The 115,343-nt window shown below is 52.2% G+C and carries 104 protein-coding genes, 4 tRNA genes and 1 riboswitch (1 of these 109 only partly in view); of the genes, 44 read left to right on the forward strand and 64 right to left on the reverse strand.

Going from position 1 to position 115,343, the window contains the following annotated elements:
- The 15 genes from BM040_RS13580 to BM040_RS13650 all read right to left on the reverse strand — a co-directional run.
- Positions 1-279, reverse strand: partial view of a DUF3467 domain-containing protein gene (locus BM040_RS13580; RefSeq protein WP_092102369.1) — the 5' portion only. It extends 39 nt beyond the left edge of the window; the window shows 279 of its 318 coding nt (coding positions 1-279); its start codon is at positions 277-279; its stop codon lies off the left edge, out of view.
- Between the two features lie 7 nt (positions 280-286).
- Positions 287-4,603 carry a DNA-directed RNA polymerase subunit beta' gene (rpoC, locus tag BM040_RS13585; RefSeq protein ID WP_092102372.1) on the reverse strand — a complete coding sequence of 1,439 codons (4,317 nt, stop codon included), beginning with the start codon at positions 4,601-4,603 and terminating at the stop codon, positions 287-289.
- Between the two features lie 103 nt (positions 4,604-4,706).
- Positions 4,707-8,579, reverse strand: coding sequence for a DNA-directed RNA polymerase subunit beta (gene rpoB, locus BM040_RS13590; protein WP_092102375.1), 3,873 nt, complete (start codon positions 8,577-8,579; stop codon positions 4,707-4,709).
- A 160-nt stretch (positions 8,580-8,739) separates the two neighbouring features.
- Positions 8,740-9,120 carry a 50S ribosomal protein L7/L12 gene (gene rplL / locus BM040_RS13595; RefSeq protein WP_092102378.1) on the reverse strand — a complete coding sequence of 127 codons (381 nt, stop codon included), beginning with the start codon at positions 9,118-9,120 and terminating at the stop codon, positions 8,740-8,742.
- A 42-nt stretch (positions 9,121-9,162) separates the two neighbouring features.
- On the reverse strand, positions 9,163-9,687 hold the full coding sequence (gene rplJ, locus BM040_RS13600; RefSeq protein ID WP_092102381.1) for a 50S ribosomal protein L10: 525 nt from the start codon (positions 9,685-9,687) through the stop codon (positions 9,163-9,165).
- A gap of 4 nt (positions 9,688-9,691) precedes the next feature.
- Positions 9,692-10,384 carry a 50S ribosomal protein L1 gene (gene rplA / locus BM040_RS13605; RefSeq protein WP_092102384.1) on the reverse strand — a complete coding sequence of 231 codons (693 nt, stop codon included), beginning with the start codon at positions 10,382-10,384 and terminating at the stop codon, positions 9,692-9,694.
- Positions 10,385-10,397: 13 nt separating this feature from the next.
- Complete coding sequence (gene rplK / locus BM040_RS13610; RefSeq protein WP_092102387.1) at positions 10,398-10,841, reverse strand: 50S ribosomal protein L11; 444 nt, start codon at positions 10,839-10,841, stop codon at positions 10,398-10,400.
- Between the two features lie 13 nt (positions 10,842-10,854).
- Positions 10,855-11,415, reverse strand: coding sequence for a transcription termination/antitermination protein NusG (gene nusG, locus BM040_RS13615; RefSeq protein WP_092102390.1), 561 nt, complete (start codon positions 11,413-11,415; stop codon positions 10,855-10,857).
- 11 nt (positions 11,416-11,426) lie between these two features.
- Positions 11,427-11,618 (reverse strand): preprotein translocase subunit SecE, encoded by a 192-nt coding sequence (secE, locus tag BM040_RS13620; protein WP_092102393.1) that lies wholly within the window; start codon positions 11,616-11,618, stop codon positions 11,427-11,429.
- Between the two features lie 28 nt (positions 11,619-11,646).
- Positions 11,647-11,719, reverse strand: a tRNA-Trp gene (locus BM040_RS13625).
- Between the two features lie 108 nt (positions 11,720-11,827).
- Complete coding sequence (gene tuf, locus BM040_RS13630) at positions 11,828-13,015, reverse strand: elongation factor Tu (RefSeq protein ID WP_092102396.1); 1,188 nt, start codon at positions 13,013-13,015, stop codon at positions 11,828-11,830.
- 73 nt (positions 13,016-13,088) lie between these two features.
- Positions 13,089-13,160, reverse strand: a tRNA-Thr gene (locus tag BM040_RS13635).
- A gap of 111 nt (positions 13,161-13,271) precedes the next feature.
- Positions 13,272-13,344, reverse strand: a tRNA-Gly gene (locus BM040_RS13640).
- 84 nt (positions 13,345-13,428) lie between these two features.
- A tRNA-Tyr gene (locus BM040_RS13645) sits at positions 13,429-13,512 on the reverse strand.
- 149 nt (positions 13,513-13,661) lie between these two features.
- Positions 13,662-16,205, reverse strand: coding sequence for a M1 family metallopeptidase (locus tag BM040_RS13650; protein ID WP_092102399.1), 2,544 nt, complete (start codon positions 16,203-16,205; stop codon positions 13,662-13,664).
- Between the two features lie 87 nt (positions 16,206-16,292).
- Here BM040_RS13650 and BM040_RS13655 point away from each other — a divergent pair, with 87 nt between their 5' ends.
- The 3 genes from BM040_RS13655 (at position 16,293) to frr (ending at position 18,267) form a co-directional block, all read left to right on the forward strand.
- Positions 16,293-16,793 carry an acyl-CoA carboxylase biotin carboxyl carrier protein subunit gene (locus tag BM040_RS13655; protein WP_092102402.1) on the forward strand — a complete coding sequence of 167 codons (501 nt, stop codon included), beginning with the start codon at positions 16,293-16,295 and terminating at the stop codon, positions 16,791-16,793.
- A gap of 84 nt (positions 16,794-16,877) precedes the next feature.
- Positions 16,878-17,654 (forward strand): UMP kinase, encoded by a 777-nt coding sequence (pyrH, locus tag BM040_RS13660; protein ID WP_092102406.1) that lies wholly within the window; start codon positions 16,878-16,880, stop codon positions 17,652-17,654.
- A gap of 49 nt (positions 17,655-17,703) precedes the next feature.
- A complete protein-coding gene (gene frr / locus BM040_RS13665; RefSeq protein ID WP_092102409.1) occupies positions 17,704-18,267 on the forward strand; it encodes a ribosome recycling factor in 564 nt (187 codons plus the stop codon).
- Between the two features lie 136 nt (positions 18,268-18,403).
- Here the strand turns inward: frr and nadD are convergent, their stop codons facing one another.
- Genes nadD through BM040_RS13685 form a run of 4 tightly spaced genes read right to left on the reverse strand, consistent with a single transcriptional unit; the run spans position 18,404 to position 20,464 of the window.
- Positions 18,404-18,976: a nicotinate (nicotinamide) nucleotide adenylyltransferase gene (nadD, locus tag BM040_RS13670; RefSeq protein ID WP_092102412.1), complete on the reverse strand. Its 573-nt coding sequence runs from the start codon at positions 18,974-18,976 to the stop codon at positions 18,404-18,406.
- Positions 18,973-19,557, reverse strand: a complete 585-nt coding sequence (gene gmk, locus BM040_RS13675; RefSeq protein ID WP_092102415.1) for a guanylate kinase — start codon at positions 19,555-19,557, stop codon at positions 18,973-18,975. Before gmk ends, nadD begins: the two co-directional genes overlap by 4 nt.
- A 6-nt stretch (positions 19,558-19,563) precedes the next feature.
- On the reverse strand, positions 19,564-19,845 hold the full coding sequence (locus BM040_RS13680; protein WP_092102418.1) for a zf-HC2 domain-containing protein: 282 nt from the start codon (positions 19,843-19,845) through the stop codon (positions 19,564-19,566).
- A gap of 25 nt (positions 19,846-19,870) precedes the next feature.
- Positions 19,871-20,464, reverse strand: coding sequence for a sigma-70 family RNA polymerase sigma factor (locus tag BM040_RS13685; protein WP_046310151.1), 594 nt, complete (start codon positions 20,462-20,464; stop codon positions 19,871-19,873).
- A gap of 299 nt (positions 20,465-20,763) precedes the next feature.
- Between BM040_RS13685 and BM040_RS13690 the strand changes: the two genes are divergently transcribed.
- Complete coding sequence (locus BM040_RS13690) at positions 20,764-21,858, forward strand: glycosyltransferase family 4 protein (RefSeq protein ID WP_092102420.1); 1,095 nt, start codon at positions 20,764-20,766, stop codon at positions 21,856-21,858.
- A 14-nt stretch (positions 21,859-21,872) separates the two neighbouring features.
- On the opposite strand, the gene BM040_RS13695 is transcribed toward BM040_RS13690, so the two are convergent.
- Positions 21,873-22,646, reverse strand: a complete 774-nt coding sequence (locus BM040_RS13695) for a glycosyltransferase family 2 protein (protein WP_092102423.1) — start codon at positions 22,644-22,646, stop codon at positions 21,873-21,875.
- A gap of 284 nt (positions 22,647-22,930) precedes the next feature.
- On the opposite strand from BM040_RS13695, the gene BM040_RS13700 reads away from it, so the two are divergent.
- Together BM040_RS13700 and BM040_RS13705 are read left to right on the forward strand one after the other, a co-directional pair.
- A complete protein-coding gene (locus tag BM040_RS13700) occupies positions 22,931-25,903 on the forward strand; it encodes a ligand-binding sensor domain-containing protein (RefSeq protein ID WP_092102426.1) in 2,973 nt (990 codons plus the stop codon).
- Between the two features lie 29 nt (positions 25,904-25,932).
- Positions 25,933-26,679, forward strand: coding sequence for a LytR/AlgR family response regulator transcription factor (locus BM040_RS13705; protein ID WP_092102429.1), 747 nt, complete (start codon positions 25,933-25,935; stop codon positions 26,677-26,679).
- Positions 26,680-26,783: 104 nt separating this feature from the next.
- Here BM040_RS13705 and ahcY read toward each other — a convergent pair whose 3' ends face one another.
- Entirely contained in the window at positions 26,784-28,091 is a 1,308-nt protein-coding gene (gene ahcY / locus BM040_RS13710; protein ID WP_092102912.1) for an adenosylhomocysteinase, read from the reverse strand.
- 149 nt (positions 28,092-28,240) lie between these two features.
- Positions 28,241-28,936, reverse strand: coding sequence for a DUF4397 domain-containing protein (locus BM040_RS13715; protein WP_092102432.1), 696 nt, complete (start codon positions 28,934-28,936; stop codon positions 28,241-28,243).
- A 161-nt stretch (positions 28,937-29,097) separates the two neighbouring features.
- Between BM040_RS13715 and BM040_RS13720 the strand changes: the two genes are divergently transcribed.
- The 7 genes from BM040_RS13720 (at position 29,098) to chrA (ending at position 34,586) form a co-directional block, all read left to right on the forward strand.
- Positions 29,098-30,285, forward strand: a complete 1,188-nt coding sequence (locus BM040_RS13720; protein WP_092102434.1) for a THUMP-like domain-containing protein — start codon at positions 29,098-29,100, stop codon at positions 30,283-30,285.
- A 310-nt stretch (positions 30,286-30,595) separates the two neighbouring features.
- Positions 30,596-30,865: a hypothetical protein gene (locus BM040_RS13725; RefSeq protein ID WP_092102437.1), complete on the forward strand. Its 270-nt coding sequence runs from the start codon at positions 30,596-30,598 to the stop codon at positions 30,863-30,865.
- Between the two features lie 17 nt (positions 30,866-30,882).
- Entirely contained in the window at positions 30,883-31,062 is a 180-nt protein-coding gene (locus BM040_RS13730; RefSeq protein ID WP_092102440.1) for a hypothetical protein, read from the forward strand.
- 109 nt (positions 31,063-31,171) lie between these two features.
- Positions 31,172-32,326 carry an alpha/beta hydrolase-fold protein gene (locus BM040_RS13735; RefSeq protein ID WP_092102443.1) on the forward strand — a complete coding sequence of 385 codons (1,155 nt, stop codon included), beginning with the start codon at positions 31,172-31,174 and terminating at the stop codon, positions 32,324-32,326.
- Positions 32,327-32,454: 128 nt separating this feature from the next.
- On the forward strand, positions 32,455-32,928 hold the full coding sequence (locus BM040_RS13740) for a GNAT family N-acetyltransferase (protein ID WP_092102446.1): 474 nt from the start codon (positions 32,455-32,457) through the stop codon (positions 32,926-32,928).
- Between the two features lie 112 nt (positions 32,929-33,040).
- A complete protein-coding gene (locus tag BM040_RS13745; protein WP_092102448.1) occupies positions 33,041-33,469 on the forward strand; it encodes a DoxX family protein in 429 nt (142 codons plus the stop codon).
- Positions 33,459-34,586 carry a chromate efflux transporter gene (gene chrA, locus BM040_RS13750; protein ID WP_092102451.1) on the forward strand — a complete coding sequence of 376 codons (1,128 nt, stop codon included), beginning with the start codon at positions 33,459-33,461 and terminating at the stop codon, positions 34,584-34,586. Before BM040_RS13745 ends, chrA begins: the two co-directional genes overlap by 11 nt.
- Before the next feature lie 499 nt (positions 34,587-35,085).
- Here the strand turns inward: chrA and BM040_RS13755 are convergent, their stop codons facing one another.
- Positions 35,086-35,685: a DNA-3-methyladenine glycosylase gene (locus BM040_RS13755; RefSeq protein WP_092102454.1), complete on the reverse strand. Its 600-nt coding sequence runs from the start codon at positions 35,683-35,685 to the stop codon at positions 35,086-35,088.
- A gap of 102 nt (positions 35,686-35,787) precedes the next feature.
- Positions 35,788-35,991: riboswitch (cobalamin riboswitch) on the forward strand.
- A 110-nt stretch (positions 35,992-36,101) separates the two neighbouring features.
- Between BM040_RS13755 and BM040_RS13760 the strand changes: the two genes are divergently transcribed.
- A complete protein-coding gene (locus BM040_RS13760) occupies positions 36,102-38,021 on the forward strand; it encodes a TonB-dependent receptor plug domain-containing protein (RefSeq protein ID WP_139217809.1) in 1,920 nt (639 codons plus the stop codon).
- Positions 38,022-38,040: 19 nt separating this feature from the next.
- Positions 38,041-39,129, forward strand: a complete 1,089-nt coding sequence (locus BM040_RS13765; RefSeq protein WP_092102460.1) for a YncE family protein — start codon at positions 38,041-38,043, stop codon at positions 39,127-39,129.
- Positions 39,130-39,214: 85 nt separating this feature from the next.
- Here the strand turns inward: BM040_RS13765 and BM040_RS13770 are convergent, their stop codons facing one another.
- Positions 39,215-39,502 carry a hypothetical protein gene (locus BM040_RS13770; RefSeq protein ID WP_175491066.1) on the reverse strand — a complete coding sequence of 96 codons (288 nt, stop codon included), beginning with the start codon at positions 39,500-39,502 and terminating at the stop codon, positions 39,215-39,217.
- 156 nt (positions 39,503-39,658) lie between these two features.
- Between BM040_RS13770 and BM040_RS21785 the strand changes: the two genes are divergently transcribed.
- On the forward strand, positions 39,659-39,826 hold the full coding sequence (locus BM040_RS21785; protein WP_175491067.1) for a hypothetical protein: 168 nt from the start codon (positions 39,659-39,661) through the stop codon (positions 39,824-39,826).
- Positions 39,827-39,879: 53 nt separating this feature from the next.
- Positions 39,880-40,104 (forward strand): DUF2798 domain-containing protein, encoded by a 225-nt coding sequence (locus tag BM040_RS13775; RefSeq protein ID WP_092102466.1) that lies wholly within the window; start codon positions 39,880-39,882, stop codon positions 40,102-40,104.
- Between the two features lie 124 nt (positions 40,105-40,228).
- Here the strand turns inward: BM040_RS13775 and BM040_RS13780 are convergent, their stop codons facing one another.
- Entirely contained in the window at positions 40,229-40,537 is a 309-nt protein-coding gene (locus BM040_RS13780) for a hypothetical protein (RefSeq protein ID WP_092102469.1), read from the reverse strand.
- A 285-nt stretch (positions 40,538-40,822) separates the two neighbouring features.
- Here BM040_RS13780 and BM040_RS13785 point away from each other — a divergent pair, with 285 nt between their 5' ends.
- Entirely contained in the window at positions 40,823-43,030 is a 2,208-nt protein-coding gene (locus tag BM040_RS13785) for a B12-binding domain-containing radical SAM protein (protein WP_092102472.1), read from the forward strand.
- A gap of 23 nt (positions 43,031-43,053) precedes the next feature.
- Here the strand turns inward: BM040_RS13785 and BM040_RS13790 are convergent, their stop codons facing one another.
- Positions 43,054-44,235, reverse strand: a complete 1,182-nt coding sequence (locus tag BM040_RS13790; protein ID WP_092102475.1) for a DUF4932 domain-containing protein — start codon at positions 44,233-44,235, stop codon at positions 43,054-43,056.
- A gap of 322 nt (positions 44,236-44,557) precedes the next feature.
- On the opposite strand from BM040_RS13790, the gene BM040_RS13795 reads away from it, so the two are divergent.
- Positions 44,558-45,115 carry a fasciclin domain-containing protein gene (locus tag BM040_RS13795; protein ID WP_092102478.1) on the forward strand — a complete coding sequence of 186 codons (558 nt, stop codon included), beginning with the start codon at positions 44,558-44,560 and terminating at the stop codon, positions 45,113-45,115.
- Positions 45,116-45,677: 562 nt separating this feature from the next.
- Here the strand turns inward: BM040_RS13795 and uvrB are convergent.
- The 13 genes from uvrB to BM040_RS13865 form a co-directional block, all read right to left on the reverse strand.
- Positions 45,678-47,705 carry an excinuclease ABC subunit UvrB gene (gene uvrB, locus BM040_RS13805; RefSeq protein WP_092102484.1) on the reverse strand — a complete coding sequence of 676 codons (2,028 nt, stop codon included), beginning with the start codon at positions 47,703-47,705 and terminating at the stop codon, positions 45,678-45,680.
- 345 nt (positions 47,706-48,050) lie between these two features.
- A complete protein-coding gene (locus tag BM040_RS13810) occupies positions 48,051-49,058 on the reverse strand; it encodes a Kelch repeat-containing protein (protein ID WP_092102487.1) in 1,008 nt (335 codons plus the stop codon).
- Positions 49,059-49,067: 9 nt separating this feature from the next.
- Positions 49,068-50,468: a DUF4270 family protein gene (locus tag BM040_RS13815; RefSeq protein WP_092102490.1), complete on the reverse strand. Its 1,401-nt coding sequence runs from the start codon at positions 50,466-50,468 to the stop codon at positions 49,068-49,070.
- A 344-nt stretch (positions 50,469-50,812) separates the two neighbouring features.
- Positions 50,813-51,187: a hypothetical protein gene (locus BM040_RS13820; protein WP_092102493.1), complete on the reverse strand. Its 375-nt coding sequence runs from the start codon at positions 51,185-51,187 to the stop codon at positions 50,813-50,815.
- 269 nt (positions 51,188-51,456) lie between these two features.
- Positions 51,457-53,118 (reverse strand): outer membrane beta-barrel protein, encoded by a 1,662-nt coding sequence (locus tag BM040_RS13825; protein WP_139217810.1) that lies wholly within the window; start codon positions 53,116-53,118, stop codon positions 51,457-51,459.
- Positions 53,102-53,680, reverse strand: a complete 579-nt coding sequence (locus BM040_RS13830) for an RNA polymerase sigma factor (protein ID WP_092102498.1) — start codon at positions 53,678-53,680, stop codon at positions 53,102-53,104. Before BM040_RS13830 ends, BM040_RS13825 begins: the two co-directional genes overlap by 17 nt.
- Positions 53,681-54,036: 356 nt before the next feature.
- On the reverse strand, positions 54,037-54,429 hold the full coding sequence (locus tag BM040_RS13835; RefSeq protein ID WP_175491069.1) for a YkvA family protein: 393 nt from the start codon (positions 54,427-54,429) through the stop codon (positions 54,037-54,039).
- 103 nt (positions 54,430-54,532) lie between these two features.
- A complete protein-coding gene (locus BM040_RS13840) occupies positions 54,533-55,267 on the reverse strand; it encodes a shikimate dehydrogenase family protein (RefSeq protein ID WP_092102504.1) in 735 nt (244 codons plus the stop codon).
- A 9-nt stretch (positions 55,268-55,276) separates the two neighbouring features.
- On the reverse strand, positions 55,277-56,221 hold the full coding sequence (locus tag BM040_RS13845; protein ID WP_217646782.1) for a polyprenyl-phosphate transporter: 945 nt from the start codon (positions 56,219-56,221) through the stop codon (positions 55,277-55,279).
- 94 nt (positions 56,222-56,315) lie between these two features.
- The gene (locus BM040_RS13850; protein WP_092102507.1) at positions 56,316-57,098 is read right to left on the reverse strand and encodes a phosphosulfolactate synthase; all 783 of its coding nucleotides are present in this window, start codon (positions 57,096-57,098) and stop codon (positions 56,316-56,318) included.
- A gap of 6 nt (positions 57,099-57,104) precedes the next feature.
- Positions 57,105-58,502 (reverse strand): tetratricopeptide repeat protein, encoded by a 1,398-nt coding sequence (locus BM040_RS13855; RefSeq protein ID WP_092102510.1) that lies wholly within the window; start codon positions 58,500-58,502, stop codon positions 57,105-57,107.
- A gap of 65 nt (positions 58,503-58,567) precedes the next feature.
- Complete coding sequence (locus BM040_RS13860; RefSeq protein ID WP_092102513.1) at positions 58,568-59,560, reverse strand: NAD-dependent epimerase/dehydratase family protein; 993 nt, start codon at positions 59,558-59,560, stop codon at positions 58,568-58,570.
- 40 nt (positions 59,561-59,600) lie between these two features.
- On the reverse strand, positions 59,601-60,350 hold the full coding sequence (locus tag BM040_RS13865) for a tyrosine-protein phosphatase (protein ID WP_092102918.1): 750 nt from the start codon (positions 60,348-60,350) through the stop codon (positions 59,601-59,603).
- A 250-nt stretch (positions 60,351-60,600) separates the two neighbouring features.
- On the opposite strand from BM040_RS13865, the gene BM040_RS13870 reads away from it, so the two are divergent.
- The 4 genes from BM040_RS13870 to hpf all read left to right on the forward strand — a co-directional run bounded on the left by BM040_RS13870 (position 60,601) and on the right by hpf (position 63,367).
- Positions 60,601-61,740 carry an acyl-CoA dehydrogenase gene (locus BM040_RS13870; RefSeq protein ID WP_092102516.1) on the forward strand — a complete coding sequence of 380 codons (1,140 nt, stop codon included), beginning with the start codon at positions 60,601-60,603 and terminating at the stop codon, positions 61,738-61,740.
- Positions 61,741-61,890: 150 nt separating this feature from the next.
- Positions 61,891-62,085: a 30S ribosomal protein S21 gene (rpsU, locus tag BM040_RS13875; RefSeq protein WP_092102520.1), complete on the forward strand. Its 195-nt coding sequence runs from the start codon at positions 61,891-61,893 to the stop codon at positions 62,083-62,085.
- Between the two features lie 71 nt (positions 62,086-62,156).
- Complete coding sequence (locus tag BM040_RS13880) at positions 62,157-63,035, forward strand: tyrosine-type recombinase/integrase (protein ID WP_092102523.1); 879 nt, start codon at positions 62,157-62,159, stop codon at positions 63,033-63,035.
- A 29-nt stretch (positions 63,036-63,064) separates the two neighbouring features.
- On the forward strand, positions 63,065-63,367 hold the full coding sequence (gene hpf, locus BM040_RS13885; protein WP_092102526.1) for a ribosome hibernation-promoting factor, HPF/YfiA family: 303 nt from the start codon (positions 63,065-63,067) through the stop codon (positions 63,365-63,367).
- An 87-nt stretch (positions 63,368-63,454) separates the two neighbouring features.
- Here the strand turns inward: hpf and metK are convergent, their stop codons facing one another.
- Positions 63,455-64,759, reverse strand: a complete 1,305-nt coding sequence (metK, locus tag BM040_RS13890; protein WP_092102529.1) for a methionine adenosyltransferase — start codon at positions 64,757-64,759, stop codon at positions 63,455-63,457.
- 249 nt (positions 64,760-65,008) lie between these two features.
- On the opposite strand from metK, the gene BM040_RS13895 reads away from it, so the two are divergent.
- Complete coding sequence (locus BM040_RS13895) at positions 65,009-65,812, forward strand: phosphatase PAP2 family protein (protein ID WP_092102532.1); 804 nt, start codon at positions 65,009-65,011, stop codon at positions 65,810-65,812.
- A gap of 68 nt (positions 65,813-65,880) precedes the next feature.
- Here BM040_RS13895 and BM040_RS13900 read toward each other — a convergent pair whose 3' ends face one another.
- From BM040_RS13900 to BM040_RS13915, 4 genes are all read right to left on the reverse strand, one after another.
- Positions 65,881-67,380 (reverse strand): RagB/SusD family nutrient uptake outer membrane protein, encoded by a 1,500-nt coding sequence (locus BM040_RS13900; protein ID WP_092102535.1) that lies wholly within the window; start codon positions 67,378-67,380, stop codon positions 65,881-65,883.
- A 22-nt stretch (positions 67,381-67,402) separates the two neighbouring features.
- Positions 67,403-70,540, reverse strand: a complete 3,138-nt coding sequence (locus tag BM040_RS13905; RefSeq protein WP_092102538.1) for a SusC/RagA family TonB-linked outer membrane protein — start codon at positions 70,538-70,540, stop codon at positions 67,403-67,405.
- 441 nt (positions 70,541-70,981) lie between these two features.
- Entirely contained in the window at positions 70,982-73,387 is a 2,406-nt protein-coding gene (locus tag BM040_RS13910; protein ID WP_092102542.1) for a prolyl oligopeptidase family serine peptidase, read from the reverse strand.
- A gap of 362 nt (positions 73,388-73,749) precedes the next feature.
- Positions 73,750-75,423, reverse strand: coding sequence for an amidase (locus BM040_RS13915; RefSeq protein WP_092102545.1), 1,674 nt, complete (start codon positions 75,421-75,423; stop codon positions 73,750-73,752).
- A gap of 212 nt (positions 75,424-75,635) precedes the next feature.
- Here BM040_RS13915 and BM040_RS13920 point away from each other — a divergent pair, with 212 nt between their 5' ends.
- A complete protein-coding gene (locus BM040_RS13920) occupies positions 75,636-76,520 on the forward strand; it encodes a TraB/GumN family protein (protein WP_092102548.1) in 885 nt (294 codons plus the stop codon).
- A gap of 95 nt (positions 76,521-76,615) precedes the next feature.
- On the opposite strand, the gene BM040_RS13925 is transcribed toward BM040_RS13920, so the two are convergent.
- From BM040_RS13925 to BM040_RS13935, 3 genes are all read right to left on the reverse strand, one after another.
- Complete coding sequence (locus BM040_RS13925) at positions 76,616-76,969, reverse strand: TM2 domain-containing protein (protein WP_092102551.1); 354 nt, start codon at positions 76,967-76,969, stop codon at positions 76,616-76,618.
- A gap of 25 nt (positions 76,970-76,994) precedes the next feature.
- Positions 76,995-77,294: a DUF2752 domain-containing protein gene (locus BM040_RS13930; RefSeq protein WP_245756220.1), complete on the reverse strand. Its 300-nt coding sequence runs from the start codon at positions 77,292-77,294 to the stop codon at positions 76,995-76,997.
- Between the two features lie 149 nt (positions 77,295-77,443).
- Positions 77,444-77,794 carry a hypothetical protein gene (locus BM040_RS13935; RefSeq protein ID WP_092102562.1) on the reverse strand — a complete coding sequence of 117 codons (351 nt, stop codon included), beginning with the start codon at positions 77,792-77,794 and terminating at the stop codon, positions 77,444-77,446.
- 299 nt (positions 77,795-78,093) lie between these two features.
- On the opposite strand from BM040_RS13935, the gene BM040_RS13940 reads away from it, so the two are divergent.
- From BM040_RS13940 to BM040_RS13950, 3 genes are read left to right on the forward strand one after another with little or no spacing between them, the layout of a single operon-like run.
- Complete coding sequence (locus tag BM040_RS13940; RefSeq protein WP_092102565.1) at positions 78,094-78,303, forward strand: YgaP family membrane protein; 210 nt, start codon at positions 78,094-78,096, stop codon at positions 78,301-78,303.
- On the forward strand, positions 78,290-78,685 hold the full coding sequence (locus tag BM040_RS13945; RefSeq protein ID WP_175491070.1) for a thiol-disulfide oxidoreductase DCC family protein: 396 nt from the start codon (positions 78,290-78,292) through the stop codon (positions 78,683-78,685). Before BM040_RS13940 ends, BM040_RS13945 begins: the two co-directional genes overlap by 14 nt.
- A gap of 11 nt (positions 78,686-78,696) precedes the next feature.
- Positions 78,697-79,224: a dihydrofolate reductase family protein gene (locus BM040_RS13950; protein ID WP_092102571.1), complete on the forward strand. Its 528-nt coding sequence runs from the start codon at positions 78,697-78,699 to the stop codon at positions 79,222-79,224.
- 85 nt (positions 79,225-79,309) lie between these two features.
- Here BM040_RS13950 and BM040_RS13955 read toward each other — a convergent pair whose 3' ends face one another.
- The gene (locus BM040_RS13955) at positions 79,310-79,552 is read right to left on the reverse strand and encodes a hypothetical protein (RefSeq protein WP_139217811.1); all 243 of its coding nucleotides are present in this window, start codon (positions 79,550-79,552) and stop codon (positions 79,310-79,312) included.
- A gap of 334 nt (positions 79,553-79,886) precedes the next feature.
- Positions 79,887-81,152, reverse strand: a complete 1,266-nt coding sequence (locus BM040_RS13960) for a DEAD/DEAH box helicase (protein ID WP_092102577.1) — start codon at positions 81,150-81,152, stop codon at positions 79,887-79,889.
- Positions 81,153-81,428: 276 nt separating this feature from the next.
- Here BM040_RS13960 and BM040_RS13965 point away from each other — a divergent pair, with 276 nt between their 5' ends.
- The 5 genes from BM040_RS13965 (at position 81,429) to BM040_RS13985 (ending at position 87,382) form a co-directional block, all read left to right on the forward strand.
- Entirely contained in the window at positions 81,429-82,106 is a 678-nt protein-coding gene (locus BM040_RS13965) for a TetR/AcrR family transcriptional regulator (RefSeq protein WP_092102580.1), read from the forward strand.
- A gap of 21 nt (positions 82,107-82,127) precedes the next feature.
- Entirely contained in the window at positions 82,128-83,867 is a 1,740-nt protein-coding gene (locus BM040_RS13970; RefSeq protein WP_092102583.1) for a peptidase domain-containing ABC transporter, read from the forward strand.
- 3 nt (positions 83,868-83,870) lie between these two features.
- Complete coding sequence (locus tag BM040_RS13975; RefSeq protein ID WP_092102586.1) at positions 83,871-85,235, forward strand: HlyD family secretion protein; 1,365 nt, start codon at positions 83,871-83,873, stop codon at positions 85,233-85,235.
- 7 nt (positions 85,236-85,242) lie between these two features.
- Positions 85,243-86,679 (forward strand): TolC family protein, encoded by a 1,437-nt coding sequence (locus tag BM040_RS13980; protein ID WP_175491071.1) that lies wholly within the window; start codon positions 85,243-85,245, stop codon positions 86,677-86,679.
- Between the two features lie 256 nt (positions 86,680-86,935).
- Complete coding sequence (locus tag BM040_RS13985; protein ID WP_092102592.1) at positions 86,936-87,382, forward strand: DUF2059 domain-containing protein; 447 nt, start codon at positions 86,936-86,938, stop codon at positions 87,380-87,382.
- A gap of 92 nt (positions 87,383-87,474) precedes the next feature.
- Here BM040_RS13985 and BM040_RS13990 read toward each other — a convergent pair whose 3' ends face one another.
- Positions 87,475-88,296, reverse strand: a complete 822-nt coding sequence (locus BM040_RS13990) for a sulfite exporter TauE/SafE family protein (RefSeq protein WP_175491072.1) — start codon at positions 88,294-88,296, stop codon at positions 87,475-87,477.
- 160 nt (positions 88,297-88,456) lie between these two features.
- Here BM040_RS13990 and BM040_RS13995 point away from each other — a divergent pair, with 160 nt between their 5' ends.
- Positions 88,457-89,680, forward strand: a complete 1,224-nt coding sequence (locus tag BM040_RS13995) for an alpha/beta hydrolase family protein (RefSeq protein WP_245756221.1) — start codon at positions 88,457-88,459, stop codon at positions 89,678-89,680.
- A gap of 107 nt (positions 89,681-89,787) precedes the next feature.
- Here the strand turns inward: BM040_RS13995 and BM040_RS14000 are convergent, their stop codons facing one another.
- Positions 89,788-90,129 carry a LysM peptidoglycan-binding domain-containing protein gene (locus BM040_RS14000; RefSeq protein ID WP_092102595.1) on the reverse strand — a complete coding sequence of 114 codons (342 nt, stop codon included), beginning with the start codon at positions 90,127-90,129 and terminating at the stop codon, positions 89,788-89,790.
- Positions 90,130-90,297: 168 nt separating this feature from the next.
- On the opposite strand from BM040_RS14000, the gene BM040_RS14005 reads away from it, so the two are divergent.
- Positions 90,298-90,711, forward strand: coding sequence for a lipocalin family protein (locus tag BM040_RS14005; protein WP_092102598.1), 414 nt, complete (start codon positions 90,298-90,300; stop codon positions 90,709-90,711).
- Between the two features lie 75 nt (positions 90,712-90,786).
- Here BM040_RS14005 and BM040_RS14010 read toward each other — a convergent pair whose 3' ends face one another.
- Together BM040_RS14010 and BM040_RS14015 are read right to left on the reverse strand one after the other, a co-directional pair.
- Positions 90,787-92,031 (reverse strand): MFS transporter, encoded by a 1,245-nt coding sequence (locus tag BM040_RS14010; RefSeq protein WP_317040180.1) that lies wholly within the window; start codon positions 92,029-92,031, stop codon positions 90,787-90,789.
- Between the two features lie 16 nt (positions 92,032-92,047).
- Entirely contained in the window at positions 92,048-92,821 is a 774-nt protein-coding gene (locus BM040_RS14015; protein ID WP_092102604.1) for an alpha/beta fold hydrolase, read from the reverse strand.
- 167 nt (positions 92,822-92,988) lie between these two features.
- Here BM040_RS14015 and BM040_RS14020 point away from each other — a divergent pair, with 167 nt between their 5' ends.
- The gene (locus BM040_RS14020) at positions 92,989-93,348 is read left to right on the forward strand and encodes an endonuclease domain-containing protein (protein WP_092102607.1); all 360 of its coding nucleotides are present in this window, start codon (positions 92,989-92,991) and stop codon (positions 93,346-93,348) included.
- Positions 93,349-93,507: 159 nt separating this feature from the next.
- On the opposite strand, the gene dxs is transcribed toward BM040_RS14020, so the two are convergent.
- On the reverse strand, positions 93,508-95,424 hold the full coding sequence (gene dxs / locus BM040_RS14025) for a 1-deoxy-D-xylulose-5-phosphate synthase (protein WP_092102930.1): 1,917 nt from the start codon (positions 95,422-95,424) through the stop codon (positions 93,508-93,510).
- 372 nt (positions 95,425-95,796) lie between these two features.
- Here dxs and BM040_RS14030 point away from each other — a divergent pair, with 372 nt between their 5' ends.
- From BM040_RS14030 to BM040_RS14045, 4 genes are all read left to right on the forward strand, one after another.
- Complete coding sequence (locus BM040_RS14030; RefSeq protein WP_175491073.1) at positions 95,797-96,573, forward strand: segregation and condensation protein A; 777 nt, start codon at positions 95,797-95,799, stop codon at positions 96,571-96,573.
- 104 nt (positions 96,574-96,677) lie between these two features.
- A complete protein-coding gene (locus BM040_RS14035) occupies positions 96,678-97,754 on the forward strand; it encodes a lysylphosphatidylglycerol synthase transmembrane domain-containing protein (RefSeq protein WP_092102613.1) in 1,077 nt (358 codons plus the stop codon).
- A gap of 86 nt (positions 97,755-97,840) precedes the next feature.
- Positions 97,841-98,983, forward strand: coding sequence for an FAD-dependent monooxygenase (locus BM040_RS14040; RefSeq protein ID WP_092102616.1), 1,143 nt, complete (start codon positions 97,841-97,843; stop codon positions 98,981-98,983).
- Between the two features lie 114 nt (positions 98,984-99,097).
- The gene (locus BM040_RS14045; RefSeq protein ID WP_092102618.1) at positions 99,098-99,613 is read left to right on the forward strand and encodes a hypothetical protein; all 516 of its coding nucleotides are present in this window, start codon (positions 99,098-99,100) and stop codon (positions 99,611-99,613) included.
- A gap of 203 nt (positions 99,614-99,816) precedes the next feature.
- Here BM040_RS14045 and BM040_RS14050 read toward each other — a convergent pair whose 3' ends face one another.
- The 7 genes from BM040_RS14050 to BM040_RS14080 form a co-directional block, all read right to left on the reverse strand.
- On the reverse strand, positions 99,817-100,344 hold the full coding sequence (locus tag BM040_RS14050) for a GNAT family N-acetyltransferase (protein ID WP_092102621.1): 528 nt from the start codon (positions 100,342-100,344) through the stop codon (positions 99,817-99,819).
- Positions 100,345-100,364: 20 nt separating this feature from the next.
- Positions 100,365-100,571 (reverse strand): PLDc N-terminal domain-containing protein, encoded by a 207-nt coding sequence (locus BM040_RS14055; protein ID WP_139217812.1) that lies wholly within the window; start codon positions 100,569-100,571, stop codon positions 100,365-100,367.
- A 255-nt stretch (positions 100,572-100,826) separates the two neighbouring features.
- Positions 100,827-101,222, reverse strand: coding sequence for a hypothetical protein (locus tag BM040_RS14060; RefSeq protein WP_092102627.1), 396 nt, complete (start codon positions 101,220-101,222; stop codon positions 100,827-100,829).
- 96 nt (positions 101,223-101,318) lie between these two features.
- A complete protein-coding gene (locus tag BM040_RS14065) occupies positions 101,319-101,780 on the reverse strand; it encodes a nuclear transport factor 2 family protein (protein ID WP_092102630.1) in 462 nt (153 codons plus the stop codon).
- A 134-nt stretch (positions 101,781-101,914) separates the two neighbouring features.
- Entirely contained in the window at positions 101,915-102,772 is an 858-nt protein-coding gene (locus BM040_RS14070; protein WP_092102634.1) for a restriction endonuclease, read from the reverse strand.
- Positions 102,773-102,930: 158 nt separating this feature from the next.
- The gene (locus tag BM040_RS14075; RefSeq protein ID WP_092102637.1) at positions 102,931-103,458 is read right to left on the reverse strand and encodes a GNAT family N-acetyltransferase; all 528 of its coding nucleotides are present in this window, start codon (positions 103,456-103,458) and stop codon (positions 102,931-102,933) included.
- A 140-nt stretch (positions 103,459-103,598) separates the two neighbouring features.
- Positions 103,599-104,588 (reverse strand): aspartate-semialdehyde dehydrogenase, encoded by a 990-nt coding sequence (locus BM040_RS14080; RefSeq protein ID WP_092102640.1) that lies wholly within the window; start codon positions 104,586-104,588, stop codon positions 103,599-103,601.
- A 367-nt stretch (positions 104,589-104,955) separates the two neighbouring features.
- Here BM040_RS14080 and BM040_RS14085 point away from each other — a divergent pair, with 367 nt between their 5' ends.
- Entirely contained in the window at positions 104,956-107,682 is a 2,727-nt protein-coding gene (locus tag BM040_RS14085) for a lamin tail domain-containing protein (protein ID WP_092102644.1), read from the forward strand.
- A gap of 665 nt (positions 107,683-108,347) precedes the next feature.
- Here BM040_RS14085 and BM040_RS14095 read toward each other — a convergent pair.
- On the reverse strand, positions 108,348-108,767 hold the full coding sequence (locus BM040_RS14095; RefSeq protein ID WP_092102933.1) for a nucleoside-diphosphate kinase: 420 nt from the start codon (positions 108,765-108,767) through the stop codon (positions 108,348-108,350).
- A 222-nt stretch (positions 108,768-108,989) separates the two neighbouring features.
- Here BM040_RS14095 and BM040_RS14100 point away from each other — a divergent pair, with 222 nt between their 5' ends.
- From BM040_RS14100 to BM040_RS14110, 3 genes are read left to right on the forward strand one after another with little or no spacing between them, the layout of a single operon-like run.
- Positions 108,990-110,012 carry a DHH family phosphoesterase gene (locus BM040_RS14100; protein WP_092102650.1) on the forward strand — a complete coding sequence of 341 codons (1,023 nt, stop codon included), beginning with the start codon at positions 108,990-108,992 and terminating at the stop codon, positions 110,010-110,012.
- A gap of 25 nt (positions 110,013-110,037) precedes the next feature.
- Positions 110,038-111,015, forward strand: coding sequence for an FKBP-type peptidyl-prolyl cis-trans isomerase (locus BM040_RS14105; protein WP_092102653.1), 978 nt, complete (start codon positions 110,038-110,040; stop codon positions 111,013-111,015).
- A gap of 9 nt (positions 111,016-111,024) precedes the next feature.
- On the forward strand, positions 111,025-111,534 hold the full coding sequence (locus BM040_RS14110; RefSeq protein ID WP_092102656.1) for an FKBP-type peptidyl-prolyl cis-trans isomerase: 510 nt from the start codon (positions 111,025-111,027) through the stop codon (positions 111,532-111,534).
- 691 nt (positions 111,535-112,225) lie between these two features.
- Here the strand turns inward: BM040_RS14110 and recO are convergent.
- Both recO and porZ read right to left on the reverse strand, forming a co-directional pair.
- Positions 112,226-112,939: a DNA repair protein RecO gene (gene recO / locus BM040_RS14115; RefSeq protein WP_092102658.1), complete on the reverse strand. Its 714-nt coding sequence runs from the start codon at positions 112,937-112,939 to the stop codon at positions 112,226-112,228.
- Positions 112,940-115,258, reverse strand: coding sequence for a type IX secretion system anionic LPS delivery protein PorZ (gene porZ, locus BM040_RS14120; RefSeq protein WP_139217813.1), 2,319 nt, complete (start codon positions 115,256-115,258; stop codon positions 112,940-112,942). It abuts the gene before it with no gap.
- Between the last annotated feature and the right edge of the window lie 85 nt (positions 115,259-115,343).

Genomic DNA, 115,343 nt, shown 5'->3' on the forward strand with positions numbered 1-115,343 from the left:
AGAAGGGGCTTCCTGTGATTGCTTTATTTCGCCAAAGCTCGCTTCAAATTTTTTTATATTATCCCCCAAAGCAGCCAATAATCTTTTGGCATGCTCTGGGGTAATAATAACTCTTGATTTGACTTTTGCTTTTGGCAGGCCAGGCATCAACCTTATAAAATCTATCACAAACTCGCTGCTGGAATGGGCTATCATAGCAAGATTGGCATACTCGCCTTCAGCTACCTCTTCCGTTAGCTCAATGTTTATTTGATTCTGTTTTTGCAACTGCTCTGCCATGGCTTAACTACCTGTTTTGAAGTTCCTGCTGCTTTGCCTTAGTTGTTGTCTTTTTAGACTCCACCAACGCCTCATATTCTTCCTTGCTTCCAACTATCAGGTTCTGATACTCTCTCAGACCTGTACCTGCCGGAATCAGGTGTCCTACAATCACGTTTTCTTTCAGGCCAAGCAATTCATCCGCCTTACCTCTGATAGCGGCTTCGCTCAGTACTTTAGTAGTTTCCTGGAACGAGGCAGCTGAAATAAAGCTTTGTGTACCCAACGATGCCTGTGTGATACCCTGCAGTGTTGGACGAGATACAGCTGGCTGTGCGTCACGTACAGTCACTAACTTCAGGTCACGGCGCTTCAGGCTTGAGTTTTCATCACGCAGTCTGCGTGGCGTTATAATCTGCCCTGGCTTCAGGTTCGTTGAGTCACCCGCATCCTCCACTACTTTCATGTCAATGATGTTATCATTTTCTTCCATGAAAGTAACTTTGTCTACTGTCTGGTGCTCCAGGAAGCTCGTATCACCTGGGTCAACTACCACTACTTTCTGCATCATCTGCCTCACGACTACCTCAATGTGTTTGTCGTTAATTTTTACACCTTGCAGACGATATACCTCCTGAATTTCATTCACCAGGTATTCTTGTACAGCACCAGGTCCCTGAATATTCAGGATATCTGTAGGCGTAATAGCACCATCTGATAATGGCATACCTGCACGAACAAAGTCATTGTCCTGTACCAGGATGTGCTTCGACAGCGGCACCATGTACTTCTTCTTCACACCGTCCTTAGACTCAATGAAGATTTCACGGTTACCACGCTTAACGCTTCCGTAGGTTACCACACCATCAATCTCAGACACTACAGCCGGGTTAGATGGGTTGCGGGCCTCGAAGAGTTCCGTAACTCGTGGAAGACCACCGGTAATGTCCCTTGTTTTACCAATTGCACGAGGAATTTTAGCCAGAATCTGACCAGCTTTAATTTTCTCGCCGTTCTCAACTGTTAAGTGAGCACCTACTGGGATGTTGTAGCCTTTTGAATCTCCGCTCTTAGGAGTAACAACAACAGCCGGGTTCTGTGTCTTATCTTTGGTATCGATAATCACCTTCTCACGGTATCCTGTCTGCTCATCTGACTCCTCACGATAGGTGATACCTTCAATGATTGACTCGTAAGATATCTCACCGTCAAATTCAGAAAGTATAACCGCGTTGTATGGATCCCAGTTACACAACGTAGTGCCTTTCTCTACAATCTGTCCTTCATTTACATGCAGGAATGAACCGTAAGGCACGTGGTTGCTGATGAGGAGTTTTCCTGTGTTCGGATCAACTACCTTCACCTCACCGGAACGGCCCATTACTACTTTCACAGGCTCGCCCTCGTTATTTACCGTATCAAGTGATCTTACATCTTCAAACTCAACTCTACCACCGAACTTGGCAAGTATAGTCGCGTCTACAGCAATGTTAGAGGCTGTACCACCTACGTGGAATGTACGGAGTGTCAGCTGTGTACCAGGCTCACCGATAGATTGCGCCGCAATTACACCAACAGCCTCACCCTTCTGCACCATGAATCCTGTTGCCAGGTTTCGGCCGTAGCACTTGGCACAGATACCACGCTTCGACTCACATGTCAGCACAGAGCGTATCTCAACGGATTCAATCGCAGTATTCTCTATTGAGCGTGCGATGTCCTCTGTAATCTCTGTTCCGGATTCTACTAACAGCTCGTTTGAGATAGGATCATACACATCGTGTACAGCTACCCTACCCAGGATACGTTCTGAGAGTGACTCTACAATATCTTCGTTGTCTTTCAGTGCACTTACTTCCAGACCTCGTAGTGTACCGCAGTCTTCCTCGTTCACGATTACGTCCTGTGATACGTCTACCAGACGACGTGTTAGATAACCCGCGTCGGCAGTTTTAAGGGCCGTATCCGCAAGACCTTTACGTGCACCGTGGGTAGAGATGAAGTACTCGATTACATCCAGACCTTCCTTAAAGTTTGAAAGGATTGGGTTTTCGATAATTTCACCAACTGAACCCTGCAGTGATTTCTGAGGCTTCGCCATCAGACCACGCATACCACCCAGCTGACGGATCTGCTCTCTCGAGCCACGAGCACCGGAGTGCATCATCATGTAGATGGAGTTGAAGCCCTGATCGTCATTCTCCAGACGGCGCATCAACGTTTCGGTAATTTGGTTGTTGATACGGGTCCAGATATCGATCACCTGGTTGTAACGCTCGTTGTCTGTAATCAGACCCATCGAGTAGTTCATCCATACAGCATCTACATCTTTCTTGGCCTGCTCAATAAGTTGCTCTTTCTCAACTGGAATGTTGATATCACCCAGACCCATTGACAGACCGCCTTTATAGGCAGACTGGAAACCCAGGGTTTTGATATCATCAAGGAACTGGGCGGTGCGGGCCATACCTGTTTCCTTGAACACTCTTGAGATTACTTGCTGAAGTTTCTTCTTGGTCAGCAGCTCATCCAGGTATCCAACTTCTTCAGGAACGAATTGGTTAAATAATACGCGACCGGCAACTGTTTCGATCAGTTTTGTCTCCAGCTCGTCTTTATCGTTCTTAACAGTAGCCCTTACCTTGATATAAGCATGTTTTGAAACCCTGCCTTCGTTGATTGCAATGATAACTTCTTCCGCAGAGTAGAAGCTCATACCTTCCCCGGCAATTTTTTCAGTCTCTGTGCTACGCTTACCTTTTGTTACATAGTATAGGCCAAGCACCATGTCCTGAGAAGGTACCGCGATTGGAGCACCGTTTGCAGGGTTCAGGATGTTGTGCGAAGCAAGCATCAGCATAGAGGCTTCCAGCACGGCAGCAGGTCCTAGTGGTACGTGCACCGCCATCTGGTCACCGTCAAAGTCGGCGTTGAATGCCGTACACACCAATGGATGTAGCTGAATGGCTTTACCTTCTATCAGTTTTGGCTGGAATGCCTGGATACCTAATCTGTGGAGCGTAGGGGCACGGTTCAGGAGCACTGGATGGCCTTTCAGCACGTTCTCCAGGATATCCCAAACAACAGGGTCCTTACGGTCTACTATTTTCTTAGCTGATTTTACAGTCTTTACTATACCTCTTTCTATCAGTTTGCGGATGATGAACGGCTTGAAGAGCTCAGCAGCCATGTTCTTAGGCAAACCGCACTCATGCAGCTTCAGTTCTGGACCAACCACAATTACCGAACGGCCGGAGTAGTCCACACGCTTACCAAGCAGGTTCTGGCGGAAACGTCCTTGCTTTCCTTTCAGCATGTCGGAAAGCGATTTCAGCGCACGGTTACCTTCTGCACGAACAGCGTTCACTTTACGTGAGTTGTCGAACAGAGAGTCTACCGCTTCCTGCAGCATACGCTTCTCGTTACGAAGGATAACTTCAGGAGCTTTGATCTCAATCAGTCGCTTCAGACGGTTGTTACGGATAATAACACGACGGTATAGGTCATTCAAATCCGACGTCGCAAAACGTCCGCCATCCAAAGGAACAAGAGGGCGAAGTTCTGGCGGAATAACAGGCACCATACGGATGATCATCCATTCTGGTCTGTTTTCAATTCTGGTAACAGCGTCACGGAAGGCCTCTACTACGCGCAGACGCTTCAGGGCCTCAGCCTTACGCTGCTGTGAGGTTTCATGCGCGGCAGCATGACGCAGTTCATAAGAAAGGTCATCCAGGTTGATACGCTCCAGCAACATCTGCAGGGCTTCAGCACCCATTTTCGCGATAAACTTGTTTGGATCGTTATTGTCCAGAATTTGGTTCTCGCGTGGCAGTTTATCCACCATGTCCAAGTACTCATCCTCTGTCAGGAAGTCAAGTGTGTTCACACCGTCTTCTGCAAGTATACCTGGCTGGATAACTACATATCTTTCATAATAGATAATCTGGTCAAGCTTCTTGGTTGGAAGCCCTAACAGGTAACCTATTTTGTTTGGAAGAGACTTAAAGTACCAGATATGGGCTACCGGAACAACCAGCTCGATGTGCCCCATGCGCTCGCGGCGCACTTTTTTCTCAGTCACCTCTACGCCGCAACGGTCGCAGATAATGCCTTTATATCTAATTCTTTTATACTTTCCGCAGTGGCATTCCCAATCCTTCACCGGGCCGAATATTCTCTCGCAGAACAGGCCGCCCATTTCAGGCTTATAGGTTCTATAGTTAATTGTCTCAGGCTTTGTTACCTCTCCATTAGAACGCTCCAGGATTGACTCTGGTGAAGCCAAGCTGATCGTAACTTTAGAGAAGTCCTGAGTTAGCTTTTTGTTTTTCGCAAATGCCATATTATTAGAATAATGTCGATACAATGAATATGCCTTACAGCTTAATCAGTATAAGTATGCATAGCGCCTTCGATTTTGCCGAGGCGCTATGCATTTATACTTTCTATTCCAGTGTAATCTCTAGGGCCAAGCCTCTTAACTCGTGAATTAATACGTTGAATGATTCCGGTATATTCGGCTTTGGCAACACATCGCCCTTCACGATTGCCTCGTAGGCTTTCGCTCGGCCGATCACATCGTCTGACTTCACTGTAAGAATCTCCTGCAGTACGTTAGAAGCTCCGAAGGCCTCCAGTGCCCACACCTCCATCTCACCAAAACGCTGGCCACCGAACTGGGCTTTACCACCCAGTGGCTGTTGTGTAATCAGCGAGTATGGTCCGATAGAACGGGCGTGCATCTTATCGTCTACCAAGTGACCCAGTTTCAGCATGTAGATAACACCTACTGTTACTGGCTGGTCGAATCTGTCGCCAGTCAAGCCATCATATAAGTAGGTACGTCCGAAGCGTGGCAAGCCAGCCTCAGCCAATTCTGCTGAAACCTGCTCTTCTGTAGCACCGTCGAAGATTGGAGTCGCATACTTGCGGCCCAATTTCAAGCCTGCCCAGCCTAATACAGTCTCATAGATCTGGCCAATGTTCATTCGCGATGGTACACCTAGTGGGTTCAGCACGATATCCATAGGTGTTCCGTCTTCCAGGAATGGCATATCCTCATCGCGTACGATACGAGCAACGATACCTTTGTTACCGTGACGGCCAGCCATCTTATCACCAACCTTCAGCTTACGCTTCTTGGCGATGTATACTTTGGCAAGCTGAACAATACCTGCTGGCAATTCGTCCCCAACCTCCAGCGTGAAACGCTCGCGCTTAAAGTGAGCGGAAACTATATTGCGACGCTTGTTATAGTTTTTAACAAGCTCTACCAGCATGTTGTTGGCGTTTTCGTCCGTCGTCCAGTTCTCCAGAATCAGATCTTTGAACATGTTCACCTCTTCCGGAACAGCGTAGTTGCTCTCGTCCTTATAGAGGTTTTTCTCCGGGAACAATGCTTCTGTAATGTTCTTACGGGAGAACTTCACTCCTTTCGAGAGAATCTCGTCACCGAACTTGTGACGTATGCCCTGAGAAGTTTTGCCCTCTAGCAGAGCAACCAGCTTATCTACCATCACATTTTTAATGGCAGTAAGCTCTCTGGCATACTTCACCTTAAGTTCTTCAACCTCTTTCTTGGACTTCGCACGCAGGTTCTTATCCTTCTTAGGACGAGAGAACAGCTTGGTTTCAATAACTACACCATTCAGTGAGGGCGGTGCTTTAAGCGAAGCGTCCTTCACATCTCCGGCTTTATCCCCAAAGATGGCACGCAGAAGTTTCTCCTCCGGTGTTGGGTCGGTTTCTCCTTTCGGTGTGATTTTACCGATCAAGATATCTCCTTCTTTTACCTCAGCACCAATTCTGATGATACCATTCTCATCCAGGTTGCGAACCGCCTCCTCACTTACGTTAGGAATTTCTGATGTCAACTCTTCTTCGCCACGCTTCGTCTCACGAACCTCCAGCTCGAACTCCTCTATGTGAATCGAAGTAAAGATATCGTCACGAACAACACGCTCAGAGATAACAATCGCGTCCTCGAAGTTATACCCTTGCCAAGGCATGAACGCTACTTGCATGTTGCGTCCGATGGCAAGCTCTCCATTATTGGTAGCATAGCCTTCGCACAGCGGCTGGCCTTTCGTCACACGCTCCCCTGTCTTAACAATAGGAGTCAGGTTGATACATGTATCCTGGTTTGTTCTTCTGAACTTAACCAGCTTGTAGGTAACATACTCTGCATCGAAGGAAACAAGTTTCTCTTCATCTGTCAGATCATATTTTACCACTATTTTATTCGCATCAACAAAGTCAATCACACCATCGCCTTCTGCTACTACAAGCGCTCTAGAGTCAATGGCAGCTCTGCCTTCCAGACCGGTACCTACAATCGGAGCTTCCGGCTTCAGCAGAGGAACAGCCTGACGTTGCATGTTCGACCCCATCAGGGCACGGTTAGCATCGTCATGCTCCAGGAATGGAATCAGAGAGGCTGCAACTGATACAATCTGGTTAGGCGCGATGTCCATGTAAGTGTATCTGGTTGGCTCCTCCACAGGGAAGTCACCTTCAAATCGGCCTTTCACTCTGTCATTTACGAAGTTACCATCGTCATCGATCAGTGCATTGGCCTGTGCAATGTAATGCGTATCTTCTTCTTCAGCCGTCAGGTACTCAACAGTACCATCTACCTGCACTTTACCTTCAATCACCTTACGGTAAGGTGTCTCGATGAAGCCCATGTGGTTAACGCGGGCATGCACGCAAAGCGATGATATCAGACCGATGTTCGGGCCTTCCGGTGTTTCGATGGTACACAGACGGCCATAGTGCGTGTAGTGAACGTCACGCACTTCGAAGCCGGCACGCTCTCTGGAAAGACCACCTGGTCCGAGAGCAGAAACGCGACGCTTGTGCGTTACTTCTGCCAGCGGGTTCGTCTGGTCCATGAACTGAGAAAGCTGGTTGGTACCGAAGAACGAGTTGATTACAGACGATAAGGTACGAGCGTTGATCAGATCAACTGGCTTGAAGTCCTCATTGTCGCGCACGTTCATACGCTCTTTGATGGTACGGGCCATACGAGCCAGACCAACTCCAAACTGCGCATATAACTGCTCTCCCACTGTTCTTACACGGCGGTTGCTTAGGTGGTCAATATCATCCACTACAGCCTTAGAGTTAATCAGACCAATCAGGTACTTCACGATCAGTACGATATCCTCATTTGTCAGAACCTTGGCATCCCAGTTTGTATCCAGGCCAAGTTTCTTATTAATTCTGTAGCGCCCTACCTCACCCAGATCGTAACGCTTGTCTGAGAAGAACAGCTTCTGAATAATGTCACGTGCCGTTTCCTCGTCCGGAGCTTCTGTGTTACGAAGCTGGCGATAGATTTGCTCAACCGCTTCTTTCTCAGAGTTAGAGTTATCCTTCTGCAGCGTGTTATAGATAATGGCGTAGTCTGCGATGTTGACGTTCTCGCGGTGCAGGATAATTGACTGCACGCCTGAGTCAAGTATAACATCTATATCATCCGGAGTGATTTCTGAGTCACGCTCCAGAAGCACTTCGTTACGATCGATTGAAACTACCTCGCCTGTATCTTCATCTACAAAGTCCTCTGTCCAGGTTCTGAGAACACGGGCAGCCAGCCTGCGGCCAATGGAATTTTTCAGCGTATTCTTATCTGCTGGCACCTCTTCTGATAAGCCAAACAAGTCAAGAATATCCTTATCTGTACCATAGCCAATTGCGCGAAGCAAGGTAGTTACCGGGAATTTCTTCTTACGGTCGATGTATGCATACATGACGTTGTTAACGTCTGTAGCAAACTCAACCCAAGATCCTTTGAAAGGAATAATTCTGGCAGAATAAAGTTTTGTACCGTTGGTGTGCTTGCTTTGCGCAAAGAACACGCCCGGAGAACGGTGCAACTGAGATACGATGACACGCTCAGCTCCATTGATCACAAAGGAGCCCTTTTCTGTCATGTATGGGATGTTGCCCAAGAATACCTCCTGCTCTATTGTTTCAAAATCTTCGTTATCTTCATCATTACAGATCAAGCGAAGTTTTGCTTTAAGCGGAACAGAGTAAGTTAGTCCTCTGTCGATGCATTCATCTACAGAATATTTTGGAGGGTCTATATGATAGTCGATAAACTCCAGTACGAAGTTTTCGCGTGAATCTGAGATAGGAAAGTTCTCGGCAAACACCTTAAACAGACCTTCTTGCGCCCTATTTTCAGCCGGAGTTTCCAGCTGAAAGAAATCCTGGAATGATTTCACCTGCACATCTAGGAAGTCAGGGTAGTCAATCACGGGCCTGATAGAGGCAAAATTGATTCTCTCTGTCGTCTTATTCTTAGCCAAAGCTTTGGAATTTTACGTTTATAATCAGTTTCAAGCACACAGAGTCCAAAACAGCTGTGGGCAAAAAAAAGATTCAATTACCTTGAATCTGTATACAAACAGGAAAAGACCTGACGAATTTGCCAGGTCTACCTGTTCTTGGTATGTTGATAAAGCGAGATTATTTTACCTCCACTTCAGCACCAGCTTCTTCTAGAGACTTCTTCAGTGAATCTGCTTCGTCTTTCGCTACACCTTCTTTCAGTGTTTTCGGAGCACCGTCAACCAGCTCTTTTGCCTCTTTCAGGCCAAGACCAGTAAGCTCTTTTACAAGCTTAACTACTGCTAGTTTCTGAGCACCAGCTGACTTAAGGATTACGTCAAAAGAAGTTTTCTCTTCTGCAGCAGCTCCTCCTTCAGCAGCACCACCACCAGCAACCATCACTGGAGCAGCAGCAGCAGGCTCAATGCCATACTCATCCTTAAGAATAGTAGCTAGTTCGTTAACTTCTTTAACAGTCAAGTTTACTAACTGCTCAGCGAATGCTTTCAAATCTGCCATTTTTATAGAAATTAAAAGTTACTTATTGATTACGTTTTTAAATTATTCTTTTTCTGATAATGTTTTCAAGATACCCGCTAGCTTACCGCCGCTGCTCTGAAGGGCAGAAACCACATTCTTAGCAGGCGACTGAAGAAGGCCGATAATTTCGCCAATAAGCTCATCCTTAGACTTAATCTCGGATAGCGTCTTAAGCTGCTCTTCGCCAATGAAAATACCACTGTCGATAAAAGCACCTTTCAGCAGAGGGAGCGTATTGCCTTTCTTTCTGAAGTCTTGGATCAGTTTTGCTGGTGCATTGCCTGACTCTTGCGAGAACAGGATACCGGAAGCGCCCTTTAAAACATCCTCAAGCGCAGAAGTATCAGCTTCTAAAGTATCTAGCGCTTTCTTGATAAGTGTATTTTTGTACACTTTATATTCGATACCACGATCGAATGCCATTCTTCTGAACGCGTTGATGCCAGCTACACTCATGGTAGATGCATCAGTAATATAGAAGTAGTTGGTGTTTGCTAACTTCTCGCTCAGGTCTTTAACAATTATCTCTTTTTCTTCCCTGGTCATTTTCTTAGATAGTTGCGTTCTTGTCAACGATTACCCCCGGGCTCATTGTGCTGGACAATGTGATGCTCTTGATGTAAGTGCCTTTAGCTGAGGATGGCTTCAGACGGTTCAGTGTCTGTATAACCTCATTTGCGTTTGCAGCAAGCTGCTCTGCAGTGAAGGAAACTTTACCAACGCTGGTGTGAATGATACCGGTTTTGTCAACTTTAAAGTCGATTTTACCCGCTTTTACCTCTCTTACAGCTTTTGCTACGTCCTGTGTAACGGTGCCCGACTTAGGGTTTGGCATCAGGTTACGAGGACCCAAGATTCTACCCAAACGACCTACTTTGGCCATAACTGCAGGCATAGTGATAATCACATCTACATCTGTCCAGCCCTTTTCGATTTTTTGGATATAGTCATCAAGACCTACGTAGTCAGCACCTGCATCCTTAGCTTCCTGCTCTTTATCAGGGGTAACCAACGCAAGCACCTTTACTTCTTTACCAGTTCCGTGAGGCAGTGTAACGATACCACGCACCATTTGGTCGGCTTTACGCGGGTCCACGCCTAAACGTACATCAATATCCACAGAGGCATCAAACTTTGTAAAGGTGATTTCCTTTACAACTGCGGCTGCATCTGTTAGAGAATACTCTTTCGTTAGATCGGCTTTGGCTAAAGCCGCTTTTCTATTTTTTGAAATTTTCGCCATTTTCCTTCAAATGTTATTCGCTCCACGGAGCTGTGCCAGAAACTGTAATACCCATGCTTCTTGCTGTACCTGCTACCATTTTCATGGCTGACTCCAGTTTGAAAGCATTCAGGTCAGGCATCTTCGTCTCGGCGATCTCTCTTACCTGATCCCATGTTACCGAACCCACCTTGTTACGGTTAGGCTCTTTGGATCCGCCTTTAACTTTAGCAGCATCCATCAGCATCACTGGAGCAGGAGGAGTCTTAACAACGAAGTCAAAAGACTTGTCTGCATACATTGTAATCAAAACTGGTAACACTTGGCCAGCCTTATCCTGTGTTCTAGCATTAAACTGCTTACAGAACTCCATGATGTTAAGACCTTTTGAACCAAGTGCAGGTCCAACCGGTGGCGATGGATTCGCTGCACCTCCCTTTATCTGAAGTTTCAGATAACCTTTAATTTCCTTTGCCATTAATATGTATTTACTAGGATTCTTTTTCTACTTGCATGTAGTTCAGCTCAACCGGTGTATTTCTTCCAAAGATTTTCACCATCACGTTGAGTTTCTTACGCTCTTCAAACACCTCTTCTACAGTGCCCGAGAAACCGCTGAACGGACCATCCATTACTTTCACAATCTCTCCTACCACAAATGGAGTATCCAGCACTTCCGCCTGCTCTTCTGCCTCATCCACAGTACCTAGTATTCTATTTACCTCGGATTGGCGAAGTGGAACTGGCTTCTTGCTTGGAGAGCCTTTCTCATCTGTTCCCAGGAAACCGATTACACCAGGAGTGCTGATGATAATGTGCTCGGCCTCACCATGGGAAAGATCCGCATGAACAAGAACATAACCTGGGAAAAAGCTACGCTCTCTGATTCTCTTCTTTCCGCCACGCATTTCGTACACTTTCTCTGCAGGGATTAGCACCTGAGGCACATAATCCTGAAGACCGTGGCGCATTATCTCGTTTTCAAGGTAAGACTTCGCTTTCTTCTCCTGCCCACTAACGGCGCGCACTACATACCACTTTAAATCAGCCATGCATCTCTAATTTAAAACTGGTTGTAAAACCACGACAATACAGTGTCGAACCCAAAGTCCATAACACCTACTATCAAGGCAAAAATCAAAGAACCGATCAACACCAACACTGAGCTATTTTGCAACTCCGCGTATGAAGGCCAGGAGACCTTGTTCTTCATCTCTTCTACAGTGTCGTTGATATAGGTTCTTATATTGCTCATGGCTTTGATTACCAGATAGTGAAAATTGCACGGGTGGAGAGACTCGAACTCCCAGCCAACGGTTTTGGAGACCGCTACTCTACCAATTGAGCTACACCCGTAAAAAAATGCACGCCAATTTTTTTATTGGAGTGCAAATTTATTCATAAGTTTTATGAAAACAAACCCGATCCTAAAAAAACTTTTAAGACCGGGTTTGCAACATAATATTAGTCAAGGATTTCAGTTACCTGACCGGCACCTACTGTTCTACCACCCTCACGGATAGCGAAACGAAGGCCTTTCTCCATTGCAACAGCGTTGATAAGGTTAACCTCGATAGTGATGTTATCACCTGGCATAACCATTTCTACACCTTCTGGCAGCATAATCTCGCCAGTTACGTCTGTGGTTCTGAAGTAGAACTGTGGACGGTATTTGTTGAAGAATGGAGTATGACGGCCACCTTCTTCTTTAGAAAGTACGTAAACCTCAGCTTTGAATTTAGTGTGAGGCTTAACTGAACCTGGCTTACAGATAACCATACCACGACGGATATCAGTTTTCTCGATACCACGCAGCAGCAGACCTACGTTGTCACCAGCTTCACCTCTGTCAAGGATTTTGCGGAACATCTCCACACCAGTAACTGTAGACTTCAGGTTCTCAGCACCCATACCCAGGATCTCAACTGGATCACCAGAGTTGATTACGCCACGCTCGATACGGCCAGTAGCAACAGTACCACGACCTGTGATAGAGAACACGTCCTCAACCGGCATCAGGAATGGAAGGTCTACCAGACGCTCTGGAAGTGGAATCCAGTTGTCAACAGCGTCCATCAGTTTCTCGATAGTAGCAACCCACTTCGGATCACCGTTCAGGCCACCAAGAGCTGAACCTTGGATAACTGGAATATTGTCACCGTCGAAGTCGTAGAAAGAAAGCAGCTCGCGGATTTCCATTTCAACCAGCTCAAGAAGCTCTGGATCATCCACCATGTCTACTTTGTTCATGAACACTACCAGCTGAGGTACACCTACCTGACGAGCAAGAAGGATGTGCTCACGAGTTTGTGGCATAGGACCATCTGTAGCAGCCACCACAAGGATAGCACCGTCCATCTGAGCAGCACCAGTAACCATGTTCTTCACATAGTCAGCGTGACCAGGGCAGTCAACGTGCGCGTAGTGACGATTCTCAGTAGCATACTCTACGTGAGATGTATTGATAGTAATACCTCTTTCTTTTTCTTCAGGAGCGTTGTCAATTGAAGAGAAGTCACGCATCTGAGCAAGACCTTTGTTTGCCAGCACTGTAGAAATAGCTGCCGTCAAAGTAGTTTTGCCGTGGTCAACGTGACCGATAGTACCGATATTTACGTGCGGTTTGGAACGGTCAAATGTTTCTTTAGCCATTGTATGATATTAAATTAAGGTTAAAACGTTTAAGTATCTGTCGCGCTTTTAATATTACACGTAACGGACTCTGAGCCAACGATGGGAATTGAACCCACGACCCCTTCCTTACCAAGGAAGTACTCTACCCCTGAGCTACGTCGGCTTATACTAGAGCTCATCAGAAAACAACATCCCTATTTACACTAAAAAGGAAGCTCATCTGCATGAATTTCCTCCTCCAGTCCTTGGTAATAAATATTTCCTGACAATAAAGAGCGGGAGACGAGGTTCGAACTCGCGGCCTATAGCTTGGAAGGCTATCGCTCTACCAACTGAGCTACTCCCGCTTTTTTGATTTAGAATGACAAACAACCGAACGACTGAATACATATTCACTTATCCAAACCTTCAGCTATTTACTCATTATCTTGTGGGGAGAGCAGGATTCGAACCTGCGAAGTCATTACAACAACGGAGTTACAGTCCGTCCCATTTGGCCGCTCTGGAATCTCCCCGAAACTAATTTCTACATTAAATCAGCAGAACTACCCTTAGATTTTCGCCGCTTTCGCCGCGCTGCTTGTTCTAAGGAGATGCAAAATTAAGCCCTTTTTGTTTCAAGTCAAATATTCGGACAAAAAAATGCGAAAAAATTTCTTCACCCCTACATGCCATACATTTGCAGCAGGCGCTCGTCTTTCTCGTTTGCCTTTATCTGCTGCATCAGGGTTTCTACCTCAGGCTTATCCGACATCACCATAAGTGTTTGATAAGCAGCTGCTCGCACATAATACAAGCGGTGGCTCTTGGCAAGCTCGCCCAAAAATGTGATCACCTCTGGGGTATTCGTCTCAGGATTGCTGGCCAGGTAAGCGCCAAAGCTCTGCAGCAAATAGTATAGCTGATTGTTGCTGGCCTTATGCAGCTTTTCCATAAACCAGTCATACTTCTCAGGTCCGGCCTGCACTGCATACACAGTTGCCAATGCTAAAGCTACCTCTTCGCTGTCCTCCTTCTCGAACTGCGTCATTTTCTGGCTGGCATCGCCAGCGCCTGTGCCGGCATAGGCCAGCAACGCAGCAGCAGCCACCTGGTACGAGCTGTCATTCATCGCCTGGTTATACAGGCTCTGGTACCTGGGTCCACCCCATCCTGCCAATGCAAGCAAGGCCTCGGCACGCACTGCGCTCTTCTTATCCTTTACCGCCATTTGCCTGATTAGTGGCTCCAGCGTCGAAACCTGGCCTTCTTTCAGGCGGCTAAGTATACCCAATGCCGTACTCCGCACCGACCAGTGTGCATCCTGCAAGGCTTCTTTATACATGCCTTGCACCTGCGCCCGGGCCGCCTGGTCTTGCAACTCTTGTAGCGCCTCCAGCTTCGACGCCAACTGCCCTGCGTGGCGGAACTGGAACAGCAGTTCGTCCTCGGTTTTCTCATGCTCTACTGTGGCCAGCAACTGCTGCTCTGCATCAAACAAGACCAGTTGCGGTTGTGTAGGCGCCTCAAACGAAAAAACCTGCTGGGCTTTGTCGATGACAACCGGGTGTACCTGCTTTTTACCGTCGGACCAGATAGCCACCTGCACCGGCAGGCGGTAGACGGGCATGTAGGTACTGTCCTGCACCTGCTGCACCTGTAGCTGTAACTGTCCTTTGCTGTAGCGCTGGGTTACAATCAGCTCCGGGTGGCCCGGCTTCATAAACCATTGGTCAAAGAACCACATCAAGTCCTGGCCGGTCACATCCTCAAAGGCCATACGCAGCTCGGCCACCTCCACGTCGCTATACTTGTTGCGCGTTAAGTATAAGTTGAGCGATGCCCACCAGGCCTCATCGCCCACAAGCTTGCGCAGCATGTGCAGCACCCTTCCTCCTTTGGCGTAGGAATGGCTGTCGAACATGTCTTCCCGGTCGTTGTAGTAATAGCGGATCAGCGGCTCCCGCTTCGTCTCTGCCTCATCCAGGTATTGCTCCAACTCCCCCAAGTGCAGGTAGGCTGCCTCGTCCGGGCCATACTTATACTCTGCCCACAAGTACTCAGAATAATTGGCAAAGGCCTCGTTCAGGGGCAGGTTGGCCCATGACTCTGTGGTGACCAGGTTGCCAAACCACTGGTGGAATAACTCGTGGGCAATGATACCGTCCCAGCTTTTATCCAGCAGTTCGCGTTCGTTCAGCTGCAGGTCCTCCATAAACGTGGAGGCCGAGGTGTTCTCCATTGCCCCGGAAACGAAGTCGCGCACCACTACCTGAGAATACTTCGCCCAAGGGTAATCTACTCCGAGCTTGGTGGTGAAGAACTCCAGCATCTCAGGCGTATTGCCGAAAATCTTCTTAGCGGTTTTCTCATAGGCTGGCTCCACATAGTAGTTCACCTCCAGTTCGCGCCAGCTGTCTTCTACCACGACATACTCGCCAATGGCCAGCATGGCCAGGTAGGGCGCGTGCGGCTCTTCCTGTTTCCAGTAGTCGGTTTTGGTACCATCGGCATTCTGGCGGGAGTATATGAATGTGCCATTGGAGAGCGTGGTGAACTCCGGGTCGATGGTGATGTAGATATCCTGCGTCATGCGCTCGTTCGGCGCGTCGATGGTGGGGAACCAGACGGAGTTTGCCTCTGTCTCGCCCTGCGTCCAGATTTGCCGGGGCTTGTTAGGCTCGGTGCCAAGCGGGTTGATAAAGTATAAACCCTTGTCGTCGGTGATGGCGTCGGAGCCGCTGGAGGCATACTCGTTTGGCTTGGCCGTGTAGTCAATTTCTAGTTTATACTTCTCGTCGCGGGTATACTCCTTGCCCAGGTCCACGGTAAGCTTCAGCCCATCGTACGTATGCTTCAGTTCCTTGCCATCATAGCCTTCCATCAGGTGCACACTGTGGATATCCATGCCTTTGGCGTCGAGCACCAGTTGGCGCTGAGGATAGAAGTATGGTTTCAGCGTGAGTTCGGCCAAGCCGTGCAGGTATTGTTTCTCCCAGTTAAAGCTGATGCGGAGGGTAGTGTGCAGCAGGTCGTGCTCGCGGGTGCGGGAAGGGTTAAAGCTGTGTTTCTTAGGCGCCCATACCGGCTCAGTACCTGCCGAGGGCGAGGCTTTGGCTGCAGCAGCGGCTTGAGGCTTTGTATCCAGTACAGGTTTGTTGATGTTGCAACCTCCGGCAAAGGCCATGGCAGCAGCAAGTCCAACTATACTCAGAAACCTATGGTTCATGGGCTGAAAGTTTTAAAATTTAAGGTCAAGTTCTAAAATACTCTGAGAAAACACTAACTTTAAGGTCGAAAACCACACGAAAAGAAGATGCTCCAGGTAAAAACCGGTAACGGCAAAACATGGCAGGTTGATATCCAGAAAGATACTATTCTTCTCAATAACTCACCTTTTGATTGGGATATTTCCCCCATCGGCCCCCATACGTTTCATATCATTAAAGGCGCGCGTTCCTTTACCGCGGAGGTGGTTTCGGCCAATTACCAGGACAAGACCTTCACGTTTAAGATAAACGGGGCCGTGCAGACGGTGAGCGTAAAAGACCGCTTTGACCTGCTGCTGGACCAGCTGGGCATGAGCAACGCCAACTCCCACAAAGTGAACGACGTAAAAGCGCCCATGCCAGGTCTTATACTTGAGGTGAAGGTGCAGCCGGGCCAGGAGGTGAAGAAAGGCGACCCAATCATGATCCTGGAGGCGATGAAGATGGAAAACATTCTGAAGTCGCCGGGGGACGGAGTAGTGAAGGAAGTGAAAGTGCAGGTGAGGCAGAATGTGGAGAAAAACCAAGTCCTGATCCTGTTTCAGTAAAGAAATTTATGTTAGCACAAGCGGCTGCCCCGGTGGCCGCTTTGTTGTGTATAACGAATCCATAACCTATACAGATAGTTTACCGTGAAGTATAAACGAATTTTGCTGAAGCTGAGTGGCGAGGCGCTGATGGGCGAACAGCAGTATGGCATCGACTCCAACAGGCTGCTGCAGTATGCCAAAGAGATTAGAGAAGTGACCGACCTGGGTGTAGAGGTGGCCGTGGTGATTGGCGGGGGCAACATCTTCCGGGGCGTGCAAGCCGAGCAAGTAGGCCTGGACCGCGTGCAGGGCGACTACATGGGTATGCTGGCAACTGTTATCAACAGCATGGCCCTGCAAAGTGCCCTGGAGAAGCTGGGGGTTTACACCCGCCTGCTCTCTGGCATCAACATCCAGCAAGTATGCGAGCCTTACATCCGCCGCCGCGCCGTACGTCACCTCGAGAAGGGCCGCGTAGTGATTTTTGGCGCCGGCACCGGCAACCCATACTTCACCACCGACTCTGCCGCATCCCTCAGGGCCATTGAGATAGAGGCAGACGTTGTATTGAAGGGTACCCGTGTGGATGGCATCTACTCTGCCGACCCAGAGAAAGACCCGAATGCCGTGTTCTACAGAAACATTTCGTTTAAAGATGTTTTTGAGAAGGGCCTGAACGTAATGGACATGACCGCCTTCACGCTTTGCAAAGAAAACGGACTGCCGATTATTGTGTTTGACATGAACACGCCCGGCAACCTGAAGCGCCTGATACAGGGCGAGGAAGTGGGCACCCTGGTAAGTATGGAGGACCTTGGCGAGACACTGAAGCAGACGGTAGACCAGATACAGCCCGCCCAAAAAACAGATAAAATTTAATTTTATTATTTTTGTCCTAAATTTTTTAGAACTCAATAAGTAAACCGATATGACGGAAGAAATTCAGTTTTACCTAAGCGAGGCAGAAGAGTCTATGCAGAAGGCAGTGCAGCACACTGGCCAGCAGCTATCCAAGATCAGAGCCGGCAAGGCATCTCCTGCCATGGTGGAGCACCTGCGTGTGGACTACTACGGCACCCCTACCCCTATTTCCCAGGTGGCAAACATTTCGGCAACAGATGCCCGTACACTGCTCATCAAGCCCTGGGAGAAAAACATGCTGGGCGAGATCAACAAAGCCATCAAGAACAGCGACCTGGGCCTGAACCCGCAGCAGGAAGCAGACGCCGTGCGCCTGAACATCCCGGCCCTGACGGAGGAGCGCCGCCGCGAACTGGTAAAGCAGGTGAAAAACGAAACGGAGTCCGGCAAAGTAGCCATCCGCAACATCCGTAAAGATGTGAACGACTCGCTGAGAAAGCTGCAGAAAGAAGGCACCGCCGAAGACGCTGTGCGTGACGCTGAAGGCCGCGTGCAGAAGCTGACAGATGCCTACATCGTAAAAATCGACGAGCTGCTCTCTAAGAAAGAGGCCGAGATTATGACGGTTTAATTGTGCGAATCACGTAACACGTATCAAGTATCACGACTACAAAAAAGAGGCCCCGCGATAGTTTCGCGGGGCCTCTTTTTTTATAGCTCAGCTTTAGATCCTGATGTAGTTCTTCGTGCTACGTGATTCGTAATTGCTACTGATACAACTTGTGCACCTGGATGTACTCTGCCACCACGTCGGGCACCATGTACTTTATACTTTTCTCCTCCCGGATGCACTGCCGGATAAAGGTAGCGGAAATATCCAGTATAGGCGCCTTGATAAAGGTTAAGCCGGGCATTTCAGGCAAGTCGGTGGTGACGGAGCCGGTGCGCGGGTACACGTATACTTTGTGATAGGCCAGGATGCTTTCGTAGTTCTTCCATTTCGGGAAGAGCGGCAGGTTGTCCTCCCCCATAATCAGCACAAACTCATAGCTGGGGTATTTTTCCTGCAGGTACGTCAGCGTGTCAATTGTATAGCTGGGCTTGGGCATGCTGAACTCGATGTTCGACACCCCCAGGTTTGGGTTATCCGCAATGGCCAGACTTACCATGTGCAGCCGGTCGAACTCGTGCAGCAGCGTGTTGCTGGGCTTAAACGGGTTCTGCGGCGACACCACCAGCCACACCGTGTCCAGGTCGGTGTTGGTGGCCATAAAGTTGGCAAGTATAAGGTGCCCGATGTGGATGGGATTAAAGGACCCAAACAGCAGCCCTACCTTCATACTATCGCAGGCTCAGACTTCAGGAAATCATTCACTAGTTTTTCGGCTTCGGCGCAGGCTTTCGGCAGGTCGTCGTTCACGATTACCTTATCGAACTTGTCCTCAAAGCTAAGCTCGAACTTGGCCTTAAACACGCGGCTGCTGATGCTCGAAGCCGAGTCGGTGTTGCGGGCAGTCAGGCGCTTGGCCAGCTCGTCAATGGAAGGCGGCTTTACGAACACCGCCAGTGCTCTCTCTTTGTAAAATTGCTTTATACTTAATCCTCCTTTAACATCTACGTCCAGTATTACATGCTTGCCGCTCTTCCAGATGCGCTCAATCTCAGACTTAAGCGTACCGTAAAAAGCGCCCTCATATACTTCCTCCCACTCCACAAACTCGTCGTTCTCGATTTTTTTCTTGAAATCCTCGGGGGTGATGAAGTAGTAGTCTTTGCCGTTTTCCTCGGAGCGGCCGCGCTTGTCGCGGGTGCAGGCCGAAATAGAGAAGCTCAGGTTAGGGTTTACGCCGAGCAGATGCTTTACAATAGTGGTTTTGCCGGCGCCGGACGGCGCCGAGAAGATAATAATCTTGCCTTGCATTAGGGGTTATAACGTTTCTTGGATTCTCGCTTTTATTGACTGCACCAGGCTATGTGGTACAATCACGCGCTTCAGGTGGCCAGATACCAGCCCTTTCAAGAGCTTTTGCTTCTGATGGTTCTCAAAGCAGCTGACGCACTCCTCGATGTGCTTGTTAAAGTATTGTTGCTCGTCTGTGGAGGCCTCCCCGTCTATCATCAGGTCCAACATGTCGGATACCCGCAAACATTCTTCCTCCCTGGTTGCGTCAGGCGTTTTCGGATACGCTTCTGTAAATTTAGATTCCATCTTTGCTCAAACTCTTTAAGTGTCTTTAACTGTTATATCCCATGCTTTTCGCATATTTTTCCAACTTCTCTTTCAAAGAGTTCCGGGCCCGGTGCAGCCTGGAGCGTACAGTGCCTATCGGGATGTCCAGTATCTTGGCCATCTCCTCGTAGGTAAAGCCTTCCAGGTCGCAAAGTATGATAACGGTTCTGAAGTCTACGGGAAGTGCGTTCAGGGCGCTGGCTACTTCATCCCCAATCAAGTCCTGCACACTTTCGGTGCGCATGTCGGTGGTGGTGGCCACCCCGCTCTCGCCTTCTACGTCGTCGGTGTTGTAATACCCCTCTACCTCGCTGTAATCTACCTTGGCGGGTTGCTTGCTCTTTTTCCGGAACTCGTTAATGAAAGAGTTCTTCAGGATTCGGAACAGCCATGCTTTTGCATTAGTTCCTTGCTCGAAATAGTCGAAAAAGCGATAAGCCTTCAGATATGTCTCCTGCACCAAATCGTTGGCGTCGTCTTCGTCTAAGGTGAGCCTGTAGGCAAAATTGTACAGGGGATCGAGCACGGGCAACAGCTCGGCCTCGAACCGTGCGTCCTTTTCCTCCTTACTCAGTTGTTTACCTGTTTGATCGCTCATCTACTTAAGTGGATTTTGTACCTTGTGAAGCCCTCCATCGCGCGTAAACGCAAATATAGGAATTTTAATTACATACCCTGCTTGCCGCCTTAGGGTTGCACCGGAGCGGGGCACAGGAACGGCACCTTTGCCCTATTGCACCAATGCAGGCAGAAAAAAGCCGGTATCGTTAGTGCTTTTACGTGTATACGTTTTATAAGATAGGGTTTGGGTACTATTTCCGTATAACTTCGCCGGGCTGCCTACTTTATACTACTTTTGTAGCCACAAACCCGCTACACAATAAATAAGCAAAGCACATGCGCGTACTACACCTTGTATCAGAGAAAACATGGAGAGGCGGCGAGCAGCAGGTGGCCTACCTGATAGCGGAACTGCAGCAACTGGGGGTAAGCAATTATGTGGCCTGCCGCAAAGGTTCTGCCTTCCATGAATATTGCCTGCGGCAACGCATCCCGCACGCGGCCCTGCCCTTTGCCAACGAGTTCGATGTGGTGACCGCGCTTCGTGTAAAAGCTTACTCCCGACAGCACAAACTGGAGCTGATGCATGTGCACAGCGGCCACGCCCACGCCATCAGCGTGCTGTCGCATGCGCTGGGCAATACCCTGCCCATTATACTTAGCAGGCGCGTTGATTTTCCGGTTAAGAACAACCTGCTCTCCCGCCTGAAGTACAATTACAAGGGTATCCAGCGCGTGGTGTGCGTGTCTGACAAGATCAAGGAGGTGGTGTCGCAGAGCCTGGATCGGCCGGAGCTTTGCATCACCGTGTACAGCGGCATAGACCTGAGCCGCTTTGCCGGTAGCGCCAAAACAGGCAAGCTGCACCGCGAGTTTAACCTACCGCCGGAAGCTCCGCTCATTGGCAACATATCGGCCATTGCCCCGCACAAGGACTATTATACTTTCATCGACACGGCCGAACTAGTGCTGCTGCAGCACCCTGAGGCCCGGTTCTTTATCATCGGCGATGGCCCGCTGCGCCAGGACATCGAATCCTACGCCCGCCACAAAAACCTGCAGGACCGGGTTATCTTCACCGGTTTCCGGAAAGACATACCTGAGAGTATGCCTGAACTGGATGTGATGCTGGTTACTTCTGAAACCGAAGGGCTGGGCACTACCATTCTGGACGCCTTTGCCTGCCGGGTGCCGGTAGTGGCCACTAGGGCCGGCGGCATTCCGGAAATTGTGCGGGATGGGGTTACAGGCCTGCTGGCGCCGGTAAAGGCCCCTGCCGAGCTGGCCCAAAAAGTACACGAGGTCCTCACCAACGAGCAGAAGCGGCAGCAGCTCATCGAAGGCGCCTCTAGGCTGCTGCAGGAGTTCTCCAAGCAAAACACGGCACGGCGCACGCTGGCCATTTACCAGGAAGTGCTCGGCAAAGTATAAAGTATAAAACCGGGTTATACTTCCCTCCGCTTCTGCTGCCTGTTGTGCATGTATAGCTTCAGGTATTTATAGTATACCGACTCGGCCGACGACACCGAGATGATGAACCCTTCCGGGCCATCGAGGAAGCCGCGCTTGAGAATATAAGCCCTGAAAAAGCGGAAAAGAGGCTTGAGAATGACCATGGGCAGCGACACCGTTTTCCCGTCGCGGATCAGCGCCTTGGACGAGGCATCGGTAAACTTGTTGATCTGCCCCAGGTGCTGCGTGACGGTATAGTAGGAATAGTGCAGCAGGTCGCCGCGCAGGTGCTGCAGGGTAGCCCCCTGGCTCAGGATAATTTTGTCATGCGGGTTCTCGCCGCCCCATACGGCCTTGCTGCGGTCGAACAGGCGGACTTTGGTATCGGGGTACCAGCCGGAGTGGTGGATCCACTTGCCGCAGTAGTTGGTGAGCCGGTTCATACTATAGGCGTCGGACTGCCAGTTGTTTTTTGCCGCCAGCACCGCCTGCTCCAACTCCGGCGAAAGGGCCTCATCCGCGTCCAGCGACAGCACATGCTGAAAAGTAGCCTGGGTTAAGGCGTAATTCTTCTGCTCGATGTGCCCTTCAAACGGATGCTCCATAAACCTGGCCCCGTAGCTCAGGCAAATCTCCCTGGTGCGGTCGGTGGAGTAAGAGTCCACCACCACTAGCTCATCTGCCACCTGCTTTACAGACTCCAGGCAACGGGCGATATTGCGCTCCTCGTTATAAGTGATGACAACAACAGAAAGTTTGACTGGCATAAGGCGACTTCAAAAAAATCGGTAATCTATACGTTTATGCTTTAGCCGGTTTGGCTACGGCAAATTTAACCCTCAAAGGTATTCTAAAATCCTGAGTTACGCCTCTTACACACTCAAACTATACCTTTTACAGGCAAACTTCCCCCTATCACCAATAAAATGTAACCCTTAAACCCATACTTTTCAGCCATTCCTGCGTAAGCAAATTTATACTATAACCCCCTTGCACTTGCACTTTGCAAAGACACAACTAGCACCGGGGCCTGTAAGTATGGAGACTGACCATGTACCTGAGACGTTTACTCTTTTTTCTGAGCCTGTTCGTGGCTTCTGCCGCCACCGCACAACAGTACAACATACGCAGCTGGACGCTGGAGCAGGGGCTGCCGCAGTCGCAGGTGATGGCCATACAGCAGGACAACAAGGGCTTTCTGTGGCTGGCTACGCGTGCCGGCCTCAGCCGCTTTAACGGCATCAACTTTCATACCTACACCAAAGACCATGGCCTGAGCAGCCACAACATCTCCACCCTGTTTATTGACAGCCGCCAGCGCCTCTGGATAGGCACCACCGATGCCGGGCTGCAGCTCTTCGACGGCACCGGCTTTGAGCGGTATGGGCCCGGCTACGGCCTGCGGGCGCAAGCCATTAACTGCATCTCCGAAGACAGGAAGGGCAACATCTGGCTGGCTACCAACGAGGGCATCTTTTACATCACCAGCACCCGGGTGGAAAAGTATAAAGCGCTGCCCGATGCTTTTTATACGGCTATTGCCCATACTGCCTCCGGCAATCTGTGGGCAGGAACGCAGCAGAACGGCGTCTACAAAGTATCTGCCGATAACCTGGTGTCGCATTACACTCCCGAAAGCAGCGCCCTGCCGCATCAGCATGTCACCACCATTACCACCGACAACGATGGCCATGTATGGATAGGCACGGCGCGAGGCCTGGCAAGAGCCAGCGACACCCTCAGCCCGGTGGAATTGCCCGGCAACCTGGACAGCAGCTATGTTACCTGCTTTACCCACGACAGCTACAACAACCTCTGGATAGGGCTGCAGCGCGACGGACTGCTAAAGTATGACGGGCAGAGCTTTTCCTACATCACGCGCCGCAGCGGCCTTCGCACGAGCCGTATCACCTCGCTGGCCACCGACGCCGAGGGCAACGTCTGGATCGGCACCAACGGCTACGGCGTGCAGCAGTACCGGGCTCCGTGGTTTGTGCACTTCTTCGACTTTGGCCACCTCACCGAACCCCGCATCACGGCCGTGGGGCAAGACCAGTCGGGCACGCTCTGGTTTGGGACAGATGAGGGCGAACTGGCGCGGATGCTGCCGCGGGGTCCGGAGTGGCAGACACCTACCCCATGGCCGCGCGGGGCGTCTATCTACCACTTTTTGCCAGCGGGCGAGGAGATGTGGGTAAGCACCAGCAATGGCATCTGGCGGCTGGGCAAGGGCAGCTCGAAAAGGTACGCTGTGGCCCAAGGACTGCCCTCCCCGGATGTATACCAGGGCGCAGTGGGCCCGGATGGCAAGTTATACTTTGCAACGGCCGGCGGCGTGGTCATGCTCTCGCAGGACTCGCTCAAACGCATTCCATTTGCCGGAGGCACCATCAAAGCGAGCACCATCTTCCGCGACAGCCAAAACAGACTATGGGTTGGCGCCGACCAGGGAGCCTTCCTGGTAGAGCAGGGGCAGCTGGTAAAGCCGCAGGAGCTCGCGCAACACCAGCTATCCGAAATCCGCTCTATAACAGAGGACAAAAACGGAAATTTATACTTTGCCGCCTTCAACACGGGGCTTCTGGTGCTGCAGGGCAGCCAGGCCAAACTCTATACTTCTGCAGAAGGGTTACCCAACGAGGCCATAAAAACACTGTATACAGACGATCAGGATAACCTGTGGATAGCCACCAACCGCGAGTTGCTAAAGGTCGATCTCCCCTTGCTGCACAAGCAAGGCCGCTTTAGCTACCGTACCTACACCAGCCCAAGCGGCTTCAGGGGTCAGGAAGTATGCGACAATGCCATATTGCAGACAGCAGACGGACACATATGGTTTGGCACCAACAAAGGCCTTACGCACTACCTGCCCCACCTGGACCGCCAGCGGCCGGCTTATCCCAAGCTGGTGCTGACAGAGGTCCTGCTGCACTCTACCCCCACTGACTGGGATGCGTTGGGCTATAAAGTAGACAGCCTGACCGGACTTCCCCGGAACCCGCGCCTGCCGTATACCCTCAACCACCTCTCTTTTAATTTTCACGGCATTTCGCTTTCAGACCCCGAGCAGGTAGAGTATAAGTATAGGCTCCGGGGCTTCGACGACACGTGGTCGCACGGCACGGAACGCTCTTACACCACCTTTGCCAACCTGCTGCCCGGTAAGTATACGTTTGAGTTGCTGGCCCGAAACACCGACGGCAACTGGACGCCCGAACCGCTCACCTATAGCTTCACCATCACCCCTCCCTTCTGGCGGCGCGAGTGGTTTATCGGGGTGCTGCTGCTGGTGCTGGCCGGGGCGGTGCTGAGTGTGGTGCGCCTGCGTGAGCGGAGCCTGGTAAAAATGAATTCACTGCTGGAGATGAAGGTGGACCACCGCACCCGCCTCTTGGAGCGCCAGAACCGGGAGAAGGAGATCCTGCTGCAGGAAATCCACCACCGCGTTAAAAACAACCTGCAGATCGTTATCAGCATGCTTAACCTGCAGGCCCGCCACGTGCAAGACCCCACCGCGCAGGAAGTGATGCAGGCACTGCGAAGCCGCGTGAGGTCCATGTCGCTGCTGCACGAGCGCCTCTACCGCCACGACGACCTGGAACAAATCAGCCTGGAGGAATACTTTTTGGAGATTTGCGAAAGCCTTTATGCCTCTTATGGCGTAAGTATGGATAGAGTTGAGCTTGAATTGGATATTCCTTACACAAAAGTAGACTTAGACGCGGCAATTACGTTAGGCCTTATTGTAAACGAGCTTGTATCCAACACCTTAAAATACGCTTTCCCGAACAATGCGCATGGGGTGCTACGCATTGAGTTAAAGAAGCACGACGACGTGCAATATACCCTGACTATCAGCGACAATGGGCGCGGCTTGCCGAAGGATTTCTTTGAGAAGCAGCAGAGTGGGCAGTCATTCGGGCTCAAGCTGGTGCAGTCGCTGAGCCGCAAACTGGAAGGCAATATTAGCTTTTACAACACTCATGGCACAAAATCAATATTTTATTTTGTTTTGCCATCATAATATTATTTTTTACGTATGCACCTAATGCTATGACAAAACCTAAAATCCTCATTTCGGAAGACGAGGTCATCATCGCAGAAGATCTAGCGGCAAGCCTGGAAGAATTAGGTTACGAAACGTGTGCGATAGACTCAGGGGAGGACACGATCGACATGATTCGGGAAACACAACCCGACCTGGTGCTGCTGGATATCAATCTGAAAGGCGATGCTGACGGAGTTAACATTGGTGCCCGCATCCGGGAGGAGTTCGGCATCCCGTTCATTTACCTTACGGCCTACGCTGACCCGGCCACGATTGACCGCGCCAAAAAAACGGAGCCGGATGGTTTTCTGGTCAAGCCTTTTGATGAAAAGAGCCTGCGCTCGGCCATCGAGATAGCCCTGTACAAGCACGACAGCAACCACAAAGACAACAGGCATAATAACGGCGCCAGCCTTAACCCAAAGGATAAGGAGGTGAACGCCGACTATATTTTTGTGAAGGTAAAGCACCGCATCATAAAGGTGCACTACAGCGATATTTTGTGGGTGGAGGCCTATGACAACTACTCCTTTATCGTGACTGCCGACCAGAAATACCTGGTAAGCTCCACCCTGAAGGACATGGAGAACAAGCTGCCGTCGCAGAACTTTGTGCGCGTGCACCGCTCCTACATCGCCAACCTGGACAAGATAGAGGCCCTGGAGGAAAACTCGGTGGTGTTCTCGAAAGGCGAGATTCCGATTGGCAAGTCTTACAAAAAGGCCCTGATGTCGCGGTTCAACATTATCTGACGTATAGCCATCGTTCACCGAAGCATACTAACTTAACGCTTCTGAAAAAACAAGAGGCCAGCGCTTTGCAGCGCTGGCCTCATTATACTTACAGCCGTACAGGCTTAGTATCTGTAGTACTCCGGCTTAAACGGACCTTCCACTGTCACGCCAATGTAGGCAGCCTGGTCAGGAGACAGCTCATCCAGCTCCACACCAATTTTACCTAAGTGCAGGCGAGCCACTTTCTCGTCCAGGTGCTTCGGCAAAGTATAAACCTTGTTCTCGTAAGCATCGGCGTTCGTCCAAAGCTCAATCTGGGCCAGGGTCTGGTTAGAGAAGGAGTTAGACATCACAAACGATGGGTGTCCGGTAGCGCAGCCTAGGTTCACCAGGCGGCCTTCTGCCAGCACGATAATGTCTTTTCCATCGATGTTGTACAGGTCTACCTGCGGCTTGATTTCGTCTTTAGTGTTGCCATAGCTGCTGTTCAGCCATGCCATGTCAATCTCGTTGTCGAAGTGGCCGATGTTACAAACGATGGCCTTATCTTTCATAGAGCGGAAGTGCTGCTCGGTGATGATGTCTTTGTTACCAGTAGCAGTAACTATGATATCGGCCTCTTTTACGGCATCAGCCATTCTTTTCACGGCAAAGCCATCCATGGCAGCCTGCAGCGCACAAATCGGGTCAATTTCAGTAACGATAACACGGGCACCGGCACCACGCAGAGAGGCAGCAGAACCTTTGCCCACGTCGCCATAACCAGCCACAACAGCCACCTTACCGGCCATCATCACGTCGGTGGCACGGCGAATCGCATCTACCAAAGACTCTTTACAGCCATACTTATTATCGAACTTAGACTTGGTAACGGAGTCGTTCACGTTGATAGCAGGCATTGGAAGTGTACCGTTCTTCACACGCTCGTAGAGGCGGTGCACACCAGTAGTTGTCTCTTCAGACAGCCCTTTGATACCGGAAGCCAGTTCCGGGTACTTGTCCAGCACCATGTTGGTCAGGTCGCCACCGTCGTCGAGGATCATGTTGAGCGGCTTGCGGTCTTCGCCGAAGAAAAGCGTCTGCTCGATGCACCAGTCAAACTCCTCAGCCGTCATGCCTTTCCAGGCATAAACCGAGATACCGGCAGCGGCAATGGCAGCAGCGGCGTGGTCCTGGGTAGAGAAAATGTTGCAGGAAGACCAGGTCACTTCAGCACCCAGCTCCACCAGCGTTTCAATAAGAACTGCCGTCTGGATGGTCATGTGCAAACAACCGGCAATGCGGGCACCAGCCAGGGGCTTGCTAGGGCCATACTCCTCACGGATAGCCATTAGGCCCGGCATCTCTGCCTCAGCCAGTTTAATTTCTTTGCGGCCCCACTCAGCCAGCGCTATATCTTTAACTTTATACTTCAGATACGTCTCAACCATTTTTTCTTCTTTTTTCTGATAAAACACAAAATTACGCAATTTGTTGCATTCCATCAAGATTAGCTGGTCTACTGCGACTAATAAGCAGTGAACACAAAAAAACAGCGCCCACCAAAGTATGGCGGGCGCTGCAGCTACGGGTAAAGGAGTTATTCTTCGTTCACGATAACCTGTGCCCCGAGTGTGTTGGTGTTACCCTCTGGTGGGCTCAGGAAGCCGCGGGCAAACACAGTGTAGATATCGCCGCTTCTCAGCTCCACGTTCGGGATGGTGAGCACTGCCGTAGTGCTACCGGCCGGACGAACCTCTAAAGTATAAGTACCCGCACTTACTGGCGTAAAAGGAGTGGCTGATTTAAAGGCTCTGTTGCTGAACAGCACCGGGCCGCCCTGCACGGCAATGTCAACGGCAGGCGCATCAGGAGAAAGGTGCACAAAACGCACATGCGACATACCGCTGGCCGGGTCGGTCAAGTCGTCTTCCAGTACCAGCGCTTCGATATTATCCAGTGTGTTGATGGCAAACACAGTATAATCTTTGTCGCGCTGCAGGTTAAGGTCCGCATTGATGACGGTGGTAGTGGTGCCCGCCGCATTTACCTTTATGTTCTGCGTGCCTGCCGGCAACTCCAGGTAACCTGTGTTGTTAGGGAAGGTAAGGGGAGAATTGTTCACTTTCACATCATTAACCAGCAAGTCTACACCTGGGGCATCCGGCGAAGCATGCACGACCATCACCTCCGCCTCCTCTACCAGGTCTACTCCGTCGTCATCGTCATCGCATCCTGCCAGGAACAAAGCAGGCACTGCTGCCACCATCGCCATTTTTTTCATCCAATACTTCATAGCTCATTCAGAAATTAAAGTTTAATAAATAATTCTTTCATACTTCCTTTAACTGCCGTTGCGATTATTTTGTTTAACAAATATGTAAAAACGTTAAACAAATTAGTATACCGCCTCTTTTTTTTAATCAATATCTTTGCAGCAGCCCATACAAAACCACCATGCGTACATTTACACCCGAGGAACAGGACTTTATACTTCGGCACCAGCAGCACGACGTAGCCCAGCTGATGCTGCAAGCCGGCCGCTACCCGCAGTTGCCGGTGCAGGAGCTGGTGCAGCAGATAAAGGCCCGCCAGAAAGCTGCCCAAAAGCTGCCTACCTGGGTGCAGCACCCGCAGGCGGTGTTCCCGGTGGCGCTGTCGGTGGAGCAGAGTTCTTCGGAGGAAACGGCGGCATATAAGGCCAGCCTGGTGAGTGGTAAATTACTGGTTGACCTGACCGGCGGCTTTGGAGTGGATAGTTTATACTTTGCCCGCAGCTTTGCGCAGGTGGTGCACGTGGAACAGAATCCGGAGCTGCAGGAGGTGGCCAAGTATAACTTCGGTTTGCTGGGCGCTACGAACATCCAAAGTATAAATGCCACGGCTGAGGACTTTCTGCAAACGATGGAAGGCAAGGCAGATGTTTTATACTTAGACCCCGCCCGCCGCGGCCATCACGAGCAGAAGCTGCACCTGCTGCAGGACTGCGAACCGGACGTGCTGCACCTGCTGCCGCTGCTCTTCCAGAAGGCCGACGCTATACTTTTGAAAACCTCGCCCATGCTCGACATTGAGCAGGCTCTGCAGGAACTGGCCCAGGTGGTGCAGGTGTGGGTGGTGGCGCTGCAGAACGAAGTGAAGGAGGTTTTATACTTGCTCCAGCCCGAAGCCCCCGCCCCTGCCGATGTGCCCCGCACGGCCGTGAACCTGCTGCCCAACGCCGCGCCGCAGTTGCTTACTTTCACCCGTGCTCAGGAGGAGGCTGCCAATCCCATTTATGCCGACCCGCTGGCATATGTGTATGAGCCGAACGCTGCCATCCTGAAGGCAGGGGTTTACCGTTTTCTGGGCCAGCACCTGCAGCTAAGCAAGCTGCACCCCAACAGCCACCTCTATACTTCGGCGCAGCTGCTGCCCCACTTCCCGGGCCGCAGCTTCAGGTGCCTTGACGTGAGCCGCTACAACAAAAAGGAACTGCTCAAACACTTGCCGGAGAAGAAAGCCAACATTACGGTGCGCAACTTCCCGGAGTCGGTGGCGGATATCCGCAGGAAGACTGGCATTAAAGAAGGCGGCCATACGTACCTTTTCTTCACCACCGACATGCACCAAAAGCCGGTCGTGCTCATCTGCGAGAAAGTATAACCCACGCAGCAAGCCAACACAAAGTATAAAAGTATAGCTGCGCTGCTTCAGCCCGTGCTTTTATACTTTGTCCCGTTTCCCGCACGCACCGCATGACCGGAAACTCTCATAGCAGACGGTGCCCTGGCGCCCACCAGAATTAACTCTCATAACGCCAGCGACATCCCCAACAGCCGCCCTTAAACTGACTCCAATAACAAAAGACGCACTCAGGAGTTGTAACATAACATACACAGCAAACTGCCGTACACCTCTAGAACGGCTATGGCTGTAAGGTTTTTATGTTTCACCAATAATCTTCTGAAAACGAATGAAAGACCAGAAAAAGAGAAGCTGGGAGTTCCACGGCTTTGCAAGCAACCCTGAAAAGTCATTTGAGGCAGGCAAAAAAGGCAACCGCCTGGCCATCGAAAACTCCATTAGGAACAGCAACAACAGCCCGAACAACCCAATGGCCGAAGACCGCACCGCCTCTAAAACCAGCAACCAGAACAAGCCTGCGCAGGGCAAGGGCTGGCAAAGTGTTAAAGCAGGCTCCAAAGAGGCTGGCCGCAAAAACGAGCCCACAGCCGAGGAATAGCCCGAATCACTTAACCTATGAAAACCATGAAGAATCAGGATAAAAACAAGCAGAGTGATCTAACTGACAAAAACAAAAGCGGCAAGAAAGACATCGGCAACAGCCTGGAACGCGATGTAACCAATAGCAAGCAAACCGGCAGAACGCCCCAAGCCCGCACTGACAACGAACAGGATAGCGAAAGCAACAAGCGCTAACTGCGTAGTTTGATATTTAGGCAAAACAGCCACAGCACTTTATGCTGTGGCTGTTTTGCGTTACGCTTCTCTGTAAATCTTCGTACTTTACCCGTATACTTCTGTAACTATGAAAAAGACGTTCCCGACGCTCCTGCTCCTGTGGCTGTGCTCGCTTTCGGCCCTTGCCCAGGCACCCTCCGAGAAGGTGGTGGGCTTTCTGCTGCACGCCCCCGGCCTGCCCGACACAGCGCAGGTATACATTACCGGCAATGCCCCTGAGCTGGGCAACTGGAGCCCTGGCAAAATACAGATGGAGCGTACGGGCCCCGATACCTGGCAGAAAGAGATAGTGCTGCTGGAGCCGATGCTGTTGGAGTATAAGTATACCTTGGGAAGCTGGGAACAGGAAGCCGCCGACAGTACCGGAAACCCGCTCCGCAATTTCACTGTGAAGGTGGAAAGCAGCCTGCAGGTAAAAAACAAGGTAACCAACTGGCGCAGCGGCGACAGCAAGGAGCTGGTGAAAGGCGGTGTTACCGGCGAACTGGTGTACCACGAAAAGGTGGGCAAGAGCACCCTCATCCCGCCACGCGACCTGGTGGTGTGGCTCCCTCCCAATTATGAAAAGGACAAGAAAAAGCATTACCCGGTACTTTACCTGCACGACGGCCAGAACCTCTTCGACCCCAATACCAGCTCCTTCGGTGTGGATTGGCGCGTGGATGAAACTGCCGACAGCCTCATCCGCCAGAAGGCCATAGAGCCGATTATTATTGTGGGAATCAACAACACTCCAGACCGTATGCAGGAATACACCCCCGGTGAGAAAGGATCCGCTTACGTGGATTATGTGGTAAACACGGTAAAGCCTTTTATCGACAGCACTTACCGTACCAGGCCGGGCGCAAAGTATACGGCCACCGGCGGCTCCTCGGCAGGCGGCACCATCGCCTTTATGCTGGCCTGGGAGCATCCGGAGGTTTTCTCCAAGGCCATCTGCATGTCGCCGGCCTTTAAGATTCAGCACATCGACTACGTGGACGACGTGCAGGCTTACAAGGGGAAAAAGAAGCCAGTATACTTTTACATCGATAACGGCGGTGTGGAACTGGAGGAGCAGCTGCAGCCAGGCATAGACGAGATGCTGCAAACCCTGAAGCAGAAAGGCTACCGCGAGGGCAAAGACTATACTTGGGTGAAGGACGAAAAAGCCAAGCACTTCGAGTCGGCGTGGGGCAAGCGCATGCCGCAGGCGCTGCAGCTGGTCTTCCCGGCAAAATAGACCGTGCCGCTTCTCCAAAATTTAGCATTCTCTTAACACGGGCAGTTTTCACGGTTGCCCATTATTCGTTAAATTGCTTTTCACTCCTGGCTGAAAAAAAGCTTCGGGATGTAACTAATGCGAAGGCAATGTTTGAGATCCGATACCTGCACGAAGCTCCCCAACACTTCGACACCGTAGCCGACTGGATTTACCGGCAGTGGTGGCAGAAGCCCGGCAACACCGCAGAGGTGGTGCGGGTGCCGCTGCGCGAGCACCTGCAGGCACAACCTCTGCCTGCTGCCTTTGTGGCGCTGGATGCCGAAAAGCCGATAGGCTCTGTGCTGCTGATAGAGAGCGATGGTGTGGATGCCCTGCCCGACCTGAAGCCCTGGCTGGCCGCCCTCTACGTGCTGCCAGCCTACCGCGGGCAAGGCGTGGGCAAGCAACTGGTGCAGGCCCTGGAGCTGCACGCCCTGCAGGCAGGCTTTACCGACCTGTACCTGGTCGCCACCGACAGGGTAAGCTTTTATTATGAGCTGGGCTGGCGCGTGTACACCAAACTGGTAGGCAAAAACGGAATTACCATCATGCACAAAAGTATGGCTTCCGCCTCTGCGTAGCGCCAACAGGAAGTATAAGACAGTCGTTTGTGCTGAAGTATAGTTTGTAGGATATAAAGCGTTATCTAAATCCTACTCATACTCTCTTTCTACTGTTTATCCATACAGGTTTATGCTGCAAAAAATCTTACGCACTGATGATGCCCGCACAACCATTCTAATCCGACTGATGGTGGGCGTCGTGTTTCTGTCGGAGGGAATCCAGAAGTTCCTGTTTCCGGACGTCCGCGGCGCGGGGCGCTTCGAGAAGATTGGCCTGCCCTCGCCCGAGTTCCTGGGCACTTTGGTGGGCTTTGTAGAAACTAACTGCGGCGCATTGCTTATACTTGGGTTCTTTACCCGCCTGGCCAGCATTCCGCTTATCATCATTATGTTGGTGGCCCTGGGCACGACCAAGCTGGAGATTCTGGCAAACGAGGGCCTTTGGGAAATGCTGCATGCCTTCCGCACAGACTGGGCGATGCTGCTGGGCAGTATTTTTCTGCTGATAAAGGGCGGCGGGTATGGGTCTGTGGATAGAAAACTGATGAATGAAAAATAACAACGGAGAGTTAAAGGAGGTTGGCAAACTATTCCTGAAACTCGGCACGATAGCGTTCGGGGGACCGGCCGCGCACATCGCCATGATGGAGGACGAAGTGGTGAAGAAGCTCAAATGGATGACGCACGAGCACTTCCTGGACCTGGTAGGCGCCACCAACCTTATCCCCGGCCCCAACTCCACCGAAATGACCATGCACTGCGGCCACGAGCGCGCCGGCTGGAAAGGCCTGGTAGTGGCGGGCGCAGCTTTTATACTTCCGGCAGTGCTGATTACGATGGTGTTTGCCTGGCTTTACAGCAAGTATGGACAACTGCCCCAGGTGGAACCTTACCTCTACGGCATCAAGCCTGCAGTTATTGCCATCATACTCTCCGCCTTGATCAGCCTCGGTCAGAAAGCGCTGAAAAGTACAGCGCTTTGGATTTTGGGCATCTTAACCGCTGCAGCTGCCCTGTTAGGAGTAAATGAAATTCTGGCGCTCTTTGGTTGCGGCTTTGCCGGGCTGCTGCTCTATCTTATCCGGAACCGCGCTACAACCGCCAATGGGTTCGCCCCGCTCCTACTCTTGCAGGCGCCGTTGCTGGCAGTTCAGAGCAGTAACTTCAAAATCTGGCTGAGCTTCCTAAAAGTAGGTGCCCTGCTCTATGGCAGCGGCTATGTGCTGTTTGCTTTTCTGGATGCGGAGTTGGTAGCCAAAGGCCTGCTAACGCGGCAGGAACTGATTGACGCCGTAGCCGTGGGGCAGTTTACGCCAGGGCCAGTGCTCTCTACCGCCACGTTTGTAGGTTGGCAGCTAAATGGTTTCTGGGGTGCGGTGGCCGCCACCGTGGGGATTTTCCTGCCTTCCTTTGTTTTTGTAGCTCTCCTGAACCCGCTCATCCCCAAACTGCGGAAGAGCAAAGCCATGTCCGCCTTTCTGGATGCTATCAACGTGGCCGCCGTCGCCGTTATACTTGCCGTTGCCGTTGAAATGAGCCGCGATACCCTCACCGATTGGCGCACTGTCCTCATTGCCGTTATCAGCTTTATCGTTGTCTTCAAGTTCAAGAAGCTGAATAGCGCCTTTATAGTGATTGGCGGGGCTGTGCTGGGGTATTTGCTGACGCTGGTGTAGATCCCGCCCCTGCCCCTCTTTGGCTAAGGAGGGGAGCTCTGTAGCTGCTGATGCTGAAGTATGAGTTGCATAGTCAAAGTATGAACACCCCTATAGTCCCCTCAAGGGGACACTCTTTGTACTACTAACTTTACACTTCTTTTTCCGATAGCAAAGGCTTGAGCCAAGAAGTATCAATCCCAGTCCTTGGGTTGAGCGCCTTCTAGATTTCCGGTGCCGCAGGCAGCCCGAGGTACGAGGGCAGGAAATGTAGACAGCGCGATGCCCAAGGGCGAGCCCTCTCGGGCTTGAGAGCACCCAAGCCAGAAATGCAACAAGACGTTTGTGGGAACTAGAGGATGAACGGCAGCTAGTAAGAACAGCTTGTATCCAGTTGCGGGAAGCAGCGGCTCAGGGAAGTATAGCCAAAGTATAAAACCTGGTTTTTCAAGCCAGTCAAGTTGCAAACTTGACCTCATAAAAGGACACAAGTCTGAAGATTTGCGCCATAAATTGCATCTCACTTCTTCCTACTCACCCACTTATTCCCCTTTAACCAAAACCGCCAGGGTAGCAAGGCATCCTCCCCGGCATAATCCACCCCGATGCGGGGACCGGCGGCTATACTTTCTGCTGGCAGTACCAGGCCTTTATCCTCCAGCCAAATGGTGTCACCCGTCAGGTCGGCGCCGTAGAGCTTTCTGTCTATCCCCAGGGCTATACTTAGCACACCCGGACCGGCTGTTAAGTTCGATTTTATACTCTCAAAGCCGCGGCGCAACAGCATTTCCTCTATCCCTACTTCCGGCTCAATGGCCCGCACCAGCACGGCATCGGCTTTGTCTTGCTCGTTGGTGATGATGTTGAACAGGTGGTATATGCCGTAGATGAGGTACACGTAAGCCACGCCGCCTTCGCTGTACATGATTTCGGTGCGGGCGGTGCGGCGGTTGAGGTGGGCGTGGCAGGCACGGTCGTTTTGCCCCGAGTAAGCCTCGGTCTCCACAATCATTCCGCCGGTCAACATACCATCTACACAAGTATAAAGGTACTTGCCCAGCAGCTCCTGCGCCAGTTGCACCACATCAGGCCGGGTATAGAATTCCTTCGGAAGCTTCAAGTTTAGTTATTCGTTGGTCGTTATTTGTTGTTGGGGTACGTGCTCTTAGGAGCAGAGTTAATCGCCATGATAAATGTTAACTGTTAAATGAAAAATGTTCCCTACCTTTGCCTTCAGATTGGTGGCCGTGAAACTATCGTTTTATGGCCTTAAAAGGGAAGCAGGTGTGAGTCCTGCGCTGTTCCCGCAACTGTCATCTTCTTAAAAAGGGTTAGCCAACACCTTAGCCACTGTGCCGCTCGCGCTGCATGGGAAGGCGCGCTAACTGAAGAGAGCCAGGAGACCTGCCAGTCCGACACTGATTTTGTCGTATGCTTTCGGGTAAAAAGCTGCACGGCCACCGCTATACTTTATCGCGTTTGCTGTTCCTGCCTTTGCCCCTCCTAGCATGCTTCGGGATGTAAGCACCGTTTGTTTTGGCTAGATTCTCATTTCTGAACGTATGGCTTGGCGCCTGCCTGAGCAGCGTGCCTGTCGCGGCGATGGCCCAGCAGGACACCACGCAGCACCAGTTGCGCACCGTGGAGGTGTTCGGCAAACCCGCCGAAGTATACGCCGCCGGTAGCCGCGTGGTGCAGCTGGACAGCGCCTTCCTCAGCACCTACAGCTCCGGCTCCCTGGCCGAGGCGCTGCAGGCACGCACGCCGCTATACTTTAAAACCTATGGAGCCAGCGGAAGTTCTACGGTAGCTTTCCGGGGCACCAATGCCTCCCAAACGGCCGTGCTTTGGAACGGACTCCACATCGCCTCTCCCACCTTGGGGCAGGCTGATTTCTCTGTCTTACCCCTGAGTGGCATCGGGGAGGTGGCGGTGCAGCATGGCTCAGCGGCGGCAACTTATGGCAGCGGAGCGATTGGTGGGGCGGTGCTGCTCAACTCTCCCAAGTATAACACCCAAGGTTTGGGGGGTGACGTGAAGTTGGAGACAGGTAGTTTTGGTCGCTACTTTGGCAGCGGCAGCCTGGGTTACGGCAGCAAGAACTTCAGCTATGCCCTCAGCGCCTACGGCCACCTGGCAGAGAACAGCTTCAAGTATAAAGACCTGAGCCGCTTTGGCACCCCGGAAGTACGGCAGGAGCACGCCCAGGTGCAGCAGCATGGGCTCACGCAGGACCTGAACTGGCACATCTCTCCGAGCACCGCGCTAAGCCTGCACGGCTGGTATACCTTCTCGGACCGGGAGTTGCAGCCGGCCATGGGCTCTGTGAATGCCAATGCCCGGCAGCTGGACAAAAGCCTGCGCCTGATGGCGGACCTGCAGCACCAGAGCCGGCTGGGGCAAACAGACGTGAAACTCGCTTACTTCAACGACCTGCTGCACTACACGGACAATAGCACCGACTCTGAAGCTAACGTGGAAACCTACCAGCTGCAGGCGGAGCAGACCTATACCTATGGCGAGCGCTGGAGCCTGCGCGGTGGCATCAATTTACAGCACTTTGTAGCAAGGAACGATGGCTATGCCAGCCAGCAGGAGGAAAGCCGCGCCTCCCTGTTCGCCCTTTTCCGCTACGACCCGGTGCAGCCCCTGCAACTTACCCTGAATTTGCGCCAGGCGCTGGTAGAAAACTATAATCCGCCGCTCACCCCTGCGCTTGGCTTTAACTGGAAGTTCTTCAACAGCAACCTACATCAGGTATCCCTGAAAGGCAATGCCAGCGGCAGTTACCGGGTGCCTACGCTCAACGACCGTTTCTGGGCGGGTGCCGGCAACCCTGACCTAAAGCCGGAGCAGGGTTGGAACTACGAACTGGGCCTGCGCCACGTGTTGGTGCAAGGCAACACTTTCCTGCTGGAAACGGAGGTTACCGGCTACTACATGCTTATCGACGACTGGATTCAGTGGGCCCCCAACCACACCGGCCTCTGGCGCCCGACCAACCTGCAGAAGGTGAAGAGCGAGGGCCTTGAACTTAGCACGACTGCAACCGCTACGCTTGGCGAACTCAAGCTCAGCTCCACGGCGGGCTATACTTATACTTCATCGGTGCAGGCCAAAGTATACGAGGGCAGCGGCAGCGACCAAGGCAAGCAATTAATGTATGTGCCGCGCCATAAGGGCCTATTGGCTGCAGAGGCCAAGTATAAAAATTGGAGCCTGCTGGGCAACCTGAACTACACCGGCCTGCGCTATACGTCCAACTCCGAAACCAGCCACCTCGACAGTTTTATGCTGCTGAACCTGGCCCTGAGCCGGAGGCTGCAGCTGGGGTCAAACACGCTGCTGCTCACGCTCCGATCCGACAACCTGACCAATGCCGCCTACCAGACCATGGCGTACCGCGCCATGCCGCCACGCGGTTATACTTTCAGCTTGCGCTTTATCATTCCATAAATCATACTTTAAAACCATAATGAAGAAACTCAATTTTTTCCGCAGCTTTCTCCTGGCTGCCACCCTTGCCCTAACCTCCGTGGGCTTTACCAGCTGCGACGACAACAACGACGGGCCAAGCGGTGTCTATGCTGAGGATGGGGTCTTTGTCCTGAATGAAGGAAACTTCGAGCATACCAATGCTTCTATTTCCTACTACAACAAGAGCACCCAGCAAGTGCAAAACAACATATTCAGCAAGGAGAACGCCGACCGTCCGCTTGGCGATGTAGTGCAGGACATGCACATCTATGATAATCGTGCGTTCTTGGTGGTGAACAACAGCAATAAGATTGAAGTGGTGAACGCTACCACCTTTAAATCGGTAGGGGTGATAGAAGGCCTGAGCGCTCCCCGCTACTTTGTGGCGCTCAACAACGAGAAAGGTTACGCCACCGAATGGCTGCCCCCAAATGCTGACTGGAGCTATAACAATGGCCGTGTTGCCGTTATCGACCTGAAAAACAATAAGGTCATCAAGACAATAGAAGTAGAAAAGCAGCCGGAGCAACTTCGTATAATTAACGGCAAGCTGTATGTCACCAACCAGGGCGGCAGCACGGTAACTGTTATCAATACAGCTACCGATGCCATAGAAACCAGCATTCCGGTTACCTATGGCTCCAACAGCCTGGCGCTGGACAAAAACAAAGTCCTGTGGGTGCTCAGCTCCGGCAACAAGGACTGGAACCTGCCTGAGTCAGAATACACAGCTGGCGCCTTGACTAAAATAAACCCTGCTGATAACTCCATTATAGGTACTATCACCTTTCCGGAAGTGACTGCCTCGGCCAGCAAGTTGCTCATCAACGGCAACAAGGATAGGCTATACTTTCTTTACAATGGAGGCGTGCACCAGCTAAGTATAGATGCCAGCGCGCTAAACACAACACCGTTAATCAACCGCACCTTTTATGGCTTAGGCGTAGATCCGGAAACGGGTAATATCTATGGAGGGGATGAGAACAATTGGTCTGGCGATGGTACGGTGTATGTGTACAGTCCGGAGGGCACGCAGCTCAGCAGCTTTAGAGCAAGCATCGGTCCGAACGGCTTCGTGTTCAACTAAAATCACTAGGCTTACAAAGTATAAAGCCAGGCTTACCCTTACCGGGACAGGCTGGCTCTATACTTTTATACTTTAAAACAGGCTACTACTGGTCATTCACGTCGTCGCGGTCGGTGCCATCGCTTTTTCCGTCGCCGGCATGCACGGCAGAACCTTTTTCGGTGCGCTCGTAGTGCTGCTCCATACTATCGCGCTCGGCTTCATTCTCGTCTTTAGCCTCACTGCCTACCATGCTTCCCTCGTCGTGGTGTTCGCTGTCTTCCACATTGGTATCACCAGGCTGGGTGCCTGTATCGCATGCCGAGAAGCCAAAAGTGGCCACGGCTGTCGCCATTAGCGCAAAAAAAGCAGTCCTTATCTTTCGTGTATTCATTATCCTGATTCCTTTCCGGTTAAACATACTTGCCAAGGGCCTTTATACTTTGCCCCGGCCTTAAACGTGTACGTTGCAGCGCATTTTAATGTTGAAAACCGCACCGGCAGGCAGCGTTGCCCGTACATGAGCACATAACCATACTTTTTACCCGCCATGGAAGAGCAAAAACCGAAGCAACCACCCCAAGAATCCACCAAAGACGACTCCTCTGACGTGGAGAAAGTACGACAGGACAAGCAGGGCCCACCGCCCGAGCCTGATCCGCAGGGCAGCCAGGCGGATGAGGAAGAGGACGAAGAAGCAGAAAAAGGCCACTCCTGATTTTTTAATCTCCTGGTCTGCCGCCTATCTTTGGGCCAACAGAAAGTATACTTATGGCAAAGCCCTTCCTGAAACCACACCTGCGCCGCAAGCTGCTGCTCATCGGCCTTATCAGCCTGCTGCTGGCCTCGGCGCTGGAGCTGTATGCCTTTGGCCTGAACTCAGACTTTCCGCTCCGGCTGTTGCGCAGCTTTTTTGTGCTGTTTCTGATGATTTCGTTAACGGTACTGGCCATTGTGCCGGGAGTGGGCAAGGCGGTGGATAAAGTACTAAAGTAGCCTGTTCGAAACCCTCTTTTACATTTATACTTCGTGCGGCCATTTGGCTCCAAAACACAAGCGCCCGTGCTATGGCACAGGCGCTTGTTAATTATAGGGGTTAGTTGGTACGGGTGCCAAAAAATTAGTTATAGTTGCCTGCTGCCAGGTGTGCAGCTGAGTCGAGCTGCAGCTGCATCATCCCCGTCTTAAAGACCTGCTTTTCATCCCCACCTGTTGTGTAAGCGCCTCTTCCTTCTGCTGCCTCCAGCGCGTGATACAAACAGCAATCAGCGTAAGCGACTGCCCTGGTCAATGGCTTCCTCTGGCTCTGCTGATGCTTTGCCACTGGGGTTTGCCGGCTTATTCTTTCCTGCCAGTTCATGGCAAGTATAGCCAGTATCAACAGCAGTATGGTCAGTACCATCTGCAGGCTCTTTTGTGTGCTCATCATGAAGGGTGTAGGCATAGTGGCAGCGCGTTATAAGTCCCTCAGCAACAATTTATTTTCTCAGAACAAATATAAAAGCCGGAATATTAAATACAAAATAAATTATATAAATTATTTTTAAAATATAATGATTAAATAATATTCGATATACCTTCTATGGCTTTATACTCCTGGGTGAACCACAATGCCCGCCTGCGCTGTTAACGCTGAAAGTGTGGGCTATTATCCATACTTTTGTGTTTTGGCTTATTAGCCGCCATTCTGTTATATTTTAAGCCCATTTATACTTTGGAGAAGAAGCCGACCATCCTGCTCATCACGCCGCCGCTCACGCAACTGAACACCCCCTACCCTGCCACCGCTTACCTGAAGGGTTTTTTAAAAGGCCGTGGCTACGAGGTGGTGCAGGCCGACATGGGCATTGAGCTGGTGCTGCGCATGTTCTCCCGCAAAGGGCTTCGGCGCATTTTTGAGGCCATTGAGCAGGGTAATTACGAGCTCTCCGACAACAGCCTGCGCATCCTGCACCTCAAGCGCGATTACCTGAACACCATCGAGCCGGTTATCCGCTTTCTGCAGAACAAGGACCACACACTGGCGCAGCAAATCAGCTACAGCCGCTTTCTGCCCGAGGCCTCGCGTTTCGACCAGGTGGAGGACATCGACTGGGCCTTTGGAAGTATGGGCATTACCGACAGGGCGCGTTACTTGGCTACTTTATACCTGGAGGACCTTGGCGATCTTATTAAAGAAACCATCTCGCCATACTTTGCCTTCAGCCGCTACGCCGAAAAACTGGCTTTGTCGGCCACCTCGTTCAACCCGCTGGAGGAGGCGTTGCAGGAGGCCCCAAGCCTCGTGGACCTTATGTTACTGGAGCTGCTGGAAGAGCACCTGCAGGCGGCTCAACCCGATGTGGTGGGTTTCTCGATCCCTTTCCCGGGCAACCTGTACGGCGGCCTGCGCATGGCAAAGTATATCAAAGAGAAAAACCCAAGTATAAGAACAGCGATGGGCGGCGGCTACCCTAATACGGAGCTGCGCAGCCTGCGCGAGCCGCGCCTGTTTAAGTATATCGATTTCGTGACGCTGGACGACGGCGAAGGCCCCTGGCTGAAACTTTTGGAGCACCTGCAGGGCGAGCGTGAGGCTGAAAAGCTGCAGCGCACGTTTATACTTGCCGGGGAGGAGGTGAGGTATGTGAACGGCTGCACCGACCCGGATATTCCGCATGCCGAGGTAGGCACGCCCGACTACAGCGACTTGCCCCTGCCCGATTACCTGTCGGTGATTGACGTGATAAACCCCATGCACCGCCTCTGGAGTGACGGCCGCTGGAACAAGCTTACCATCGCCCACGGCTGTTACTGGAAGCGCTGCTCCTTCTGTGACGTGACGCTGGACTATATTAACCGCTACGATGTGGCACCTGCCACCCTACTTGTAGACCGTGTGGAGCAGATCATCGCTCAGACCGGGCAAACAGGCTTCCATTTTGTAGACGAGGCCGCGCCGCCTGCCCCGCTCCGCGACATGGCCATCGAACTTATCCGTCGTGGTGTGAAAATCAGTTGGTGGGGAAACATCCGCTTCGAAAAAACCTTTACGCCGGACCTATGCCGCCTGCTGGCCGCCTCAGGCTGTATCGCCGTGTCGGGTGGCTTGGAAGTAGCCTCTGACCGCTTGCTGCAGCTCATGGCCAAGGGGGTAAGTATAGAGCAGGTGGCCCGCGTAACCGACAGCTTTACGCAGGCAGGCATCATGGTGCACGCCTACCTCATGTATGGCTTCCCGACGCAAACTGCTCAGGAAACCATCGATTCGCTGGAGGTGGTGCGGCAGCTGTTCGAGACCGGCGTGATTCAATCAGGTTACTGGCACCGCTTCAGCATGACGGCGCACAGCCCTATCGGCAAGGAGCCCGAGAAGTATGGGGTCGTAAAGGTGGGTCCGCCGGAAGGGGATTTCGCCAACAACGACCTGTGGCACGACGACCCGAGGGGCACCGATCACAGCATGTTTGGCGAAGGCCTGAGTAAGGCGCTCTACAACTACATGCACGGCATTGGCCTGGAGGAGCCGCTTTCATTCTGGTTTGACTTTAAGGTACCGCGCACGACCGAGAAGCCAAGCCTTATTGCTGAGGCCATCTCTGCCCCGCACCGCCCCGACAGCACCCGCCCCAACGCACGCGTGCTCTGGCTGGGCAACACACCAGCCGTCGACTTCACCATGATGGCCAAAAAAGGACAGACGATTGAGCGCTGCCTGCTTACCTTCTTCGAAAAGGGCGAGGATTTTCAGGTGAAGACCACCGCTACCATTGGCCAGTGGCTGTTTGAGGTACTGCAGAAAGCAACGCCGGATAACCCGGAGGCTATAACGCTAAAGCAACTGGAGGCCAGCTTCCCGGCCGAGGCACACCTGAGCTTTGCCGAATTCCTCAGCTCTCCGAGCTGGTTTGATTTGCGGGAGAAGGGGCTGTTGTTGCTGTAGGGGGATTAAAGGCGAAGCATGAGCTATTGCGGCACGCTGTTTTGTGCTGCCTGCATAGTAGACTTCATCCATTCGATGATCTGCGGGTATAGGTCTGCAACCCGCTCGCCTTTTTTCCTGTGTTTATACAAGCGCAGCAACTCCTCGTTAAACTCTCTAAATCTTATAAAGCCTCTCTTGGAGGCCATAATTTCAACCTGGCGCTCTATCACGCGCTCAAACACATCGGCGGGATACGTATCGTAAGCGTAGAGTGTGTAGACACCCCACGTCATGTACTCATTAAAGGTAAGGGGAAAGGAGTTGTAGCCGCCAATCACTTTCTCTGTCTTCCAGCTCCCGAGCTCCTGCATAGCTGCCTCTATCTGTTCTAAATATATGTCCGTTGTCGGATTTACGTAGCTGTGGTCAATTTCTGTAAAGATGATTCTGGTAGCGTAAGCTGACTTCTCCTGCTCAGAAAGGTCTTTCCATACTCCTTCCTCAAAGTTTGGAGCGCTCACGAACATGACCATCTGCTTCTTCTGTCCGTCCTTGCTCAGGTAATCCCTTTGGCTATGGGATCCTCCCGTAAGGGGGGAGAATACAACCAGCAGGGCCTGGTTCTGCACTTTGGGAAACTCGCGCTCCAGCCATTGCTTCATTCCAGCATAGTCACAGAGCTCATGGCTCCTGGCGATGAGAGACGCATAGTGGCTGCCGTGCTGGCTATAAAACTCTTCGAACCCGGTTTCCTGCACAAAAGAGTTAAACAAGCGTCTATTGCTGTGAAGCAGGAACAGCGGGTATGGTGCCACGTTGTAAATAAAGGGTATTCTATAGCGGCTCTTCTTAAGCAGTTTCCCGTCCTCTAATTTATAGTTTAGGGACTGTAGACTCGTTAATGTATTTACCTGACCGTAAGCACCAGCCTTCTTCAGCTTTCTGTCTAGTTTTAAGACGAGCGGGTGCGTTTTATGCATTCCAAAATGGCTGACCATTTCCTGATAGTAAGGAGTCGATTTATTTATCAGGTTCGGGTCCGACTGGTAGGTATCTGTAAGGCTTAGGGCTATTTGCATTGCCTCGTATACCTCTGGCACCTCCACCTGAGGCTCCTCTTTTAAAGCATTTTCATAGCTTTTCGAAATTGTTGGGACTGGTGCTTTGCAACTACCCAGTAAAAGTAGAACAACAACAGAGAAGGCTGTTAAGTAAGTTTTCATCAGCTTAGGTTAAACTATGCAAAAGTATAACTTCTTCAATATATAAATTCTCTGCTACTGTTGGTGCCATCCCCAACAATTTATACTTTTCAACTGGCTTCACTCGCCCGCGCAAACACTTTAATTGGGCACCTGCAGCAGCCTCACCTCCCGAATGACTGGGAGGCATCCTTTGACGTATCTGGAAAACTGTTATGCCCTGAACCTTGCCGCTATCCTAAAAAACCTAACCAAAGTCATCTCTGCAGGTAACCAAAATCATATTTCCTTAAGTGTTTGTGTAGCAATATTGTAAGACACAACACATCCAAATTTGAAGTATATGAAAAGAATCTTACCCATGGCCGTCGTCATAGCCGCAGGCGCTATGCTGGCCGCTTGTAATTCATCGGAGCAACAGGCCACTACCACAGAAGTGCAACATGAGGCCCCGGCCACCGCAGGTCAGTCGGCTGTGCAGGACGATGAATCGCAGAAGAACGTGGTGCAGGTAGCTGCCTCCTCCCCCGACCATACCACACTGGTGACAGCCGTGCAAAAGGCCGAACTGGTAGACGTACTTACCAATGCCGGGCCGTTTACGGTATTTGCACCAACCAACGAGGCCTTTGCACAACTGCCTGCCGGTACGGTAGAAGGCCTGCTGAAGCCTGAGAAACGCAGCGACCTCCGCAACATCCTGCAGTACCACGTGTACGTGGGCGTGTTGAATGCCGACAGCTTTGAGGATGGCCAGAGCCTGGGCCAGGTAAACGGTGGCCGCGTAACGATGGGCGTGAAAGATGGCAAGGTAACCGTGAACGGAGCAAACATCGTGGCTTCTATCCCTACGTCCAATGGCGTAATCCACGTGATTGACAAGGTGCTGTTGCCGCAATAAGTATAGCCAAAGGTCAAACCCTACAGGGGCATCCACCTCATACTTGCAAGTATGAGGTGGATGCCCCTGTTTTTTTAAGAAAATATTTTCCGGCCCATGCAACCTCTCCGGCAAATCCGGAATCTTATTATTGGAAGCCGGCAGAAAAGCTGCCAGCTTTCAGACTACTACCTACTACTACCAAATAAAACTATGATGAAAACCTGGCCCTGCCCCTGCGTCCCCACATTGCAGGGGCAGGAACACCAGATTACCCACCGTACCTAACCCTGCTCTATATACATGAAAAGCACCTACAGCCCAGGCCGCAGGTGCTTTTCTGTTTTTATACTTCAGGTTGGGTTTTATGGCTTTCATGTGATAGTGTAAACCCACCCCCACCCCTCCAAGGAGGGGAATCATATTTTACTTACAGGAAATCCTTTCTTAGAGGAGTTAATGGTAAGTTAATCACAACTTAGGTTTTATACTTTCTAACTTTTTAACTTTCTAACTCCAAAGACGCAAAGTATAGCGCCTCTGCAACTCTTAAACTCCTCAACTCTCTAACTCCCAAACCCGCTCAGTCTCTCTTGGTCTTGAGCAATTTGCGCAGTTCAGCCAGCTCGTCCCGATACTTGGCAGCCTGCAGGAAGTCCAGGTCTTTGGCGGCTGCCTCCATCTGCTTCTCGGTTTTCTTGATGAGCTTCTCGAGCTCTTCACGGCCCATCATCTGTATCACTGGCTCTGCCGCAATCGAGACTTCCTCCGGACCCGCGTACATCTTCACCTCTTTCTTGCGCATGTCGGCCACCGACGTCTGCTCAAAGATCTCGTCCTTCGACTTCAGCACCGTACGCGGCGTGATGCCATGCTCCTCGTTGTAGGCCATCTGCGTGGCACGGCGGCGGTTGGTCTCGTCCATCGCCCGCTGCATAGAGCCCGTGATACGGTCGGCATACATGATGACTTTGCCCTTTTCGTTTCGGGCGGCTCGGCCCATGGTCTGTATCAGCGAGCGCTGGTCGCGCAGGAAGCCTTCCTTATCGGCATCCAATATAGCCACCAGGCTTACCTCCGGCAGGTCCAGGCCCTCGCGCAGCAGGTTTACACCCACCAGCACGTCGATTTCCCCCAAGCGCAGCTCGCGCAGGATCTCCACACGGTCCAGGGCCTTTACCTCGGAGTGCAGGTATTTTACTTTTATGTTGAGTCGCTCCAGGTACTTGGTCAGTTCTTCGGACATGCGCTTGGTAAGCGTGGTCACCAGCACACGCGCCCCTTCTTTTACGCGCTCGTCAATCTCATCCAGCAAGTCGTCTACCTGGTTTGTGCTTGGGCGCACCTCTATTTCTGGGTCCAGCAGGCCGGTTGGGCGGATAATCTGCTCTACAATCACACCTTCGGATTTCTGTATCTCATAATCTCCGGGCGTGGCGCTCACAAACACCACCTGGTGCATCAGGCTCTCAAACTCGTTGAAGGTAAGCGGACGGTTGTCCATGGCAGCCGGCAAGCGGAAGCCATACTCTACCAGCGCCACCTTGCGCGAGCGGTCGCCGCCCCACATGGCACGCACCTGCGGCACGGTTACGTGGCTCTCGTCTATCACCATCAGAAAATCGTCCGGGAAGTAATCGAGCAGGCAGAATGGGCGCGCACCCGGCGCACGGCGGTCGAAGTAGCGGGAGTAGTTCTCAATGCCGGAGCAGTAGCCCAACTCGCGGATCATCTCCAGGTCGAACTCGGTACGCTCTTTGATGCGCTTGGCCTCTACCGGGCGATCCTCCTTTAGGAAATAGTCGTGCTGGGCCACCATATCGAACTGAATCTCCTTAATGGCCTGGTGCAACGTGTCCTTGCCGGTCACGAAAAGGTTGGCCGGGTACAGCGTTACCGCTTTTTCGTCCGAGAGCTTCTTACCTGAGACCGGATCGATGCGATGAATGGCCTCCAGCTCGTCGCCGAAGAAGTATAAGCGGTAGGCAAAATCCGCGTAGGCCGGAAAAATGTCCACCGTGTCGCCTTTCACCCGAAATGTTCCACGTGTGAACTCAGCCTCGGTGCGGCTATAGAGAATCTGCACAAACGTATAAAGCAGGTTGTTGCGGCTATAGCGCTGCCCTGGCGCCAAGTAAACCACGTTCTTGCCAAACTCCTCGGGGTTACCGATACCGTAGATGCACGACACCGACGCCACCACTACTATATCGCGGCGGCCCGAGAGCAAAGCCGAGGTAGTATGCAGGCGCAGCTTCTCAATCTCCTCGTTAATGGCCAGGTCTTTCTCGATGAACACATCCGAAGAAGCGATGTAAGCTTCCGGCTGGTAGTAGTCGTAGTAGGAGATGAAGTACTCGACGGCGTTATCAGGAAAGAATTGCTTAAACTCACCGTACAGCTGCGCGGCCAGCGTTTTGTTGTGACAAAGCACCAGCGTGGGCTTGCCGGTATTGGCAATTACGTTGGCCATGGTAAAGGTTTTACCCGTGCCCGTGGCACCCAGCAATACCTGTACAGGCTCACCTTTGTTTACACCTTCTGTAAGTTGAGCGATGGCCTTGGGCTGGTCGCCTGTCGGCTGAAACTCAGATGTCAGTTTAAAATCCATTTGTTGATTTTACGGATTAGTAAAGATAAACTATAACATGTAAACTATACCGTAAGTTTACCTTCTTGCCAATTTATACTTGCCATGGCACAGCGTGTTACGCCGCGCTTTGCACACGAAAAAAGCCTGTTGCAGAACAACAGGCTTAGTGTACTAAAATTACAGAAAATTCTTCTCCGGAAAGGGTTTACATGCTCCACGCCATCCACACAAAGTATAGCCAGGCTTTAGAGTATACCCTTTACCATACATAACTTCCAGTGAGCGGTTTAGGTTACGAGTTCCCATAAAAAAGGCAGCCCGAAATCTCTTCCGGGCTGCCTGTAACTATAATTTTTTTGGTAATTACTCGTTAGCTGTGGTTGGGTTAAGCTTCCACAGGTCGTCGAAGCGGGTAGCGCCACTGTTGCCAAGGCCGATGTACCCAAACTCTCCAACACCAAAACCAATGGCTCCCATGCGGATGCCTGCCTTGAAGTCACCCAATTTGGTCCACTGATCTGCCGCAGGGTCATACTTCCACACATCATTCAGGGGGGCACCGTTGTTACCTCCTACTACATAGCCAAAGTTATGGATGCTGAAGGTAGCTGCATACGTACGCCCGCTTGGGAAGGCCTGGTTCGGGCGGTCGTCGCTGGTCAACCCTTTCAGGGATTTCCACTGCCCGGTGGCAGGGTCAAACTCCATCAGGTCTGTCTGGTACAGGCTGTTGTTCTGACCTCCACCGATGTAGCCCTTGCCATTTACCGTGAAAGCAAAACCGTTCAATCGCTTGGCTCCTATCAGGCCAATCTGCTCCACCCAGGCGCCAGCGGCAGGGTCATACTTCCAGAAGTCTTTCTGATAGTTGCCATCAAAGCCTGCGCCTACATAACCCGCGTTCTCAAACGACAGAGCAACGGCGCCGTAGCGGCCAGTAGCCGGGTAGTCGGCTATCTGCGTCCATGTCTGGGCAACCGGATCATACTCATAAAAATCCTTAAGGTAGTTCACACCGTCGTAGCCGGTGCCCACGTAGCCTTTGCCAGCCGCCGAGAAAGCAACAGCGGCGCTGCGCGCATCTCCCGGAAAATCAGGGAGCCTTACCCAGTTGTTAATGGCAGGATCGTACATCCAGAAGTCTTTCAGGCGCTTAGTGCCGTCATAACCGGTGCCCACGTATACTTTGCCATCAATGGTAAACGAGACAGCGCTGTTACGGGCCACACCGGCAAAGTCCGATTGCTTTTGCCAGTTGCCCAGCGCCGGGGCATCGTCTTTGGTTTCCGTGTCGCAGGAGGAGAGCAGGCCCACCGATAGCAGCAGGGCCATCAGCATAAACAGGCGGGTGGATTTAAACTGTTTTTTCATAGTTGTAGGTTATTGGATAGTAGTATAGTAGATGCGGAGGCGTACACTTTTAATAGCAGAGTTTGGGGCACCCACCACCAGACGGCTCACACCACCCTGCACTTCAGCGGCAGTCGGGGCCAGGAACAGCGGCTTATCCAGTGTCCTTCCATCTTTCAGCCTGTTGATCAGGTACTCTGTAATCGAGAACTCATAACGGCCATCCGTAGCGGTTTCGCTGGACTTGATAAAGTTGGAGGTCAGCAACTGCGGACTTCTTGGATCAGGATACTCCATAGGGAGCGGCGAGTACTGCACATTGTTTCCAGCTGTTTGGTACAGCCCCATCGAGGCTGGCACTGGGAACGGGTAAGTGGTAGAAGCGCCTCTGAAAGGCTCTACAACCAGCGTGGCTTTGTTGATGAGTTCCGGACGCACAATCTCACGCAGCTTATCCAGGTGCGGAATGTCTATCCGGATAAAGAGACCCGTGCCACTCTGGGCTACAGCGATTTCACCGGCCTGGCTTGCTGGCAGCTCTTTAGCATTTTGAAGCCCTTCCAGCGGGGTGCCTGTATAGTCTCCCTCATACCGGTTATACTGCAGCGGCGCGTTTGCCAGCGGGAAATCCATTGTTTTTACCGTTCTGGCGCCTCCTGAGGCGGAAGGCTCAGAAAAGTATAGCCTCACAATGGCGCCCGAAGTAGGGAAGCCAATAACGGCGTTACCTGCAGTAGACGTAATGGCCAGTCCTTTGAAGTACGCCACAAAGTTAGCCACGTCCTTTATCTTCTCGTCGCCGGCCTTGTGCAGGTCGAACCACCTTTTGCCAAGATCATCGCTCATGTCAATGTTCAGGGTATCTTTCCGAACAGGCCTTGGCGCGAACGTATATGTAGCCAGCGGCTCTGGCTGCAGGGTTGCTTTGGTGGTATTGTAAAGGGCAGCGTTCTGGTAGAAGTATGAGTTAGGCTCCTCCTGCGGCACAGTGGGCGGCAGAGCGCGTGCCGTCAGTGCGGAGGTAAGCTCGTGTATGCTTAGCGTCAGGCTCTGCGTGGTGTCGCCGTAGTAATAGCCTGAAGTGGGCAAGTGCAGCTTTATGGAATCATAAGCCGCCTCTGCGTTGAGGGTTGGCAGCGCCGACGGCCCAACCTGAAAATAAGTGGAGGCGCGCAGGGTGCCGGTTTGCGGGGTAGTATACTGCCCCACAATCATACTTCCTCTGCCGGAGGTGGCGATTGAGTCTGCTTTTACAGTAGTCAGGTTTAGGGTAAGCGTGTCCACGAAGGTACCTGACACGTTATCCTCAACCAGCTCCAGGCCCAGTTCGTTCGGGTCCTCGCAAGAGGCCAGCAACAGCACAGCGCCCAGGCAGTAAAGCAGGTGATTAAACTTTTTCCTGAAAAGGGATTTTTTTGTAGGGAATTGCATATGAAAATGACCTTGAAAACAGGTTTTCCTCAAATGAGCAGAGGCGGCCTTTTTGTGCTTGCCTCACCTGGCCTTGAAGAGAAACATCGTGTAAAGATTCCTTTTGAAACCGTAGCCACGAGGCTACAATTAATTCAGCTTCAAATATAACACTAAATTTTTCTTCATCAGAAAGATATTACCTCCTGTAAACTGCAAACACAGCAGAATATTGTGCTGTAAAGCAGCGCTTGCCAGCCGCAGCGAAATCGCAACCTGTTGGGGAAACAAAAGGCCTGCCAAGCAGGCCTTCTGATTTTTCACCTTATTTAATCGATCACATTACACTTATTCACTTCACATTATTAACTGGCCCCGGGCTCGCTGCAAACACCTGCCACACGCACAGGTGGGTACAGCATCGCGTTGGCGGTGCAGCGTGGGCCGTCGGAGCCGTTCAGCTCCAGGCGCAGGCTCACCTTCTGACCGGGCTGCCTGTACTGCTCTGGCAGGTTGCTGGTCGTAACATAGCCGCCATGCAGCTGTCCTACATAGCTCCCGGCCTTGGTGGCCACATCCTCGGTGTCATCCTCCAGCTTAAGTATAAACCAGCCGGGTGCGCAGTCCTGGGCTACCACCTCTGCCATGGTGCAGGCCGGCACCGGCGCTGTTTTGTTGCAGCCCGATACCATCAGCGCAAGGCAAAGGTAAAGTAAGATGATGCAGCCGATGGTTTTCATATTGATACGTAGGGACGATGAGTACTTAGCTGCCTCTTTGCGGGAGGCAGTACTGATTCATAGCTCAGAATATGGCACTGATTGTTAGAGTATAGCCAGGATTAGAAGCACCAGCAGCAGGTACCACCCGTACAGGTTCTCTTGAGCCGCAAACAGGAGTAGTTCAAATATGTCCAGCAGTGGCTTCATAGGCGGCAGCTTTTATCCTTCTACAATATAATGACCCCTAAACAGCGTCGAGCGTTGCAGGCTCCCGAAGAAAATTATACTTACCTGCGGCCAGCGCCCAGCTCGTAATTTAGCGCCATGTTGATGCCAATGGTGTACGGCTTGCCTTGCGGTGCCTGGGCTTTGTCTGAGCCCGTAAGCAGCGTATCGAAGTATGCCCTGTACTCCGGACCGATGGCCACGGACAGGTTATTGGAGAGCCGCTTGCCCACACCGGCTGTCGCATTGCCGGACCATTGCAGTTTCCGGAACGGGGAGTTCTCATCGTTCAGGCCGTAGTCAATATCCTTTACCTCAGCCGAGGAAGCAATCACAGAGGTTTGCAGCAGAATATTGGCCGCCACGCCTCCTCCGGCGTACCAGAACCAGTCCTTGCCCAGATTGCCCTCGTATTGCGCCCCAACTGGCACGGTGAGGTGACGGTAACGGTAGGTGACATTAAATTCATCGGTTTTGGCCAGGCTGAGCGAGTCGGAGGCATAGTTGCTGCTGAGTGTCGGCACGAAAACGGTACTCTCCGCCGACGCCTTTCCCTGTCTTGAGCCTGGGTTGCGCCAGAACTGCTGCATCACGTAGCTCGACTTGGAACGGGCTGTACTTTGCATAAAGCCCAAACCGCCCAGCAGCTTCCATTTCTTCCCGACTCTCATACCTGCCTTCACCTCCACGCCGAACGAGAAGCCCGGCTCCATTTCCTGGTCATGCTCCTCGCGGGCCTCATCCATCAGGCGTGAAGATTGCTCCATGGCTGTAGACGGTGCAAGGGATGCAAAGCTGGTTACTGGCCCCATTGTTTGGGCGGGGGAACTAATGTTCTGCTCGAAATAACTAGGAGCGTAAGCCATGCCCAGCGACCACCTTCCTCCGGCGCTTGTGCCCTGCTCCGGTTCGGAAACCCCGACAGCTGCCAGCGCTTTGTTATCAGACTTATAAGTTTGCAGCACAGATTCCTGCTCTTTCCGAATTTGCTTCATGCGGCTGATCACGGCCTCGTTCAAGGCTCTAAAATCATCAGCAGGATTTGGTGCAGCCTCCGCGAAGCCTTGATTTCTACCTGAAGACACGAGGCCGCCAGTGGAGTTTGATCTGTCAAGAAAAGTGGCATTTATACTTCCTGCACTTATGGCGCGGCTCAGGTTTATACTTTGCCTGTTTCCGTTGTGCTGGCTTGTGGCGGTATACTTTCCTGCTGGCTGGCTGTACCAGGCTCCCGGCGCTGTTGTTTCTGCCTTAGCCATACTTTCAGGCTCTGTCGCTATTGTAGTTGCTTCTGCCACAGGGGCAGCAGAGGCGATTGGCCGCGATGCCGGTTTCTGGCGGGGCTGTTCTTCCTGCGGCCTTACAGCTGCCTGCATGGCGGCGGCAATGGCTTCGTCTGGGGCCGCGGTTTCTGCTGCCTTTTGGGTTGGCTCAACAGCGGCGATGCCCTGCATTTGAGGCTGTGCTCCGGCTACCGGACTGTCAGGTTGTCCGCCGAAGTAGTAGGCGGCAAATCCGCCCGCCACAAGCAGCAGGGTGATACAGGCAGCGGCCAGCTGCCTGTAAAACAACATCCCTCGTTTATATTGTCCGTTTTCCTGTACCGTCAGGCTATGGTCAATGCGTGCCCATAGGTCTGCTGACGGAGAGGCCTCAGCGTCCTGCAGGCGACGGCGAAACTCTTCCTCAAAGTTTCCTCGCTTATGGTTAGTTGCTGATGACATGTTCCTTAACTTTTTGCTCCTGCCGCAGCAGCATACCCTGTAGTATGGCCCTGGCTCGTGAGTATTGTGACTTAGAAGTTCCCTCTGAAATGCCCAGCATCTCCCCTATCTCCTTATGGTTGTAGCCCTCAATGGCGTACAGGTTAAACACCATACGGTAGCGGGGAGCCAGGCTCTGGATCATGCCCATCAGTTCGCTCATCGTGTAGCCGCTCAGGCTTACGTCTTCAGCGCTAATGTTGGCCACTTCCTCTGCTTCATGCGACACCGTCAGCAACTGCTTGCTGCGCAGGTGCTTCAGGGCGGTGTTTATCACGATGCGGCGGATCCAGAACTCAAGCGGACAATCCTTTTTAAAGCTGCCAATATGGTTGAACACCTTCACGAAGGCGTCCTGCATGATATCCTCAGCTTCAAAGGTGGTGGGGGCGTAACGCAGGCAGACAGCCATCATCTTCTTTGAGTATAGGTCATAGAGCAGACGCTGCATATCGCGCTTGCCTGCGATGCACCCCTCTATGAGTTTATCCTCGTCCGACTTTGGTTTTGTAAAAAGCTTCAAGCGCGCCTTGCTTACGTTTCCTTTTCTCTATGATTCCTGCCGCGCGGGTATGGTTGCAAGCAGGTTAAAATATTTTTCGGGGGCAGGCAAGCCCCTGACAGAGACCTGCTTTGCGGATCTAAAGATAGGAAAATCCTGCAGGAGCATCAGCAACGCCTGCTATGTTTATACCAGATTTTACCAAACAAAATACTATCCGGCACGCAGCAGGCAGATGTATACTTTAGCAAGTGCCGTAAAAAGTATAGGCACCTAAAAAAGTAAAGCCTCCCGGGGAGGGAGGCTCTCTTCTTTCGCAGCAAGCTTTTGTAGTGTTGTAAATCATCTTAAACCTCGCTCAAAAGATCTTTGGTGTCTTAGTAAGGCATTTTAATATAAAGCAGCTTGTAGCAAAGTATGGCTATTACCGTCAACAATAAAATCCAGGTATAACTGATGGCTCTTAACGCCAGTACAGATTCATTCATGTCCTCTATGGCGTTCAGCCTTGCCTCGTCCCACACTTTTTCGGGCAACAGCCTGTACGAAGCGGTCAGTCCCACTGCTACGATGACCACGTCATCCAGGTAACCGAAAACCGGCACCAGGTCGGGCAGCAGGTCCAGCGGGCTTACTGCATATACCAGGGATAAAGCCAAGAGCACTCTCACATACCACTTCACGCGCGCATCGCGATAAGCCAGGTACAACGCGTAAATTTCAGTATGGAATAGGTGTGCTTTTTGTTTAAGGGTGTATAAGTGCGTCATGCAGTAGGGTTTAAGTGCTTCACTACTTAAACGCATTTAACACAGGGTAAAGTTGCAGTGCAAGAGGCTTTTCTTGCATGCCTAGTAATTGTATAACAAAATATTATAAATTCCAAATATTCCAGGCAGCCTCTGCCTGCAGGTACAGCATGGGCAGCCCGTTAAGCACCTTGGCTCCCTTGCCGGCAGCATGCTGCAAAAACAGGGTCTGCTCCGGGTTATACACCAGGTCGTAGAAGTAATGTCGGCTCGTTATACTTTCGTATGGCAGCTCCGGCGCCTCCTGCACCTGCGGATACATGCCCAGTGGCGTGGTGTTGATGATGAGGTTATACTTTTGCAGCAGCTCCGGGGTAAGCTGGGCATAGCTTAGCTGCTCCTCCCCTGCTTGCCTGGAGACGCGCTTGTAGGGAATTTGCAGCGCATCCAGTGCGGCCCACACAGCTTTAGCGGCCCCGCCCGTGCCCAGTACCAAGGCCTGCCCCCGCTCCTGCTCCGGGTAAAATGCCTCCAGCGAGTCCCGGAATCCGATATAGTCGGTGTTGTAGCCTTTGGTGCGGCCACCGCTTATCTTAATGGTGTTCACTGCTCCGATTTTGGCGGCGGCTTCGTCGAGCTCATCCAGTAGCGGGATCACCTGCTCTTTGTAGGGCACCGTTACGTTCAGGCCCACCAGTTCGGGCTCCTGCGACAATAATTGCGGCAGTTCTGCTGCTGAGGACAGCTCGTACAATTCGTAGGCGGCATCCGTCACGCCCTCTCGCAGAAACTTCTCTGTAAAATATTTCTTGGAGAACGAGTGGCCAAGCTTTTTACCGATGAGACCGAACTTTCGCATAGCAGGGAGTTATACTTTGGTCGTGTTATCGTCTGTGTAATGGTCGATGAGGTACACGAACAGGAAGCCGAAGATGGCCAGCAGCACGCCGTAGAGCAAGTATGGCTCATGGCCGGTCAGGGCCTCGTAAGTACCCGGCAGCACATTTTCCTGCACCAGCGGTTTTACCTCGCCGTGGCGGTCGGTGTACGTCTCCAGGGTCTGCTTCCAGGGCCATACTTTGTTCAGGGATCCGATCATAAAGCCCGTCAGCAGCGCCACGGTTACGTTGTGGTAGTTCTTCAGCATCCAGTTAAGCACATGCGAGAAGAGCAGGATACCGGTAACACACCCCAGGCCGAAGGTAAGTATAATACTTATCCGGAGCTCTTTGAGCGCCAGCATAATAAATTCATACTTTGCCAGCAGCACCAGGATAAAGCTCCCGGAGATGCCGGGCAGAATCATGGCGCAGATGGCGATGGCGCCCGAAAGGAACACAAACCAGTAGGCATCCGGAGTTTGTGCGGGCGTGGCCACCGTAATGTAGTAAGCCAAGGCAACCCCCAGCAAACCGGCCAGCACCACCCCCAGGGTCCAGCGGGTGATCTTTTTGGCCACCACCACGGCAGAGGCCACAATCAGCCCAAAGAAAAAGGCCCACAGCATCTCGGAGTGAAATTCCAGCAAGTATAAAATCAGCCGGGAGAGTGAAACAATAGACAGGCCAATGCCCGCCAGCAGCACTACCAGGAAGTTGCCGTTGATGTGTTTCCAGAACCCGCTGATGTTGAAGCGCAGCAGGAGCTTCAGCGCCTCGCCATTGACGGAGCGGATGGAGCCCAGCAGCTCCTCGTAGATACCGGTGATAAAGGCAATGGTACCTCCCGAAACGCCCGGCACGACGTCGGCGGCGCCCATGCCTATGCCCTTCGAGAACAGCAGCAAATACTCTTTCAGCGATCTTCTTTCCATATATGTGCTAAAGCTATAGGTTGGTTGGCCTCTATAAAAAGAAATTGCCCGCACGGCCACACCGACGGGCAATTTATACTTTCATACTTATACTTTAGATCTGCAGACCGTTCTTTTCCATGTTCAGGAAATGGTCGAAGGTGTCGCCGCGCAGGCCCAGGCGGATGGTCTCCAGCGGAATAACCTCGCTCGGGGCGATGTTGCCCAGGTTCACGTTCGCGCCCAGCAGCTTGATAAACCATACTTGCTGCGCCTTCTGCGGGGCTTCCCACAGGATTTTCTCGAAAGGCACCTGCGTCAGGATTTCCTCTACCAGACCGCTGCGCACCTCACCGGTGGAACGGAACAAGCCAACGTTACCTCCCTCGCGGGCCTCGCCGATCACTTTCCAGGCGCCTGCCTCCAGCTCAGCCTTCATCAGCCTGATCCACATATAAGGAGGGATGATCTTCTCGGCATCCTTGGAGCCCACCTCCGACAGCACCGTTACCTGCTCCGACAGCTTGGCGATATACTCGCACTTTGCCTCATGCGGCATTTCCAGCGAGCCGTCCGATACCTCGGCAAAGGTCATTTCATACTTGTCCAGCACCCGGCGGTAATCGTCGAACTGGTTGCGTGCAATAAAGGCCTCAAACAAGGTGCCTCCAAAGTATGTGGGGATACCGGCAGCCCTGTACACTTCCAGCTTCCTTGTAAGGTTAGGCGTCACGTAGGACGTGGCCCAGCCCAGCTTTACAATATCAACATACTCTCCGGCTACCTCCAGGAAGTCCTCTACTTCCCGTATGCTCAGGCCTTTGTCCATGGCCATGGTAAAACCACGCTCACGCGGCTTTGCCTCGCGCTCCGGAATGCTTTTAAGGGTGTAATTCATCTGATTCTATTTGCGGTACTGATCAATTAATCGGGCCAATGCACGCTGCGACTCCAGCTCAGGGAAGAACTCGAACAGCAGCTTGTGCTTGTCGAAGTCCAAAATTAATGCATTTTCCAGATAATTGTATGCCTCGCGGTATTTTCCTGCAGAAAGCATGTAAGCGCAGGCTCTGTAATATAGCTCTGCCTCACGGGGTTGCAGCTCTATGGCGTTCAGAATAATGTCCGTGGCCTCTTCGAAATTACCCTGCTCGTAAAGTATAACCGACCAGTTCAGGTAGATATTCTTGTCGTCCGGGCGAATCTCGGCAGCGCGCTCATAGCTCTCCAGCGCCGATACCACATGGCCCACATGGTACTCCGCGCCAGCCAGGGCCACCCAATAGTCGGCGCTGTCGTCGTACAAGTCAACGGCCTTCTTAAAAAAGTGAATAGCCTCATACCACTTGCCCTGTGCATCCAGAATAACGCCAATGCCAAACCAGGCCTCGTCCATTTCCGGGTCCAGGTCCACCGACTTCTGGTAATAGCGCCGGGAAAGGTCCCACTGCCGCAGCTTCTCGTAGCACTCGCCGATGTTGCAGTAGATTTCCGCGTTTGGCTTGCCATGCTCTATCATGGCATTAAAGGCATCAATTGCCTTGCTATACTCGCCCGTAAACACCAGGGCATTGGCCATGTTGTTGTAGGCCGTAATAAAGTCGGGGCGAATGATGGTGGCGTAATCGTAGGCGCCTATGGCCTTGTCGTAGGCCCCCATCTTGTTGTACACGTTGCCCAGGTTAAACCAGGCCACATACGAGTACGGGTCGTCGTCCACGAACTTCTGGAAGAACGGCACATTCTCGCTCACAGTGTTGGTCACGTCCAGGCAGTAAAGTATTTCCTGCATGGCCGCCTCGTTCTCCAGGTTCAGCTCGATGCATTTTTTATAGTACTTCACAGCCGACGCCAGTTTCCCCCAGGTTTGGTAGGCAAGCGCTATGTTGAAATAGATATCATCGCGGTCATCGGCATAGGCCAGGGCCTTTTTAAAGTAGTCGATGGCATCGCGAAACTCGCCACGCTGGGTATAGATAATGCCCCGGGTCAGCTGCACGTCGGCATTCTCCGGATCCACCTCGGCCACTTTGTTGATTAGCTCCAGGGCCTCGTTAAAGCTGCCGGACATGGCCAGCAGTTGCGCCTTGTCTATCTGCAGGTCCATCGAGAAGGGATACTGCGTTAAAGCAGCATCGCAGGCAGCCAGGGCCTTTTTATACTCAAAGTTCGCAGTGTAGTGATCTATAATATACTCAAAATCAGTGAGGTCGAAAAACGCCGTCTCATTGCTACTGAGCGTGCGCTCGTAACGCTGAATGAGCTCTAGCTCCTCGCTGTGTTCGTCAAAGTCTTCTTTCATCTCCAGTATCCAACCAGCTGCTCTGGGCAGCTTTTTTCTTACTACATATTAACACTGCAAATAGTTTATTTGGCCGCCTGCAGTGCACCTTTGGCCATCATTCCCTGCAGCTCGTGGCACACCCAGCTCACTGACTTTGACACGGGCCTGAACTGCAGCCCGATTGCCTTCTGGATTTTATCGCTGTTGAAGAAATGGGTTTTGCGCGATACCCTTGCCGTGTCTTTTGTGATAAGGGGCCGACTGCCGGTCAGCCAGGCACGGGCGTGCTCCAGTCGCCACACCACCTCCGCCAGCGGGCCAGGCACTTTCACACCGGGGGCTTTCTTGCTGAAACAGCGCGCCACCATCTCAAAAAACGCTTTATAGCTTAGCCGCTCTGAGTTCAGGATAAACCTCTCTCCGGAGATACCCGAGAAGGTTAGCTGCAGCATGGCCTCCACCACATCCCGCACATCCACAAAATTCGCCTCCCCCGCGGTATAGAAGGGGCGCTCCCGGTATACATACCGGAACAGCTGCGTGCTGCTGCGGTTCCAGTCGGCCGGGCCAAGTATGATGGACGGGTTCACGATAACGGCATCCAGGCCTTCTGCCACGCCGCGCCATACTTCCAACTCCCCGAAGTACTTGGAGCTGGCATAGGCCGATGTCTTCTCGGCCGGATCCCACTTGGCCTTCTCTGTCAGGTTTTCTTTTTCTTTGGGCCGCCCGATAGCGGCAATGGAACTTACGTGGCACAGTTTTATACTTCCGGCCTCCAGGCAGGCATCCACTATGTTGGCGGTACCCTCTATGTTCACCTGTTTCAGCAGCTCCTCGTCCTGCGGCGCATACGATATCAGCCCCGCACTATGGAACACATACCTGACATCCACCAGCTCGGCCCGCAACAGGGCGGGGTCCAGTATGTCGCCCTCCACCCACTGCACCTGGTCTGCCCCGGCCACAGCTGGTACACTGCCGCGGTAAAGCGCCTTTACCTGGTACCCGCGCCGCAAAAGCTCCGGTATCAGAAAACTGCCGATGAGGCCACTGCCGCCCGTTACGAATACCATATGTTGATGTGGAAGTATAAAGTATAAAACAAGGTGATAATTATAGTTGCCTGTTCCGAAGCGGCAAGGCCAGGGCCTTTACAAGGTATTTTGAACTTAGCACCTTATGCAGAGTCGCAATATGCTTCAGCCCGTGCGTATCGGTACCCAGGAAGTCTACATACCCTTGCTCTATCAAACGCTCCGCTACATCCCTGGCGCCGGGAGAGTAATAGCCTGCCAGCGAGTTGAGGTTAGGCTGAAACAGCACCCCAAGCTCCCGCAACGCCACCAGCTCCTCGAACTTGCCATAGAAATAGGTATAGCGTTCCGGGTGCGCCAGCACAGGCTGGTACCCTTTGGAGCGCATCTTAAAGATGGTTTCCCGCAGGTTCAGGGGCTCATTCAGGAAAGATGTCTCAAACAGCAGGTAGTTTTTACCAAATGTGAGCAACTCCTCGTCGTTGTCCAGCTTGTCCAGCAGGCCCTCGTCCAGGTAATACTCTGCCGCACAGTCCAGCTCCATCTCAATTCCCGCCTCCTCCACGGCCTGCCGCAGCAGCTGCAGCTTCTCACGGATAATCTCGGGGGTGTTCTTGTAGAAGTCGCTCATGATGTGCGGCGTCATGATCAGCTTACGGTAGCCCAGCTCCTTCATGCCCCGCACCAGCTCCAGCGACTGTTCCAGGCTATCAGAACCATCGTCTATACCCGGAAGTATATGCGAATGCATGTCCGCGCCGAGCTCGCTAAGCGATACACCCAGCACAGGCTCACTTCCTCCAAACAGGTTCTTTATAAACTGTATCATCTTACCAACGTTGGCGCCTACGGCCCTGCTGCGGGTGCAGAACGGCAAACGAACTTCAAAATAACAGAAATAAAATTCACTGTCAAAATAAAGCAGCCATCACACAGGTGCCTCTTTTACATACGTTTAAATCTATATAGGTGATTGGTGCTTTGGGTGCAATTATATAGTTTTGTAAACATCGGATATTCTTATCCCGTTATACTTCCGACACATATCACCTTAACTACTTTCAACCCAAAACTATTACATGGAATTAAAAACGACTGAAAACCAGCGCATGATTGCGGACATGGTTCGCGACTTTGGCGCCAGGCACATCAAACCCAAGATGCGTGAGTGGGACGAGACCCAGGAATTCCCGGTGGATCTGTTCCGGCAACTGGGCGAGCTGGGGCTGATGGGCGTGCTTGTGCCAACCGAGTACGGCGGTTCAGGCTTTGGCTACCTGGAGTACGTGACAGCCATCGCAGAGCTGTCCAAAATCGACGGCTCTATCGGCCTTTCGATGGCAGCGCATAACTCCCTGTGCACCGGACACATCCTGGCGTTCGGTAACGAGGAGCAGAAAAGAAAATACCTGCCCAAGCTGGCCACCGGCGAATGGATCGGGGCCTGGGGCCTGACAGAACCCAACACCGGCTCGGATGCCGGCAACATGCGCACTGTGGCCGTACAGGACGGTGATCATTGGGTTATCAACGGAGCCAAGAATTTTATCACGCACGGTAAATCGGGCCAGGTGGCCGTCGTAATAGTGCGCACCGGTGAAGTTGGCGACTCACATGGCATGACCGCCTTCGTTATCGAAAAAGGCACCCCGGGCTTCAGCGCAGGCCGCAAGGAGGACAAACTGGGTATGCGTGCCTCCGAAACCACAGAGCTTATCTTCCAGGACTGCCGCGTGCATAAAGACCAGATCCTGGGCGAGGTTGGCGATGGCTTTGTACAGGCCATGAAAGTGCTGGACGGTGGCCGCATCTCCATCGCGGCGCTTTCGCTGGGCATTGCACAGGGTGCCCTAGAGGCCGCTGTAGCTTACTCCAAGGAGCGCCATCAGTTTAACAAACCCATCTCTAGCTTTCAGGGAATAGCCTTCAAACTGGCCGATATGGCCACAGACGTAGAAGCGGCCTCCCTGCTTACGTATCAGGCAGCTGACATGAAGAACCGCGGACTGAATGTGAACAAAGAGTCGGCGATGGCGAAGCTTTTTGCCTCAGAGGTGGCGGTACGCGTGGCAAATGAGGGGGTACAGATATTCGGCGGCTACGGCTTCACGAAGGATTACCCGGCAGAGAAGTACTACCGCGACGCCAAGCTATGCACCATTGGCGAGGGAACCAGCGAGATACAAAAGCTTGTTATTTCCAGAGCCATCCTGAAATAAAGAAGTGGCGCAAAAAAGCTGTATCGTTCTTTTGCGCCACTTTTTGGAAATAAAACATGGCTGGCTAATAAATATTTAGCGCTTGCATTGACTTAAGTATAATATTGTTTAAATTTGCGTCCCTAAATCCAAAGAGAAGCGAGGAAAAATATGATTATTGTAAACGTAAAAGATAACGAGTCTGTAGACCGTGCTCTGAAGAGATTCAAGAAGAAATTTGAGAGAACTGGTGTTTTGAAAGAACTGCGCTCAAGAGCGTATTTCGAGAAGCCTTCTGTTACCAAAAGAAAGCAGAAAGAAAGAGCTGTGTACAAGCAGCAGATGTTTGCTAACGAAAACTACTAGTATCTCTAACAAGATATACTATTTTTCCATACTTTAGTATACCTGGGTTATCTGACCAGGTATACTAAAGTATGGATTTGTTTTTCAAGTATTTACAGTACGAGAAGCGGTATAGCCCGCATACCCTTACCTCTTATCATACCGATCTGGGGCAGTTTGCCGATTACCTGAAAGAGGTATACCAGATCTCCGATGCCGCCGAGGCCGATCACACCATTATCCGTTCCTGGATACTGACCCTGGTGCAGAACAACATCAAGCCGCGTTCTATCAACCGGAAGATCGCCTGCCTCCGCTCCTACTACAAATTTTTGCTGGCGCAGGAACGCATCAAGGTAAACCCCATGCTGCGTATTAAGGCGCCCAAGGCCAGCAAGCGGCTACCCGCCTTTGTGCAGGAGGAGCCATTCAACAACCTACTCGACAGCTTTACATTTGAGGATACCTTCGAAGGACAGCGCGACAGGCTGATCCTGGAGTTTCTGTATGGCACCGGCATCCGCCTTGCCGAGCTTATCAACATCGAGGCCTCCGACATAAACCTAAGTGCTAAAACAGTACGTGTGCTGGGCAAGGGTAACAAGGAGCGCATCGTACCCCTGAACGACTCGCTCTTATTGGCGCTAGATGCCTACAAAACTGAGAAAAAGCATTTTTTAGGTGATAACAATTCGGTAAAATTGCTCGTTACCAATAAAGCACGGCCTCTTTACCCGAAGTTTGTGTATCGTGTCGTAAAAAAATATATCAGCTTGATTACCACATCCGAACACAATAGCCCGCATGTGCTGCGACACTCATTCGCCACTCACTTGCTCAATAAGGGAGCCGATCTTAACGCGATCAAAGATCTGCTTGGCCATGCCAGCCTGGCTGCTACCCAGGTGTACACGCACAATTCCATCGAGCAACTCAAATCAATTTTTGAGAAGGCTCACCCGAAAGCATAATTAAGTTTAACTTTTTAATTGTAAAGCATATGAAGCTACAGATGCATTCCATCCACTTCGAGGCAGACAAACAACTTACTGACTTTGTACAGCAGAAAGTGAACAAACTCGAAACATTCTATGATCGCATTGTGGAAGGCGAAGTGTTTCTTAAACATAACAACAAGGATGGCGTGGACAACAAGACCGTGGAGATCAAGTTGTTTGTGCCAGGCTCTACCCTATTCTCGCAGGAGGACGCCCCCTCGTTTGAAGCTGCCGCTGACGCTGCCGTTGAGGCGATGCGACGCCAGCTAAAGCGCTTTAAGCAAAAGCAAATGGCCCACCACTAAGATTTATACTTATCAGAAAGTATAAAAACAGCGGGGCCTGCTATTCTGTAGCAGGCCCCGCTGTTTTTATTACCAAATCAAGCCTTATTACAGGCCAAACTCAGCTTTTATCTTGTCTACATAATCCAGCTTCTCCCAGGTGAAGGTCTCAAACTCGCGCACCTCTTTCTGGCCGTTTACAAGTACTTCTACTTGCTTCGTGCCTGGTGTTCTGCCCATGTGGCCATAGGCAGCCGTCTCAGAGAAAATAGGGTTCTGCAAACCAAAGCGCTGGACAATGGCATAAGGGCGCATGTCAAAAAGCTTGTTTACCTTCTCGGCAATTTCGCCATCGCTCATAATGTTGCCGCTCGCGTCTTTTACTTTCGTAGAACCATACGTTGTAACATACAGACCCACTGGCTTGGCCACACCAATAGCATAAGCCACCTGCACCAACGCCTGGCTGGCTACACCGGCCGCAACCAAGTTTTTAGCGATATGGCGGGCAGCATATGCCGCAGATCGGTCTACTTTAGAAGAGTCCTTCCCGGAGAAAGCTCCTCCGCCGTGAGCACCTTTGCCCCCGTACGTGTCCACAATAATCTTACGTCCTGTCAGGCCAGTATCGCCGTGCGGTCCACCAATTACAAACTTGCCTGTCGGGTTGATGTGATAGATAATATCTGAGTTGAACAACTGCTGGATACGCTCAGGCAGCTGCTTCAGTACGCGCGGAATCAGAATGCTATCCACATCCTCTTTAATCCTTGCCAGCATCTGGCGCTCTGCCTCGTTTTTCGCCTCCGTACTATCGTTATCCGCCTTCACAAACTCATCGTGCTGGGTAGAGATAACAATGGTATCAATCTTCTCGGGCACGTGGTTATCGCTGTAGCGGATGGTAACCTGAGACTTTGCGTCTGGGCGCAGGTAGGTCATTTCTTTGCCTTCCTTGCGAATAGCAGCCAACTCCTGCAGCAGCAGGTGCGAAATGCTCAGCGCAAGCGGCATGTAATTGTTTGTCTCGTCTGTAGCATACCCGAACATCATGCCCTGGTCACCGGCACCCTGGTCTTCCGGGTTGGCGCGCTCAACGCCCTGGTTTATATCTGCAGACTGTTCGTGGATGGCCGAGATAACCCCACAGGCATCTGCATCAAACATATATTCTGACTTGGTATAGCCAATGCGTTTGATAACATCGCGGGCAACCTTCTGCACGTCCACGTAAGCCTCTGACTTCACTTCCCCGCTCAATACCACCAGGCCGGTAGTTACAAGCGTCTCACAGGCTACCTTAGACTGCGGGTCTTGCTTTAAGAATTCATCTAACAGCGCATCCGAAATCTGATCGGCCACTTTATCCGGGTGCCCTTCTGACACAGACTCAGATGTAAATAAATAAGGCATATTTTTCGATGGGTTTAGGTACAAAGTATAAACCGACTGCCCCCTTTGGCAGCGGGTACAAAGCTAAGATAAATCTGCCACACTTGAAACTGATTACAGGCACTCTACAGTGGCATGTAATGATTTATCAGCATAACGGTTACGCCCCATCTGAGCCTGCTTTGGCAGAGAGCAGCAAGCATAGCAACACAACCTTTGAAAACGCCCCCCGTTCATTTACTTCAAATTGTATTATTTGAAAGAATCTATATGAAACGCCTATTAACTATACTTTGCCTTTTAACTTTTCTGGCAGGGCAAGTACACGCCCAAGATGACTCCCCTTACAAGACTAGCTTCAAAGTGGATGCCCCCATTATAGTGGCCGGCATGGGCCTCAGTGCCTATGGCCTTAAGCTGATGCAGGATAAAAGCGGACTAAGCGAGGCTGAAATTATGGCACTGAGCAAGCGTGACGTAAACGGCTTTGATCGTTTTGCGGCCGGGTATGATTCGGAAAACGCCAAGAAAATCAGCGACTATCCATTTTACGCCTCGTTTGGTACTCCCTTTCTGATGCTCCTGAATGACAACGTTGGTAGCAAGGCTGGTCAGGTACTGGTACTTTATGTGGAGACGATGGCTGTGACAGGTGCATTCTTTACCATGACGAATGGTAGCGTAGAGCGCGAGCGCCCGCTAGTGTACAGCCCGGATGTCGACATTTCGGATAAGAATGACGCAAACGCCCGCAACTCCTTTTATGCCGGCCATACAGCTGCCACTGCCAGTGCCACTTTCTTTGCGGCCAAAATATTTCATGACTTCAACCCCGACTCCCCTGCCCGCCCCTATGTATGGGCTGCCGCGGCTGCAGTGCCTGCCGCTGTTGGCTACCTGCGCCTGAAGGCCGGAAAACACTTTTTAAGTGACAACCTGCTGGGCTATACCATGGGCGCAGCGGCCGGCATACTGGTGCCGCAGCTGCACAAGAAAACGAACAAGCGCAATATTAGCCTTATGCCTGTGTCGGGTAAATACTTTAACGGTGCTTTGATGACGTACACTTTTTAAGGCTACCGATCTAAACACAAAGGGCCGCCCAATGGGCGGCCCTTTGTTAAATCATCAAAATAGGATGCTTATGGGTTCTGCACCATGTTCGGATTAGCATCTATCTCACCCTGTGGAATCTGGTGAATAAACAGATCCGAGTTCGCTGGCGTAACACCTACTTTAGCAGTATGGTTACCTTCACGAACAAGTGGTTTCTGCAGACGTTTTATGTCGAACAGTCCGAATCCTTCTCCATAAAGCTCTTTTCTACGCTCTGTGTAGATTTCCTCCAGAAGAGCTTCTCCAGTGTTCACAGAAGGCAGTACTAAAGCAGTATCAGTATAGCGGTTGCGACGCAGCTCAAGCAGCAAGCCCTGTGCACCTACGAAATCGCCTAACTTAGCTTTAGCCTCAGCTTCTATTAACAGCATTTCCGCAGAACGCATCAGCACAATATGTCCGCCTAAGTCTACCAAGTCCTTAAATTTGGTGATGGTATAGCGGTCTGAGTTCCATACTTTCTCGCCTGCGTTGTTTGTTGTAAAGGCTTTCTCGTCTTCCTGGAACTCGCGGCGTGCATCATTTTTATCGAACAGCTCTACGAACTTATCATTTGCACGGAGGTTGTTGTAACCTCTGCGGGCATATACCCTGCTGCCAGTGCTGCTGATTGTATAGCGACCATCTATGAACGAATAGAAGGAAGCGTATGCGTTGTTCTGATCGGCAGACTGTGGCAGACCCCAAATCCACTCTCCATTACTGTAGTTATTGAAGCCTGCTTTGTATGTTGCTGCACTCATCAATGGATACCCTTCACGTGCTTTAGCTGCGTACTCTGCTGCTTTCTGCCACTCTCCCATCTCCAGGTACACACGAGCAAGTAAGCCCTGTGCTACATTCTTGTTAATGCGGCTCTTGCTAGGACGTGCCGTAGAAAGGCTCTGCTCAGCTTCTGTTAAGTCAGCTAATATCTGAGTGTATACCTGCTCAAGAGTAGCTCTCTCTTTTCCCTCAGTCTGTGGTGTAGCTGGGTCAAGCATAAGAGGTACGGCAGGGGCATTTCTGTCTTTTAGGTACGTATGCTGATAAACACGTGCCAGGTTGAAATAAGCGAATGCTCTAACCACCTTAGCCTCTCCCTCAAAAGATTTTATTTCACCTTCTGTGGCATCTGGCAGGTTCTTAGCATTGGCTATGATGTTATTGGCGTTAGTGATCAGGTTGTAAGCATGCCCCCACAGGATACGGGTACCGCGGTATGTGGCATTCTTATTATCAAGTTCATACTGAAACACGAACCAGTTGCTGTTAGCCATCACATCCTGTCCCATCACATCGAAGGTCATCATCAGAGCTGGAACACCATAGCTATCATGGCTTACTGCACCTTGGTTAACAGGGGCTTGACGCATTAAGCGGATAATACCTGTTAATGCTGCCTCCATTCCATCCTTCGTGCTGTATGCCTGATCATAGGATACGGCGTTGGAAGGAACTACCTCCAGGTAGTCTTTCTCGCATGCAGTTAAGCTTAGGGTTGCACCAAGCAGAGCTACAATATATTTCTTATTTATAATATTCATTATCTTCTACTTATAAAAATACTTACAGAGTTGCGCGCACACCTACAGAGAAAGTCTTTTGAGCAGGGAATCTGTTGTCTGTTATACCATCAATCGACTGCTCCGGATCCAAGCCTTTTGTCTTGAAGGCTGTCCACAGGTTGTCACCTTGTACAAAGATTCTGGCATTCTTCAAACCAACCTTGTCCTGAAGTGTCTTTGGCAATGTATAACCAAGCGTTACGTTACGCAGACGTAGATAAGAAGCATCCACAAGGAATCTTGATGACTGACCGTTAGAGTTCAGTTCCTGCACAGTACCTAATCTTGGCACGTCAGTTACATCACCTGGCTTCTGCCATCTGTTCAGGATGTCTGTGTGCCAGTTTGTACCGGCACGATCGCCTCCGTGCATCAAGCCACTGTAGTCTGTGTTAAGAATCTCTCCACCAATGCTGTAAGTAAAGAACACGCTTAGGTCAAAGTTTCTGTACTGTAGGTTGTTTGTAACACCACCTGTTACATCAGGCAGAGCAGTTCCTACATAGTAGCGAGTAGCGTCATCGTAATCAGAAGTAGTAGTTCTTATAGTGTTGCCATCCGCATCTTCAGCATCCATGTACCAAAGGCTACGACCAGTTTCTGGATCTACACCAGCAAAGTCACGCAGGTAGAAGTCGTAGATAGAGTGACCTACTTTAAGCTGCTTAGTACCTTGCATGATAGTTTCCTGAGGAAGCTTGGTCAACTCGTTCTTGTTATGAGCTGCGTTGGCGTTAATGCTCCAGAAGAAATTATCTGAATCAATAAGACGTGCATCCACATTTATCTCAACACCTCTGTTTCTCATAGTACCCAAGTTGTCGAATACTGATGTAAAACCGGTTGAAGGAGCAAGAGGCTTGTTGAAGAGCAGGTCTTTAGATGTTCTTTCGTAGTAGTCCAACGACACATCTACTCTGTCAAAGATGGTCGCATCAAGGCCAACGTTGAAGGCAGCCTGCTTCTCCCATGACAGGGCAGCATTTTCTAACTTAGAAAGAATGATACCTGGTGAAGACAGATCACTGTATCCCGTTTGGTATAAACCTCTGTAAGCATAGAAGTCAGCAGCACCTCCAGAAGTCAGCAGGCCTTCGTTACCAGACGTACCGTAGCTAGCACGTAGCTTGGCATCATTCACCCACGAAACAGCGCTCATGAAATCCTCTTGCGAGATTCTGTAAGAACCACCAACCGAGAAGAAGTTACCCCAACGGTTGTCAGCATGGAAGCGAGAAGAACCATCGCGACGGAAGGAAGCTGACAGGTAATACTTGTCCTGGAAGTTATAGTTCAACTGGCCAAGGAAGCTAAGCAGCGAACGTCTGTCTGACTGGCTATTCAGCGCGTTGATTGTTGAAGCATTATCAAGCTCAGTTAAGCCTGGTAGCGCCAGGAAGTTGGTCTTTTGACCATACAGGTAGTCATACTTATAGTTGAAAGCCTCGAAACCACCCAAAGCGTCAATTTGATGCTGTCCTAATGATTTGCTGTAGCTCAGGATGTGGTTGATGGTATACTCCACGAAAGAGCTTCTCCACTGTGTACCACGACCTCCTACACCAGCGCCATCGCCGTAGTTCGGGTTGTAGAACGTAAAGTCCTTAGTGTTGTCTCCTGTAAGAGCAAATGTAGTTTTATACCTCAGGTTCAATGGAAGTTCAACCTCACCGAAGGTGTTCAGGCTCCAGGTAAGTACGTTGCGCTTCAGCATGTCCAGTTCTGTAGTACCAACAGGGTTGCTGTTACCACCGTACGGACGGCTTGTGTTAAAGTCAAACTCAAATGGGTTGGTTACAAAAGTACCATCCGCATTTCTTCTTCTGTAGATTGGGTAAACAGAAGAAATGTTTCTACCCCAAGAAACTACGTTACGGAAAGAGGTACCGCCAGTAGTAGGGCTGTTCTGATCTGTATTTGCGATCAATGCATTTACACCGAATCTGATTTTGTCGGTAACCTGAGAAGCTACACGAAGACGGCCAGTATAACGCTTGAATCCTGAGGTAATGAACGCACCCTCTTGGTTCAGGTAGTTACCGGAGAAATAGTAGTTCGTTTTATCGTTACCTCCCTGGATACCGAAGTCATACTCCTGACGAGTAGCATTTCTGTAAAGAGCGTCTCTCCAATCATCCTCCCAAGCAGGAGTAAGGCCTGACTTTATTTTGCCATCCAGTCCAACTGGCTCAGGATCGCTAAATGGGTTATACTGCTGTCCGTTAGCTGCGCCTGCAATACGCCCAACCACACTCTTTGTAGCATACTCCTCCGGAGAGGCAAACTTACCTTCCCACTTCGTACGGTCTGTGGCAGCATCATTTCGCAGCGCCTCCCAAGTCAGTTCATAATACTGGTTTGGATTAACTGTTTTGTAGTCTTTTACTGCAAAGTCAGATACACCAAATGTAGCACCGAAAGTGATAGTAGGCTCCTGAGGTGCTTTACCCCCTTTAGTTGTAATTACAACTACACCGTTAGCGGCACGAGAGCCGTAAAGAGCTGCTGCACTAGCGTCTTTCAGAACCGTCATAGACTCGATGTCGTTCGGGTTAATTGCGTTCAGGTCACCTGAATAAGGGGCGCCATCAACCACATAAAGCGGTGTAGAAGACGAAGCAACTGAACCGATACCACGGATACGGATTTGGCCTGTAGAACCAGGCTGACCGCTTGTCTGCACTACCTGTACACCTGGTGTTAAACCACCCAGTGCTTTAGTAACGTCGTTTGCCTGAATCTTCTCGATGGCTTCTGCTTTGATAGCTGAAGCTGAACCGGTAAAAGACTTTTCGTCAGCTGTACCGTAAGCAACAACAATTACTTCGGACAGGGCTTTGGTATCAGTGCCCAGCTTTACGTTAACCGTGCTTCTTCCGGAGATAGCTACTTCTTGAGTTTCGTAACCGATGTAGCGGAACACCAAGGTAGTTCCGTTTGCAGGCACGCTCACACTATAGTCCCCCTCTACACCTGTGGTTGCACCAACAGTTGTGCCTTTTACAATGACAGCAACACCTGGCAATGGTTGTCCATTGCTGGCGTCGGTCACCTTACCCGTTACAGTTTGGCTTTGCGCCCACGCTTGGTTCACAAGCGTAAGAAGCATCACCAAACTAAATAATAGAACTTTTCTCATAAAGTTAGATTAGATTGATTGGTAAAATAGTTTATGGTTGTTTCTCAAATATAGGTCGATGTTGCAACACTTCCCATAGCCATTTAAAAAAAACATCCCGAAAACTTAACCTAACCTTAATTTTGACGTAAAAAGCAAGTTTGTTGCATATTCAATCTGCTGTAGATAAACCACTTACCACACCCTAGCGATCAGTTTGTCATTTTTCTCATATCGTTAAAAAAAAGTGGTTCAGAGAAAATATGTAGCCGTTTCGCTATAGAAAATCTCTGTTATAACTCCTTTTAAGCTTGGGGCTTACCTACATCCTGTATTAGGCGAGTAATTATACTTTTTATGTATACTGAAAAGTATATGTAACACGTTATCACTTGATGGTAATACAAAAAAGGCGCGTCAGACTTATGCCTGACGCGCCTTTTTTACAAACCTAAAAGAGTGTTATTTTTCCCCTTTCAGATTCTGCTCAAACAGCTTATAAATACGCTTATACTCATCCGTCCAGCTGGCTGGCTCCGTGAAGCCATGGTCTTCTACCGGGTACACGGCCAGCTCCCAGTTGTCTTTGCCCAGCTCTATCAAACGCTGCGACAGCCGCACCACATCCTGGAAGTGCACGTTTGTATCCACCATACCATGGCAAATCAACAGCGCGCCTTTCAAGCCTTCCGCATAGTAGATTGGGGAGCTCTTGGCATAAGCCGTGCTATCGGTGTAGGGCGTGTTGAGGATATTGGAAGTATAACCGTGGTTGTAGTGCGCCCAGTCGGTCACGGAGCGGAGCGCGGCACCGGCGGCAAACACATCCGGCTCCGTGAACATGGCCATCAGGGTGATGAAGCCACCGTAGGAGCCGCCATAGATACCGATGCGTTTCGGGTCCACGTTATACTTCTCCACTAGGTGCTTGGCCCCGTCCACGTGGTCGCTCAGGTCTTTGCCGCCCATGAACTGGTAGATGCCCGTGCGCACATCGCGGCCATAGCCGGCGCTGCCACGGTAGTCGATATCCATCACGGTATAGCCCTGGTCGGCCAGGAAGTTATGGAACATGTACTCGCGGAAGTAAGAGCTCCACCACTTGTGCGCGTTCTGCAGGTAACCGGCACCATGCACAAAAATCACGGCCGGACCGTTCTGCACCGCATTTTCCGGACGATACAGGCGGGCGTATACATCCACGCCATCTTCCGCTTTAAAGGTGATCACCTCTGGTTCGCGCCAGTCGTATGACTTGAACTCATCAGTCAGGGAACTGGTGATTTGCTTGGGCTTAGCGCCTTTCTTGTTGTCCATCACAAACAGCTCCCAGGGCTTGTTGCTGTAAGAGTAGCGGATGGCCAGCTTCTTCTCGTCCGGCGACAGCTCTACCTCGTGCGCTCCGGTCATGCTGGTCAGCTGCACCATCTCGCCGCCATTTACCGGCATGCGGTAGAAGTGCTTTTCGCCCGGATGTACTTTGTTAGCCGTGAAGTAGAAGTGCTTTTTATCGTTGGATAGGCGCACGTCCGACACCTCATACTTGCCGCTGGTCAGGGCTTTTTTCTGGCCGGTGTTCACGTTTACGGCATACAGGTGCGAGTAGCCGCTCTCTTCCGAATGGAACCACACACGCTCGTTGTCCGGCATCCAGCCGATGGCACCAGGGCCATAGCTAATGCCCGGGCCATTAATCCAGGCCTCGTCGCGCTGGCGGTCCAGCACGGTGAGCTTCGAAGTGGCCGGGTCCAGCTTCAGGATCCAGCGGTCTTTGTTGTCGGCGGAGCGGGCCACCACTACGGCGTGTTTGCCATTGTCGGACCAGTAGGTGCCATAGATGGCTGCGGCACGCGGCTCCGGCTTTTTGGTTTTGCTGTCGGCGGCAGAGGTAGACGCGCTGGCCTTTGCCTCCTGCTGCAGCAGGTAAGCCGGCTGGTCGTAGATGCCTTCCACGTCGTTCATCAGCACGGCATAGGCACTGTCGCGCTGCGTGTCGTACACAAAGAACTCGTACGTGCTTTGGGCATCGCCTACCTTGGTGCGGGTGTTGATGTCCTCGGTGTAACCGGAGGCAGTTACGAAATCCGGTACAATGGCCACTTTGGCGTTCTTCGGACGCGTGATCAACTGGTAGGTGATAAAACGCTCGTTCGGCCCCAGCACCACGCTACTCACGATCTTATCCTCTATGTAAATCTCTTTCGGGCGGGCCGGCGCGTCCAGTTTCTGCTGCTTCTCGGCGGCTTCCTTGTCTTCCTTGCGGTCACGCACAATCTGGAGCAGGGTCAGCTGCTGCTCCTTCAGCCAGTCGCGCTGCGGGTTCTTGCCTTCCTCTGCCGGCTTGCGGCCTTTCCTGAAATCGGTGAGCTGCGCTGTCTGACCTGTGCCGATGCTCCAGGAAAAGAGGTTGCTGTCCTTGGTATACACCACCTTCTGCTCGTTGTGGCTGAAGGCCGGGTTGCTCTCGCGCTCCACGGTGTTGGTTACCTGCTGCGATTTGCCGGTTTTTACATCATACAGGAAGATGTCGCCGTTCTGCTCGTATACTTTCTTGGTTCGGGCGCGGTTATACACCCCGCGTTGGGCCGGCAGGCTGCGGCGCTCCCGGGCACTTACCTTCTGCAGGTTTCGGCCGTCGGCGCTCACGCTGTAGAGCGAGTCTTTGCGGTTGCCCTCGGGGTTCCAGTCGAAGTAAATTTTCTTGCCGTCTTCAGACCAGAACACGTTGCTTGGAGAGGTGCCGATCCACTTCGGGTCGCGCATGATTTTCTCCACGCTCAGTTCCAGCTTACTGTTTTGCGCCTGTAGCTCGGCGCTGCCGATTAGCAGCAAAGCCATAAACGCCACGGCCTTTTGTTTCAGTTGCATGCTCACTGTTTAGGTTATAAAGATTAGATTAGGATTTGGTTTAGGTTCTATTTCCAAAATAAAGTATAAACAGAGAAGTTAACAAAAAACCGCCTCCAGTAACTGGTACCTCCAGCCGGTTTTATACTTTTTCTGCGGGCAAAGTATAGGCAGTGAAGTATAAACAGGTAAGCTATACTTTGCTAAGCCCGATTTATACTTAGGAACCACTTGATGTTTGTGGTAGCGACATCAGATACTTTTGCAGCGTGTTCTTAGCAGCAAGGGCTAAAGTATCCGAAGCATTAAAAGTATAAACAGCAAAGTATAAACGCGTCCTTTATACTTTGAAATCTATACTTGCCACCGAAGCGGGCTATACTTTAGGATTTCTTCTTTTTGGCAAAGTCCATGCTGGGGTGCTGCTCCTCGTGCGGCGTTATACTTTGGTAGAAGCTGGCAAAGCGCAGCAGCTCGGCCTCCCCGAAAAGTTTGCCCATAAACGTAATGGTGGTCGGCATGCCGTTTTTCTGAAAGCCGTTTGGCACCACCACGCACGGATGGCCCGTCAGGTTCGTTACCATGAGGTTCGTGCTGGCAAAGGAGGGGCTGATGTACACGTCTACGTCTCGGAGCTTCTCCTCCATCTGCTGCACGAGCAAGGTGCGCACGCGCTGCGCCTGCAAATACTCCACGGCAGGTATAAAGCGGGCCGTGCGGAAGATGTTGGGCCACGCGTTTTTATGCTGCGCCACCAACAGGCTGTCGCGGCCGCTGCGGGTAAGATCATCAAAAGCGGCAGCTCCTTCTACCGAAATAGTCAGCAGCAGGTCGCTGACCGGCAGGTCAGGCAGGGAGAGCGGCACTAGCTCTACGCCAGCCTTACGCAGCGCCTCCAGTGTTGCCTGGTCGTTTTCCTGAAAGCCATACTTCTTGGCAAAGTCATCCTTGAGGTAACCCGCGCGCAGCTTCTTCGGGTTTATACTCGCCGTATAGTTAAAGGGCGCGTCGTACACCGATTGGTCTTTCCCGTCGGGGCCATAGATGGCGTTGAACACAATGGCGCAGTCCTCGGCAGAGCGGGCAATCGGCCCGATTTTATCCATCGACCAGCTCAGGGCCATCGCCCCGTGGCGGCTCACGCGGCCGTAGGTAGGCCGGAGCCCCGTGGTTCCGCAGGCCGTGGATGGCGAAACAATAGAGCCTAAGGTCTCGGTGCCGATGGCATAGGGCAACAAACCGGCTGCCACCGCCGCTGCCGAACCCGCCGAGGAACCACTGGAGCCTTTGCTCACATCCCACGGAGAACGGGTTTTGCCGCCATACCATACATCGCCCATAGCCAGGGCACCCAGCGTTAGTTTGGCCACCAGCACCCCGCCGGCCTCCTGCAGGCGCTGCACCACTGTGGCATCCTCGTCAATTAATTGGTCTTTGTAAGGCATGGCGCCCCAGGTGGTTTTATACGTGCGTGTGGAGAGCAAATCCTTCACCCCAAACGGGATGCCGTGCAGCATGCCTTTATACTTACCGGCTTTGATTTCCCGGTCGGCCTGGCGGGCCTGCTGCAACGCCAGCTCTTCGGTCAGGGTGGTCACGCATTCCAGCGCTGGGCCATACTTTTTCAGGCGGTCGATGTAGAATTTGGTGAGCTCCTCGGAAGTGATCTGCTGGGTGCGCACCAGCTCGGCCAGCTGCGGGATAGTATAAAATGCCAGCTCCTCGCGCTTTCTGGGCAACTTTACGTTTTGCGGCCGCTCCACCTCAAAAGCCGATTCACCAGCCGGGAAAGTATATCCTACCGGAATGGGATTGAACATCAGGGCAGGCGGAACGCTGTTGGGCAGGTTTTGCTGGCGCAGCACCTCGTAGCTCTTCCGAAAGTCCTCCAGCTCCGAAACAGTGGAGTCGAGCTGAGCCTCCGTAAAGTTCAGGCCAATAAGCTTCTGTGCCTCCTGCAGCACATTCACCGTAATTGCATTATCTGCCACTCTGGCCACAAAAGCCCCTGACATAAAGCAGGCGACGCCAAGCAAGGCTATGGTTCTGTTTTTCATGCTGCTAGAATTTGAGTTTCCGAATATAAAGGTTTTGGAACATAAAAAGGCAGATTTCTGCAGCCTGAGTTTCCTGCCCTTTTCCAGTGAATACCGACAAGACTAATACGACGCTTATCACCACTTAAATTATGTAAAAGTTATACTTTGCCTTACCCCTGAAATTAATTGCCTAAAAGTGTTAGTTTGCAACAGCAAAAACCAAAGAACCTATGAACAAACGATTACACCTGCTGCTGGCGCTATTGCTGGTGCTAACACAATTAATGCCCGCACTCGCCAACGGTGGAAAGGAGGATAATGCGCTCCTCTGGAAAATCACGGGCAAGGGCCTGAAAAAGCCGTCTTACCTGTATGGCACCATACACGCGGTGTGTCCCGACAAAATGGTGATTTCGGAGACGCTGCAGAAAGCGCTCGGGCAGACGGAGCAATTATCGCTGGAGCTGGATATGGACGACCCGGACATGATGTCCCAATTCATGATGCTGTCCACCCTGCCGGAGGGGCAATCCCTGAAGGCCATGTTCACTAAGGAGGAGTATGAGGCGGTGGGAGCACTTTTTAAGAGCACTTATGGGGCAGACCTGCAGTTTGTGGATAACCTCAAACCCTTTGTACTCTACTCCATGCTGATACCGGTACTTACTGAGTGCACCCCTGAGTCGTATGAGCAGAAGCTGATGAACCTGGCGCACAGCCAGCAGAAGGAGGTGCTGGGTATAGAGTCCGTGCAGGAGCAAATGGCCGTGGTAGATGAGCTGCCCAACAAGTTTTATGTGGACATGGTTACCCGCACAGCAACCAACCTGGCCAAATCCAGGGCCGAGTACAGCGAAATGGTGGATTTATACTTTGCCCAGGACTTAAAGGGCCTGCAGGAACTCATGCAGCGTGACTACTCGAAAGAAGAATACAGGAGGTTCAACGAGGCGTTCCTGGTTAAGCGCAACCGAAACTGGATACCGGTGATGGAGCGCATGGCGAAGGACAAACCCACCTTTTTTGCCGTTGGCGCGGCACACTTGTCAGGTGAGGAGGGCGTTGTGGCGCTGCTGCGCAAGCAGGGCTACAAAGTGGAGCCCGTTCAGAAATAAGGTTTAACCTAAAACTCAAAAGCGGCCAGATGCTATAACACGTACCTGGCCGCTTTTTTTATGTCTTTCCTCTACTTAAGGTATAACAGAGCCTACTACCGCCCGTAGCGCATCATGGCTACTACCTGGTCAGCCTCCTTCACGTTATACTCGTAAGCCAGCCGCTTGTGGTTTACCAGGTCGATGATGGTGCCGATGAAGCAGAGCCCGCCGGTAAAGAAGTATAGCAGCCCCATACCAATCTGCCCGGTCAGGAAGCGCTGGATGCCGGCCACGCCAAAGAATCCGATTAGCGTGGTGATCAGCAACAGCATGGGCTCGCGCCGGCGGGAGCGGTAAATACTGGCGAACTGGCGCGCCTCATCTTCGGTCATGGGCTGCACCAGGGTCTGCACATAACCCATTTCATCCGGTTCGAGGTCCGGCATCAGGTGGAGTATACTTGCCATATAGTTTTATTTTGATGGTTTTAACTCAAACATAACGGTAATGAAAGTACAGCAGCCTGCCGCAGCGCCATAGCAGCAACAGTACTGCCGGAACAGTGAGCGGATGCGCCTCCCACGATGCGCGCCACTCGCCCCGGGCCAGAAACGCAATGCCATGCCCCAGCCCACAGCCTGGACAACCGCTCTCCAGCACCCAGCTGAACGGGCAAAGACTCAGCAGATGATCGCCCCTGGGATCCATGAGCGCCAGCAGCGTAAGCCCTACAAGCCATAGCAGCGCCTCCAGTGGCACCTTTCCAATCGTTTGCTGCATCCTGCTTCGCATAAAGTAGCGTTTAAGCGGATTGAATGTAGTATAATTTTCTGATAATCAAAACACAGCCTCGGGATATTTGGCCTAATCAGAAGGAGTAGGGGCAAAAAAAAAGCTCCACAGAATGGAGCTTTTTTAAGCTTACTATATGACGTTCACAGTTATTCTTGACCTGAATCGGCGGCACCGCCTTTCTCATTCATTCTTACAACACCTTCCTGACCTTCTGCATTGGTCATGGTGATTTCGTAAACCACCTCAGCGTTGGCAGCGCCCTCCTCTGGAGTTACCTTGTAGATTTCACCTACAGTCCAGTCTTTGTATACATCGCTTTTCAGAGCGTTCTTCACAGCCTCCGGCAAATTATCCTGAGTTACTAACTCACGGTTACCTTGGGCTTGCTCTGTCTGCTGTTGCTGCTGGCCTTGGTTCTGGCCCTGCGTCTGCGCAACGGCATCCAACGATGCAAAACCTAACAATCCTACTGCTGCTATTATGAATGTTGTTTTCATGTTCTATTGTAGTGTGGTTCAAAATCGTACTCGGCAGGTATAGTGACAGAATCGTGCCAAACTCATAACAAAGCCTATAGCGCTGATTTTTAGCCTTTAGAAGCCATAGCATAAAATCACAGGTTGTAGAATAAGCCTTGCACACTGTGCTGCAATTCCCCAATGTGTGGAAGTATTCTACACCCCGCCTTCCGGCTAACTTGGTTTGAAAAATAATTCTACCGCAATAACAAGCTACCACGGCTTAACAAAAGCCCCTCCCTGAAGTATAACAACAAAAAGCATTTACTTCAGATACCATGGAATGTAACGTAGGAATTGTGGAGCAGAAAGCGCGCGTGCTGGCTGGCCTGGCGCTGATCGGAATCGGGGCTTACTATGACTCTAAACCGCTGGCGGCCGCCGGACTGATACCTATACTTACCGGCATGCTGCGCTGGTGCCCGCTGAACGCGGCCCTCGGGTACAACGGGTGCGGGCATGAGGAGCGGCAGCATGGCCAATACTAACCCATCAGGCCTGACGCACCCCATGCTGGTGTACGACGGCGACTGTAGTTTCTGTAAGTATTGGGTAAACAGGTGGCGCCGCAAAACCGGTAATAAGGTGAAGTATACTCCTTTCCAGGAGCTACCAGAGGAGTTCCGCGGCACCACGCATGCCCAGTTCCGAAAGTCGGTGTACCTGTTTACAAAGTATGGGCAGCGGCTGCACGGCGCTGAGGCCGTGGCTGCCCTGCTGCACCTGAGTGGCCATAGCACCTGGAACTGGCTGTACCACCGCCTGCCGCTGGCCGGCAAAGTGGCTGAGGTTGGCTACCGGCTCGTGGCAGACAACCGTGACTTTTTCTTCAAGCTCACGAAGCTCGTCTTCAGAGACAATTCCCGGTAACCCGCCCACATATGCGCAGAGTTATACTTTACATCGCCACCAGCCTCGATGGCTACATAGCCCGGCCGAACGGCGACACCAGTTGGCTGCATGACGAAAGGTATAGTCTGGAGGGCGAGGACTTCGGATATGGCGCCCTGCTGCAAAGTATAGATACCACCCTGATGGGCTACAAGACCTACCAGGTTATACTTGGCTTCGACATGCCTTTCCCCTACCCCGACAAGGTAAACTACGTGCTTAGCCGCAGCCCCCATGCCGACGCAGCCCATGTGCAGTTTGTGCAGGAGGATGCTACCGTCTTTGTTCGGAACCTAAAGCGGCAGCAGGGAAAGAACATCTGGCTGATTGGCGGAGGGCAGGTAAACACGCTCCTGCTAAAGGCGGGCCTGATAGATGAATTCATCATCACCTATGTACCCGTTATACTTGGGGACGGCATCCCCCTGTTTGCCCAAGGCACCCCGGAGAAACAGCTGCACGTGCTGGAGAGCAAGAGCTTCCGGAATGGCTTTGTGCAACTGTGGATGCAGCCTTAAATGAAAACAGCCGCCCCACGCGCATCGGCGTGGCGGCGGCTGCTCCCCCATAATTGCATAAGTAGTAGTTAATCGGCGGATGGTGTTAAACCGCGTTTGTGGTGCTAGGTCTTTCGTCCAGAGAGCAGCTTGGGTAAATGGGTTCCACCTCTGCGTTGTGCTCTTTTTCCAACCTATGCTTGCGCAGTACGCGCTCCTCGTCCAACAGCCCTTGCTCAAGGGCGGCAGTAAATTCGTGGGTGAAGCCAAGGCTATTGCTTACAGTGTTCAAGCTGTAGTTCCATGTGTCGGAAATTGCCCCTGTAGAAGTTCTTGTGTGTCGTCTCATCTCACGCTCCTTTCTTGCTAAATAAAACTTTGAACCGGGCAAATACCTTTAAACTTATTAAAGACTATTTACAATTTATTATACGAAAGTTACTGTAATTAGTAAAGCCAAACAGTTTATTTTAATACAATTTTTTTAAAACTTAGCAAAAGGTACGAGCAACCAGCAAAAGCTGCCACAGCACCATACAAGCATGTTTTAAACGAACACTTGTTAGCAAACACCGACCAAACGCCCTTTATTATCTACAAAAAGGCAGAACTTATCGGTGCAAAAACAAGAGGCCGGCGCAACTCATACTTGCACCGGCCCCGGCAATGGCAAAAGCGCCTGCTTATTTTTTCTTTTTTGCCTTGGCTTTTGCCTTCTTACTTTTGGCTGCCTTGGCTTTCTGCTCTCCCTCCTCAGCCTCTTTCAGCAGGGCCTTCCAGTCATACTTGGCATCTGCGCTGAAGTCCAGCGTGGCTTCGTAGTCATCCTTCTCCACTTCCAGCACTTTGATATCCTTAGTTAGATACTGCTGTATCTCCTCCAGTATGGGTCTTTCCTCCAAGGCGCAGAAACTAACGGCAATGCCCTTTTCGGTACCACGGCCGGTCCGGCCCACGCGGTGCACGTAGTTCTCCGGTTGCTCGGGCAGGTCATAGTTCACCACATACTCCACGCCGGGTATGTCTATGCCGCGCGCGCTCACGTCGGTTGCAATCAGCAGTTTCACCTCGCCTTTTTTAAACCGGCGCATAACCTCCAGGCGGTCTTGCTGCTCCTTGCCACCGTGTATGCTTTCTGCCTTTATCCCCACGCGGTCCATGGCTGCCACCACACGCTCGGCGCGCACCTTGGTGCGCACAAAGGCCAGAATCTTCTTCTCCGGGTTCTCCTTCACCACACGCTCCAGGAAAAAGCGCTTGTCGTCCATCTCCACAAACATTACCGAGTGGTCTACGTTTTTCGACACCGGGTCTTTGGGCGAGATTTGGATGCGCACCGGCTTGTTCACCAGCGAGTAGGCCAGCTCCTTTATCTTCTCGTTGATGGTGGCCGAGAAGAACAGCGTCTGGCGCTTGCGGGGCAGCTTGCTGGTAAGCTGGCGGATATCGTGGATAAAGCCCAGGTCCAGCATGTGGTCTGCCTCATCCAGTATCAGAACCTCCACGCGGTGCAGGTGCAAGTGCCCCTGGCTTACCAGGTCGAACAGGCGGCCCGGCGTGGCCACCAGCACATCAATGCCCTCTTCCAACTTCGCGATCTGCGGCCCCTGCTCCACGCCGCCAAACACGCAAAAGGTCTTCACGCGGGTTCCGCGGCCAATCTCGTTAAATACTTCGGTTATCTGCAGGGCAAGCTCCCGGGTTGGCACCATCACCACACACTTGATGCCATCGCCGCGCTTGCGGTTTTTGCTAAACTGCAGCCTGTCGAGCACCGGAATAGCGAAAGCAGCCGTTTTGCCTGTACCCGTTTGGGCAATGGCCAGCACATCCTCCCCTTTCATGATGGGCGGGATGGCCTTAAACTGAATGTCAGTCGGTCTTTTAAAGCCCAGCTTGCTCAGGCTTTTCTTTATCTCGTCGGAAATGCGGTAATCTTCAAACTTCATGGTGTAGCGGTGTTATACTTTGCCTTGCCTATACGTACGGCATAAGCAAGGTGCAAAGGTAGAGCTTATTCTTGATTGTTGAGCGGTTGTCAGTCGCAACAGAGGGTGGTATTGTCGGCCTGGGCTTTGGCCTCGCCCTGTAAACCGTAAAAAAAATCAGGCGCTAGGCTAAACTTTTTTGATAGTAATACTATTACAAATAAAAGCTTTCGTTACATTTTTAGAGCAGTTGCTCGTGGGAAGTATAACCAAAGACGCGCACTGTATACTTTATATATGGCAACCAGTATCCAGATAAACCTGAAACATCGATCGTACCTGCGGGAGCCCGAAGGCACCGAGCTTGGCCGAAAGATTATTGCCGAAAGTATAAGGCTGCTGGATGTGCTGGGCTACGAGGGCTTCACGTTTAAGAAGCTGGCGGCCGAAATGGGCTCCACGGAGGCCTCCATTTACCGCTACTTCGAGAACAAGCACAAACTGCTGGTATACCTGGCATCCTGGTACTGGGCCTGGCTGCACTACCTGGTCACCCTACAGACACGGAACATTGCCGACCCGCGCAAGCGCCTGAGCCGGGCCATTGAGGTGATTGCCAGAGCCGGTGAGGCCGATGACCCTACGGTACTGCACATTGATGAGCGTGCTCTGCACCGGGTAGTAGTGGCAGAAGCCTCCAAAGTATACCACACCAAAGAAGTGGACGCCGAGAACAAGGAAGGTTATTTCCTGGAGATGAAGCATTTGTGCCAACGCCTGGCCCAGATCGTGCTGGAGATAAACCCGGACTATCCTTACCCGCACGCCCTGATGAGCACCGTGCTTGAGGCGGCGCACCAGCAACTATTTTTTGCGCAGCACCTGCCCTCGCTCACAAACGTCCGCTCCGAGAAGTACACAGAAACAGTGGCCTTCCTGAAACAGTTGGTTTTTGCGGCAGTAGACAACTCCTAATCCCCTTACCTCCGGAATTAAATGGATGCTAATTCAACGAACAAGAAACTGCCGCCTACCAAGCGCTTCCTGCAACTGCTGTCTATAGAGCGCCGGGAGATTCTGTACATGTACGTGTATGCCATCGCCGCGGGCCTCATCACCCTGATGGTTCCTTTAGGCATACAAAGCATCATCGGCTTCGTGTCGAGCGGGCAGGTGACCACCTCGGTAGTCGTGCTGATAAGCCTGATTGTGCTGGCCCTGCTGATTGTGGGCGGGTTACAGGTCATGCAACTCTGGCTGGTGGAGTTCATCCAGCAGCGCCTGTTTGCGCGAACGGCCTCCGAGTTTGCCTACCGCATCCCCCGCTTCCAGCCGGAGGCCCTGCTACAGTATAACCCACCGGAGCTCATGAACCGCTTCTTTGATGTGGTAACGCTGCAGAAGGGCCTGGCCAAGATTCTGGTGGACTTCTCCACGGCGGTGATACAGATCGTGTTTGGCCTCCTCCTGCTGTCGCTCTACCACCCATACTTTATTTTCCTGGGCCTGATCCTGTTCATCGTGCTGATTCTGATCATCTGGCTTACGGGGGGCAAGGGCATCGATACAAGTATAAAAGAGTCCACATACAAGTATAAGATGGTGGCCTGGCTCGAGGAAATGGCCCGCTCCATGAGCACCTTTAAGCTGGTAGGACACACTAACCTGCCCATGGACCGCACCAACAGCTATGTAAAGAACTACCTTAAGGTGCGCCGGGAGCACTTTAAAGTGCTCATGACGCAGTACTATAGCTTTGTGGGCTTTAAGACCTTTATTACGGGTGGCCTGCTGGTGCTGGGCTGTATCCTGGTGGTGCAGCAGGAAATCAACATCGGCCAGTTCGTGGCCTCTGAGATCATCATCATCATGATCATGAACGCGGTGGAGAAGGTGATCATGAAACTGGACACAGTGTATGATGTGATGACGAGCCTGGACAAGCTCGGGCTGGTGAGCGATCTGCCGGTTGAGGAGTTTAAAGGGATTAAGCTCGATGAGTTGCCCCTGAACGGAGGGCTGAGCATACATGCCCGTAACCTAGGCTATAGGTTCCTGGATACCAAAAAAGTAGCACTGGAGGGACTTAACTTCACCATACAACCCTCTGAGCGTGTTTGCCTGGCAGGCTTCAACAGCTCCGGGAAAAGCACCCTGATCAGCATTATACTTGGGCTGCTGCCGTCCTACGAGGGAAGTCTATCCTTTAACGGTATCTCCATGCACGACCTTCACAAGGGCAACCTGCGCAGCCTGACCGGCGACAACATCGGTAAGGAGCAGGTGTTTGACGGAACGCTGTTGGAGAACATTACGCTGGGCCGCGACCTGCCCATACAGGACGTGCTCTGGGCGGTAGAGATTACAGGCCTGGCGCCTTTTGTGCACACAACGCCGGGCGGCTTGCAGGCCAGCCTCACGGGCGGCAGCATGCGCCTGCCAGGCACCATCGCGCGTAAGATAGTGATGGCCCGCAGCCTGGTGCGGCGCCCTAAGCTCCTGATTGTCGACAATTACTGGGCAGGGCTGGAGAAGAAGGAGCGGCTGGAGTTCCTGCGCCTGCTCACCGCCCCACAGTTCGACTGGACCATAATCATCGTATCGAACGACAAAGACATCATGCGCCTGTGCGACCGCACACTCCTGCTACAAAACGGGCAGTTGGCTGCCGACGGACACTACGAAGAGATAAAGCACCTGGAAGTAATGCAGGAACTAATAGACGTAACCGGCTAAAGTATGGCTTCAGAGCTAAACAAGATGGATAACACAGATCACGAGCTGGAGGTAATGGCGGAGGTGCAGACGCCGCGCCTGGGCCGCACCCTTACGTACTGGCTCGGCGGCATCTTCCTGATTATTATCCTTTCGCTGTTCCTCCCCTGGACGCAGAACATCCGCTCGCAGGGAACGCTTACGGCACTAACCCCACAGGACAGGCCCCAAACCATAGAGGCAACCATTGCAGGCCGCATCGAGCAGTGGCACGTGATGGAGGGGGCTTACGTGAAGAAGGGCGACACTATTGCCAGCTTGTCGGAGGTGAAGGAAAAGTACATGGACCCGGACCTGCTCGTGCGCCTGGAGGAGCAGGTGCAGGCCAAAGAGGGAGCCATGGAAGCCAACCTGGCCAAGGAGAGGGCCATGCAGGAGCAGATAAAGGCACTGCGCGAGGGCCTGAGCTTTAGCCTGCAGAAGGCGCGTAACAAGGTGGGCCAAACACGCCTGAAGCTGCAAAGCGACAGCATGGAGGTGGTGGCGCAGCGTACTGAGCTGACTATAGCCGAGGCCCAGTTTGAGCGCCAGGAGAACCTGTATAAGCAGGGCCTGAAGTCGCTGACGGAGCTGGAGCAGCGCCGCCTGAAGCTACAGGAAGCGCAAGCCAAGCTGCTCTCGCTCATTAATAAGTATGAGGCCGCACAGGCCGAACTGCAGAACGCCCGCACCGAGCTAAACTCGCTGCAGGCAGAGTATGGCGATAAGGTTGCCAAGGCCGAGGCCGAACTCAGCGCCACCCGCTCTTACACATTTGCCACGCAGGCAGACATGGCCAAGCTACAGAATGAGCTCAGCAGCACCCGCATCCGCAGCCAGTACTACCAAATTGTGGCGCCCCAGGATGGCTATGTGGTACAAACCTTGAAAGCGGGTATCGGTGAGACAATTAAGGAAGGTGAGGCGCTGGCTACCATCATGCCGCGCGACCCGCAGCTGGCCGCGGAACTGTACATCGATGCCCTGGACCTGCCGCTCATTAAACCCGGCGATGAGGTGCGCCTGCAGTTTGAGGGGTGGCCCACCATCGTCTTCTCAGGTTGGCCAGGAGCTACCTTTGGCACCTTTGGGGGCCGGGTGGCTGTAATAGACAACACCGGCACCAACGGCCGCTACCGCATGCTGGTAGTGCCGGATTCCGATGAGGCGTCCTGGCCTGAGCCGCTCCGTGTAGGTTCGGGGGTATACGGTTGGGCGATGCTGAAAAAGGTGCCGATCTGGTATGAGATCTGGCGCCAGCTCAACAACTTCCCACCTGACTATACTGAAACCCAGGGAGCCCCTGCAGCCACTGGAAAAAAGACTTCTGACGTCTCTCAAAAGGAATAACCTTCGCATGCGCATCCTTTACACCATCCTTGTAGCCCTTACTGCCTTGTTTATACTTGGCACAAGCCGTGCTGCTGCGCAGATGCCGGACTCCGCGCAGCAGGTGCTCACGCTGCAGGAGTTTCACCAGCTCATCCTGCTGCACCACCCGGTAGCCTCGCAGGCGGCGCTGCTGACGGAGCAGGCACGCCAGGAGCTGCGCATTGCCCGGGGCGCCCTCGATCCGGTTATCTCCAGCAAAGTATACCGCAAGGAGTTTGGGGGCAAAGAATACTACAACCTCTGGAGCAACACGCTGCAGGTACCGCTGTGGTTTGGCCCGGAGCTGAAGGCGGGCTTCGACAAGAACACAGGCTCCAACCTGAATCCCATGGATTATACTCCCTCCGAGGGGTTGAGCTCTGTAGGGATTTCGGTGCCGCTGGGCCAGGGCTTGTTTATAGACGAGCGTCGCGCCACCATACGGCAGGCCCGCTTAATGCAGGAAATTGCCGAGGCAGAGCGCATTAAACTCATCAACAAGCTACTGCTGCAGGCTACCAAAGACTATTGGGACTGGCTTTTATACTTCCGGCAGGTACAGCTTTACGAGGAGGCAGTCGAGCTGGCTGACTTCAGGCTGAAGGCGGTGCGCGCCCGCGTGCAGGAAGGCGACCTGGCCGCCATAGACACCGTGGAGGCGCTGACAGAGGTACAGGCACGGCAGGTGCTGCTACAGGAGGCCCTGCTGGGCTATAACAACGCCCGCCTGCTAGTGGCCACCCACCTGTGGGCCGAGGATGAAACGCCGCTGGAGCTGCAGGATCAAACCATACCCGCTCTTACCGGCAGCGAGATCGCGTCGCTGTCGCAGAGCGACCTGCAGCAGCTGCTAGAGACAGCAAAAGCCAACCACCCCGACCTGCGCAAGCTCAGCCTGAAAGGCCAGCAGTTACAACTGGACCGGCGCGTAGCCGCCGACAAGCTCAAGCCCAAGCTAAATGCAGAGTATAACCTGCTGCAAAGCGACTTTTACATGAGGCCCGAGGCCATAGACCGCAGCTTTATAGGAGAGAACTACAAACTGGGCCTCAGTTTTAGCCTGCCCCTGTTCCTGCGGCAGGAGCGCGGCAAGCTGCAGCTTACCAAGGCCAAACAGCAGGCCAATGCCCTGGAGCTAACCCAAACCGCCCGGGAGGTGGAGAATAGCATACTGGCCGCTTACAACGAGTGGCTGGCCCTGGAGGAGCAGATCAGGCTGCAGGAGCAAATGGTGGCAAACGCTAACACCCTGCGCAACGGCGAAGTAACCCGCTTTCAGAGCGGCGAAAGCTCGCTGTTTCTGGTGAACTCCCGCGAGATGAAGCTGATGGAGGCGCAGGCAAAGCTTTATACGTTACGGGCAAAGTATGCCAAGGCCCGCACCTTCCTCTACTGGTCTGCCGGAAGTATAGAAATGGAATAAGCTGGTTGCTACATTCATATAGCCTCTGTTTCTCAGGAGCGCATACTTAGGAACAGAGGTTCACTTTTTCATACCCCTCTACTGGGAGCGGTTTCTTTTAGCTTCCCTAATTGTATAAAAAGACGAATATATCCCTACTTTTGCAGCCGCGCACGACCCTACTACTCCACATGAAAACAGACCACTTCCGCTCCATAGGCAACCCCCCCATCCCCTCTGCCAGCTGCAATTTTTTATCTTTTATACTTTAACGTTCATGAAACAACTTTACACCCTCACGCTGGTGTTGCTGCTAAGCTGTGCCTCGGCTTTCGCACAGGACAACGCCAAAATCAAGGACATCCGGGAACTGCTCCACCTGACCAAGGCCGGGGAACTCGGCATGCAGGCCATCAAAACAAGTATGGAATCCATGCGCAGAACAAATACATCGGTTCCGGCAGAGTTGTGGGACGAGTTTGAAAAAGCCTTCACGGCTGAGGATCTTGTCAACCTGAACATCCCGATATACGACAAGCACTACACGCACCAGGATATCCAAGACATGATTGCCCTGTACAAAACCCCTCTCGGGCAGAAGATGTTGGAAAAAACACCTTTGGTTATGCAGGAGTCGATGCTGAAGGGGCAGCAGTACGGTCAGGAAGTTGCCATGCGTATCATCCAGAAAATGCAGGCAGAAGGAAAACTACCTAAAAACTAAGCTACCAAGCCGGTAAAACCTATAAGAAGCAACAGGCGCCATCCCTATAATTTAGGAGGTGGCGCCTGTTGCATTTATAACCATACTTTTGGTTACCCTTTCCGGCCAAACCACTGCTGCACGGTGCTGGCAAGCCCGGCAAAGTCGCTGCCGCCGGAGCCGTACGTGTCGTAGGCGAATTTGAGGATGATGCCGGTAACCACCACCAGGAACAGCACCCGCACAAAGCCCACTCCACGCTTGAGCGCCGTGCGGGTGCCCAATTGCGAGCCGATGATGCTGCAAACAGCCATAGGCACGGCCACCTCGTAGAGCACATGCCCGTTCCAGGCAAAGTAGAGCAACGCCGAGAGGTTAGTGGCCACGTTCACCACCTTGGCCGCCGCTGAGGCCGCCAGAAAGTTAAACCCGAACAGGCCGATAAAGATGAAGATGAGGAAGCTGCCTGTGCCGGGCCCGAAAAAGCCGTCGTAAAAGCCGATGGCAGCGCCAACCAGCAAACCATACAGCCGCTCTTTCGATTCGGTGAGTTTGGGCGCGTGCAGCGACCCGAAATCCTTTTTGATGAACGTATAAACGGCCACCAGCACCAACAGCACCAGGATAAGCGGCTTGAGCAGGCTGGCATCGAGGTGGCTCAGGGCACGGGCGCCCAGGAAAGAGCACACAAAAGCCGCCGCGGCCGCCGGAAGTATGGCCAGGTAGTTAATCTGGACGCTGCGCACATACTTTACCATCGCCGCCGTAGTGCCTGCAATGCCCGCAAACTTGCCGGTGCCGAACACCGTGGGCAGCGGCACTCCGGGCAAAAACACCAACAGGGCTGGCACCTGTATCAGCCCGCCCCCTCCTACCACCGAATCTATGAAACCCGCCATAAAGGCAAACAGGCACAGGTAAATAATCTCTTCCACAGAAAGTATAAAGTATAAAAAAGCGGCACAAGATACGGCACGGCAACCTGAGCCCAAGCACCTGTCCTCCTATTTTTATTTTATCGCTTTACACTTTAGCAAAGGGCACTTCTTAGGCAAAAACGCTGTTTAACTTCTGCAAAACAGAAAGGCATCACCCGTGATAAAAAAACTCTTTATTTATACTTTGCTGCTCGGCACCCTGCTGGGCCATGCTTCCTGCGACAAGGAAGCCTCGGCCGCTGCCCCGGTAGCCGAAGAACAGCCTACCGCGCCGCCGGTAGCTGAAGACCTGTATGTGTCGTCGGAGTTGCTGCTGAGCGTACCGAAGGAAATGCTGCAGCAGTTGGTTGCAAAGCAGGGCTTTGGCAGCTATGGCCACGAGATAAAGTATGGCGTGTCGGTTTTCAGGCTGATTTACACCACAACTTACCAGGGCCAGCCCATCCACGCCTCCGGACTGGTGTGCCTGCCGCAGAACATGAGCACGCCCGCCCCTGTCATCAGCGCCCAGCACGGCACTATTTTCACCGAGAAGGATGCTCCCTCTAACTTTGAGGGGTTGTCTGGTTTTGAGCTCTTTGCCTCGGCCGGCTACATCACGCTAATTCCGGATTACATCGGGTTTGGGGCCTCCAAGAACGTCTTCCACCCCTACTACGACCAGAAGCACTCAGGTCTGGCAGTTGTTGACCTGATCAAGGCGGCCAAAACGCTTTATGAGAAGGAAAAAGTGGTGGCAGACGACAAGCTCTTCCTAGTAGGCTATTCGGAGGGTGGCTACGTGACCTTGGCTGCACAGAAAGAGATTGAAACCAACCCGGAGCACGGGCTGCAGGTAACGGCCTCGGCGGCAGGCGCGGGAGGCTACGATCTGGTGGAGATGCTCAGCGGCATTAAAACCGGGCAAACATACCCTTACCCGGCCTACCTGGCGTATGTGCTGCAGTCCTATAACCGCACCAATAAGTGGGACAGGCCACTTTCAGAGTTCTTTCAGGAGCCTTACGCCAGCAGGCTGCCCTCCTTGTTCGACGGCAGCAAGAGCGGCAGCGCCATTAACCGCGAGCTCACCACCGATCCCAAAAAGCTTTTTAACCCCGAGTTCTTTGCCGACCTGCAGCAGGACGGGGAGGAACAGGCCCTGAAGCAGGCGCTCCGGGCCAATAGTTTCTATGATTGGGTGCCGCAAAGCCCTACCCGCCTCTACCATGGCACTACCGACAACATTGTGCCGATCAGCAACTCCCGCGCCACTTACGAGCGCTTTAAGGCGCGCGGCGCCAAACAGCTGGAGTTTATCCCGCTGGAAGGCAAAGGCCATGGTTCTGCGCTTGCCCCCATGCTGCAATCGCTGGTGCCCTGGCTGCAAGGATTTGAATAGCACCTACAGCTAGCACGCCAGCGCACGTGCATACTTAAAGTATAGAAAGGCAAACAGCCAGCCCCAATAGGAACCGGCTGTTCTACCTTCAACACAAACAGGTATTTTTAGTCTCTTGGAATCACAAAGCGCTGACCGGGACGAATCAGGTCCGGGTTGTCACCGATTGTGGCTTTGTTGGCATTATAAATCTTGGTCCAGGCGTTGGCATCGCCGTAATGCTTCTTGGCAATCTTAGAAAGAGAGTCGCCGCTCTGCACGGTATACACGTCCTGGCCCGGCCCGGCATCAGTGGTTTTGTTCATGCCACCCTGCCCAAAGAAGCCGCCCTGGTTCGGTTGGCCTGGTTGGGTGCCCGGTTGCGTCTGCATGTTCTTCGAAGACGGCGCATTAGGCGATGGCTTGGCGGGCTCCTTCTTTCCCTTCTTAAAAAAATCTGACAGTCCCATATTTATTGTCTTTTTAAATCAAACTTGTTTTCACGGCAATGGCTGTTGGCAACCATTTGTGCATAAAATAAGATACGCCGTATCAGCCACTTAGTTGTGCCATACTTTGCAACGACAATCCAAAACAGGACGTAAGCAACAGTCAGAACAAATGATAACTAAGAAACTATGGAAACAATAAGAAAAAGTTGGCAAGGCCTGCTGGCAGTGCTGCTGGCCATACTGATAACAAGCTGCGGCGGAAACAAAGAGGAAGTAGGATCGGAGAGTATGATTGCCGGCACCAGCAGCAAAACATGGGTAGCCGATAAGGAGCGCAACGCCTCCGGCGACAAGGAGAAACTATCAGACGCGGAGAAGGACCAAACCATGCAGTTTTATGCGGATGGCCGTTTTGCGCTGGGCGCAGGATCGGCGCTGCAAACCGGCACCTGGACGTTTGACCAGGCCGCCAAGCGCCTGACGCTGCAGTTTGAGGGCGCTGACATGTCGGAGAACTTCGAGGTGATGAAGCTCGACGACGATGAACTGGACCTGAGAGCCCCGGATGGTACTGTGATGGAAATGGAGCTGAAGAAATAACTTTTCAGCACCTTCTAAAGTATAGAAATACGGTTTCGATTACAGCGGCAGCCTGCGCACAGCGGGCTGCCGCTTTTATTTTGCCCGGAGCAGCGGGCGCATAGAGAGTAGCCCCAGCAGCGGCCCCACTGCCAGTAGTATAAACACGCCCCGCAACGGCATCACCGTAAGCAGGTAACCCGTTAGCTGTATGCTGATAATTGTAATAGCGAAACCGATGGAAGTGACCACCGTGAGTGCCGTACCCACCAGTTGTGGCGGCGCGGCGCGGGCCGTAAGCGCAGAAAACTGCGGTGAGTCGCCGGCCACCACCACGCCCCAGAACAGCAGGAAGGGCAACAGCAGTTGGGGTAACTGCAGCACCCACACGCTTGCCACGCAGCACAGCCCCGACAAGAGCAACTGCACAAAGGCCACCCTCCCGCTTCCCCAGCGCTGCGAGAGGTAACCGCCCGCCACACAGCCCACAGCCCCGGCCGCTATCACCAAAAAGCTAAACACCGACAGTTGCCCCGGTGCCCACTCCGGATAGGCATAGGCAAGTATAACCGGCACAAAGGCCCACAAAGTATAGAGCTCCCACATGTGCCCAAAATAACCGAGCGCGGCCGCCCGCAGCTCCCCTACCCGGAATACCCGTAGCATATTGCCCACCTCAAAACGGGCTCCCTTGCCCATGTAGGGTCCGTTTGGCACGAGCAGGTACATCGCCAAGCCTCCGGCAGCAGCAAGTATACTTATTGCCAGCAGCATCGTCTGCCAGGGCAGCGACGCCCCCAGCCCCCGCAACAAGTATGGAAAGGCAGTGCCTAGCACCAGGGCGCCCACCAGGTAACCGATGGCTTTGCCTAGCCCGCCACTGTACCAGCTGGCCGCAATTCTCATCCCCACGGGGTAAATGCCCGCCAGTAAAAAGCCGGTCAGGCCACGCAACAGCAGCACGCCGGTTATACTTGTGGCGCCTGCCAGCAGCACATTCGCCAGCGCCCCCAGCAGTGAGCACAGCAGGAACAGCAAACGTGGCGACACCCTATCAGCCAGGGAAAAGAAGGCAAAGCAGAGCGTGCCAAGTATAAATCCCAGCTGCACGGAGGAAGTTAGCAGGCCGAGCGCCTCTCCCTTTAGCCCCAGCGATGCCTGCAGCTCTGGCAGCACTGCGTTTCCGGCAAACCACAGCGATGTGCCCGCAAACTGCGAGAGCACAATGACGGGTAGTATGCGGGCAGGTGCTGGTGCCACGATGGCTGAGTTGGTCATGGAGGTGGGCGTCTTTAAAGTATAAAGGTACGCCCGGTTGGTTTTGAATGTATGCCTGGGCATCAGATTCCTTAACTTTTTACCCAAAGATTGTCTCAGCGAATTTCTCCAGGGCTTTGCGGGTTTCGTAGGTTCGCTCAAACATGCCCATGTGGCCGGTCTTCTCCAGGAAGTAGACCATACTGTTGCCCGGCAGGTGGCACTGTTCCAGCGCCTTGTCCATTGGCACGGCGCCATCCTCCTTACCAAAGATGAACAGCACCGGATACTTTGCCTCGCGCAGCACCTGGGCACGGTCGGGGCGGTCGCGCATGGCGGCCAGGGCCCCGGTTATACTTTCTTTAGGCGTGGCTTTGCCGATGTTTTTCATCAGCTCTATTTCCTGCTGCAGCCGCGCGCGGTTCCCCTCATAAAAGAGCGGCTCTGTGAAGGGGTTAATGAAGTTGTCCACGCCGTGGCGCTCCACAAAATCTATACTTTTGTTGCGTTGCTCTTTCTTCTCATCGGTATCCGGCAGGGCAGAGGAGTGGAAAAGGCAGAGGCCGCGGAGCAGGTGGCCATACTTTTCGGCAAAGGCCATCCCCACATAGCCACCCATCGAGTGGCCTACCAAGAGGCAGCTTTTTATACTTAGCTCGTCCAGCTGCCGCTTCACTTCGTCGGCCATACTTTCCATACTATAGCTGCCGGAGTTTGGGGTGTTGTCGCCGAAGCCGGGCAGGTCCAGGGCCAGGATTCTGAACTTCTGCTGCAGCGGCTGGGTAAACTCAGCCCATACTTCTTTGCTCTCGCAGAAGCCGTGCAGGAAAACCAGCGCATCGCCGGAGCCGTGGTCGGTGTAGGTGTTTGTCATGAGATCAGGATTTACAGGATAGCAAAGTTAATGGATACGAAACTTCTGCGGTACCGGGTCCAACCACCCCTACCCCTCCTTATCCAAGGAGGGGAGCTTTTTATACTTGTTTCTCTGTCTTCCGTTTAGTAAAATGCCTTTATTCGTAACGATAGCACAACTTCGTAATGATGGCGCATCATAACCGTAAATACCTGAAGGATAACCGTAAAGCATTGCGTAGCAATTTAACTCCTGCTGAAGCCGAATTATGGAAATATCTCAAAGGGGGCAGCATGGAAGGTCGGAAATTTAGACGACAACATAGTGTCGGAAATTATATGCTCGATTTCTACTGCCCGTCGGAGTATTTAGCTGTTGAATTAGATGGTCAGGTGCATTATCATGCTGCAGCCGAGTACGCAGATCGTGAAAAGGATTTATACTTGAACAACTTAAATATTCAGGTTATTCGCTTTGAGAATAAGGACGTGTTTGAAAACTTAGAAGCTATACTACAGGAAATCCGCAGCAACTTTAGGAAGTAGAAAACTCCCCTCCTTGGCTAAGGAGGGGTTAGGGGTGGTTGGACCCGGTATGACAATTGAGCTAATTCCCTAATCCTGTAAATCCTGATTCAGACAAAAAAAGCCCCGCAGCTTTTACACTGCGGGGCTTGCTCTGGATTCTTACTGTTATACTTCAGTTCATACTTTCACCGGCACACCTGCCAGCTCGCGCACGGTATTCTCGATGTCGATTGGGGCGAAGCCTGCCTCGTGCTGCAGCTCCAGCTGGGAGCCGTGCTCGAAGATTCTGTCCGGAATTCCCAGGCGCTTTACCTGCGAGGTATAGCCGTTGTCGACCATAAACTCGAGCACCGCGCTTCCGAAACCGCCCTGCAGGCAGCCGTCTTCTACGGTTATCACTTTCTCATACTTCGAGAAAATGTGGTGCAGCAGCTCCTCGTCCAGCGGCTTGGCAAAGCGCATGTCGTAGTGGCCTGGGTGGATGCCGTCGTGCGCCAGCTTCTGGCAAACCTCCACGGCGTAGTTGCCCACGTGCCCGAAAGTAAGTATGGCCACTTCCTCGCCTTCCTGGATGGTGCGGCCTTTGCCTACCTGTATAGGCGCTAGCGGCGTGCGCCAGTTCGGCATCACACCCTCGCCACGGGGGTAGCGGATCGTGAACGGACCCATGTTCTCCTGCGAGGCCGTGTACATCAGGTTGCGCAGCTCCTGCTCGTTCATCGGCGCCGATACTACCATGTTCGGGATGCAGCGCATGTAGGCTACGTCGTAGGCACCGTGGTGCGTTGGGCCGTCGGCACCGGCAAAACCGGCACGGTCGAGGCAGAAAACAACGTTCAGGTTCTGCAGGCACACATCGTGCACCACCTGGTCGTAGCCGCGCTGCATAAACGAGCTGTAGATGTTGCAAAACGGCACCAGTCCCTGCGTCGCCAGGCCGGCAGAGAAGGTAACAGCGTGCTGCTCAGCAATGCCCACGTCAAAAGCGCGGTCCGGCATGGCCTTCATCATAATGTTCAGCGAACAGCCCGATGGCATGGCAGGCGTAATGCCCATGATTTTGGGGTTCTGCTCGGCCAGCTCCACCAACGTATGGCCAAACACGTCCTGGTACTTGGGTGGCTGCGGAGTGTCGTAATGCTTTTTGTAGATTTCGCCGGTGATTTTATCGAAGGTGCCCGGGGCGTGCCACTTGGTTTGCTCTTTCTCGGCCAGGGCGAAGCCTTTGCCTTTGGTGGTGAGCACGTGCAGGATCTTCGGACCCGGGATATGCTTCAGGTCTTCCATCACCGACACCAGGTGGTTTATGTCATGCCCGTCGATTGGGCCGAAGTAGCGGAAGTTAAGCCCCTCAAACAGGTTGCTCTGCTTCAGAATGGCTGCCTTCACGCCGCTCTCAATCTTAGAGACGATGGTGCGGGCGTCCGGACCAAACTTGCTGATCTTGCCCAGTATCTTCCACACCTCGTCGCGCATCTTGTTGTAGGTGCGGGAGGTGGTGATGTCAGTCAAATATTCTTTCAGCGCGCCCACGTTCGGGTCGATGCTCATGCAGTTATCGTTGAGCACCACCAGCAGGTTGGCATTGGCTACGCCGCCGTGGTTCAGGGCCTCGAAGGCCATGCCGCCTGTCATGGCGCCGTCGCCGATAACGGCAATGTGCTGGCGCTTTTCCTCACCCTTATACTTGGAGGCCACGGCCATACCCAGCGCCGCCGAGATAGACGTGCTGGAGTGGCCTACGCCAAAGGTATCGTACTCGCTTTCCTTGCGCTTCGGAAAACCGGAGATGCCGCCATACTTGCGGTTGGTATGGAACACATCGCGGCGCCCCGTCAGGATTTTATGCCCGTAAGCCTGGTGCCCCACATCCCATACCAGCTGGTCGTAAGGCGTGTTAAACACATAGTGTAAGGCTGTTGTAAGCTCCACCACCCCAAGGCTGGCGCCAAAGTGGCCGCCGTGGATCGATACTACATCGATGATATACTGCCTCAGCTCCTGAGTTACCTGCAGCAACTGCTCCGGCTTCAGATTTCGCAGATCGGCAGGCGAGTTGATGGAGGCAAGCAGCTCTCCGGGTTTGATTATCATATAGTTATCCTTATAGGCCACTAACAAAAAACACGGGCAAATGTTTAAAAAGCACAAATGCCGCACTCTTTACCAAAGCGCAAAGTTAAAAATAAAAAGACACTGGCTGCCACTTTATGTGGCAAAACAAGTGTACGAGTCTTATAGATAAAGGTATCTGCATATACATATAAAAGCGCATTCGCTGAAGCCACCTTACCTGCCTATGCCACTATAACTTAATATATTGCAGTATACAGGCGTGTAATTAAATTGTTGTACCTTTTGCCTCGGCCCTTTCAGGCAGAACAGCAGAATGGGCGTATACAATCCACTGAAAATGTTTATTTTTGCCATCTGCGCAGCCAAACGCGCCCAAAATGAGTTGATAAGGTGAGTTTCGAGATTAGATTACCGTTGTTTGAGGGTCCGTTCGACCTGCTGCTCTTTTTTATTGAGCGCGATGAGCTCGACATACACGACATCCCGATCTTTCAGATCACGAATGAGTTTATGGGTTACCTGCAGGAGCTGGAGCAGCTGAACCTGGAGGTGGCCAGCGACTTTATACTTACCGCCGCCACACTCATGCGTATCAAGGCCAAGATGCTGCTGCCGCGCGTGGAGAAGGACGAGGAAGGCAACGAGATAGACCCGCGCCAGGAACTGGTGCAGCACCTGCTGGAGTACAAGAAGTATAAAAGCGCGGTGCCGGAGCTGTCGGAGATGGAGGACCAGCGCCTGGCGCAGGAAAACCGCGGCAACATACACCAGGAGCTGCAGCAGATCGCCAATGCCAACCATTTTGAGTATGAGCTGCAGGACCTGAGCCTCTACAAGATCATGCGCGTGTTCGAAAAAGTGATGACGCGCTACGAGGAAGAGCAGAACAGACCCAAGCACACCGTTATCCAGTACCCGTATACGATTGAGGGGCAGCGCGACATTATTATGCGTATGGTAAAGCAGCGCGACCGCGTTACGTTTTCAAGTCTGATAGAGGAGTTTCCGGATAAGATCGGTATGATCTTTAACTTCCTGGCCATACTGGACATGCTGCAACTCAACCAGATCGGCATCGAGGTGGGCGAGGGCTTTAACGATTTTATCATCACCGTGGCCGAAGGGCAGGCAGCCCAGGTAACACAACTACTCGTAGAGCAAGCGTAAAACTACTGTTTAAGGAGCCCCGCGCCCCTGCATTCTTCCATCGCGTGCCCGGCTTGGCAAAACACGATCTATTAAGTGAGCCGGGTAGACCATGATGATTTTAAATGGATCAGAACCAAAAAACCATAGTAAAGAGCTTTAGCCCGATCAAGATACTGGTGCCTGTCGTGCTGGGGCTTGGGGCTACGGCCTGGCTCTTCATCAAAGACGATAAAATTGGGGAGCTGAAGGGGATTGCCGAGGCCAACATCTGGTGGTTAGTGGCGGCCCTGCTGGTGCTGCTTATCCGCGACCTTGGCTATATCTACCGGATCCGCGCCCTCACCGATAAATTCCTGACCTGGCGTAACAGCCTGGATGTGATCATGCTCTGGGAATTTGCCTCTGCCGTTACCCCCTCGGTAGTGGGCGGCACCACGGTGGCGACCATCATCCTCAACAAGGAAGGCATCCCGCTGGGCAAATCGCTGGCCTACGTGATGCTCACAGCCGTGCTGGACAACATGTTCTTTATCCTGGCCGCCCCGATTGCCCTCCTGGCAACGCAGGGGGAAGTGTTCCCGACCTTTAACCTGGACCCTTCGGATGTGGACAAGCTGAAAATGGCCTTTTACATCAGCTACTCCCTCATCGCGATCTATACTTTCATCATGATCTACGCGCTGTTTGTGCGCCCGCGCGCCTTTAAGTGGTTGCTGCTTAAGATCACCTCCTACAGCTTCCTGCGCAAATGGCGCGTAAACGCGTTTCAGCACGGCAATGAGATCGTTTGGGCCTCGGAACAGCTTAAAGGGAAGAACTTCGGTTACTGGGCCAGCGCCATCCTTTCCACCATTTTTGTGTGGGTAGCGCGCTACTTCCTGCTCAACTGCCTTATTGCCGCCTTTGTGGATGTCACTTTCAGCGAGCACATGCTCATCATCTCCCGCAACCTCATTTTCTGGATTGTAATGCTGATCGCCATTACGCCGGGCGGCGCCGGTATCGTGGAGATGGCTTTCCCTAGCTTCTTCGGGCTGTTTTTAGGTGGCTTTTCCAGCGTGGTGGTGGTGCTCTACCGCCTCATCACCTACTACCCGTACCTGGTACTGGGTTCTATCTTCCTGCCCAAGTGGATAGCCAAAGTGTTCGGCAACAAAGCGCAGGAAGAGGAGGCGCTGGCCCCCGAAATGAACCGCTAACGCCAGGCAGTTGGGTTGCAGATAGCCGGTATACTTCAAGTTCCAACACTTACCCTACCTTTGCGGTTGAAGCATAAAGTATAGCCATGAAAGTTATCGTTGTAGGGGGAGGTATTGGTGGTTTGTGCGCAGCCATTGCGTTGCAGCAGGCCGGATTTGAAGCGGAAGTATACGAGGCGGCCGCGGAGCTGAAGCCAGTTGGCGCCGGGGTGGGGCTTGCCGCCAACGCCATGCAAGGCCTGCAGCGCCTGGGTGTGGCCGACGAGGTGGTCGCCAGAGGCAGGCAACTAGAGGCCCTCACCATCTTCGACGAGCGCGGAGGCATCATCAGCAACATGGATACTCGGCCGCTCAGCCGCAAGTATGGCATCAACAACTTCGTGATTCACCGCCCCGACCTGCACGACGCGCTGGCCCAGCGCCTGCAGCCAGGCACATTATACTTAAACAAGCGCTGCCAAAGTATAAAACAACGAGATAACCAGGTACAGGTATACTTTACCGACGGCACCACCGCCACGGCCGATCTCCTCATTGCCGCCGATGGCATCAACTCTGCCATACGGCAACAGATCCTGCCCCAGAGCACGCCCCGCTATGCCGGTTATACTTGCTGGCGCGGGGTGATAGAGAATCCGGGGGTGAAGATAAACGAAATGATTTCGGCAGAAACCTGGGCACCGCAGGGAAGGGTGGGCATCGCGCCCCTCAAAGGCGGCAAAGTATACTGGTATGCCTGCATCAACGCGCCGCAAAACAGCGAGCAGATGCGCCGGACGCGGCCCACCGACCTGGCAGCACATTTCGCCAACCTCCCTCCTGCCGTACCCGCTATATTGGGCGCAACGCCTCCCGGGCAGCTTATATGGGGCGACATTGCCGACCTGAAACCCCTGAAGCGTTTTGCCTACGGCCGGGTGCTGCTGCTGGGCGATGCCGCGCATGCCACCTCGCCCAACATGGGCCAGGGTGCTTGCCAGGCCATTGAGGACGCCGTGGTGCTGGGGCAGTGCCTGCAGCAGGAGAAAAGTATAGAAGCGGCCCTGGCAAAGTATGAGCAGCGACGGTTGGCCCGCACCGCCAAGGTAATCCGCCTCTCGCGGCTGCTGGGGGCGGTGTCGCAGTGGGAGAACCCGGTGCTGCGCGGCCTCCGCAAGCTGACTTTTGGGGCCATGCCAACAGCAGCCACCCAAAGCCAGATGGAGTGGCTCTATCAGGTTGATTTTTAGCGGGCTATACTTGGGGTATACTTCAGGCCGCCGCTCTGCCCTATGCGGAACGGGAATTTATGTGTAAATTCAACCATTCATAGTGCTCAAACTCATACTTCAAATTTATCCTTCATGCTTAGATACACACTGCTTTTCGCCTTCGCGCTGCTGCTTTTTGGCTGCTCCGGCTCTAACCAGGAGCTTAACCAGAAACTGAGAGCCGCTGTAACCGAGGGCGAGGCTGGTGCAGAAGGGTATAAAACCATCCGGATGGCCGAGCTGACAGATTTTGACTGGGACGTGATGTACTACTTCCAGCCGAACGAAGACAAGAAAGCCATCAGCGACGTGATCGGGTTTAAGTGGGAAGGTGCCGAAGTGCCCGAAAACCACCGTCGCCTGCTGTTTGTGAAGGATGGGGAGGTAGCCTCGTATGTGGACTACTACTACAACGATTTCCCGCTTTTTGTGTACGGCTGCGGCGATGACAAGTGGATCTATCCTAAAAGTCGCGCTACCTTTGCCAGCTTTAAGTACTGCAGCGGAAACCAGGAAGTATACGCCTTTATCCCCGAGCCCTGTGTGGATAACATCCGGCTGCTGATGGATAACCCCTGCCCCGAAGGCGAGGCAGCCACCGCAGAATAACACAAAAGCCGGCTACTGACCGGCTTTTTTAGTTTAGGAACTTAAGTCGCTTACTGCCTGGCTGAAGTGTAAACCCACCCCAGCCCCTCCAAGGAGGGGAATCATACTGTACTTGCTGGAATTCCCCTCTTGTGGACTACCGAGAACGGGAGTTCAAAGGTAGCGAGCACAGCTCTGAGGGGTGGGTTAATCGCAATTTAGGATTAGGAGTAATTGGCGTGCTGCGGGTGCAGCTTCCAGTAGATCATCTCGTCGTCCCGTACCACCTCCTGCATACCCAGTTTTTCCAACAGACGAATGGAGGCAGCGTTTTCCAGGAGACAGTTTGCCGTGACGCATTTTACCTGCGGCTGCCGGAAAGCCCACGCCACCAGCGCCCGGGCCGTTTCTAGTCCGTAACCGCGCTGCTGTTCCTGCTCGATGATGGAGTAGCCGATATCCACAACACCCTCTTTGTTTGGAGCCCCTTTAAAGCCGGCATCGCCTATCACCGTGGCGTTGTGTTTGAGCACGATCATCCACGACTCAAAGCCGGTTGGTTCCGGTAGCTGCTCCAGCCGTTTAATGACGCGGGGCAGGGTGTCCATACTTTCCTGGTCGGGCCAGATACGGGTAGGCTGCAGACCAATCTCAGCAAGTATACCGGTGTTGCCAGCCCGAATCGCCCGCGCTATTTCTAAGGTATACGGAATAAGTATAAGCCTTTTGGTATGGATGGGCGGTACGGGCATGGGGCAGTTTTAGCTTATGCTCAGCTGAATGAGCGGCGCCTCATAAAGAAGATAACCGGCCCCACAACTGGCAACAGCAGTGTGCCGAGCATCCAGGCCAACGTATAGGGCGCATTCAGTCTGCTGCTAAGCAGGATCATGGCCCAGGCAGTCATGAACAAAACCATGTGAAGCAGCATGAACATCTGCCAGATAATCATGCTAACTGGTGCGGAGACAAGTTCCATTTACGGTTGAGTTAAGTTTGCTATCCGAAGATGAGTATTCTTAATACAAGCTTAAGTATAAGCGTTTTTCCCTGATTTTAAAAGTATGGACTTGTAAAGCAGAAGGGTGACGCTATTTACAGTTTGGAAAGGCTATCCGTGGAAGTATAAGTATGGTTTTTGGACGAGGTATAAAGCCCGCTGTTTCGGATTCGTAATCCGGGACTTTTAAACGCGGATTTGCAATCCGCATAATTGCCTTTTGCTGCAATAGCGCTACTCCACGCACCCAAGGTCGATAATAAATTCTCTCTCCATCGTATGATGAATTACTTTAGCCGCCAAGCTCCCGTTCTGCTTTACAATAGAATCTCCTTCACTCACATAATGATACAGCCCGCTTTTATCGTTTGAAAGGATTAACCGGTATGTTCTTGTTCGACTGCGTGCGCTATCTACTATTTCTAACGTTTTATAATTGTGATTTTTGCTGTTTAAAAACTTTCTGCTTACAACGCTGCCCCAATATTCCATTCGCACTGCTTCCTCATCATTGCACAAGCTGTAGTTGGTTATCCTTTCATCATTCGCTATTATCAACTCGACTGTGATATAGCCTATTGCTCCCAAAGCTATCCAGATGATTACTCCTCGTTTTCTTAGCCAGTTCATGAAATTGACTCTTTATGCTGCAGGGTAAGATAATACTAAACTTGCGGTTTGAGAAGTTGCTTTTTAGGGGAGCTAATATCAGTTGTTGGTTCTATATCATAGATTAGAACAGACGTTATTGGCATGGCGAACGGTCAGCCGCCATTTACCATCCTTTTTCATCCAAATGTTGGTATACCTGCGCTGTATCCTTCTTTCGGCGTTGGGGGCGCCCTTCGCTGGCACAACAACTTCACTGCCCATAACCACCACCATATCATCAAAAAACAGGAACGTTTCCGGAGTCCGCTCGAAGGCTGTATACCGGATTACCCCCTGCTTTATCAGGTCAAGCAACTCTTGCTTCTCTTTCACGATTCGGTTAGTAGGGTGATTCACGGTCACCTCATCGTCCATCAAGCTATCCAAAGCCAAGGCATCACCCTTGAATATGGCCGTGGCATGCGCTTGGTCCAACATCTTGATTTCCACTTGCAATGCCGTGTTTGGGTCGGGCTGTTGCGCAAGTGCCTGACTAAGAAACAGGAAAGTTAAAATGAAAAGTATAGCGTATCTCATAGCAGCGCCTATTTATAGACTGTACGAGCTTCTCCATCTTTAAGTGGAGGTAATAAAAAACTCGCCGCTAACTCTCGCTATCTATATCTTAGTTGAAGGAATTAATCTTTTATCCCGCTTTTCCGGTACGGGGTTTAAAAGTTCTCAAACCAATCTTTTTTGATTTTTACCTTTTCCACCAACTCCACTTCAACCCCTAAACGAAGTTCTTTTAGCTTATCGGCAAATTCATTCCCATCTATTAAGTCAATAGGTGGTGCGCCATCCCTGTTTGCTTCTTTTTTAGCCTCTCTTGTAAAGTTGCCGGTTGTGAGTATAAGCCCTTTGTCGGCTCTGCCAATCATGGCTCCTCTAAAATCCCTTACCACGCTTGAACCAACACTCCCTTGGTATCTTTTGGCCTGAAAGACTACATGAAAGGAAAGTACTCCGCCAAGCCGGATGAGCCCTTGACCGTCTATACCTCCATCATTGGAACGCTGCGTAACCTCCACATTTAAGAAACCGAGTTCACGTAAAAGCCTTTGGCAAAGCCGCTCAAACTTCTCTGGAGAAATCTTTTTGACCGCCTCAATCAACTCTTCCTGCCAAGAGAACTCTATCAACTCTTCGCTTGCGCTCTCTAAGTCTAAAGGCGATGGCTTCTCCTTCACCTGTCGCTCTTCTTTGTCGAGTTTTACTACGGCTCTTTTAACCTGATTTTTATCGACAACTGATATGGCTTTGCCTTTTTCAGTTAATGCCCATACTCCTTTTGAAGAGTTTTCCAGCAAACCGTACCTTTTCAGGTAGTTTCTTGCCCACGCCAGCCGATACGATAGTTTTGTAGTGCTTTCTCTGTGTATATCATTTGCCTCCTCTTCAGAAAGCTGCAGGATTTCACTGACCTGCTCCTCTATCTCTCTCACAGAGCCTGAGCCTCCAAGATTTTTAAGAGCTTTTAATGCAGGATTAAACAGGTCGTCATATTTATACTTGAAGATTTCGCTCATGATGAAATTGAAGGATTAAGTATGGCAGCACATAAATATATGATATTTATTATAGAATTTATTTTCTCGCTGCTGGCATCCCTATTTGTTAAGCTCAGCACAAACAAAAAATGGGGACCCGGAAGTCCCCATCCATTAGCAAATATTTTTAATCGCCCTTACCTATCCTTCAACTCTAGCTTCATCATGATGTCGGTTTGCTCGTCATCGCCTAGTTTGAAGATGTGCTTGTCGAAGGCAACGAAGCCGTTCTTTTTATAAAAACGGATGGCTCTGAGGTTTTCTTCCCAGACGCCCAGCCAGACATAGTCAGCCTTTGCCTGCCTTGCCACTTGCAGAGCCTTGTCGTAGAGCAGCTGCCCGACACGTTTGCCGTGGTATGCCTTCAGCACATAAATCCGCTCAATCTCAACGGCTTTGTCGTCTTGCAGCTCTGTCTGCGACTCGCCAAAATTCAGCTTTAAGTACCCGATGACAGAATTACCGAGCATCGCAAAATAGAACGCTGAACCTGGGTTGCGGAGCTCGGCAGCCAGTTTTTCCAAGGAAAGCTCCTCTTCCAAGTACTTCGCCATGTTCTCCTCTGTATTGTTTGCCGAAAACGTTTCAGAAAAGGTTTGCCTGCTGATAGCCTGCAGTTGGGTAAGGTCGTTGAGGGTCGCCTCTACTATACTTATGTTATCCATACTTTTAGAAACTTTCTTGAACGAAAATGGGGACCCGGAAGTCCCCATCAGTTCGCTCTCGGACCAGGAAGTCCGGAAGAGCAATTATAGTTTTAAACTATTCTTTTGTCCTTTGTCAAAAAGTCTTTTGTCAACCAAACTTACACCAGTTCGTGCTTCACCAGGTACTCGGCAATCTGCACGGCATTTGTCGCAGCGCCTTTGCGCAGGTTATCCGCCACAATCCACATGTTCACGGTGCGCGGCTGTGTTTCGTCGAGGCGTACGCGCCCTACGAGTACTTCGTCTTTGCCGTGTGCGTCTTTTGGCATTGGGTAAACAAGGTTCTTCACATCGTCTACTATCTTCACGCCTTCGGTCTGGTTCAGGATGCGGTATACTTCGTCCAGCGTAAAGTCCTTCTCAAACTCCACGTTCACCGACTCGGAGTGGCCGCCCATTACCGGGATGCGCACCGCTGTGGCTGTCACGCGGATAGAGTCGTCGCCCATGATTTTCTTCGTTTCCAGGATCATCTTCATCTCCTCTTTGGTATAGCCGTTGTCCTGGAACACATCGATGTGCGGCAGCACGTTCAAATCAATCGGGTAAGGGTAGGCCTTCTCGCCTTCCTTGCCGGCGCGTTCGTTCATCAGTTGCTCCACCGCCTTCACGCCCGTACCGGTTACCGACTGGTAGGTGCTCACCACAATGCGCTTGGCTTTTAGCTCTTCGTGCAACTTGTTCAGGGCCACCACCATCTGAATGGTCGAGCAGTTCGGGTTGGCTATAATCTTATCTTCTTTCGTCAGCTCTTTGGCGTTAATCTCGGGCACCACCAGCTTTTTGGTCGGGTCCATGCGCCAGGCTGAGGAGTTGTCCACCACCACGGTGCCTACTTCGGCAAATTTCGGGGCCCACTCGGTAGAGGTGCTGCCGCCTGCAGAGAAAATGGCAATGTGCGGAGCAGCCGCAATCGCGTCCTGCATCCCGATAACCTTTATCTGTTTACCCTTAAACTCCATCTGTTTACCAACAGACCTCTCAGAAGCAACCAACATCAACTCTGTTACCGGGAAGTCACGCTCCGCCAGTACTTTCAAAATCTCGCCGCCTACCAATCCGGTGGCGCCTACTACTGCTACTTTCATTGTTTAGGGTATATAATTAATGGTTTAATTTTTTGATTGTTAAATGGTTGGATTGTTGATTGTTTAGTGCATGAATTCACTCCTTCACTTCTTCAGAGGTGATTCTTTAACTCCTAAACACTCTAACTCCCCAACTCTCTAACTTCTCCAGCCGCCTCCCGTAATAGTTCTAAAATTTAGAAAGCGGCTGCGTTATCACTTGACTCACAGTGTTTTCAAAGCCTGTGAGCGTTTTTAAACTTTGGGCGTGTCCTTTCGCTTACGCGAGCAGGCCGGGCTTTCGCCTCTACTCCTCGCTCACGCTGCGGGGTGCCGGCTCTATCCCTCACGCAATCGCAATTTCGGAAGTTTTCAGCACAATTCAGGCATGAAACAAACTTTACCACAATCGTTTGCGCAGAAAATTAACTCCTTAATCGCAGCTTTTGCAAGCAAAAGCTTCCGCTACGCATCTATTTCCAGCAGGAAATTCCTACGCCATACTTACCTGGAAAGTATAAAGCCAGCATATAAGTCGGACTTGGCAGGTGTTTTTATACTTCTGCTGCTCCCGTTTTTGGCCGCCGCCCAGCTGCAGGAAACCTTCTCCGACGGCAATTTCACCCACAACCCTACCTGGAGCGGCGATGCAGGCAGTTTTACCATCAACCCACAAAACCAGCTACAGTCCGCCGGGCCGGCGGTAACCGGCACCATCCTGCAGCTCACCACGCCCTCGCAGGCGGCCGTGGGCACCACATGGGAATTCTGGGCCAACCTGCGGCTGGCCACCTCCGCCAGCAATTACACCGATGTGTACCTGATTTCCGATAAGCAGGACCTGAAAGCCCCTGACGTGAACGGCTACTTTGTGCGCATCGGCAACACCGCCGACGAGGTGAGCCTCTACCGCAAAGACGCCGGCAAGGCCGCGGTCATGCTCATCAACGGCCAGGACAAAACCGTGGCCACCAGCAACAATGTGGTGCGTGTGCGGGTAACCCGAAGTATACATCATGAATGGGAGCTAAGCATAGACGTTAGCGGCACCGGCCAAAGCTACATGAGCCAGGGCACCGCCACCGATGCCACGCATAAGCGCTCCTTATACTTTGGGGTGCTGCTGCGCTATACTTCGGCCAACAGCCAGCGCTTTTATTTCGACGATTTCAGTATCACCGACACGCAGCCGCCGGTGCTGGAAGAGCTACAAACGGTAAATCCGCAGGAACTTATACTTCGCTTCAATGAGCCGCTGCAGCCAGAGCAGGCGCAACGTATCACGAACTATACCTTAAATGGAAGTATAAACCCCATCGTGGCGGAGTTCACCGGGGAAGCCACCGTGCGCCTGGTGTTCGGGCAAAGCTTCAGCACGGGCACCAACGAGCTGCGTATTAACAACCTGCAGGACCTCTACGGCAACAGCCTCGCGACGCCCATACTTTCCAGCTTCAGCTTTATTCCTCCGGCCGTGCTGCCTGGCTACAACGAGCTGCTCATTACCGAAATCATGGCTGATGAAAATCCTGCCGTTGGCCTGCCGGCCCAAGAGTATATCGAGCTGTACAACCCCACCAGCAAGGTGCTGCGGCTGCAGGGCATCCGCTATTCCGATGCTACCTCCACGGCCATACTTCCGGATGTGCAGCTGTTGCCCAAAGAGTATGCGGTAGTCGTGCCCAACAGCCAGGTGCAGCAGTTTAGCCAGTTCGGCAAAGTAATCGGCATCAGCAATTTCCCGAGCCTGAACAACTCCGGCGAGCTATTGCAACTGCGCCAACCCAATGGCAGTCTGATATATGCTGTGAACTATGCCGACACCTGGTACAAAGACAACGCCAAGCGCGAAGGCGGCTGGAGCCTGGAAATGATAGACGTCACCAACCCCTGCGCCGGCATCGAGAACTGGACAGCCTCCACGGACCCACGCGGCGGCACGCCGGCACAGCCTAACGCCGCGGCTACCTTCAACCCCGACAACACGCCGCCTATACTTCTTGATGCCATCACCACCTCGCCAGACAGGGTTATACTTCGCTTCAACGAGCGCCTCGACAGCACACAAGCGGCAAGTATAACCCACTACAGCATCAGCCCAAGTATAAACATAGCCAGTGTGCAGGTGCAAGGCCCGCTGTTCACTGAGGTTATACTTATACTTGCATCCCCGCTGCAGGAGCGGCAGCTCTATACCCTTACCGCCCAAAGTATAACCGATTGCGCAGGCAACCGCAGTCAGCCCTTAACCGCTACGTTTGCCCTGCCTTCAGCCCCTGCCCCCGGTGATGTGGTCATCAACGAGATTCTCTTCAACCCACGGCCCGGCGGCGTAGATTTCGTGGAGCTGGTAAACCGCAGCGACAAGTACATCAACCTGAAGGGCTGGCAACTGGCCAACGTCAGCAACGACTCGGTCAGCAACCTCCGAAGTATAACCGCCGCCCCTTACGTGCTGGCGCCGGGGCAATACGTAGTACTCACCTCCAACCCTGAGAACATCACAGCCAACTATCCCGCCTCCCGTGAGGAAACCCTTTTGCGCATGAGCAGCCTGCCCAGCTACCCCGACGATGCCGGCACCGTGGTGGTGGTGCAATCTGATGGCAAAGTGGCAGATAGGTTCAGCTATGAGGAACGGATGCACTTTGAACTGCTGGATGATGTGAATGGCATTTCGCTGGAGCGGGTGCGGCTGGAGGGACCGAGCACAGCCAGCAACTTCCACTCGGCGGCTACTACAGTTTTTGCCACGCCAGGATATAAGAATTCGCAATCGCAGGTGGGGGTGCAGGCACAGCGGGTGTTCGAAATCTCGCCCAAGGTTTTCTCCCCGGACGGCGACGGCTACGAAGATTTTGCCACCATCAATTACCGCACCGACAAAACCGGTTTGGTGGCCAACATCACCGTCTTTGATGCCCAAGGCCGTGAGATACGTAAGCTAGTGCGCAACGAGTTGCTGGAGGCAAACGGCTTTTTCCGCTGGGACGGCCTGCGCGAGGACGGTGCTAAGGCCAACATCGGCTATTATATCTTCTACATCGAACTGTTTGGGCTAAACGGGGAGAAGAGCGAGTTTAGGGAGAAAGTAGTGGTTGGAGGAAGATTTTAAGGTGATAACCTTAAGCTGGCGCAAGCGCCCGTTTGTGCCTTTAGTGGTGATTCTCCTCGCTGGCGCGGGTTTGCAACCCGTGCCTTTCTATTTTCTCGGATTTGCAATCCGAGTGGCTTGGAAAGCCATACTTTATACTTCGGCTATGCTAGCTGATTTATACTTTCGCTGGCGCGAGCTTGTAGCTCGTGCCTTTTTATACTTTGAGTTATTCTTTCATAGCCGCCGCTTCCCGCAACCTGAACCAAGCTATTCTTGCTAGCAGCCGTTCTTCCTCTAGCCCCACGAACCCATTGTTGCACTTCATACTTTGGTGCCCTCCCAGGCCGGGAGGCCTCGCCTTCGGGCATCGCGCGGTGTGCCTGAAGCTGCCTCCGCTCTGCTCCGGCTGCCGCATACGCGGCACCGCAACATGCACAAGGCGCTCAACCCAAAGGCTGGGAACAAGTTCGATAGCCACATCCTTAGCTATGCAACAAGTATAAACTGTCCCCTTGAGGGGCCATAGGGGTGTTAATCGTTAACAGAAATTCCCCGCCTTAGACAAGGAGGGGCTAGGGGTGGTTGGAACCAACGTTGCATACACCCCAAGCCTACCGAACGAAAAAAGCCCACCAGGCATGACACCTGGCGGGCTTTTAATCAATAAGTATACTTTAAAAAGCTTAGAAGCGCTCGTCGGCAGCGAAGAAGAAGTCGCCTTCAATCTGCGCGTTCTCGTCAGAGTCGGAGCCGTGGATGGCGTTTGCCTCGATAGACTTGGCATATACCTTACGGATAGTACCTTCCTCCGCCTGGGCAGGGTTAGTGGCGCCGATCAGCTTGCGGAAATCCTCCACTGCGTTGTCCTTCTCCAGGATCATCGCCACGATAGGGCCAGAAGACATATACTTAACCAGGTCGCCGTAGAACGGACGCTCCTTGTGCACCTCATAAAACTTGCCTGCGCGCTCCTCAGACAGCTTTGTCTTTTTCATCGCCACAATACGGAAGCCGCCTTCCTCGATCATTTTGGTAATGCCGCCAATATGGTTTTCTGCTACCGCATCAGGCTTAATCATGGTGAATGTGATGTTTCCGGCCATGTTCTCTTTTACTTTATCGTTTAAAATCTCTACTTTTAGCCTGCAAAAATAGTGGATTTTGGCCAATATTGGTATACTTTTCCGCTATCTTTCATTCATGCGCCGCCTTGTGCCGTGGCCGTGCTGCGGCACAGGCAACCACACCTACTGTTGCGTAAGACATAATTTATTCGGAAATTCGCGCCTTATATCCTTATCAGTCAGAGGATTTATACTTACCCTATGCATGATATTAATGCTCTGAAAGAGCTTCTGAAAGAGCCTAAAGAGGTGCTAATCACCACACACCACAAGCCCGATGCGGATGCATTAGGCTCTTCGCTAGGCCTGGCTGGCTATCTTAAAAAGAAAGGACACCACGTTACCGTTATCACCCCGTCTGACTATCCCAACTTCCTGAACTGGATGCACGGCAACAGTGAGGTGATAGTATATTCTGAGCACAACGACGCGCTGGTGCAGCGCCTTATCCAGGAGTCTCAGATGATTTTCTGTCTGGATTTCAACACCCTCTCGCGCATTAACGAGATGGGCGAGTACATCCGGCAAGCCTCAGGCACGAAGGTGCTGGTAGACCACCACCTGCAGCCGGAGAACTTTGCAGACCTGAGCTTCTCCAACACAAGCGCCGCCGCCACCGCCGAAATTGTGTATGACATGATAAAGGCTATGGGCGACGCCGACCTGATTGACACAGAGATTGGCGAGTGCCTCTATGCCGGCATCATGACCGACACGGGCTCTTTCCGCCACCCCAGTACCTCCAAAAACGTGCACCTGATCATAGCAGACCTGCTGCAGATCGGGGTCGAGACCTCTAAAATCCACCGCCTGATTTATGACAGCTCCTCGGAGTTGCGCCTGCGCTTCCTGGGGTATGCCCTGAAAGAAAAGCTGGTGGTGCTGCCTGAGTATAGAACGGCTTACTTTGCCATCACAGCAGACGAGCTGAAGGCCTATGACTCCAAAACCGGTGATACAGAGGGCCTTGTAAACTACGCACTCTCTATCGAAGGCATCGTTTTTGCAGCGCTCATCATCGACCGCACGCAGGCGGTGAAGATGTCGTTTCGCTCGGTGGGCGATTTCTCGGTGAATGATTTTGCCCGGGAGCACTTTAACGGGGGCGGCCACAAAAACGCAGCTGGCGGCATGTCCATAGACACGCTGGAGAATACCGTAGCCAGGTTCGAGAGCCTGCTGCCGCTTTACAAAGATCAGTTGCAGCACGCCACAGACAAATAAAAAACCTTAATCCATACTATACTAGATGCTATCTAAAACCAAATTCATGCTGCCGGTTCTGGCCGGAGCACTCCTGTTGCAGAGCTGCAACAAAGACAACAACGAGTTTCATACCACGGCCGATGGCCTGGAGTATAGAATTTACGAGCAAACCGGCAAAGGCAAGTATAAAGAAAGAGGCGAGATCTCAGCCGCAGACTCCCTGGGCGCCAAAGAAGGGCAGTTTATCGCTCTCCACTGGCAGATCCTGAACGCTGATGACTCTGTTTTTGTAGACACCCGCAACAACCCGCCCCACCTGCCGATGGTTATCCCGTTCATGCAGCCCATGATGAAGGGCGGCCTGGAGGATGCCGTGATGATGCTGGCCGCCGGCGACAGCGGCGTGTTCAGAATGAACGCCGACACCGTGTTTACGCAACTTTTCAGAAGCCCGCTTCCGGAGCACATCAAGCCGGGAACCGACGTGACCTTCCGCATCAAGAACGAGCGCATCATGAACCGCGCCGAGGCCGACACTTACCAGCAGGAGCTGATGCAGCGCTACATGGAGGAGTCTAAGGTGCGTGCCGAGAAGCAGATAAAAGTAGACGACGAGAAGATACAGCAGTACATCAAGGATCAGAAGCTTGGTGAGGCTCAGAAAACGGAGTCTGGCGTGTACTACATCGTAACTGAGCAGGGCAAAGGCGAGAAGCCAGCCGCCGGCGATATTGTAGCTGTGCACTACAAAGGCACCCGCCTGGATGGCAAGCAGTTCGACTCTTCTTACGACAACCCAATGTCTGGTGGTGAGCCTATCCGTTTCCCGATTGGCCAGCAGCAGGTAATCAAAGGGTGGGACGATGCCATTCCGCAACTGAACAAAGGTTCCAAGGCCATCCTGCTGATCCCGTCGCCGCTGGCTTACGGTGAGCAGGCTCCAAGCCCGGACATCCCTGCCAACAGCATCCTGCGCTTCGACGTGGAGTTGGTTGACATTCAGAAACAAGCAAACCAGTAAGTCTAACTTATGATTTCAGCATTAAAAGGCAACAGGAGCCGCCTGCTACAGGCGCTTCTGGTGCTTTTCGTAATACTTGGCTTTGCCGCCTGCAAAAAGGACGACAACACGCCACAGCGCGAGAAAGACGACAAGAAGCTTCAGGAGTACTTCAAAGCCAACGGCATTGACCCTGCCACCTTGGTAAAGCGTAACTCAGGTTTATACTACCAGCTGCTGCAGGAGGGAACCGGCGACAAGATTTTCCCTGGCGACAAGGTATCCGTGCACTACACGGGCACTTTCCTAGATGGCGAAAAGTTCGACTCCAGCCACGATAGAAACGAGCCCCTCGTGTTCACAATTGGCTATGGCGAAGTTATAGCCGGATGGGATGAAGGCCTGACACTGATGCGTGTGGGCGAAAAAGCTAAGCTATTTGTGCCTTCTCATTTAGGATATGGTCCAAGAGGCAGAGGTACTGTTCCGGGCAACACACCTCTCATTTTTGAGGTAGAAGTGCTAGAGGTTCTGCCGTAAGTATACTTGAACAACAGCAACTGAAAAGCCGCCGGGGTCTATACTCCCCGGCGGCTTTTTTTATACTTCCGAATTCACAATTTATACTTCAGGAGGATGGTTATACTTCAGCATTTATACTTTCACTCCTCCGCTTTCCATACTTTTATACTTTATAACCGAGGTAACGATTAACCCACCCCTAACCCCTCCCAGGAGGGGAATTTCAAAAGTAGAATTCGATTCTCCTGCCAGTAACAGGGCATTTTATACTTTTCTTTTGTCATCCTGAAAGGATCTTGGTAGCAAGTTGCAGAGGCTTAGCCTCCCTTCTACCAGGTTTCTTCACAGAATGACAAGTGATTTTAAACTCTTTGTGGGTAGAATGAAAAGCGCCCCTTATTGATTAGGCTGATATGACTTGCCCACAAGATCCTTTCAGGATGACAGGTTAATGTATATTAAATCCGCCTTTTCATCTCCGCTCGCTGTACTTTATAACTCAAGTTACGGTTTGCTACTACGATAAAAGTGCAAACCCACCCCTAACCCCTCCCAAGAGGGGATTAATTACCTAAAAAAATTCCCCTCCTTGGAGGGGCAGGGGTGGGTTAATCGCAAGGTTGGGTTTTATATTTAAACGCCTTTTGTCCTTTGTCCAAAATTCTTTTGTCCTGATGCGTTATACGTTTGTCCTGATGCGCTACACCCCCTACTCCGCCAGCACTTCCGAAAGTATGGCCAGGGAGTTGATTTCGCCGAGCCGGTCCACGTGCAGCTGGTAGTAGCGGATGAGGATGTCGAGCAGCTCGCGGCGGACGCGGCCGTTGGGAATGGAGGTATGGTCGGGCTCCTGCAGCAGCTCGTCGAAATACTTTTCGTGCACCTGCACGGCCATTACGGTAGGCGCTGAAGTGGCCGCCTGCGCATTGGGCGAAAACACGACCTGCTCCACAATTTCCGTTCCCGAGCTTGGTCCGAAACCCAAATGGTAGCTCAGCTGCAGCAGAAACACGAGGTGGAAGTTCTCAAACCCGCTCTCCATCTCGTCAAACGTGGTGATGGCCGTGTAGAGAAAATGGAACAGCGGCAGGTTCTCCTCCTCCTCCTTCACCGTGCGCGCCACCACTTCTGACAGGAACAGCACGATGCTGCTCTTGCGGATATCGAACGGAATGGACACAAAGGAATAGGAGGTTCTGTACTCGGAAATGCGCGACAGGCCGCCCCGGTGCGAAGTATAGACCACCATCTCCAGCAGCGTGAACGGCTGAAACAAGGCCACGCGGGAGCCATTGCCCTTCTTGCGCACGCCATTCACCACGTAAGACTGCACGCCCAGCGCCTCAGTATAGATTTTGGTGATGATGGACGTCTCCCTATACTTGATGTTGCTGAGAACGATCCCCCTTGTCTTGACTAACATTTACTCCAGTACGGCTATTTTACTTATACAGGTTTGCTCGCCATTGCTGCCCAGAACCAGGTATACCCCGGCCTTCACGCGGTTTCCGTTGTAGTCGCGGGCGTTCCAGGCGAAGGTGCCGCCTGTAGCTTTGCCTTTATACACCAGCGTGCCCGCCACATCGGTAATACGCACGTCGGCATTGTTTGGCAAGCCCGAGACGCCTACTTCTCCGGTAAAATCCGGACGGACCGGGTTGGGGAACACCATGGCGCAATCGGGTTTTCCTTCGGTCAGGGTGGCGTTGGAGCGGAAAGAGGCCACGCCGGCATCGGTGGCCACAAACACCTCCCCCGATTGGTGCTCCACTCCTACGGCGTATACTTTGTCAGAGGGCAGTGGGCTGTTTTGGGTGGTGAAGTGGTGAAGCTGCGCATCGCCATCGGGACTGAACAGCCAGAGGCCGTTATCGGTGCCAACCCATTTGCGGTTGGCACCGTCCACGGCGATACTTCTGACGATTTGCCCATCCAGCAGCGGGCGACCGTCTATAATAGGTATGCGCGCATCGTAGCGACCGGACTCAAAAACCAAGGCGGTGTTGTAGAAAATGCCGATGCCGCTGACCGTGCCCACCCAGATGTCGCCGTTGAAGTCTTTGGCCATGCTATACACCGCGCCGCTTGGCAGGCCACCATTCCCCTCGCCCACGCCCAGCGTTCGGGTACGGTACTGCTGCTCGTCGAACACCACCAGGCCACTGCGGCTATTGCCCCTCCTGGCAATGGAGAGCCACTTCTGCCCATAGTCGTCGAGCACAAGAGCGGTCAGGTTACTGGCATCAGCCAGGTTGTTTAACGTATAGGATTGCCAGCTACCGTCGGGACTGAGCCGGTGCAGGCCGGGCGCACCGGATTGCTGACTCGGGTTCACTACCCACACGTTTCCCTCGTAATCCACGGCCACATCGGTGACGCGCACCTGGTCTGTGCCAGCTGTCGGCAGCAGCGGGCTGTTTGCCTGGTTATAAAGTATGGCTTTCTCCGGTCCCTCCCACTCTATCAGGCCGCTGCCGTAGCTGGCCAGGTAGAGTTTGTTAGTGGTAAGGTTGAGCATCACGCTGGCCAGGTCCTGACCGGTTACAAAAGAAGGCTGCGGGTAAAGCGCGCGGTTAAAGCTCTGCCACGCACCGTTGCTGTAAGTATAAAAGCCGTTCCAGTTTTGGAGTGGCTCATAACTTTCGGTATAGCCGCCGCTCACCACGTATACCTTGCCGCCATACGTATAAATCCGGAAGCCATCGCTGGCGTAGGGGCCACCGGGCGCAAAGGCTGCAGCTTCAGAACTGCTAAGGTTCAGCTTGACTAAACCCTTTGCTTGGTCGGCCAGCCACACTTCGCCGCCTGCGGTTGCCACTGCCTCCTGTGGCTGCGGTGCTAAAGTATGATGCAACGTATAAACCTGCCCGCTAGCATCCAGCACCTTCACTCCTTCCGCAGAAACGATACTTAGGTAAGCCTCTGAGGCATTTATACTTTTAACCTCAGTCCCGGAAGCCAGCGTGGTTGCGCTCCAGTTGCCGCCGCCGCTCCAAGTATAAACACCGCTCGTGGTACCCGCATACAGTTTTCCCTGGAAAGCCACTAAACCTGTAATAGCCGCATTCTCAGGCAAGCCGCTACTCTCGTTTCGCCAGCTCCGGAAATCCTGCAGGTTGGTGCCCGAAAGGGGCGCGGAAAGAACACCCAGGCTGGTAGCCAGGTAAATCTTATCTCCAAGTATGGCGACGTCAGTGGCGTTTATACTTTCGCCGTTAGGGCCCAGGCTGCTGTAGGTTTCCTTTACCTCGCGCTTTTCCAGGTCCAGCACCACCACCCCGAAGCTCGTGGCCAGGTAAGCCAGCTGGTTAAAAGTATAAATGCGGTTGATTTTCTTCTCGCCGGCAATACTCTTACGGAAGATGTCGGTGATGGCGTGGAGGCGGTTGCCTTGCAGCAAGTCTACCTTGGTGTTGTGGTAGGCGATAACAAGCGTGCTGGCGCCCGTGCTGAAGGCAATGTCGCTGATTTGCTGCTCGCTCAGGCCATCTACTTTCGAGATGGTTTCGGTGGTATTGAACTCGGTGTCGTAGTAAAAAAGCCCACGCTCAGCAGCCAGGTATACTTTGTCGCCAGCCACGGCCACGGCTTTGCCCTGGTGGTAAGGCACATGCACCTGCCAGCCTCCAATTGGCACCTGGCTCTGCGCCTGCGCCATACTGCACCACCACGCCATCAGCAGGCATTGCAAAGTATAAGCAAGTATGAATTTCCGGGTAGTGGGCATCTCGACAAGGGACAAAAGACTCTGTGAACCTAAGCTACGCGTGTTTCTATCCGCCAAGCAACTCTCCCTACCGCGAGTTTTCAACTCGTGGTACCCTACA

This window comes from Pontibacter chinhatensis, assembly GCF_900113285.1.
GTDB lineage: Bacteria > Bacteroidota > Bacteroidia > Cytophagales > Hymenobacteraceae > Pontibacter > Pontibacter chinhatensis.

Excerpts from the sequence above, each read along its gene's own strand:
- rpoC (WP_092102372.1), bottom strand. The coding sequence starts at position 4,603 with ATGGCATTTGCGAAAAACAAAAAGCTAACTCAGGACTTCTCTAAAGTT.
- rplL (WP_092102378.1), bottom strand. The coding sequence starts at position 9,120 with ATGGCAGATTTGAAAGCATTCGCTGAGCAGTTAGTAAACTTGACTGTT.
- rplJ (WP_092102381.1), bottom strand. The coding sequence starts at position 9,687 with ATGACCAGGGAAGAAAAAGAGATAATTGTTAAAGACCTGAGCGAGAAG.
- rplA (WP_092102384.1), bottom strand. The coding sequence starts at position 10,384 with ATGGCGAAAATTTCAAAAAATAGAAAAGCGGCTTTAGCCAAAGCCGAT.
- rplK (WP_092102387.1), bottom strand. The coding sequence starts at position 10,841 with ATGGCAAAGGAAATTAAAGGTTATCTGAAACTTCAGATAAAGGGAGGT.
- nusG (WP_092102390.1), bottom strand. The coding sequence starts at position 11,415 with ATGGCTGATTTAAAGTGGTATGTAGTGCGCGCCGTTAGTGGGCAGGAG.
- secE (WP_092102393.1), bottom strand. The coding sequence starts at position 11,618 with ATGAGCAATATAAGAACCTATATCAACGACACTGTAGAAGAGATGAAG.
- tuf (WP_092102396.1), bottom strand. The coding sequence starts at position 13,015 with ATGGCTAAAGAAACATTTGACCGTTCCAAACCGCACGTAAATATCGGT.
- BM040_RS13650 (WP_092102399.1), bottom strand. The coding sequence starts at position 16,205 with ATGAACCATAGGTTTCTGAGTATAGTTGGACTTGCTGCTGCCATGGCC.
- BM040_RS13655 (WP_092102402.1), top strand. The coding sequence starts at position 16,293 with ATGCTCCAGGTAAAAACCGGTAACGGCAAAACATGGCAGGTTGATATC.
- frr (WP_092102409.1), top strand. The coding sequence starts at position 17,704 with ATGACGGAAGAAATTCAGTTTTACCTAAGCGAGGCAGAAGAGTCTATG.
- nadD (WP_092102412.1), bottom strand. The coding sequence starts at position 18,976 with ATGAAGGTAGGGCTGCTGTTTGGGTCCTTTAATCCCATCCACATCGGG.
- gmk (WP_092102415.1), bottom strand. The coding sequence starts at position 19,557 with ATGCAAGGCAAGATTATTATCTTCTCGGCGCCGTCCGGCGCCGGCAAA.
- BM040_RS13680 (WP_092102418.1), bottom strand. The coding sequence starts at position 19,845 with ATGGAATCTAAATTTACAGAAGCGTATCCGAAAACGCCTGACGCAACC.
- BM040_RS13685 (WP_046310151.1), bottom strand. The coding sequence starts at position 20,464 with ATGAGCGATCAAACAGGTAAACAACTGAGTAAGGAGGAAAAGGACGCA.
- BM040_RS13690 (WP_092102420.1), top strand. The coding sequence starts at position 20,764 with ATGCGCGTACTACACCTTGTATCAGAGAAAACATGGAGAGGCGGCGAG.
- BM040_RS13695 (WP_092102423.1), bottom strand. The coding sequence starts at position 22,646 with ATGCCAGTCAAACTTTCTGTTGTTGTCATCACTTATAACGAGGAGCGC.
- BM040_RS13700 (WP_092102426.1), top strand. The coding sequence starts at position 22,931 with ATGTACCTGAGACGTTTACTCTTTTTTCTGAGCCTGTTCGTGGCTTCT.
- BM040_RS13705 (WP_092102429.1), top strand. The coding sequence starts at position 25,933 with ATGACAAAACCTAAAATCCTCATTTCGGAAGACGAGGTCATCATCGCA.
- ahcY (WP_092102912.1), bottom strand. The coding sequence starts at position 28,091 with ATGGTTGAGACGTATCTGAAGTATAAAGTTAAAGATATAGCGCTGGCT.
- BM040_RS13715 (WP_092102432.1), bottom strand. The coding sequence starts at position 28,936 with ATGAAGTATTGGATGAAAAAAATGGCGATGGTGGCAGCAGTGCCTGCT.
- BM040_RS13720 (WP_092102434.1), top strand. The coding sequence starts at position 29,098 with ATGCGTACATTTACACCCGAGGAACAGGACTTTATACTTCGGCACCAG.
- BM040_RS13725 (WP_092102437.1), top strand. The coding sequence starts at position 30,596 with ATGAAAGACCAGAAAAAGAGAAGCTGGGAGTTCCACGGCTTTGCAAGC.
- BM040_RS13730 (WP_092102440.1), top strand. The coding sequence starts at position 30,883 with ATGAAAACCATGAAGAATCAGGATAAAAACAAGCAGAGTGATCTAACT.
- BM040_RS13735 (WP_092102443.1), top strand. The coding sequence starts at position 31,172 with ATGAAAAAGACGTTCCCGACGCTCCTGCTCCTGTGGCTGTGCTCGCTT.
- BM040_RS13740 (WP_092102446.1), top strand. The coding sequence starts at position 32,455 with ATGTTTGAGATCCGATACCTGCACGAAGCTCCCCAACACTTCGACACC.
- BM040_RS13745 (WP_092102448.1), top strand. The coding sequence starts at position 33,041 with ATGCTGCAAAAAATCTTACGCACTGATGATGCCCGCACAACCATTCTA.
- chrA (WP_092102451.1), top strand. The coding sequence starts at position 33,459 with ATGAAAAATAACAACGGAGAGTTAAAGGAGGTTGGCAAACTATTCCTG.
- BM040_RS13765 (WP_092102460.1), top strand. The coding sequence starts at position 38,041 with ATGAAGAAACTCAATTTTTTCCGCAGCTTTCTCCTGGCTGCCACCCTT.
- BM040_RS13770 (WP_175491066.1), bottom strand. The coding sequence starts at position 39,502 with ATGAATACACGAAAGATAAGGACTGCTTTTTTTGCGCTAATGGCGACA.
- BM040_RS21785 (WP_175491067.1), top strand. The coding sequence starts at position 39,659 with ATGGAAGAGCAAAAACCGAAGCAACCACCCCAAGAATCCACCAAAGAC.
- BM040_RS13775 (WP_092102466.1), top strand. The coding sequence starts at position 39,880 with ATGGCAAAGCCCTTCCTGAAACCACACCTGCGCCGCAAGCTGCTGCTC.
- BM040_RS13780 (WP_092102469.1), bottom strand. The coding sequence starts at position 40,537 with ATGATGAGCACACAAAAGAGCCTGCAGATGGTACTGACCATACTGCTG.
- BM040_RS13790 (WP_092102475.1), bottom strand. The coding sequence starts at position 44,235 with ATGAAAACTTACTTAACAGCCTTCTCTGTTGTTGTTCTACTTTTACTG.
- BM040_RS13795 (WP_092102478.1), top strand. The coding sequence starts at position 44,558 with ATGAAAAGAATCTTACCCATGGCCGTCGTCATAGCCGCAGGCGCTATG.
- uvrB (WP_092102484.1), bottom strand. The coding sequence starts at position 47,705 with ATGGATTTTAAACTGACATCTGAGTTTCAGCCGACAGGCGACCAGCCC.
- BM040_RS13810 (WP_092102487.1), bottom strand. The coding sequence starts at position 49,058 with ATGAAAAAACAGTTTAAATCCACCCGCCTGTTTATGCTGATGGCCCTG.
- BM040_RS13815 (WP_092102490.1), bottom strand. The coding sequence starts at position 50,468 with ATGCAATTCCCTACAAAAAAATCCCTTTTCAGGAAAAAGTTTAATCAC.
- BM040_RS13820 (WP_092102493.1), bottom strand. The coding sequence starts at position 51,187 with ATGAAAACCATCGGCTGCATCATCTTACTTTACCTTTGCCTTGCGCTG.
- BM040_RS13825 (WP_139217810.1), bottom strand. The coding sequence starts at position 53,118 with ATGTCATCAGCAACTAACCATAAGCGAGGAAACTTTGAGGAAGAGTTT.
- BM040_RS13835 (WP_175491069.1), bottom strand. The coding sequence starts at position 54,429 with ATGACGCACTTATACACCCTTAAACAAAAAGCACACCTATTCCATACT.
- BM040_RS13840 (WP_092102504.1), bottom strand. The coding sequence starts at position 55,267 with ATGCGAAAGTTCGGTCTCATCGGTAAAAAGCTTGGCCACTCGTTCTCC.
- BM040_RS13845 (WP_217646782.1), bottom strand. The coding sequence starts at position 56,221 with ATGGAAAGAAGATCGCTGAAAGAGTATTTGCTGCTGTTCTCGAAGGGC.
- BM040_RS13850 (WP_092102507.1), bottom strand. The coding sequence starts at position 57,098 with ATGAATTACACCCTTAAAAGCATTCCGGAGCGCGAGGCAAAGCCGCGT.
- BM040_RS13855 (WP_092102510.1), bottom strand. The coding sequence starts at position 58,502 with ATGAAAGAAGACTTTGACGAACACAGCGAGGAGCTAGAGCTCATTCAG.
- BM040_RS13860 (WP_092102513.1), bottom strand. The coding sequence starts at position 59,560 with ATGGTATTCGTAACGGGCGGCAGTGGCCTCATCGGCAGTTTTCTGATA.
- BM040_RS13865 (WP_092102918.1), bottom strand. The coding sequence starts at position 60,350 with ATGATACAGTTTATAAAGAACCTGTTTGGAGGAAGTGAGCCTGTGCTG.
- BM040_RS13870 (WP_092102516.1), top strand. The coding sequence starts at position 60,601 with ATGGAATTAAAAACGACTGAAAACCAGCGCATGATTGCGGACATGGTT.
- rpsU (WP_092102520.1), top strand. The coding sequence starts at position 61,891 with ATGATTATTGTAAACGTAAAAGATAACGAGTCTGTAGACCGTGCTCTG.
- BM040_RS13880 (WP_092102523.1), top strand. The coding sequence starts at position 62,157 with ATGGATTTGTTTTTCAAGTATTTACAGTACGAGAAGCGGTATAGCCCG.
- hpf (WP_092102526.1), top strand. The coding sequence starts at position 63,065 with ATGAAGCTACAGATGCATTCCATCCACTTCGAGGCAGACAAACAACTT.
- metK (WP_092102529.1), bottom strand. The coding sequence starts at position 64,759 with ATGCCTTATTTATTTACATCTGAGTCTGTGTCAGAAGGGCACCCGGAT.
- BM040_RS13895 (WP_092102532.1), top strand. The coding sequence starts at position 65,009 with ATGAAACGCCTATTAACTATACTTTGCCTTTTAACTTTTCTGGCAGGG.
- BM040_RS13900 (WP_092102535.1), bottom strand. The coding sequence starts at position 67,380 with ATGAATATTATAAATAAGAAATATATTGTAGCTCTGCTTGGTGCAACC.
- BM040_RS13905 (WP_092102538.1), bottom strand. The coding sequence starts at position 70,540 with ATGAGAAAAGTTCTATTATTTAGTTTGGTGATGCTTCTTACGCTTGTG.
- BM040_RS13910 (WP_092102542.1), bottom strand. The coding sequence starts at position 73,387 with ATGCAACTGAAACAAAAGGCCGTGGCGTTTATGGCTTTGCTGCTAATC.
- BM040_RS13915 (WP_092102545.1), bottom strand. The coding sequence starts at position 75,423 with ATGAAAAACAGAACCATAGCCTTGCTTGGCGTCGCCTGCTTTATGTCA.
- BM040_RS13920 (WP_092102548.1), top strand. The coding sequence starts at position 75,636 with ATGAACAAACGATTACACCTGCTGCTGGCGCTATTGCTGGTGCTAACA.
- BM040_RS13925 (WP_092102551.1), bottom strand. The coding sequence starts at position 76,969 with ATGGCAAGTATACTCCACCTGATGCCGGACCTCGAACCGGATGAAATG.
- BM040_RS13930 (WP_245756220.1), bottom strand. The coding sequence starts at position 77,294 with ATGCGAAGCAGGATGCAGCAAACGATTGGAAAGGTGCCACTGGAGGCG.
- BM040_RS13935 (WP_092102562.1), bottom strand. The coding sequence starts at position 77,794 with ATGAAAACAACATTCATAATAGCAGCAGTAGGATTGTTAGGTTTTGCA.
- BM040_RS13940 (WP_092102565.1), top strand. The coding sequence starts at position 78,094 with ATGGAATGTAACGTAGGAATTGTGGAGCAGAAAGCGCGCGTGCTGGCT.
- BM040_RS13945 (WP_175491070.1), top strand. The coding sequence starts at position 78,290 with ATGGCCAATACTAACCCATCAGGCCTGACGCACCCCATGCTGGTGTAC.
- BM040_RS13950 (WP_092102571.1), top strand. The coding sequence starts at position 78,697 with ATGCGCAGAGTTATACTTTACATCGCCACCAGCCTCGATGGCTACATA.
- BM040_RS13955 (WP_139217811.1), bottom strand. The coding sequence starts at position 79,552 with ATGAGACGACACACAAGAACTTCTACAGGGGCAATTTCCGACACATGG.
- BM040_RS13960 (WP_092102577.1), bottom strand. The coding sequence starts at position 81,152 with ATGAAGTTTGAAGATTACCGCATTTCCGACGAGATAAAGAAAAGCCTG.
- BM040_RS13965 (WP_092102580.1), top strand. The coding sequence starts at position 81,429 with ATGGCAACCAGTATCCAGATAAACCTGAAACATCGATCGTACCTGCGG.
- BM040_RS13970 (WP_092102583.1), top strand. The coding sequence starts at position 82,128 with ATGGATGCTAATTCAACGAACAAGAAACTGCCGCCTACCAAGCGCTTC.
- BM040_RS13975 (WP_092102586.1), top strand. The coding sequence starts at position 83,871 with ATGGCTTCAGAGCTAAACAAGATGGATAACACAGATCACGAGCTGGAG.
- BM040_RS13980 (WP_175491071.1), top strand. The coding sequence starts at position 85,243 with ATGCGCATCCTTTACACCATCCTTGTAGCCCTTACTGCCTTGTTTATA.
- BM040_RS13985 (WP_092102592.1), top strand. The coding sequence starts at position 86,936 with ATGAAACAACTTTACACCCTCACGCTGGTGTTGCTGCTAAGCTGTGCC.
- BM040_RS14000 (WP_092102595.1), bottom strand. The coding sequence starts at position 90,129 with ATGGGACTGTCAGATTTTTTTAAGAAGGGAAAGAAGGAGCCCGCCAAG.
- BM040_RS14005 (WP_092102598.1), top strand. The coding sequence starts at position 90,298 with ATGGAAACAATAAGAAAAAGTTGGCAAGGCCTGCTGGCAGTGCTGCTG.
- BM040_RS14010 (WP_317040180.1), bottom strand. The coding sequence starts at position 92,031 with ATGCCCAGGCATACATTCAAAACCAACCGGGCGTACCTTTATACTTTA.
- BM040_RS14015 (WP_092102604.1), bottom strand. The coding sequence starts at position 92,821 with ATGACAAACACCTACACCGACCACGGCTCCGGCGATGCGCTGGTTTTC.
- BM040_RS14020 (WP_092102607.1), top strand. The coding sequence starts at position 92,989 with ATGATGGCGCATCATAACCGTAAATACCTGAAGGATAACCGTAAAGCA.
- dxs (WP_092102930.1), bottom strand. The coding sequence starts at position 95,424 with ATGATAATCAAACCCGGAGAGCTGCTTGCCTCCATCAACTCGCCTGCC.
- BM040_RS14035 (WP_092102613.1), top strand. The coding sequence starts at position 96,678 with ATGGATCAGAACCAAAAAACCATAGTAAAGAGCTTTAGCCCGATCAAG.
- BM040_RS14040 (WP_092102616.1), top strand. The coding sequence starts at position 97,841 with ATGAAAGTTATCGTTGTAGGGGGAGGTATTGGTGGTTTGTGCGCAGCC.
- BM040_RS14045 (WP_092102618.1), top strand. The coding sequence starts at position 99,098 with ATGCTTAGATACACACTGCTTTTCGCCTTCGCGCTGCTGCTTTTTGGC.
- BM040_RS14050 (WP_092102621.1), bottom strand. The coding sequence starts at position 100,344 with ATGCCCGTACCGCCCATCCATACCAAAAGGCTTATACTTATTCCGTAT.
- BM040_RS14055 (WP_139217812.1), bottom strand. The coding sequence starts at position 100,571 with ATGGAACTTGTCTCCGCACCAGTTAGCATGATTATCTGGCAGATGTTC.
- BM040_RS14060 (WP_092102627.1), bottom strand. The coding sequence starts at position 101,222 with ATGAACTGGCTAAGAAAACGAGGAGTAATCATCTGGATAGCTTTGGGA.
- BM040_RS14065 (WP_092102630.1), bottom strand. The coding sequence starts at position 101,780 with ATGAGATACGCTATACTTTTCATTTTAACTTTCCTGTTTCTTAGTCAG.
- BM040_RS14070 (WP_092102634.1), bottom strand. The coding sequence starts at position 102,772 with ATGAGCGAAATCTTCAAGTATAAATATGACGACCTGTTTAATCCTGCA.
- BM040_RS14075 (WP_092102637.1), bottom strand. The coding sequence starts at position 103,458 with ATGGATAACATAAGTATAGTAGAGGCGACCCTCAACGACCTTACCCAA.
- BM040_RS14080 (WP_092102640.1), bottom strand. The coding sequence starts at position 104,588 with ATGAAAGTAGCAGTAGTAGGCGCCACCGGATTGGTAGGCGGCGAGATT.
- BM040_RS14085 (WP_092102644.1), top strand. The coding sequence starts at position 104,956 with ATGAAACAAACTTTACCACAATCGTTTGCGCAGAAAATTAACTCCTTA.
- BM040_RS14095 (WP_092102933.1), bottom strand. The coding sequence starts at position 108,767 with ATGGCCGGAAACATCACATTCACCATGATTAAGCCTGATGCGGTAGCA.
- BM040_RS14100 (WP_092102650.1), top strand. The coding sequence starts at position 108,990 with ATGCATGATATTAATGCTCTGAAAGAGCTTCTGAAAGAGCCTAAAGAG.
- BM040_RS14105 (WP_092102653.1), top strand. The coding sequence starts at position 110,038 with ATGCTATCTAAAACCAAATTCATGCTGCCGGTTCTGGCCGGAGCACTC.
- BM040_RS14110 (WP_092102656.1), top strand. The coding sequence starts at position 111,025 with ATGATTTCAGCATTAAAAGGCAACAGGAGCCGCCTGCTACAGGCGCTT.
- recO (WP_092102658.1), bottom strand. The coding sequence starts at position 112,939 with ATGTTAGTCAAGACAAGGGGGATCGTTCTCAGCAACATCAAGTATAGG.